Annotated in this window: 105 protein-coding genes and 1 riboswitch (2 of these 106 running past the window's edge); of the genes, 44 read left to right on the top strand and 61 right to left on the bottom strand. The window is 64.1% G+C overall.

Annotated features, from left to right (window positions below):
* Nucleotides 1–465: the 3' portion of an SDR family NAD(P)-dependent oxidoreductase gene (locus tag MGMSRV2_RS09375; RefSeq protein ID WP_024080112.1), read on the top strand. Its footprint begins 303 nt before the window's first position; 465 of the gene's 768 nt are visible here — the last part of the coding sequence; its start codon lies off the left edge, out of view; the stop codon is at nt 463–465.
* Between the two features lie 45 nt (nt 466–510).
* Here the strand turns inward: MGMSRV2_RS09375 and MGMSRV2_RS09370 are convergent, their stop codons facing one another.
* A complete protein-coding gene (locus tag MGMSRV2_RS09370; protein WP_024080111.1) occupies nt 511–2,445 on the bottom strand; it encodes an ATP-binding SpoIIE family protein phosphatase in 1,935 nt (644 codons plus the stop codon).
* Nucleotides 2,446–2,600: 155 nt separating this feature from the next.
* Here MGMSRV2_RS09370 and MGMSRV2_RS09365 point away from each other — a divergent pair, with 155 nt between their 5' ends.
* On the top strand, nt 2,601–2,900 hold the full coding sequence (locus MGMSRV2_RS09365; protein ID WP_024080110.1) for an STAS domain-containing protein: 300 nt from the start codon (nt 2,601–2,603) through the stop codon (nt 2,898–2,900).
* A 78-nt stretch (nt 2,901–2,978) separates the two neighbouring features.
* Here the strand turns inward: MGMSRV2_RS09365 and MGMSRV2_RS09360 are convergent, their stop codons facing one another.
* From MGMSRV2_RS09360 to MGMSRV2_RS09305, 12 genes are all read right to left on the bottom strand, one after another.
* Nucleotides 2,979–4,775, bottom strand: a complete 1,797-nt coding sequence (locus MGMSRV2_RS09360; RefSeq protein WP_024080109.1) for a methyl-accepting chemotaxis protein — start codon at nt 4,773–4,775, stop codon at nt 2,979–2,981.
* 13 nt (nt 4,776–4,788) lie between these two features.
* Nucleotides 4,789–5,310: a PAS domain-containing protein gene (locus MGMSRV2_RS09355; protein WP_024080108.1), complete on the bottom strand. Its 522-nt coding sequence runs from the start codon at nt 5,308–5,310 to the stop codon at nt 4,789–4,791.
* 124 nt (nt 5,311–5,434) lie between these two features.
* Nucleotides 5,435–7,690 carry a sensor histidine kinase gene (locus tag MGMSRV2_RS09350; RefSeq protein WP_024080107.1) on the bottom strand — a complete coding sequence of 752 codons (2,256 nt, stop codon included), beginning with the start codon at nt 7,688–7,690 and terminating at the stop codon, nt 5,435–5,437.
* Entirely contained in the window at nt 7,690–8,442 is a 753-nt protein-coding gene (locus MGMSRV2_RS09345; RefSeq protein WP_242410750.1) for a substrate-binding periplasmic protein, read from the bottom strand. Before MGMSRV2_RS09345 ends, MGMSRV2_RS09350 begins: the two co-directional genes overlap by 1 nt.
* 85 nt (nt 8,443–8,527) lie before the next feature.
* Nucleotides 8,528–8,887, bottom strand: coding sequence for a hypothetical protein (locus MGMSRV2_RS21420; RefSeq protein WP_158497750.1), 360 nt, complete (start codon nt 8,885–8,887; stop codon nt 8,528–8,530).
* Between the two features lie 85 nt (nt 8,888–8,972).
* Nucleotides 8,973–10,181 carry a D-alanyl-D-alanine carboxypeptidase family protein gene (locus MGMSRV2_RS09335; RefSeq protein WP_041633548.1) on the bottom strand — a complete coding sequence of 403 codons (1,209 nt, stop codon included), beginning with the start codon at nt 10,179–10,181 and terminating at the stop codon, nt 8,973–8,975.
* Nucleotides 10,182–10,224: 43 nt separating this feature from the next.
* Nucleotides 10,225–10,644: a hemerythrin domain-containing protein gene (locus tag MGMSRV2_RS09330; protein ID WP_024080103.1), complete on the bottom strand. Its 420-nt coding sequence runs from the start codon at nt 10,642–10,644 to the stop codon at nt 10,225–10,227.
* Nucleotides 10,645–10,759: 115 nt separating this feature from the next.
* Nucleotides 10,760–11,275, bottom strand: coding sequence for a hypothetical protein (locus MGMSRV2_RS09325; RefSeq protein ID WP_024080102.1), 516 nt, complete (start codon nt 11,273–11,275; stop codon nt 10,760–10,762).
* A gap of 115 nt (nt 11,276–11,390) precedes the next feature.
* Complete coding sequence (locus MGMSRV2_RS09320; protein ID WP_024080101.1) at nt 11,391–11,912, bottom strand: GNAT family N-acetyltransferase; 522 nt, start codon at nt 11,910–11,912, stop codon at nt 11,391–11,393.
* A 36-nt stretch (nt 11,913–11,948) separates the two neighbouring features.
* Entirely contained in the window at nt 11,949–14,528 is a 2,580-nt protein-coding gene (locus tag MGMSRV2_RS09315; protein ID WP_024080100.1) for a methyl-accepting chemotaxis protein, read from the bottom strand.
* A 263-nt stretch (nt 14,529–14,791) separates the two neighbouring features.
* Nucleotides 14,792–16,210, bottom strand: a complete 1,419-nt coding sequence (locus MGMSRV2_RS09310; protein ID WP_024080099.1) for a methyl-accepting chemotaxis protein — start codon at nt 16,208–16,210, stop codon at nt 14,792–14,794.
* Nucleotides 16,211–16,436: 226 nt separating this feature from the next.
* A complete protein-coding gene (locus tag MGMSRV2_RS09305; RefSeq protein WP_024080098.1) occupies nt 16,437–18,407 on the bottom strand; it encodes an amylo-alpha-1,6-glucosidase in 1,971 nt (656 codons plus the stop codon).
* Nucleotides 18,408–18,503: 96 nt separating this feature from the next.
* On the opposite strand from MGMSRV2_RS09305, the gene MGMSRV2_RS09300 reads away from it, so the two are divergent.
* A complete protein-coding gene (locus MGMSRV2_RS09300; protein ID WP_197538558.1) occupies nt 18,504–18,713 on the top strand; it encodes a hypothetical protein in 210 nt (69 codons plus the stop codon).
* On the opposite strand, the gene MGMSRV2_RS09295 is transcribed toward MGMSRV2_RS09300, so the two are convergent.
* Entirely contained in the window at nt 18,714–19,331 is a 618-nt protein-coding gene (locus tag MGMSRV2_RS09295; RefSeq protein ID WP_024080096.1) for a hypothetical protein, read from the bottom strand.
* A 235-nt stretch (nt 19,332–19,566) separates the two neighbouring features.
* Here MGMSRV2_RS09295 and MGMSRV2_RS09290 point away from each other — a divergent pair, with 235 nt between their 5' ends.
* From MGMSRV2_RS09290 to MGMSRV2_RS09275, 4 genes are read left to right on the top strand one after another with little or no spacing between them, the layout of a single operon-like run.
* Nucleotides 19,567–20,670, top strand: a complete 1,104-nt coding sequence (locus MGMSRV2_RS09290) for an extracellular solute-binding protein (RefSeq protein WP_024080095.1) — start codon at nt 19,567–19,569, stop codon at nt 20,668–20,670.
* An 11-nt stretch (nt 20,671–20,681) separates the two neighbouring features.
* Entirely contained in the window at nt 20,682–21,794 is a 1,113-nt protein-coding gene (locus tag MGMSRV2_RS09285; protein ID WP_024080094.1) for an ABC transporter ATP-binding protein, read from the top strand.
* Nucleotides 21,791–22,699, top strand: a complete 909-nt coding sequence (locus tag MGMSRV2_RS09280) for an ABC transporter permease subunit (RefSeq protein ID WP_024080093.1) — start codon at nt 21,791–21,793, stop codon at nt 22,697–22,699. The genes MGMSRV2_RS09285 and MGMSRV2_RS09280 overlap by 4 nt, the downstream gene beginning before the upstream one ends.
* Nucleotides 22,699–23,493 carry an ABC transporter permease subunit gene (locus MGMSRV2_RS09275; protein WP_024080092.1) on the top strand — a complete coding sequence of 265 codons (795 nt, stop codon included), beginning with the start codon at nt 22,699–22,701 and terminating at the stop codon, nt 23,491–23,493. Before MGMSRV2_RS09280 ends, MGMSRV2_RS09275 begins: the two co-directional genes overlap by 1 nt.
* A gap of 9 nt (nt 23,494–23,502) precedes the next feature.
* Here MGMSRV2_RS09275 and MGMSRV2_RS09270 read toward each other — a convergent pair whose 3' ends face one another.
* Complete coding sequence (locus MGMSRV2_RS09270) at nt 23,503–24,279, bottom strand: Hpt domain-containing protein (RefSeq protein ID WP_024080091.1); 777 nt, start codon at nt 24,277–24,279, stop codon at nt 23,503–23,505.
* 182 nt (nt 24,280–24,461) lie between these two features.
* Between MGMSRV2_RS09270 and MGMSRV2_RS09265 the strand changes: the two genes are divergently transcribed.
* Nucleotides 24,462–26,963 carry an EAL domain-containing protein gene (locus tag MGMSRV2_RS09265; RefSeq protein WP_024080090.1) on the top strand — a complete coding sequence of 834 codons (2,502 nt, stop codon included), beginning with the start codon at nt 24,462–24,464 and terminating at the stop codon, nt 26,961–26,963.
* A 44-nt stretch (nt 26,964–27,007) separates the two neighbouring features.
* Here MGMSRV2_RS09265 and mipZ1 read toward each other — a convergent pair whose 3' ends face one another.
* Both mipZ1 and MGMSRV2_RS09255 read right to left on the bottom strand, forming a co-directional pair.
* Nucleotides 27,008–27,817: a division plane-positioning ATPase MipZ1 gene (gene mipZ1 / locus MGMSRV2_RS09260; RefSeq protein ID WP_024080089.1), complete on the bottom strand. Its 810-nt coding sequence runs from the start codon at nt 27,815–27,817 to the stop codon at nt 27,008–27,010.
* Complete coding sequence (locus MGMSRV2_RS09255) at nt 27,814–29,874, bottom strand: molybdopterin-containing oxidoreductase family protein (protein WP_041634283.1); 2,061 nt, start codon at nt 29,872–29,874, stop codon at nt 27,814–27,816. The genes mipZ1 and MGMSRV2_RS09255 overlap by 4 nt, the downstream gene beginning before the upstream one ends.
* 147 nt (nt 29,875–30,021) lie before the next feature.
* Here MGMSRV2_RS09255 and MGMSRV2_RS09250 point away from each other — a divergent pair, with 147 nt between their 5' ends.
* Genes MGMSRV2_RS09250 through MGMSRV2_RS09240 form a run of 3 tightly spaced genes read left to right on the top strand, consistent with a single transcriptional unit; the run spans nt 30,022 to nt 34,005 of the window.
* Nucleotides 30,022–31,125 (top strand): NAD(P)/FAD-dependent oxidoreductase, encoded by a 1,104-nt coding sequence (locus MGMSRV2_RS09250; protein ID WP_024080087.1) that lies wholly within the window; start codon nt 30,022–30,024, stop codon nt 31,123–31,125.
* Nucleotides 31,122–32,342: a hypothetical protein gene (locus tag MGMSRV2_RS09245; protein ID WP_024080086.1), complete on the top strand. Its 1,221-nt coding sequence runs from the start codon at nt 31,122–31,124 to the stop codon at nt 32,340–32,342. Before MGMSRV2_RS09250 ends, MGMSRV2_RS09245 begins: the two co-directional genes overlap by 4 nt.
* Before the next feature lie 13 nt (nt 32,343–32,355).
* A complete protein-coding gene (locus MGMSRV2_RS09240) occupies nt 32,356–34,005 on the top strand; it encodes an AMP-binding protein (protein ID WP_024080085.1) in 1,650 nt (549 codons plus the stop codon).
* Here the strand turns inward: MGMSRV2_RS09240 and rfbB are convergent.
* Nucleotides 34,002–35,027, bottom strand: a complete 1,026-nt coding sequence (gene rfbB / locus MGMSRV2_RS09235) for a dTDP-glucose 4,6-dehydratase (protein WP_024080084.1) — start codon at nt 35,025–35,027, stop codon at nt 34,002–34,004. The two genes, MGMSRV2_RS09240 and rfbB, sit on opposite strands and share 4 nt — an antisense overlap.
* Nucleotides 35,028–35,258: 231 nt before the next feature.
* Between rfbB and MGMSRV2_RS09230 the strand changes: the two genes are divergently transcribed.
* Entirely contained in the window at nt 35,259–35,591 is a 333-nt protein-coding gene (locus MGMSRV2_RS09230) for a flagellar biosynthesis regulator FlaF (protein ID WP_024080083.1), read from the top strand.
* 133 nt (nt 35,592–35,724) lie between these two features.
* Here the strand turns inward: MGMSRV2_RS09230 and MGMSRV2_RS09225 are convergent, their stop codons facing one another.
* Together MGMSRV2_RS09225 and MGMSRV2_RS09220 are read right to left on the bottom strand one after the other, a co-directional pair.
* Entirely contained in the window at nt 35,725–36,972 is a 1,248-nt protein-coding gene (locus tag MGMSRV2_RS09225) for an EAL domain-containing protein (RefSeq protein WP_024080082.1), read from the bottom strand.
* 7 nt (nt 36,973–36,979) lie between these two features.
* Nucleotides 36,980–38,308, bottom strand: coding sequence for a hypothetical protein (locus MGMSRV2_RS09220; RefSeq protein WP_024080081.1), 1,329 nt, complete (start codon nt 38,306–38,308; stop codon nt 36,980–36,982).
* A gap of 121 nt (nt 38,309–38,429) precedes the next feature.
* Here MGMSRV2_RS09220 and MGMSRV2_RS09215 point away from each other — a divergent pair, with 121 nt between their 5' ends.
* From MGMSRV2_RS09215 to queG, 4 genes are all read left to right on the top strand, one after another.
* Nucleotides 38,430–39,191, top strand: coding sequence for a metallophosphoesterase family protein (locus tag MGMSRV2_RS09215; RefSeq protein ID WP_024080080.1), 762 nt, complete (start codon nt 38,430–38,432; stop codon nt 39,189–39,191).
* 69 nt (nt 39,192–39,260) lie between these two features.
* Nucleotides 39,261–40,727 carry a D-glycero-beta-D-manno-heptose-7-phosphate kinase gene (gene rfaE1, locus MGMSRV2_RS09210; protein WP_024080079.1) on the top strand — a complete coding sequence of 489 codons (1,467 nt, stop codon included), beginning with the start codon at nt 39,261–39,263 and terminating at the stop codon, nt 40,725–40,727.
* A 2-nt stretch (nt 40,728–40,729) separates the two neighbouring features.
* Nucleotides 40,730–41,188, top strand: coding sequence for a preQ(1) synthase (queF, locus tag MGMSRV2_RS09205; RefSeq protein WP_024080078.1), 459 nt, complete (start codon nt 40,730–40,732; stop codon nt 41,186–41,188).
* A 3-nt stretch (nt 41,189–41,191) separates the two neighbouring features.
* A complete protein-coding gene (queG, locus tag MGMSRV2_RS09200; protein WP_024080077.1) occupies nt 41,192–42,217 on the top strand; it encodes a tRNA epoxyqueuosine(34) reductase QueG in 1,026 nt (341 codons plus the stop codon).
* A 52-nt stretch (nt 42,218–42,269) separates the two neighbouring features.
* Here the strand turns inward: queG and MGMSRV2_RS09195 are convergent, their stop codons facing one another.
* The 5 genes from MGMSRV2_RS09195 to MGMSRV2_RS21010 all read right to left on the bottom strand — a co-directional run bounded on the left by MGMSRV2_RS09195 (nt 42,270) and on the right by MGMSRV2_RS21010 (nt 46,529).
* The gene (locus tag MGMSRV2_RS09195) at nt 42,270–42,665 is read right to left on the bottom strand and encodes a helix-turn-helix domain-containing protein (RefSeq protein ID WP_024080076.1); all 396 of its coding nucleotides are present in this window, start codon (nt 42,663–42,665) and stop codon (nt 42,270–42,272) included.
* Between the two features lie 355 nt (nt 42,666–43,020).
* Entirely contained in the window at nt 43,021–44,745 is a 1,725-nt protein-coding gene (locus MGMSRV2_RS09190; protein ID WP_024080075.1) for an EAL domain-containing protein, read from the bottom strand.
* Between the two features lie 340 nt (nt 44,746–45,085).
* Nucleotides 45,086–45,550 carry a hypothetical protein gene (locus MGMSRV2_RS09185; RefSeq protein ID WP_024080074.1) on the bottom strand — a complete coding sequence of 155 codons (465 nt, stop codon included), beginning with the start codon at nt 45,548–45,550 and terminating at the stop codon, nt 45,086–45,088.
* Between the two features lie 92 nt (nt 45,551–45,642).
* Nucleotides 45,643–46,224 (bottom strand): polyhydroxyalkanoate synthesis repressor PhaR, encoded by a 582-nt coding sequence (phaR, locus tag MGMSRV2_RS09180; RefSeq protein ID WP_024080073.1) that lies wholly within the window; start codon nt 46,222–46,224, stop codon nt 45,643–45,645.
* 32 nt (nt 46,225–46,256) lie between these two features.
* Entirely contained in the window at nt 46,257–46,529 is a 273-nt protein-coding gene (locus tag MGMSRV2_RS21010) for a hypothetical protein (protein WP_144084284.1), read from the bottom strand.
* Between the two features lie 46 nt (nt 46,530–46,575).
* On the opposite strand from MGMSRV2_RS21010, the gene MGMSRV2_RS09175 reads away from it, so the two are divergent.
* From MGMSRV2_RS09175 to phbB, 3 genes are all read left to right on the top strand, one after another.
* Nucleotides 46,576–47,844, top strand: a complete 1,269-nt coding sequence (locus MGMSRV2_RS09175) for an alpha/beta fold hydrolase (protein ID WP_052588911.1) — start codon at nt 46,576–46,578, stop codon at nt 47,842–47,844.
* A 103-nt stretch (nt 47,845–47,947) separates the two neighbouring features.
* Complete coding sequence (locus tag MGMSRV2_RS09170; protein WP_024080070.1) at nt 47,948–49,120, top strand: acetyl-CoA C-acetyltransferase; 1,173 nt, start codon at nt 47,948–47,950, stop codon at nt 49,118–49,120.
* A gap of 120 nt (nt 49,121–49,240) precedes the next feature.
* Nucleotides 49,241–49,963 (top strand): acetoacetyl-CoA reductase, encoded by a 723-nt coding sequence (phbB, locus tag MGMSRV2_RS09165; RefSeq protein ID WP_024080069.1) that lies wholly within the window; start codon nt 49,241–49,243, stop codon nt 49,961–49,963.
* A 60-nt stretch (nt 49,964–50,023) separates the two neighbouring features.
* Here phbB and MGMSRV2_RS09160 read toward each other — a convergent pair whose 3' ends face one another.
* The 4 genes from MGMSRV2_RS09160 to trxA form a co-directional block, all read right to left on the bottom strand.
* Nucleotides 50,024–50,590, bottom strand: a complete 567-nt coding sequence (locus tag MGMSRV2_RS09160) for a flavodoxin family protein (RefSeq protein WP_024080068.1) — start codon at nt 50,588–50,590, stop codon at nt 50,024–50,026.
* A 50-nt stretch (nt 50,591–50,640) separates the two neighbouring features.
* Nucleotides 50,641–51,063, bottom strand: a complete 423-nt coding sequence (locus tag MGMSRV2_RS09155) for an Rrf2 family transcriptional regulator (RefSeq protein WP_024080067.1) — start codon at nt 51,061–51,063, stop codon at nt 50,641–50,643.
* Between the two features lie 32 nt (nt 51,064–51,095).
* Entirely contained in the window at nt 51,096–51,692 is a 597-nt protein-coding gene (locus MGMSRV2_RS09150) for a DUF938 domain-containing protein (protein WP_024080066.1), read from the bottom strand.
* A gap of 220 nt (nt 51,693–51,912) precedes the next feature.
* Nucleotides 51,913–52,278, bottom strand: a complete 366-nt coding sequence (gene trxA / locus MGMSRV2_RS09145; RefSeq protein WP_277911696.1) for a thioredoxin TrxA — start codon at nt 52,276–52,278, stop codon at nt 51,913–51,915.
* A 354-nt stretch (nt 52,279–52,632) separates the two neighbouring features.
* On the opposite strand from trxA, the gene kdpF reads away from it, so the two are divergent.
* The 7 genes from kdpF (at nt 52,633) to MGMSRV2_RS09110 (ending at nt 60,892) form a co-directional block, all read left to right on the top strand.
* The gene (kdpF, locus tag MGMSRV2_RS09140; RefSeq protein ID WP_024080063.1) at nt 52,633–52,722 is read left to right on the top strand and encodes a K(+)-transporting ATPase subunit F; all 90 of its coding nucleotides are present in this window, start codon (nt 52,633–52,635) and stop codon (nt 52,720–52,722) included.
* Between the two features lie 12 nt (nt 52,723–52,734).
* Nucleotides 52,735–54,435: a potassium-transporting ATPase subunit KdpA gene (kdpA, locus tag MGMSRV2_RS09135; RefSeq protein WP_024080062.1), complete on the top strand. Its 1,701-nt coding sequence runs from the start codon at nt 52,735–52,737 to the stop codon at nt 54,433–54,435.
* A 12-nt stretch (nt 54,436–54,447) separates the two neighbouring features.
* Nucleotides 54,448–56,490, top strand: a complete 2,043-nt coding sequence (kdpB, locus tag MGMSRV2_RS09130; RefSeq protein WP_024080061.1) for a potassium-transporting ATPase subunit KdpB — start codon at nt 54,448–54,450, stop codon at nt 56,488–56,490.
* Between the two features lie 13 nt (nt 56,491–56,503).
* On the top strand, nt 56,504–57,085 hold the full coding sequence (gene kdpC / locus MGMSRV2_RS09125) for a potassium-transporting ATPase subunit KdpC (protein ID WP_024080060.1): 582 nt from the start codon (nt 56,504–56,506) through the stop codon (nt 57,083–57,085).
* Nucleotides 57,086–57,095: 10 nt separating this feature from the next.
* Nucleotides 57,096–59,801 carry a sensor histidine kinase gene (locus MGMSRV2_RS09120; protein WP_024080059.1) on the top strand — a complete coding sequence of 902 codons (2,706 nt, stop codon included), beginning with the start codon at nt 57,096–57,098 and terminating at the stop codon, nt 59,799–59,801.
* Nucleotides 59,801–60,478 carry a response regulator gene (locus MGMSRV2_RS09115; RefSeq protein ID WP_041633542.1) on the top strand — a complete coding sequence of 226 codons (678 nt, stop codon included), beginning with the start codon at nt 59,801–59,803 and terminating at the stop codon, nt 60,476–60,478. The genes MGMSRV2_RS09120 and MGMSRV2_RS09115 overlap by 1 nt, the downstream gene beginning before the upstream one ends.
* Before the next feature lie 69 nt (nt 60,479–60,547).
* Nucleotides 60,548–60,892: a zinc ribbon domain-containing protein YjdM gene (locus MGMSRV2_RS09110; protein ID WP_024080057.1), complete on the top strand. Its 345-nt coding sequence runs from the start codon at nt 60,548–60,550 to the stop codon at nt 60,890–60,892.
* A 50-nt stretch (nt 60,893–60,942) separates the two neighbouring features.
* Here MGMSRV2_RS09110 and MGMSRV2_RS09105 read toward each other — a convergent pair whose 3' ends face one another.
* The 5 genes from MGMSRV2_RS09105 to MGMSRV2_RS09085 are packed head-to-tail and all read right to left on the bottom strand — an operon-like array spanning nt 60,943 to nt 65,446.
* Entirely contained in the window at nt 60,943–61,644 is a 702-nt protein-coding gene (locus tag MGMSRV2_RS09105) for an ABC transporter ATP-binding protein (RefSeq protein ID WP_024080056.1), read from the bottom strand.
* Entirely contained in the window at nt 61,641–62,390 is a 750-nt protein-coding gene (locus tag MGMSRV2_RS09100; RefSeq protein WP_024080055.1) for an ABC transporter ATP-binding protein, read from the bottom strand. The genes MGMSRV2_RS09105 and MGMSRV2_RS09100 overlap by 4 nt, the downstream gene beginning before the upstream one ends.
* On the bottom strand, nt 62,387–63,373 hold the full coding sequence (locus tag MGMSRV2_RS09095; RefSeq protein ID WP_024080054.1) for a branched-chain amino acid ABC transporter permease: 987 nt from the start codon (nt 63,371–63,373) through the stop codon (nt 62,387–62,389). Before MGMSRV2_RS09095 ends, MGMSRV2_RS09100 begins: the two co-directional genes overlap by 4 nt.
* Nucleotides 63,357–64,277 carry a branched-chain amino acid ABC transporter permease gene (locus tag MGMSRV2_RS09090; RefSeq protein ID WP_041634278.1) on the bottom strand — a complete coding sequence of 307 codons (921 nt, stop codon included), beginning with the start codon at nt 64,275–64,277 and terminating at the stop codon, nt 63,357–63,359. Before MGMSRV2_RS09090 ends, MGMSRV2_RS09095 begins: the two co-directional genes overlap by 17 nt.
* Nucleotides 64,274–65,446, bottom strand: coding sequence for an ABC transporter substrate-binding protein (locus MGMSRV2_RS09085; RefSeq protein ID WP_024080052.1), 1,173 nt, complete (start codon nt 65,444–65,446; stop codon nt 64,274–64,276). Before MGMSRV2_RS09085 ends, MGMSRV2_RS09090 begins: the two co-directional genes overlap by 4 nt.
* A 185-nt stretch (nt 65,447–65,631) precedes the next feature.
* On the opposite strand from MGMSRV2_RS09085, the gene MGMSRV2_RS09080 reads away from it, so the two are divergent.
* From MGMSRV2_RS09080 to MGMSRV2_RS09020, 13 genes are all read left to right on the top strand, one after another.
* A complete protein-coding gene (locus MGMSRV2_RS09080; RefSeq protein ID WP_144084283.1) occupies nt 65,632–66,063 on the top strand; it encodes a hypothetical protein in 432 nt (143 codons plus the stop codon).
* Nucleotides 66,064–66,137: 74 nt separating this feature from the next.
* Nucleotides 66,138–68,153, top strand: a complete 2,016-nt coding sequence (locus MGMSRV2_RS09075; protein WP_024080050.1) for a TonB-dependent copper receptor — start codon at nt 66,138–66,140, stop codon at nt 68,151–68,153.
* A 94-nt stretch (nt 68,154–68,247) separates the two neighbouring features.
* Nucleotides 68,248–68,748 carry a thiol peroxidase gene (tpx, locus tag MGMSRV2_RS09070; protein WP_024080049.1) on the top strand — a complete coding sequence of 167 codons (501 nt, stop codon included), beginning with the start codon at nt 68,248–68,250 and terminating at the stop codon, nt 68,746–68,748.
* Nucleotides 68,748–69,884 carry a DUF3095 family protein gene (locus tag MGMSRV2_RS09065; RefSeq protein ID WP_024080048.1) on the top strand — a complete coding sequence of 379 codons (1,137 nt, stop codon included), beginning with the start codon at nt 68,748–68,750 and terminating at the stop codon, nt 69,882–69,884. Before tpx ends, MGMSRV2_RS09065 begins: the two co-directional genes overlap by 1 nt.
* Before the next feature lie 134 nt (nt 69,885–70,018).
* Nucleotides 70,019–70,330 (top strand): DUF485 domain-containing protein, encoded by a 312-nt coding sequence (locus MGMSRV2_RS09060; RefSeq protein ID WP_024080047.1) that lies wholly within the window; start codon nt 70,019–70,021, stop codon nt 70,328–70,330.
* A complete protein-coding gene (locus MGMSRV2_RS09055; RefSeq protein WP_024080046.1) occupies nt 70,327–72,006 on the top strand; it encodes a cation acetate symporter in 1,680 nt (559 codons plus the stop codon). Before MGMSRV2_RS09060 ends, MGMSRV2_RS09055 begins: the two co-directional genes overlap by 4 nt.
* A gap of 71 nt (nt 72,007–72,077) precedes the next feature.
* Complete coding sequence (locus tag MGMSRV2_RS09050; protein WP_024080045.1) at nt 72,078–72,965, top strand: MYG1 family protein; 888 nt, start codon at nt 72,078–72,080, stop codon at nt 72,963–72,965.
* A gap of 90 nt (nt 72,966–73,055) precedes the next feature.
* Entirely contained in the window at nt 73,056–73,826 is a 771-nt protein-coding gene (locus MGMSRV2_RS09045; RefSeq protein WP_024080044.1) for a (Fe-S)-binding protein, read from the top strand.
* Entirely contained in the window at nt 73,816–75,237 is a 1,422-nt protein-coding gene (locus tag MGMSRV2_RS09040) for a LutB/LldF family L-lactate oxidation iron-sulfur protein (RefSeq protein WP_024080043.1), read from the top strand. Before MGMSRV2_RS09045 ends, MGMSRV2_RS09040 begins: the two co-directional genes overlap by 11 nt.
* On the top strand, nt 75,230–75,838 hold the full coding sequence (locus MGMSRV2_RS09035) for a LutC/YkgG family protein (protein WP_024080042.1): 609 nt from the start codon (nt 75,230–75,232) through the stop codon (nt 75,836–75,838). Before MGMSRV2_RS09040 ends, MGMSRV2_RS09035 begins: the two co-directional genes overlap by 8 nt.
* Nucleotides 75,835–78,567 (top strand): FAD-binding and (Fe-S)-binding domain-containing protein, encoded by a 2,733-nt coding sequence (locus MGMSRV2_RS09030; protein WP_024080041.1) that lies wholly within the window; start codon nt 75,835–75,837, stop codon nt 78,565–78,567. The genes MGMSRV2_RS09035 and MGMSRV2_RS09030 overlap by 4 nt, the downstream gene beginning before the upstream one ends.
* 3 nt (nt 78,568–78,570) lie before the next feature.
* Nucleotides 78,571–79,509 (top strand): AEC family transporter, encoded by a 939-nt coding sequence (locus MGMSRV2_RS09025; RefSeq protein WP_024080040.1) that lies wholly within the window; start codon nt 78,571–78,573, stop codon nt 79,507–79,509.
* A gap of 359 nt (nt 79,510–79,868) precedes the next feature.
* Nucleotides 79,869–80,066 carry a CCE_0567 family metalloprotein gene (locus MGMSRV2_RS09020; protein ID WP_024080038.1) on the top strand — a complete coding sequence of 66 codons (198 nt, stop codon included), beginning with the start codon at nt 79,869–79,871 and terminating at the stop codon, nt 80,064–80,066.
* A gap of 70 nt (nt 80,067–80,136) precedes the next feature.
* On the opposite strand, the gene katG is transcribed toward MGMSRV2_RS09020, so the two are convergent.
* The 14 genes from katG to nadA form a co-directional block, all read right to left on the bottom strand.
* Nucleotides 80,137–82,311 carry a catalase/peroxidase HPI gene (gene katG, locus MGMSRV2_RS09015; protein ID WP_024080037.1) on the bottom strand — a complete coding sequence of 725 codons (2,175 nt, stop codon included), beginning with the start codon at nt 82,309–82,311 and terminating at the stop codon, nt 80,137–80,139.
* Between the two features lie 144 nt (nt 82,312–82,455).
* Entirely contained in the window at nt 82,456–84,078 is a 1,623-nt protein-coding gene (locus MGMSRV2_RS09010) for an ABC-F family ATP-binding cassette domain-containing protein (protein ID WP_024080036.1), read from the bottom strand.
* Between the two features lie 79 nt (nt 84,079–84,157).
* A complete protein-coding gene (locus MGMSRV2_RS09005) occupies nt 84,158–85,384 on the bottom strand; it encodes an acyl-CoA reductase (RefSeq protein ID WP_024080035.1) in 1,227 nt (408 codons plus the stop codon).
* Nucleotides 85,381–86,463, bottom strand: coding sequence for a LuxE/PaaK family acyltransferase (locus MGMSRV2_RS09000; RefSeq protein ID WP_024080034.1), 1,083 nt, complete (start codon nt 86,461–86,463; stop codon nt 85,381–85,383). The genes MGMSRV2_RS09005 and MGMSRV2_RS09000 overlap by 4 nt, the downstream gene beginning before the upstream one ends.
* A 183-nt stretch (nt 86,464–86,646) precedes the next feature.
* A complete protein-coding gene (locus MGMSRV2_RS08995) occupies nt 86,647–86,925 on the bottom strand; it encodes an HU family DNA-binding protein (RefSeq protein WP_024080033.1) in 279 nt (92 codons plus the stop codon).
* 104 nt (nt 86,926–87,029) lie between these two features.
* Complete coding sequence (locus MGMSRV2_RS08990; protein ID WP_024080032.1) at nt 87,030–88,724, bottom strand: hypothetical protein; 1,695 nt, start codon at nt 88,722–88,724, stop codon at nt 87,030–87,032.
* 3 nt (nt 88,725–88,727) lie between these two features.
* Nucleotides 88,728–89,981, bottom strand: coding sequence for an SEL1-like repeat protein (locus tag MGMSRV2_RS08985; RefSeq protein ID WP_024080031.1), 1,254 nt, complete (start codon nt 89,979–89,981; stop codon nt 88,728–88,730).
* Nucleotides 89,982–89,998: 17 nt separating this feature from the next.
* The gene (locus MGMSRV2_RS08980) at nt 89,999–90,865 is read right to left on the bottom strand and encodes a diguanylate cyclase (RefSeq protein WP_024080030.1); all 867 of its coding nucleotides are present in this window, start codon (nt 90,863–90,865) and stop codon (nt 89,999–90,001) included.
* A gap of 66 nt (nt 90,866–90,931) precedes the next feature.
* Nucleotides 90,932–91,573 (bottom strand): hypothetical protein, encoded by a 642-nt coding sequence (locus MGMSRV2_RS08975; RefSeq protein ID WP_024080029.1) that lies wholly within the window; start codon nt 91,571–91,573, stop codon nt 90,932–90,934.
* 8 nt (nt 91,574–91,581) lie between these two features.
* Entirely contained in the window at nt 91,582–91,947 is a 366-nt protein-coding gene (locus MGMSRV2_RS08970) for a hypothetical protein (RefSeq protein WP_024080028.1), read from the bottom strand.
* On the bottom strand, nt 91,944–92,339 hold the full coding sequence (locus tag MGMSRV2_RS08965; RefSeq protein WP_024080027.1) for a cyclic nucleotide-binding domain-containing protein: 396 nt from the start codon (nt 92,337–92,339) through the stop codon (nt 91,944–91,946). The genes MGMSRV2_RS08970 and MGMSRV2_RS08965 overlap by 4 nt, the downstream gene beginning before the upstream one ends.
* 12 nt (nt 92,340–92,351) lie before the next feature.
* Nucleotides 92,352–93,956, bottom strand: coding sequence for an L-aspartate oxidase (gene nadB / locus MGMSRV2_RS08960; protein ID WP_024080026.1), 1,605 nt, complete (start codon nt 93,954–93,956; stop codon nt 92,352–92,354).
* 17 nt (nt 93,957–93,973) lie between these two features.
* A complete protein-coding gene (gene nadC, locus MGMSRV2_RS08955) occupies nt 93,974–94,825 on the bottom strand; it encodes a carboxylating nicotinate-nucleotide diphosphorylase (protein ID WP_024080025.1) in 852 nt (283 codons plus the stop codon).
* A complete protein-coding gene (gene nadA, locus MGMSRV2_RS08950; protein ID WP_024080024.1) occupies nt 94,818–95,837 on the bottom strand; it encodes a quinolinate synthase NadA in 1,020 nt (339 codons plus the stop codon). Before nadA ends, nadC begins: the two co-directional genes overlap by 8 nt.
* Nucleotides 95,838–96,066: 229 nt before the next feature.
* Between nadA and MGMSRV2_RS08945 the strand changes: the two genes are divergently transcribed.
* Nucleotides 96,067–96,477: a response regulator gene (locus tag MGMSRV2_RS08945; RefSeq protein ID WP_024080023.1), complete on the top strand. Its 411-nt coding sequence runs from the start codon at nt 96,067–96,069 to the stop codon at nt 96,475–96,477.
* Nucleotides 96,478–96,490: 13 nt separating this feature from the next.
* Here the strand turns inward: MGMSRV2_RS08945 and MGMSRV2_RS08940 are convergent, their stop codons facing one another.
* Nucleotides 96,491–98,200: a cation:proton antiporter domain-containing protein gene (locus MGMSRV2_RS08940; protein WP_024080022.1), complete on the bottom strand. Its 1,710-nt coding sequence runs from the start codon at nt 98,198–98,200 to the stop codon at nt 96,491–96,493.
* A gap of 113 nt (nt 98,201–98,313) precedes the next feature.
* On the opposite strand from MGMSRV2_RS08940, the gene MGMSRV2_RS08935 reads away from it, so the two are divergent.
* Entirely contained in the window at nt 98,314–100,113 is a 1,800-nt protein-coding gene (locus tag MGMSRV2_RS08935) for a potassium/proton antiporter (RefSeq protein WP_024080021.1), read from the top strand.
* Here MGMSRV2_RS08935 and ptsP read toward each other — a convergent pair.
* The 12 genes from ptsP to MGMSRV2_RS08875 form a co-directional block, all read right to left on the bottom strand.
* Entirely contained in the window at nt 100,097–101,839 is a 1,743-nt protein-coding gene (gene ptsP / locus MGMSRV2_RS08930; RefSeq protein ID WP_024080020.1) for a phosphoenolpyruvate--protein phosphotransferase, read from the bottom strand. The two genes, MGMSRV2_RS08935 and ptsP, sit on opposite strands and share 17 nt — an antisense overlap.
* 8 nt (nt 101,840–101,847) lie before the next feature.
* A complete protein-coding gene (locus MGMSRV2_RS08925) occupies nt 101,848–102,150 on the bottom strand; it encodes an HPr family phosphocarrier protein (RefSeq protein WP_024080019.1) in 303 nt (100 codons plus the stop codon).
* Complete coding sequence (locus tag MGMSRV2_RS08920) at nt 102,147–102,554, bottom strand: PTS sugar transporter subunit IIA (protein ID WP_041634269.1); 408 nt, start codon at nt 102,552–102,554, stop codon at nt 102,147–102,149. The genes MGMSRV2_RS08925 and MGMSRV2_RS08920 overlap by 4 nt, the downstream gene beginning before the upstream one ends.
* 13 nt (nt 102,555–102,567) lie before the next feature.
* Nucleotides 102,568–103,452, bottom strand: coding sequence for an RNase adapter RapZ (gene rapZ / locus MGMSRV2_RS08915; RefSeq protein WP_024080017.1), 885 nt, complete (start codon nt 103,450–103,452; stop codon nt 102,568–102,570).
* Entirely contained in the window at nt 103,452–103,883 is a 432-nt protein-coding gene (locus MGMSRV2_RS08910; RefSeq protein ID WP_024080016.1) for an HPr kinase/phosphorylase, read from the bottom strand. The genes rapZ and MGMSRV2_RS08910 overlap by 1 nt, the downstream gene beginning before the upstream one ends.
* Nucleotides 103,884–104,060: 177 nt before the next feature.
* Entirely contained in the window at nt 104,061–104,354 is a 294-nt protein-coding gene (locus tag MGMSRV2_RS08905; protein ID WP_024080015.1) for a nucleotidyltransferase family protein, read from the bottom strand.
* Entirely contained in the window at nt 104,354–104,914 is a 561-nt protein-coding gene (locus tag MGMSRV2_RS21600) for a hypothetical protein (RefSeq protein WP_197538557.1), read from the bottom strand. Before MGMSRV2_RS21600 ends, MGMSRV2_RS08905 begins: the two co-directional genes overlap by 1 nt.
* 74 nt (nt 104,915–104,988) lie before the next feature.
* Nucleotides 104,989–105,681 (bottom strand): HNH endonuclease, encoded by a 693-nt coding sequence (locus MGMSRV2_RS08895; RefSeq protein WP_024080012.1) that lies wholly within the window; start codon nt 105,679–105,681, stop codon nt 104,989–104,991.
* Between the two features lie 549 nt (nt 105,682–106,230).
* The gene (locus MGMSRV2_RS08890) at nt 106,231–107,421 is read right to left on the bottom strand and encodes an IS91 family transposase (RefSeq protein WP_024078894.1); all 1,191 of its coding nucleotides are present in this window, start codon (nt 107,419–107,421) and stop codon (nt 106,231–106,233) included.
* Nucleotides 107,422–107,425: 4 nt separating this feature from the next.
* Nucleotides 107,426–108,337, bottom strand: coding sequence for a tyrosine-type recombinase/integrase (locus tag MGMSRV2_RS08885; RefSeq protein ID WP_024078893.1), 912 nt, complete (start codon nt 108,335–108,337; stop codon nt 107,426–107,428).
* A 202-nt stretch (nt 108,338–108,539) separates the two neighbouring features.
* Nucleotides 108,540–110,129, bottom strand: coding sequence for a stimulus-sensing domain-containing protein (locus tag MGMSRV2_RS08880; protein WP_242410730.1), 1,590 nt, complete (start codon nt 110,127–110,129; stop codon nt 108,540–108,542).
* The gene (locus MGMSRV2_RS08875) at nt 110,116–110,820 is read right to left on the bottom strand and encodes a response regulator transcription factor (protein ID WP_024080010.1); all 705 of its coding nucleotides are present in this window, start codon (nt 110,818–110,820) and stop codon (nt 110,116–110,118) included. The genes MGMSRV2_RS08880 and MGMSRV2_RS08875 overlap by 14 nt, the downstream gene beginning before the upstream one ends.
* A gap of 86 nt (nt 110,821–110,906) precedes the next feature.
* Nucleotides 110,907–111,145: riboswitch (cobalamin riboswitch) on the top strand.
* A gap of 107 nt (nt 111,146–111,252) precedes the next feature.
* Between MGMSRV2_RS08875 and MGMSRV2_RS08870 the strand changes: the two genes are divergently transcribed.
* The 3 genes in view from MGMSRV2_RS08870 to cbiQ are tightly spaced (each overlapping or abutting the next) and all read left to right on the top strand, a layout consistent with a single transcriptional unit that may run on beyond the window.
* A complete protein-coding gene (locus tag MGMSRV2_RS08870) occupies nt 111,253–111,891 on the top strand; it encodes an energy-coupling factor ABC transporter permease (RefSeq protein WP_234016931.1) in 639 nt (212 codons plus the stop codon).
* On the top strand, nt 111,888–112,163 hold the full coding sequence (locus MGMSRV2_RS08865; RefSeq protein WP_024080008.1) for an energy-coupling factor ABC transporter substrate-binding protein: 276 nt from the start codon (nt 111,888–111,890) through the stop codon (nt 112,161–112,163). The genes MGMSRV2_RS08870 and MGMSRV2_RS08865 overlap by 4 nt, the downstream gene beginning before the upstream one ends.
* Nucleotides 112,160–112,599, top strand: the 5' portion of a protein-coding gene (gene cbiQ / locus MGMSRV2_RS08860; protein ID WP_024080007.1) for a cobalt ECF transporter T component CbiQ. Its footprint extends 286 nt past the window's final position; the window shows 440 of its 726 coding nt (coding positions 1–440); it begins with the start codon at nt 112,160–112,162; the stop codon falls past the right edge of the window. The genes MGMSRV2_RS08865 and cbiQ overlap by 4 nt, the downstream gene beginning before the upstream one ends.

Below are 112,599 nucleotides of genomic sequence, written 5' to 3'. Positions count from 1 at the left end.
AGCGCCGATCAGGCCCGCACTATTTTCGCCGTCAACGTGGACGGTGTCATGAACACGGTGTTTCCGGCCATCGACATCATGCGTGGTCGCCGTCACGGTCAGATCGCCATCATGGCGTCCTTGGCCGGCTATCGTGGCTTGCCGGGGGCGCCAAGCTATTGCGCGTCCAAGGCGGCGGTAAAGGCCTGGGGCGAAGGTCTGCGCGGTCTGTTGGCGCGGGATGGCGTCAGGGTGTCGGTGATTTGTCCCGGCTTCGTCACCACGCGGATGACGGCGGTGAACACATTCAAGATGCCGTTCCTGATGGATGCCGACCGCGCCGCCCGCATCATGGTCAAGGGATTAGCGCGCAATCGGGGACGCATCGCCTTTCCCTGGCCCATGGCCTTCGGTGCCTGGCTGAGTGCCGCTTTGCCTGACCGCCTGATGGGCTGGATCGGGGCCCGGATGCCCGACAAGGGCTGATACCAAGTCTCGCTGAGTCGAACTCATCGAGACTTGGTACGAGGCTCAGTTCAGTTCGCGCGGGAAGGTCAAGGCGTGCTGGCGCCCGCCCAGCCCCACCTCGATTCCCGCCGCCAATTGGCTGATCAGCTTCAATCCCTTGCCGTGCGGGCGCGACGGGTCGCGGTCCTGTACGGTTTCGGGGTTGTAGCCGCGTCCCTGGTCGGTAACGGTGATGCAGATCAGGTCGTCACGCAGGTGGCAGTCGATGGTGATTCTGCGTCGGGCCTTGGCCGGGTCGGCCAGACGGTTGCGGATTTCCGCCCAATAGGCCCGCATGTTTTCGAAGGCGCGGCGTGGCGAATGCAGTTCCAGATTGCCATGGACGACGCCATTGGCGATGGCTTCCTGCAAGGCCAGCAGGATGCTGCCCTTGGCCGGTTCGCTGATCATGCCGCGGGCCAGCAGGCTATCGCACACCAGCATGGCCAAGGGCAGGCGATAGGCGGTGGTGGTGGTCAGGGAAACCAGCATATGGGTGTCGCTGGGCGGCAGCACCAGCTCTTCCGGCGGTTCCTCGCCCAATTGATCGGCGATGATCTCGACGATGGCGGCGAAATTGCAGTCGAAGGCATTGTTCAGAAGTTGGTCCTCGCCGCTGGCGATCAGATGGATCGGACGGCTGGGCTGCCCTGGTATGGGGGTGACGCGGTAGGGCAGGGCCAGCAAGGTCACCCACCATTTGACCTGTTCCAACTCGATGCCGCTCAGGCACAGGTGGCGCGGGTCGATCAGGTCGTTTGCTTCCCGTGGACGGCGGCGGATCCACACCGCCGTGGTGTCGTCGCTCAGCCGGGTTTGGCCGGCTGGGGCCACCGCTTCCAGGATACCGGCCAGGTTTGTGGCCGGGTTGGCGAGCAGATGTGGGCGCAAGCGTTGCATCAGGCCATGGGCTTCGATGCGGGTGCCGTCTTGACTGGCGATGTCGGTCAGGCCGTCGCTGAACACCAGCAGGCAGGCCCCGGGCGGAAATGCCACCGAATGACTGCCGTAAATGGCGCGATCGGTCAGGCCCAGGGGCAGGCCGGTGGTGTCCAGTTCATGGAATTCGTCGTTCAGCACCAGGATCGGCTTGGGCGCGCCGGCACCGGCCCAATGCAATTCGTCACGCTCCAGGTCGATCAGGCCGAAAAAGAAGGTGGCGAAATGGCCGCGCATCAGATTGGCCCGCAAGGCGCCGTTGAGCAGCTTCAGAAACTCCGCCGGCTGGCGCATGGCCGCCGCCTGTTTGCTGACGAAGGCATGCAGCCAAAAGGTATTCAACGCCGCCATCAGACCGTGGCCGGAGAAGTCCGCCACCATCACCGCGACCAAGGTGTCGCTGAGCGGATGCAATCCCCAAATGTCGCCGCCGACGCCGTCCAACGGCTCGACCTTGCCTTCGATGCACAGGCCGTGTTCGGCCCGCAACTGGTCCAGCGCCGTCGCCGAGGGAAACAAGGTGCGCTGCATCTCACGCGCCCCCAGCATCTCCTTGTGGATGCGCTGATTGGCGTCGCGCAGCGTGCGGAGCATGCGGCGGTTTTCCAGGTGCACGCGCAGGCGTGCGGTCAGTTCCGCCGGTCGGATCGGCTTGACCACCACGTCCGAGGCGCCGGCCTGGAAGCAGGCCAGCACGTCTTGCGGCGTGGTCAGCGCCGTCTGCACCAGGATGGGGATGTCGGACCACTCGGGCATGGCGCGGATGCGGGCGCAGGTGGCGAAGCCATCCAGGTTGGGCATGACGATGTCCAGGATGATCAGGTCCGGCTGCACCGTTTCCAGCTTGTGCAGGCAATCCAGTCCGTCGACCGCCTGGACGATGGTGCCGATGCCGTCTCGCCGGGCGATTCCGGCCAGCAGCGCACGGTTTATCTCTTCGTCGTCGACAACCATCACCGTCGCCCAGGACCAATCGGGGCTGGTGGTGGTCGAGGGGCGCGTAATTTGGGGATCGGCCATTTCGGCGCTCCGGCGGGACGGCGATGACGGTTTGGCGGCAACCGCTAAAAATGCTTGTTCGGGGCGGGCGGTCCTGTCACCATCCCCGCCCATAGTCCGAAAGCATAGGCCAGAATGGCGTCGCCATCAAGGTCGCGCTCACAAGGGTGATAGTAATGGAATACAAGGTTCAGAATGACGGAAGCACCGCTTTGGTCACTTTGGAAGGCCAGCTGGATTTCTCCGCCAATGATACCTTTGAAAAGTTGCTGGATACGCTGAAGTCAAATCCGCCTTCCAAGTTGGTGTTCGATTTGACTGGTCTTTCCACTATTGATTCTGTCGGTTTGGGGTTGCTGTATATCGCTAGCGAAGATCTTTCCGGTGTTCCGGTTGTCTTGCGTAATCCCCAGGGCTATGTTGCCCGGCTGCTGGACCTGACCGACGCCGCCAAGATGTTCCAGATCGAACGCTGAAATGCCGACGGGCCGCCCAGAGGCAGCCCGTGATTGAATGGCCTGAAGCCCCGCCGTTTGTTCGGCGGGGCTTTTTGTTCAGCTCACCGACTGGATGTAGCGGGTCACCTGATCGTGCATGGAATTGACCACGCTGGCCAGTTTGCGGGCGCTCCAGATGACGCGCACGGTGCCGGCGCAGGAATGGGCCGAGGATTGCGACAATTGCGACACGCTGGTCGACACGTGATCGGCTTCCTGCACCACCCCTTCGATATTGCGGGAGATTTCCTGGGTCGAGGCTTCCTGCTGCTGCACGGCACCGGCGATGGCGGCGGAAATGCCTTCGATGCTTTCGATGGTGTGGACGATGTCGGCGATGGCGTCGATGGCTTCACGCGCGGCCGATTGTACCGCTTCGACCTGGCCGGTAATGGTGCCGGTGGCGGTGGCGGTCTGGTTGGCCAGGTTCTTCACTTCGTTGGCGACCACGGCGAAGCCGCGACCGGCTTCGCCGGCTCGGGCCGCTTCGATGGTGGCGTTCAGCGCCAGCAGATTGGTTTGTCCGGCGATGGTGTTGATCAGTCCGACCACCTGGCCGATCTGGGAAATGGCCTGGGCCAGGGCGTCCATACGGGCCGAGGTGGCGCTGATCTGTTCGGTGGCGCGGCGGGCGACCAAGCTGGATTGGGTGGCCTGGCTGGCGATTTCGTTGATGGAGGCGACCAATTGGCGGGTGGCTTCCGACACCACTTCGGCTCGTGCCGTGGTCGCCTGGGCGGCTTCACCCACGTCGAGCGAGCGCCCGCCGGTGGCTTCCGAGCGATGGGCCATCATGTTGGCGGTGCCGCTGATACCCTTGGTCGAGGCGGCGACTTCATCGACCATGCCTTTGACGGTCGTCTCGAATTCGATGGTCTTGGCGTCGCGGCTTTCCATGGAGGCCAAGATGGTGTTGATGGCGCGGACGAAGCGCAGGAAGTCGCCGCGCAGGCCCTCCTCGGGGATATAGCGGAAATATTCCTTGCGCTGGGCGGCGGCCATGGCGGCGCCGATTTCCTTGGCGAAGGTTTCGGTCAGGTCGAGCACCCGGTTGACCGAGACCAGCAACATGCCGATTTCGTCGTCGCGTTCGATGCGGATGATTCGGGCGTTCAGATCGCCACGGGCGGCCCGGTTCATCACTTCACCGGCGCCCTGCAGCACTTGGGCCACTTTTTTGATGTGGCTGCCCATGAACAGGGCCAAGGCCAAGCCGAGGGCGGCGACGACCAGCAAAACGGCACTGACCACCCAGGCGGTGGAGCGGCTGGCCGCCGCCGCCGCCGCCGCGTCGGCGCGGTCGGCGGCCATCAGCCGCTCGGACACCGCCATCAGGTTTTCCAGCGACTGGGTCATGTTGGCGGCCTTCTGGTCGAATTCCTCCATATGACGGTTGCCGGCGCTGGTGCCTTCACTCACATAGGCTTTGGCCATCTTAAGCCCGGTATCGTAATAGGGCGGAAAGGCGGCGGCGACGTTGTCCAGATCCTTCAGGGCCTCGGCGCTGTTCAGACCCTCGGCCAGGGCGCGGGTCTGCTGCTGGGTCTTCAGGAACATGTCGCGGCGTTTTGCGGCATTGTTGAAGCCGTCATCCAGGCCATTTTCGCCGCGTGTGGCCGAGACGTCGCTGAAATATTGCTGAACCTGGATCACTTCCATCTGCAATTGACGGGCGCTCAGGGCCAAGGGGGCCACCTGGGTATGAAAACGGTTCAGCGCCTCTTCCTGGGCACTGGCCTGGTTCAGGCTTTGGATGACGCCGCCGAAGCTGAACACGGCCAGCAAGGCGACGATGGCCAGAAAGCTGCCGCTGACCAGTTGGGCCTGTTTGCGAATGGACTTCTTGGCGCTCATGGCGGGTGTCTCCCTATCGGCCCAGGCTCAGGACAAAGCGGTCATAGCTGGTGAATCCCAGGCTGGTGACCGCTTCCATCAGCATGGCGGACGACTTTTCCAGTCCGGCCTTGCGCTCGTTCTCGGCCTCCACCTGACGCAGGCTGGCATAGAGCCCGCTCATGGTTTCCACCGCGCTGCGCTTGGGCACACGGCGGCACGAGTGGTAGCCAATGGTCTTGCCGTCGGAATCCAGGTTGGGGGTGACGTGGGCCAGAACCCAATAATGGTCGCCGTTCTTGCAGCGGTTGACCACATAGGCGAACACCTCGTGACCCAGGGCAAGGCGGTCCCACAGCAGCTTGAACACTGCACGCGGCATGTCGGGGTGACGGATCATGCTGTGCGGCTGGCCCAGCACCTCCGCCGTGGTGTAGCCGCTGATGCCGATGAACACATCATTCGCGTAAGTGATGCGACCAGTGGTGTCGGTCTTGCTGACGATGATCTCGTCAGTCTGGAAAGTGCGCTCGATGCCGGTAACGGTACGATCCATTGGTCATGCCCCGAAGGTCTTGGCGGACAGAGGCGAAACATACCGCCGCCGCATCGGGCTGTCATCATCTTACGCCATAACAATGAATGCGATGTTGTAAACAGCTTGCAAATGCAAGCGTAAACTATTCATGTGCGGCGGTATCTGCAGCGTGCAGGGTAAACTTGAAGGTCGATCCGGTGTTTTCTTGTGATTCGACCCATATTTCCCCACCGTGACGCTCGACAATTCGCTTGCAAATAGCCAGGCCGATGCCGGTGCCTTCATAGGCGGCAATGCCGTGCAGGCGTTGGAAGATCATGAAGATGCGGTCGTGGTATTGGGGCGCAATGCCGATGCCGTTGTCGCTGACGGCGATGATCCAGGTGTCGCCGTGAGGTTGTGCCGACACGGTAATGTCGGGGAAACGGTCGGGGGCGCGATACTTCAGGGCATTGCCGATCAGGTTTTGCAGCAGGCGGATCAATTGCGGCTGGTCGCCCATGACCATGGGCAAGCCGTCCGACAAACTGACCCGTCCGCCGTTTTCGGCGATGGCTGAAACCAGATTGTCGCAAGCGGCCTGGGCAATGACGGCCAAGTCCACCGGCTGCGGCTGCAGCCCGCGTGAATCGATGCGGGAATAGGCCAGCAAGTCCTCGATCAGTTGCTTCATGCGCACGGCGCCATCGACGGCGAACTGGATGTATTCGCGTCCCGCCGTGTCCAGGCGGTCGGCATAGCGGCGCTCCAGCAATTGCAGGAAGCTGGCGACCATGCGCAACGGTTCCTGCAAATCGTGCGATGCCACATAGGCGAATTGCTGCAAATCCTCGTTCGATCGGCGCACGGCCATCAGCATGCGGTTGCGATCGCGGATGTCTCGGATATAGCCTGCCACATAGGGCCTGCCGTCATGTTCCAGCCAGGTGGCGGAGACTTCCACCGGGATGATATCGCCGCCGGCCACCCGGTGGGTGGTTTCGAACACCCGGGTGCTGAGCGGTTCCGGGTTCTGCCACATGGCTTCGACCGCAGGGGCGTCGATATTCGGATCCCAATCGGGTATGCGCATGGTCAGCAGGTGTTTTTGGCTGGTGCCGAAATGGCGGCAGGTGGCGGCATTGGCCCAGACCATGCGCCCGCCATCCAAGGGGTCGAGGCAATAGATGGGGTCGGCGCTTTGGTCGACCAGGGCGCGGATGAAATGCAGTTCCTGCTCGGCCCGCATACGTTCGGAGATGTCGATGGCGACGGTGACGAACTGGTGTGGCGGCGCGTCGCCGTCGCGGATGGCACGGACCGAGGCGTCGACCCACACGCACGAGCCGTCGTGACGGCGCAGGCGCTTGTCCAGACGATAACGGTCGGTTTCACCATTCAGCATGGCCCGCAACAATGGCGCCTCGCGCGCGGCATCGTCGCCGTGGGTCAGGTGATCCAAGCTGAGGTCCAAGGCCTTGTCGTGGTCGATCAGGCGCAAAAAGGAATCGTTGGCCTGCATCACCTGGCCTTGGGCATCGCTCAACACGATGGCGGCCTCGGAGGTGGCGAAGATCGAGCTCAGGCGCTGCTCGCTGGCCTTCAACGCCGTTTCTCGCAAGGCGGCCCGATGCAGCGCCTCGCGCAGTTGCACGGCGGCGTTTTGCATCACCGCCATTTCGGCGGTGGCTGGGCTGGGCAGCGATCGTTCCTGGGCGCCGCCGTCCAAGGTGCCGCGCATGGTTTGCGCCACCTGCAACACCGGCAGCAACAGATTGCGCCAGACGATCAGGGTCGCGGCCGCCAGGATCAGCAGGATCAGCACGGCGGCGCCGATGGCCAATTGCCGGGTCAGGTCGGCGATCTCGGCGACGCGGTCGAAGCGTTCCACCATCAGCCTGACGCCGTCATCGGCCAGTTTGCCTTGCAGGCTGACCAGGATGGCTTCCTGCGGCATCCATAATTCACGCGCCTCGCGGTCCTGCTCCTGCGCTTCGGCACTGCCGCCGCCGTGGGTGGCCGTGCGTAAGGTCAAGGCCCGTTCGCGCTTGCCCACCACTTGGCGGATGATTGCGTGCACGGTCATCACCTGGCGCCGGACCTCGTCGTCGAAGGAAAGCGACGGGTGATAGGCCAAGGCCTGGGCGGTCACCGAAGCCTGTCGCCAGTCATGGGCGGAGGTGGCGGTGGCGGTGATCCAGCCGAAGCGGATCAGGCGCTCCAGGTTGGCGGTGGCGCGCTGGCGTTCCAGGATGCGCGGCACGGTGTGGATGCGGCTGTCCTCGACCACCCGATGGGTGGTCGAGCCCGAGACCAGCATGGCCCCCAGAACCGCCAGCACGGCCACGGCCAAGGCGATGCCGATGGCGGCAAGCCGGCGGCGCAGCGACGGTAGGCGATCGGACGGGGTGGTCTGCATCAGTTGATGTCGAAGGGAAAGTGCCGGGCCATCAGGATGCGGTAGCTGCCGTCCAGTTTGATGGCGCTGATGGCCGCATCAAGCGCGGTCAACAGGTCGGGACGGCTTTTGCTGACGACGATGTGCACACTGCCCGACAATCGGGAATCATCGACCGGCGGGCCGGAATAGTCATAACCGCGCCCCTGCTCGCGGTTGAGGAAGTCCAGCACATTGACGGTGGGCAGCAAGGCGGCGTCACAGGCGCCGCCGGTCAGGCCGTCGAAGAGTTCGCGATAGGTGCTGATGGCGACGATGTTTTCGTCGGGGCCGGGCTGGGCGGCGAGAAAGGCTTCCTGCATGCTTTTGCGCACCACGCAGGTCCGCAATTGCCCCCGTGCCTGGGTGGGATCGATGGCCGGCCGGGTGGTGGCGGTGACGAAGCTGCTGGTTGACCGCCAGATGGGGGCGGAAAACAGCATCTTCTTTTCCCGTTCCGGCGTTTTCAGGGTGTTGCCGAACCCCATCTGGAAGGTGCCTTCCTCGATCCGGCTCAGCAATTGGGGAAAGGTGGTGGGCTCCAACGAGCAGGTGCGGCCCATGCGGGCGCACAACAGGCGGGCCAGTTCGACGTTGAAGCCATCCAGCCGACCGCTGGGGTCGGTGATGACGAAAGGCTGGGCGGTGGTGGTGATGCCGACGGCAACATCCTGGGCCCGTGCCGGCGATGCGGCAAGGCCCAGGATCAGACACAAAAGCATCAGGGCGCGCATGGTCACGTAAAAATCCGCCGGCTGCATAAGCTGGATCAGAGAAAACCAGCTTGGCGACCGGGTCAATGGAATAATCGGGCCTGGTTCAGTGGCGGCACAGGCGGTCGGTTTTTTCCACCACGGCGCGCCACATGGACCAGGCGGTTGCGGGCAGCATCAAGGTGGCCAGCAGGCGCAGGAAAACTTCCGAGGCGCCGCCGCGTTCGCCGCGCAGCAAGATGTCGTCGGTGCAGGCGAAACGCTGGGCGAAGGGGCCGTCGCATTCCTTCATCCGCTCGACCATGGCGGGGGAGCGGTGGTTGCCGACGCTGTCGGCGTTGATCTCGGACATCAAGGTGGTGCCGACCACGGCGATCCAGGCGCAACACAAAAAACCCAGCACGTTGCCCATGACGTGCAGGCGGTGACTGAGTGTTTCCAGTGGGTTGTGATAACGCCTGTCCACGTGCCTAGCCTTCTGCCGACGGGTGGAGTTTGTTGACGCGTCCATTATGCGCTTTCCGCCGTCCAAACGGCAATGGTGAAGTGGATCAGCGGGCCGAGAACATACGCCAGCGCCGTTCCGCCTCCACTGCCCCTTCCACGGCCGCCGGGGGGAGAACCAGGCAGTTGTTTTCATCGGTCTGACGCAATTTCAGGCACACCGGCACCACCTTGGCTTCGCTCAGGCCGGCGATGATGCCGCGATAGCGCAGGCCGCCGTCGAACGGCTTCAGCACCACCACGGCCTTGCCGCCGCCCAAGGCACGCGCCACTTCTTTGTGACGCAGGGCCAATTTGCGGCGGACGTCCTTCTCATCGCGTCCGAAAGCCACTTCCATGGCCCAGCCGGGCGGCATGCGGGTGGCCCCGGCGGCATCGCCGGGCATGATGCCGCCGGCGCAGACCTGGGCCGACAGATCGGGGGCGATCTGACCGAGATTGATCAGTTGCGTCAGGTTGCCCTGGGCCGGGGCGGCGAAAGCCTTGTTGAGCAAGCTGGTGGTCAGGGCCAGACGCTGTTCCTTGGCGGCAGCACCCATGATGACGGCGATGGCGCTGCGACCGTTGCGGCTGGCGGCGGCGGCCAGATTGTAGCCGGCGGGGCAGGTGAAGCCGGTCTTCAGCCCCTCGGCCCCTGGATACGAGGTGACGAAGCCGTTGACGGTGGGGAGCTGGCTGCTACCCCAGCGCATGGAGGTGGTGGCGAACAGCGGCCAATGCTGGGGAAAATCGCGCTTCAGTGCCATGGCCAGCACCGCCATGTCCCGAGCCGTGGTCAGATGACCGGGCGCGGTCAGGCCGGTGGCGTTCCGGAAACTGGTGGCGGTCATGCCCAGGCGGCGGGCCTGTTCGGTCATGCGCTGGGCAAAGGAATCCTCGGTACCGGCCACGTGCTCGGCGATGGCCACTGCGGCATCGTTGGCCGAGCGCACCACCAGCGATTTCAGCGCGTCGGCCAAGGCGATGGTCTTGCCGGTCTTCAGCCCCAGCACCGACCCGCCCTGGCCGGCGGCACGTTCGGAAACGGTGAGGGGTGTATTCAGGCTGGTTTTGCCCTCGGACAGGGCCTGGAAGGCCACGTACAGGGTCATCATCTTGGTCAGCGAGGCCGGGTGGCGGGGTTGGCCGGCCTGATCCTGCTCCAGCACGGCGCCGCTGGCGGCATCGACGACGATGCTGGCCGGCCCCGGGCTTGCGGCGATGGCAGGGGCCGCAATCAGCAGCAGGACGGGCAGGGCAAGGGCAAGGTGGCGCATGGCGGGCGGATCACACCACCCTACCGCCCGCGATGCAAGGATTTCACGCCACCTTGTCGACCAGATCATAGAATTCGCTCTCCTCGCGCCCGACCCGCGCCTTCAGCTGTTGCAGCATGGCGATGGTGTCGGCGACGAAACGGGGTGGGTCGCGGGTGATGGCCAGGGGGCCGGGCCAGCTGCGCTTGTAGGTGTCGAAGCGTTGGCCCAGATCGCCCATCTCGGTCTGAAAACGCTGGGCCACCCGGCGCAAGCCGTCGTCATCGTGACGCAGGCAGCGCGGATACAGGCTGTTGTCCTCAAGCGCGAGGTGGATGGAGAATTTGCCGAACAATTCCCGCACCGCCAGGGCGGCGGCGGTGGGATCGCGGGCGATGGCGGCGGCGTCCAGAACCGCCTCGATACGGTCGGCGATGGCTCGCAATTCCTGGTGATGCTTGCGATAGGTGTCGGTGGGGCGCATGGCGTGTTTCCTTCTTGCAGTGCAATGCGTCCTTAATAACCAAGCAAAATGATATGGTATTTGACGACGATCAAGCTGCGGTTTTTTTCCTTATACCGCAGCTTGATGATCGGACTTAGAAAACGTAGCCGACCTTAATCATGGTCAGCCAGTTGTCGGCGCTGTCGGCTTCGGTCCATTGATAACGGCTTTCGATCCCGAACAGGGCGTGACCTTCGATGTAATGAGCGGAAACACCGAACTGGGCGCCGATGCCGTCATCCAGATTCTTGCCGTCGGCCCAGACATAGCCCAGGCCGGGGCCGGCACCGATCCATACACCGGAATTGGTTTCAAACATCCAGTGCAGGTTCCACTCGGCGGTGTTCAATTCCAATCCGTCGCCATCGGCGTGGTTCCACGACAGCATATGGCGCAGCTTGCCGACGGGGACTTCGCCCCAGACATGATCGGCGGACAGTTCCAGCCCATAGGCGGGGGCGCCGGAGAAGCCGGTGACATCGGCATCCCACCAGCCGCCCTTGGCGGCCACGGCGACATTGGGTTTGGGGCCGTAATCGGCGGCCTGGGCCGGCAAGGCGGCGGACAGGGCCAGCAGGGACACGGCCAGCATCAGCATGCGGGTGAACATGGCGGCCTCCTATGGGATTTGCCATGGATACCCATGAATCTAGGCAGTGGGACCGGCTTTCGCCATGCCCTTGTGCGCATGGCTGGGCTTCAGCCTTTGATCGGCTGGCTGAACTTCAGCCTGTGATCGGCTGGCTGGCCCCGTCGCCCAAGGATCGTTGCATCAGCACGCTGTCGATCCAGCGCCCGAATTTCCAGCCCACCGCCTTCAGTATGCCGGCATGGTGGAAGCCGCAACTCCTGTGCAGGCCGACCGAGCCGGCATTGGCGGAATCGCCGATCACCGCCACCATCTGGCGATAGCCCAAGGCCGTGCACTCGTCGATCAGCTTGGTCAACAGCGCCTTGCCGATGCCCTGGCCGTGGGAATCGGGATGGATGTAGATGGAATCCTCCAGCGTCCAATCATAGGCCGGGCGGGTGCGGTAGGGACCGGCATAGGCATAGCCCAGCATTCGGCCATCTTGTTCCGCCACCAGCCAGGGCAGGCCCTTGTCGGTCAGGGCCGAGCGGCGCCGGGCCATTTCCTCGAGCGAGGGCGGCGCAAGTTCGAAACTGGCGGTGCCGGTCAGCACATGATGGGCATAAATGGCCTGGGCGGCGGCGATGTCGGCGGGGGTCGAGGCGCGGATGATCATGCCCCGCATCCTAGCACTTCACCCCGACCGACGGAATCAGCCGATGCGATAGCCGATGCGCAAGGCGCCCCAATGACGCCCGCCCACCATGATCGGGGCAGAGGCATCCTTCATCATCACGTATTGGCCGCCGCCCATGGCGCGGCGATAGGATTGCAGCAGGAAGGGTTCGGTGTTGCGGGCGGCATCCAGGCCGGTCTGGTCGTCGAAGATGCGGCGGTTGCGGCTATGCGCGTTGTTCCACTCGGCATCCGGGCCTTGCGGGTGGGCGAAGTCGGGGTTGTGGGTGGGCAGATAGCCGTTGCGGTCGACGGCGACACAAAAGACCACACGCGGGTCGAAACCCAGGACCGGGTTCAGGAGTTCCGGCAGCAGCCGGTCGGTCAGGGCGGTGAAGCGGGTCAGGTGTTGGGGCGGATTGCTGCCCTCCACGGGCTGGTAATTTTCATCGAACAGATCGTCCGTGGTCATATCGCCCCGCCGGACTGCACTTTCCAGGGTTTGGGCGATGGCGGCGGCGGTGGCCTGGGCCTTGGTGATGAATGGTTCGTCGTCGGATTTGAAACCGGTATCGGCCACATGGGCGAGGAAGGATTCGATCTCGCCACGTAAAGTATCGGCCTGACGGGCCAGATGATGCGACGAATCCAGCACCGATTGGGCCGTGCCCTGGGTGGAAAGGGTGGCTTGGCCGACGCTGCCGATGATCGAGCTGACCGCCTGGGTGGCTTGGGCGGCCAGTTCCGCCCCATGGGCGATTTCGCGGGTGGCGTTGCCCTGTTCCTCGATGGCGCTGGTCATTTCCCGCGACAGCCGCCCGATATCCTCGACCACGCCGATAATGCCGTCCATGGCTTGGGCGGCGCCGTCGGTGACAATCCGCATGGCGGTGATCTGACCGGCGATTTCCTCGGTCGCCTGGGCGGTCTGGTGGGCCAGGTTCTTGACCTCTTCCGCCACCACGGCGAAGCCCTTGCCGGCTTCACCGGCGCGGGCCGCCTCGATGGTGGCGTTCAACGCCAACAGATTGGTCTGGTTGGCGATCATCGAGATGGTGCGCAGCACGCCTTCGATATCGCGGGAATTGGCGACCACCTTGCGCATGGCCTCGCCCGCCTGGGCGGCGTGTTCCATGGCGGTGCCGGTGACCTGGCCGGTGGCGCGCATGCGGCGGTCGATCTCGTCGATGGAGGCCGATAATTGGGTCGCCGCCGCCGCCACCGTGTTGACGCTGCCCGAGGTGCGGCTGGCCTCGGCGTCGCCGGTTTCGGTTTGCCGCCGGGTCAGTTCGGCATTGCCCGACATGGCGCGGGCATCGGCTTGCAGCTTTTCCGCCGCCGCGGTCACCGCGCCGACGATGCCGCCCACCTGGGTCTCGAAGTCGCGCATGGCCTTGTCCATGTCGCGGCTGCGCAATTCCCGCAATTGATTCTGGCGGTCCTGTTCGCGCCGCAGATCGTCGGCTTGGGCCAAGGCCTGACGGAACACCGCCAGCGCCTGGGCCATGGTGCCGATCTCGTCGCTGCGCTCGGTGGCCGGGATGGTCAATTGGCGATCCCCCCGGGCCAGGCGTTGCATGGCGCCGTTCATGGCTGCCAGGGCTCCGGTGATGCCCTTGGCGAACAGCACGCCGATGGCGCTGACCAGGGTCAGGACGCCGATGCCGGCCACCAGCATGCGGTTACGCATGGCATGGACCGGGGCCAGAACCTCGGCCATGCTGGCGGCGGCCATCAGCCGCCAGTTCAGCCCCAGGGCGCTGCCGGCGACGGCGCTGGCCCGCATGACCGTGTCGTCATCGCTGGCGTGGCCGAAACGTGGCTTGCTGCGGGCGGTGCCATCGCCACCGATGACGTAGGAATCGCCGGTTTCCCCCAGACCTTGCGGATTGCCGGCCACGTGGTCCAGGGCATCGGGGCGCAGGCGGAAGGCCAGCACCGCCAAGACCACCGGAGACTCCGCCGACAAGAGTACCGGCGCGGCCAGAAAGGTGGGGTGCTGGCCCAGGTGCGCGCCGTGGTCAAGGGCGCGCACCTGTCCGCCCCGAGGATCGGCGGCGATGGCTGTGACCAATGATTGCAAGGCAGAGGCGGTCAGCGGGCGGGCGAAATCCTCATCCTTGGCGACGCTGTAGATGACGTCGCCCTGGGGGCTCAGGATCAGCACGTCGGCCAGATGACGGCGCTGGCGCAGATCGTCCAGCCAGGCTTGCAGACGCTGGTGGGCCATGTCGTAGAGGCTGTTGCTGTCGGGCTTTTCCAGCTTGTGGCGATTGCCGGGGCCGTGGGGATTTTGCTCGACATAGCGCCGGCGCAGGCTTTGGGTGACGTCGCCGTTGCCGGCCTCGACCCGCCAGCCGTTGTTGAGCGCGATCACCGCGTCGCGCAGCGATCGGGTGTTGGCGGTCAGCGCCAGATCACCCACCAATCCATCCAGCAAGGTATCGACGGCATCAGCGCGGGATTGTGCCAGCGCCGACAATCTTTCCTGCGCCGCCATGGTCAGGCGGTCGGCGGCGGTGATATAGGCGAAGCTGCCCAGGCACAGGGCGGTGACGGCGCAGGCCATCACCAGCGCCGCCGGAATGGTGTGGCGCAACAGAAAACGCTTGCTCATTTTGCCTCCCAGAAGCCGCACGTTGAGTGCAGGCAAATTGTCTGAGTGCGTGTATGCCCACGTCATTATTGTGGCGAAGTAGAGCAAGTCGGTTGTGTTGGAGTCAATGTTTGTGCGTTGCGGTAATATTGGTCATAAGTATAGATTTTGTTTAAATTGTTAACAGTGTTTCCATTTGTATTTTCATTGTATCCAATCGTTGTTTTTTAAAACAAAAAAGGCGCGCAACTTTCATTGCGCGCCTTGGCTGTGGGCGACTGGTATCAGCTGGTGATGCGATAGCCGATGCGCACGCCGCCCCAATGGCGGCCCTTGACCGTCACCGGGGCCGAGACATCCTTCATCATCACGAACTTGCCGCCGCCCATGTCGCGGCGATAGGTCTGCAACAGGAAGGTCTGGGTGTTGCGCCCGGCGCGCAGACCGGTGCGGTCGTTGAAGATGCGCCGGTTGCGGCAATTGGCATTGTTCCACACCGGATCATGGCTGGGCTTTTGCGAGAACTTGTTGTTGTGGGTGGGCAAAAAGCCGTTGCGGTCGACGGTGGCGCAAAAGGCGACGCGCGGGTCGAAATCCAATACCGGTTCCTGCAAGGGGGGCAGCAGCTTGTCGGTCAGGGTGACGAACTTGGTCATGTGCTGGATCGGATTGCTGCCGCCGATTTCCTGGTAATTCTCGTCGAACAGGGCTTCCAGGGTGATCTGACCGCTTTCCACCGCCTGGGTGAACAAGGCGGCGACCTTGCCGGCCACCTCTTGCACCAGGGTGATGAACGGAGTGTCGCCGGTGCGGAAGCCGGAATCGGCGATGAAGCCGATCAACTCCTCGGAATTGCTGAGCAGCGAGGTGATGCGTTCGTCGGCGCGCCGCAAGCTTTCCGAGGTCATGGAAATGCCCTCGAAGAACTTGTCGATCTCGGTGATGACGTCGGAACACTGGCTCATCGAGGTCGAGGCCGCTTCGGAAATGTCGCCCACTCTCGATTCCACCGTGTCGATGGCGCGACCGAACACCGACACCGCCTCGTTGATGACGCCGACGCCGGAATTGACCGAATCGGCCATGCGCAAGGTGTCGGTGGATGACGAGATCAGGTCGGTGACCGATCCCGACAGCTTGCCCACCGTCTGGTCAATGCCGTCGGTGACGTCGGCGGTCTGTCGGGCCAGGGTCTTGACCTCGGTGGCGACCACGGCAAAGCCCTTGCCGGCCTCGCCGGCGCGGGCCGCCTCGATCGTGGCGTTAAGAGCCAACAGATTGGTTTGGCGGGCGATCTTCTGGATATCGCGCGACATGGTCGAGACTTCGCCCAGGGCGCCTTCCAGTTCCTCCAGCCGCTCCTCGATGCCCTGGACCGAGCCGACCAGACGATTGATATCGCCCAGGGCGGCGCCGATGGTTTCCAGCGACTCGCTTGATTGGCGTCCAGCCTGACTGGTGACGTCGCGGGTTTCACGCCCGGCGCTGTCGATACGGCGAATGGCTTCGGCCATGGTATGGGCGATGCCCTTCAGATGGCCGAACAATTCTTCCTGGTGTTTGACGAATTTGGCCAAGCCGTCGATGGTGCCGGCGATATCGGCAACTTCAAGGCTTAGATTTTCAATTTTCTCCAGGACTTCCGAGGCGAAATGATCCGCTTTATCGGATTCCGGACGGACTTCGCCCACATGCACATTCATCCGTGCCCTCCCTTGAGGCATTCTTATTGGACCCCGTGGACTTGTGTCCGTTCTGGTGTTACCGCCAGTTAAACAAACGCAGGCTTCCCGGTCAATCGTTACACAGGATTACGCCCAATCCATCGCCAGTATGAACCTAATGGACGTGTAAAAGCCTTTGCCGCATCCATAACCTTAAAATCAATCTGGATGTTGCGCACCGATATTGCTTCCAAAGACGGTTTTATTAATACTTATGGTCATGGCAAAGCGCCCAGGCGCGCAGCCATTCCGCTACGCTCCACGCTTGCGAGATGCAGCCGCGCGGCAGATGTGGCGGTTCGGCGTCGAAGACTTCGCCGATACTGCCGATACCGAACTGGTCGAGATGCGGCAGCATGGCGTGCAGGTCGGCCTTGACCTGATCGGCATCGCCGGGATGGGTCTTCAGCCAGGCCTCGGCGAAGGGACCGATCAGCCAAGCCCATACCGTGCCTTGGTGATAGCTGCCGTCGCGGGCCCAGCGATCGCCGAAAAAGTGCGGCTTGTAGGCCGGATGGTCGGGAGAAAGCGAGCGCATGCCCACTGGGGTCAGCAAGTGGTTGCGCAAGGCGGCCATCACCATGGGCCAGCGGGCCGGGTCGAGCACCGCATGGGGCAATGAGATGGCAAAGAGCTGATTGGGCCGCAGGCTGCCATCGTTGCCGGCGGGACCGTCGACCACATCGAACAGATAGCCCAGGCTTTCGGCCCAGAAACGACGGTTGAAGGCGGCACGGATGCGGGCGGCGAGGGCGCGGTATGGATTGGCGTCAAGGCCCAGAAGCGCGTGCCACTCGGCCATCAGGGCGATGGCGTTGTACCACAGGGCGTTGATTTCCACCGCCTTGCCGCGGCGCGGCGTCACCACCCAATCCTCCACCTTGGCATCCATCCAGGTCAGTTGCAGCCCATCCTCGCCCTGGCGCAGCAGACCATCGGCGGGGTCCATGGCGATGCCGAAACGGGTGCCGGCCTGATGATGGCCGACGATGTCGGTCAATACCGGCAATTGGGCCCGCAGAAAGTCCAGGTCATGGGTGGCCGCCACCACCCGCCCGACGGCGTGGAAGAACCACAAGGTGGCGTCGGCGGTGTTGTACAGGCCGCTTTCGTGGCCATCGGGGAACATGTTGGGGATCAGGCCGTCGCGCACATGCTGGGCGAAGCCTTGCAGGATCAGCTTGGCTTCGTCGGCGCGCCCGGTCAGCAGGGTCAGGCCTTCCAGGGCGATCATGGTGTCGCGGCCCCAATCGGCGAACCAATGATAGCCGGCCATGATCGAGCGGGCGCCTGCAGTGGCCAGACGGTGCCGGGGGGTGACGACGAAGCTGTCGGCGGCCAGCACCAGTTCCGCCGCCGCTCCGTGGTGCAAGGCGGGATGGGCTTGGGTGACCAGGGCTTGGCGACGGCTGATCTCTGTCGCCCAGGCGTCGCCGGGGAGGGAATCGTCGCAGCCCCCAGCGGCGGTATCGTCGCATCTCAAGGTCAGTTCCGCCCCGTGGTCGCGGTCCAGGCCGCACAGCAGATGGCCGGGCGACCATAGCGGCCCCTGGCTGGGGTCTCCGCCTTCGGCTTCATTGGCATAGAACAGACTGGTGGTCAGCGTATCGGCCACCGCTTCGCCGTCCAGGCCGTCGAGGATCAGCCGAACCGGCGGGTAATCGGGGCTGGAGGCCACCAGTTCCGCCCCGTAGATCGCGGTTTCACCCCAGGCCGGGGCGGCGTTCACCGGCAGGCCGTGCGGGCGCGCCTGCATCCACGGGCGGATGGACAGGCTGCGGCAATGGCCGGCCAGCACCCGCCAGCGGGCATGGGTGATATTGCGGCCATATTCCATCACCAACCGGCGTTCGATCAGGCAATCGCCGCATTGGAACAGCCAGACCGGCAGCCCCCATTCCAGTCGAAATTCCAACAAGGTGCCGTCGGTGTCGGCCCCGGTCCCCAGGCTGAAGTGCCGGCCATCGCCCAGATGGACGATGTCTTCGACGCGGTTGACCAGCATGGTGCGGCCCAGGGGCGGCGGCAGCGCCGCCACCAACCAACCGTGATAACGGCGGATGGGTGGGCCGGTCATGGTGCCGGTGGCATAGCCGCCCAGGCCGTTGGCGATCAGCCATTCCCGCGGCGCCTGGGCCGGTTCGCTGCTGGGGTGGATGATGCGGGTGGGGATCATGGACGCGACCTTGTCGGTTGACCTGCGGCCATGGTGTGGCTTGCTTGGCATCACGGCAAGCTGGGATTTACCATCCCTGTTTTGCTAATATGAAATTTGTCGCAAGGCGTGATCGAGGCGGTGATGAGCGGTTGGGGCTGCGTGCACGAAGTCAACGAGACCTGCACCTGGGTGGCGGGCCGTCCCTGCGATCCGGGGATGAAGGGCTGTGTGCTGGCCGGACGTTTCCGCTTTTCCAACGACGACAAGAACCGTCCGCCGCGTAAGCCGACGGTGACGCCCACCCCCGACACCGATCAGGATTGATCAGCGACCGTTGTTGCCGTTGCCCAGTTCGGGCAGCCAAGTGGCGGTGCCCGAGCCTTGCGGCGGCATGCCGGCGCGGGCCTGGGCCTGGGCGATCTGTGCCGCGGTCTGCGGCGGCGGCTTTGGCGGCGCCGGGCTGCCATCAGCGGCCGGTTGCGGTTCCCCAGCGGCGGTCTGGGCTGCGGTCGCGGCGGCGTCCTCGGCCTTTTTCGCCGACTTGCCCAAGGACTTCAGGCGGTTGTCGATATTGGTGATGGCGGCGCGATCCGAATCCACCGCCTTGACCCATTCCGCCCGCTCGGCCTTCAAGGCCGCTTCCAGGGCGTCGAGGCGGGCGGTGAAGGGCTGGGTCAACTCACCCACCTTGGTCTGCGCCTCGGTGTGCATGTTGGATTTGATCTTCTCGATCTCTTCCAGCAGGTCGCGCTTGATCCACTTGGACTTCTTGTCCAATTCATCGCCCATCTTGGTCAGGCGGTCTTCCACTTCCGAATTGATCTGAACCTTGATCTCATAGGCCGACTTGACCAGGTTGGCCATGTACATCATCAGCCCGCCGCCGATGATCAGGATCACCCCGGCAGCCAAAGAGATGATGAGAACGGTGGAAAAACTCATGAAATCCGCCGGGCCGTGAGCCGTGGTGAAGGGTGGCGCCTGTTTCGACACTGTGGGTCATCGCCGATTGCAATGCAACACCTGTTGGCGGGGGTGGGATGTTTGTTGTGATGTCGCAACAAGTGGCAGTGGCGCGTCGGTTGGCGAAGATTTCATCGCAACGCGGCATGGGCTGTTGACTCCCCGGCCCCATGATCTGAATATCCGCCATTCCACATGCCCACGGGGGATGCCCATGTTCGCTCGACTGTCTCGTTTCGCCGCCTTCGCGGTGGTTGGTCTGGCCGCTGTTTCCGCCCAGGCCGAAGACAAGGTTTTGAACGTCTACAACTGGTCCGACTATATCGCCAAGGACACTTTGGAGAAGTTCACCAAGGAAACCGGCATCAAGGTGAAGTACGACACCTATGGTGACAACGAGGTCTTGGACAACAAGCTGATGACCGGTAAGTCCGGTTATGACGTGGTGTTCCCGTCGGCCTCGCCGTTCTTCGCCCAGCAGATCAAGGCCGGTGTGTTCCAGAAGTTGGATATGGCCAAGATCCCCAATGCTGGCGGTCTGGACAAGTCGGTGATGAAGAGCCTGACCGTGTCCGATCCGGGCAATGCCTATGGCGTCCCCTATATGATGGCGGCCACCGGTTTCGGCTTCAACGTCGACGCCATCAAGAAGTTGGCGCCCGATGCGCCGACCGATTCGTGGGCCATGCTGTTCGATCCGGCGGTGGTGTCGAAGCTGAAGTCGTGCGGCGTCGCCTTGCTCGACACCCCGTCTGAAGCCGTGCCGGCCATCCAGATGTTCATGGGCAAGGACCCCAATGTCCAGAACGAGGAAAACCTGAAGCTGGCCATGGAAGGCTTGGGCGCCGTGCGTCCCAATTTCCGCTACATCCATTCGGAAAAGTACCGGTCCGATCTGGCCAACGGCGATATCTGTCTGGCGCTGGGCTATGTCGGCGATCTGGTGCAGTCGCGCACCCGCGCCGCCGCCGCCAAGAAGAAGCAGAACATCCAGGTGGTCATCCCCAAGGAAGGCGCCCTGGTCAATATCGACGTGATGGCCATCCCCGCCGATGCCCCGCACGCCGACGCCGCGCACGCCTTCATCAACTTCATCCTGCGTCCCGACGTGGTCGCCGCCATCACCAACGAAACCGGCTATGCCAACGCGGTGCCGGCGTCGCTGCCCATGGTCGACCCGGAAATGGCCAAGGACCCGGTCATCTTCCCGCCAGATTCGGTGCGGGCCAAGATGATCACCCCGCCGCTGCCCGGTGGTAAGGAATACGACCGCGCCCGTTCGCGCGCCTGGTCGAAATTCCGCGCCGCCAAGAAGTAAGGACCATACCGGTGAGCCTTGCCGTTCGCCCCGAACGTGAAACCCGCCCCCCGGCCATTCAAATCCGGGGGGTGGAAAAACGCTTTGGTGACGCCACCGCCGTCGCCGGCATCGATCTGGATATCCAGGAGGGAGAGTTTTTCTCCCTCCTGGGGCCGTCCGGCTGCGGCAAGACCACGCTTTTGCGCATGATGGCCGGGTTCGAGACGCCGACGGCGGGCAAGGTGTTGATCGCCGGTGCCGACATGACCGCCGTGCCGCCCTATGAGCGGCCGGTGAACATGATGTTCCAATCCTACGCCCTGTTCCCGCACATGAACGTCGCCGACAACGTGGCGTTCGGCCTGCGTCAGGATGGGGTTGCCAAGTCCGAGATCGCCGGGCGCGTGGCCGAGGCGCTCGATCTGGTGCAGATGGGCGATTTCGCCAAGCGCAAGCCGCATCAGATGTCCGGCGGCCAGCGTCAGCGCGTCGCCCTGGCCCGCTGTCTGGTCAAGCGCCCCAAGGTGGTGCTGCTGGACGAGCCGCTCTCCGCGCTGGACAAGAAATTGCGGGAAAAGACCCAGTTCGAACTGGTCAACATCCAGGAAAAGGTCGGCATCACCTTCGTCATGGTCACCCATGACCAGGAAGAGGCCATGACCATGTCCACCCGCATCGCGGTGATGAATGCCGGGCGTATCCTGCAAGTGGGGCGCCCGCACGAGATTTATGAATATCCCACCACCCGCATGGTCGCCGATTTCATCGGCACCGCCAATTTCTTCACCGGCACGGTGGAAAATGCGGCCTCGGGGCTGGTCACCTTCCGCGCCCAGGGCATCGACGCGCCCTTGACCGTCGCCGGCGATCTGGCTCCGGGCAGTGCCGCCGCCGTCATGGTCCGACCGGAGAAAATCCAGATGGGGCGCGAGGCCGCCGCCGGTGCCGCCAATTCGGTTTCCGGCGTGGTCAAGGAAATCGCCTATCTGGGCGACGTCTCCATCTATCACGTGCGCCTGGATTCCGGCGTGGTGGTGCTGGTCACCAACGCCAATCTGCGCCACGCGGCGGAACCGGCGGTGACCTGGGAAGATCGGGTGCATCTGTCGTGGCACCCCGGCAACGCGGTCGTTCTGCCATGAGAGTGGCCAGCACCCGCCGTGACCTGGGCCGCCGCCTGGTGCTGGCGGTGCCTTATGTCTGGCTTTTGGTGTTCTTCCTGGCGCCCTTGCTGATCGTCGGCAAGATCAGCCTGTCGGAATCGCGCCTGGGCATTCCGCCCTATGAACCGCTGATCGACTGGGCGGAAAGCGGGCTGGCCATGGTCAAGGCCAGCTTCAATAATTATGCCCTGCTGTTCGAGGACGACCTTTACGTCCAGGCCTATATCCAGTCGCTGACCATCGCCGGCATTTCCACCATCTTGTGCCTGCTGATCGGCTATCCCATGGCTCTGGGTATCGCGCGGGCGCCGGAAAAAGCGCGCGGGCCGTTGCTGTTGCTGGTGATCGTGCCGTTCTGGACCTCGTTCCTGATCCGCGTTTATTCGTGGATGAGCATCCTGCGCGACGAAGGCATCCTCAACCATGCGCTGATGGGGTTGGGTCTGATCGACGAGCCGCTGGTCATCTTGAACACCGATTGGGCGGTGTATGTGGGCATCGTCTATTCCTATCTGCCGTTCATGGTGCTGCCGCTTTACGCCACCTTGGAAAAGCTGGACCCGTCGCTGTTGGAGGCCGCCGCCGATCTGGGGGCGCGGCCCATCCGTGCCTTCATCGCGGTGACGCTGCCGTTGTCGCTGCCGGGGATCGTCGCCGGCTCGCTTTTGGTGTTCGTGCCGGCGGTGGGGGAATACGTCATCCCCAATCTGTTGGGTGGCGGCGATACCCAGATGTTGGGCAAGGCGCTGTGGGACGTATTCGCCCAGACCCGCGATTGGCCCTCCGCCGCCGCCCTGGCGGTGGCCATGCTGGTGGCCCTGGTCATTCCCATCGCCTTGTTCCAGCGCCTGCAAACCCGGCTGGAAGAACAGGAGAACCGCTGATGCGCCGCTCTCCCGCCCTGTTGTCGGCCCTGCTGTTCGGCTATGCCTTCCTGTATGCGCCCATCGCCCTGTTGATGGTCTATTCCTTCAACGCCTCGCGTGAGGTCAGCGTCTGGGGCGGATTTTCCACCAAATGGTATGGCGAGCTGCTGCACAACCAGGCCTATCTGGACGCGGCTTGGCTGTCGTTGAAGATTGCCGCCACCAGCGCCACCGGCGCCCTGGTGCTGGGCACCCTGGCTGCCTTGGTTCTGGTGCGTTTCGGCAGGTTTCGCGGGCGCATGATGTTCAACGGCCTGATCACCGCGCCTTTGGTGATGCCGGAAATCATCCTGGGTCTGGCCATGCTGCTGCTGTTCGTGGCGCTGGAAGATGTGATCGGTTGGCCCGACGGGCGCGGTTTCACCACCATCGCCATCGCTCATACCACCGTCGGCATGGCCTATGCGACGGTGGTCATCCGCTCGCGGCTGGCGCAGATGGATGAAAGCCTGGAAGAGGCCGCCATGGACCTGGGCGCCCGCCCGGTCAAGGTGTTCTTCCTGATCACGCTGCCGGTCATCGCGCCATCCTTGGCGGCGGGGTGGCTGCTGGCCTTCACCTTGTCGCTGGATGACGTGGTGGTGGCGCAATTCGTCTCCGGCCCTGGCTCGACCACCTTGCCCATCGAGGTGTTTTCCTCGGTCCGCCTGGGCGTCAGCCCGCAGGTCAACGCCCTTGGCACCATCATCGTGGTGGTGGTGGCGGTGATCATCGGTCTGGCCTGGCGGCTGAGCGCGCGCAAGCAGCGTTAGGCCCCGCCCTCAGATCAGGAACAGATCGTCCAGCGCCTTGAACAGGTCGTCGCCGAAGCTCGGCCCCTTGTGCAGCACCGGCACCTTGCGCGGCAGCAGCGCCAGCGATTCGTTGTGGCTGTCGAGCGAGGTAATGACGGCGATGGGGATATTGCGGGTGCTGGGCATGGATACCAGGGCGATGGCCAGGTCGATGCCGTCCAGATGCGGCATCAGGGCCGAGATGATCACCAGATCGGGCTTGCTTTGCACCGCCAGGGAAAAGGCGTCGATGGTGTCGGGCACCACCAAGGTGCGATAACCGCATTGTTGCAGCTCGCGTTCCACATAGCGGGTCTGGGCGCCGGGCGGCATCACCAGCATGACCTCGACCTCGCGGATGGCGATGTCGGCCAGATCAAATCCCAGTTTGCGCGGCAGGGCGCGGACCAGGGTCGAGGTTTCCGTGTCCGTGTGGTCGGGATTATCGGCCAGAGCCTGCATGCGATCGATATAGGCTTGCAGGTCGTCCCAAACGCGCGGCGGCAGCACTTTGGGCGCCTGGGCCAGATAATCGTCCAGGCGGCGGGCGATGGTGGACAGGGCGCGCAGGCCGAAATTACTGGCCTGACCGCGCAATCTGAGCGCGGTACGCCGAAACTCGGCGATGACTTCGGCATCCGCCTTGTGCCCGTGCCGGGCGCTATCCAACAAGACGTCCAGTCCCTGCACCGTTTCCGAGGCTTCGTCCAGGAATTCGCGGCGCAATTCATCCGACAGGTCGTGGTAATTGGCATTCTCGGTCATGGCGGCACTTTACGGCAAAGGCGGTTGTCGAACCCACCGCAACCTTACTCCAAGCCCGTGCAGTGGGCCATCCTTTGCGGGGCCATGCGGGCAGATACTGGAGAGGTGCCAAAAGTGCATATTGCAAGCCATTGAAAAGGCGGTGATGCTATACGCACACGGCACGTATTGGGGATCATGTCTTGGGTTCGGAAAACACCATCGAACGCATCGCCAAGCGCGAGATACTAAGCTGCTCGCCTGATACCACCATTTTGGAAGCGGCGCGGGCCATGGCCCAGGCCCGCTGCTCGTCCATCATCATCACCGAAAACACCTTGCCGGTGGGAATCTGGACCGAACGCGACACCCTCGACATCGATTTCGCCGATCCCGAAAGTTTCAACCGGCCCATCGCCTCGGTGATGAGTGCGCCGATCAAGACCATCCATGGCGCCACCACCTTGGGCGATGCCGGCTTGCGTTTCCAGATGGAGGGGGTGCGCCACTTCGTCGTCGTCAACGATGCCGGCCGCGCGGTGGGGGTGATCAGTCAAAGTGATGTCATCCTGCGCCACGGGGTCGAGCATTATCTGGTGCTGCGCAATGTGGGCTCGGCCATCAACCGGCCCATGGTGAAAATTCATCCGCAGGCGTCCTTGACCGAGGCGGTGGCCCAGATCAATGCCGGCCATGCCGACGCCGCCATCGTCGTCGGCGATCATGGCGAGGCGCCGGGCATCATTACCGAGCGCGACCTCATCCGCATCATCGCCGGCGGCGACGGCCTGCCGGTGTCGGTGGGCGACATCGCCAGCCGACCGCTGATCAGCGTCTGCGAGACCGACAGCTTGCTGTCGGCCCGCAATATCCTGGAAGAACGCCACATCCGTCATCTGGCGGTGGCGACCGAGGACGGCGAGCTCAAGGGCTTGCTGTCGTTTTCCGACATCCTGGCGTCGCTGCAATACGAATACGTCCAACGTCTGGACGAGGCGCTGCGGGAACGCGACGAGGCGTTGTTGAAGTCGCGCAAGGATCTGCATCTGGCCCGCAAGGTCATCGAGGCGTCCCTGGACGGCATCATGATCTGCAATCCCAAGGGGCTGATCGAGTTCGTCAACCCCGCCTTCAGCCAATTGACCGGGTACCAGTTCGACGAAGTGGTCGGGCAGAATCCGGCGATCCTGCAATCGGGCCTGCATGAAAAGGCGTTTTACGATCGCATGTGGCAATCCCTGCACGTGCAGGGCATCTGGCAGGGCGAAATCTGGAACCGGCGCAAGACCGGCGAGGTCTATCCCGAGTGGCTGACCATCAATGTCATCCGTGACGAGGACGGCGCCATCACCCAATACGCGGCGGTATTCTCCGACATCAGCGAGCGCAAGAAGACCGAAGAGCGCATCAAGAATCTGGCCTATTTCGACGTGCTCACCGGCCTGCCCAACCGCCGGCTGTTCACCGACCGCCTGCAGGTGGCCATCGCCAACGCCCATCGCCACGGCTCGCAACTGGCCATCATGTTTTTGGACCTGGACCTGTTCAAGCGCATCAACGACAGCTTGGGCCACGGCATCGGCGATCAGGTGCTGTGCGAGGTGGCCGGGCGGCTGGAACATTGCGTGCGCGAGGGCGACACGGTGGCGCGCCTGGGCGGTGATGAATTCGTCGTCCTGCTGCCTGAACTGGATCACGTGGAAGACGCCGCCAAGCTGGCCGACCGGGTCATCAGCCACGTCAAGCAACCGCTCCGGGTCGATGAGCACGAATTGTACGTGACCACCTCGGTGGGCATCGCTGTCTATCCCGATGATGGCCTGACCGACGAAACCCTGATCAAGAACGCCGATACCGCCATGTATCGGGCCAAGGATCTGGGCCGCAATTCATACCAGCTTTATACCCCGGCCATGAACGCCCGCTCATTCGAGCGTCTGTCCATGGAGGCCTCGCTGCGCCACGCCTTGTCGCGGCATGAATTCACCTTGGTTTATCAGGGTAAGATCGACCTCAATTCGGGACGGATGTCGGGGGTCGAGGCGCTGGCCCGTTGGCGCCACCCGGAAATGGGGTTGGTGTCGCCGGTCGAGTTCATCCCGCTAGCGGAAAACATGGGGTTGATTTCGGAAATCGGCGCCTGGGTGCTGAAGGCCGCCTGCCGCCAATGCCAGTCATGGCATGAATTGGGGCTGCCGCGGGTGCGCATGGCGGTCAACGTCTCGACCCTGCAATTCCGTGAAGGCGACGTGGTTGAACTGGTCAAGCAGGCGCTGGACGAATCCGGTCTGCCGCCGCAATACCTGGAACTGGAAATCACCGAATCGGTGCTGATGCAGCGGGTCGAGGAAAACGCCCAGGTGTTGCAGGAATTGCGGGCCATGGGCATCCACATTTCCATCGACGATTTCGGCACCGGCTATTCGTCACTGTCTTACTTGAAGCGCATGCCCATCGACGCCCTGAAGATCGACCGTTCCTTCGTCAACGACATCACCGAGGACGGCGACGGCGCCGCCATCGTCTCCACCATCATCAACTTGGCCCATAATCTGAAGCTGCGGGCGGTGGCGGAAGGGGTGGAAACCCAGGAACAGGCCGATTTCCTGCGCGAACGTGGCTGTGACGAAATCCAGGGCTTCCTGGTCAGCCGCCCGGTCTCGGGCGAGGATCTGGTCAGCCTGTTCGACCGCAATTTGTTGTAGGGCAAAAGTCCCTCGGCTTTGCCGGTGTACTTTTCCCCGAACAGCTATTCTTCGTCCTGGCCCAGATTGTCCAGGCCGATGGCATCGACCAGGGCGCGCAATTCCTGACGGGCGGCGACGTTGCTGAGATTCATGTCGAAGCCGGGAATGCCGTGGCGTAAATCCAACAGCGTCAACCCTTCCAAGAACAGCGAACGATAGATCACGCGTTCACCCAAACCGGGCGCGATGCGGAAACCGATGCGCTTGGCCAGATCGACCAGCAGCTTTTCCATGGTCTGCTTGTTGCGGGCGTCCAGATGGGCCAGACGATTGCGCAGCACGATCCAGTCGACCACCGCCTTTTCGCCGCGCATGGCCCGGGTTTTCTTGGTGTCCCAAACCATTTCGGCGTAATGGCTGGGCCGGGTGATCTTCAGGGTTTCCGGCTCGACCCGCGCCAACACGTCCAGGTCGATCAGCGAATCGTTCAGGGGCGTGATCAGGGTATGGGCGAAGGAATGGCCCAGCCGCGACAGATAATGGTCCGAGCCGGGGGTATCGATGACCAGCACGTCGTGCAGCGCCGACAGTTGAGTGAAGGTTTCCAGCAGCCGGCGTTCATCCGCCTCGCGGTCGGCGGTGGGCGGAAGTGCTACGTGGTTGGGCACTTTCAGGCCCAAATGGGCCGCGTCCTTGCGGTTCTGACGGTTCTGCACATAGCGGGTCAGGGTGGCCTGACGGGCGTCCAGGTCGATGGAGCCGACACTTAATCCCCGGTTGAGCAGGCTGACGATCAGGTGCATGGACACGGTGGATTTGCCGGTACCGCCCTTTTCGTTGCCGACGACGATGACATGGGCCCGTTTGGTCATGCGTTTTCCCCTGACGCGTTGGGCCTGATCCAGACAGCGCAGTCATGAAAGGCGGCGCCGCCATTGGGTGGCACCGCATCGGCGCCGATCAGGCTGTTGATGCCCATTCCCTCGATGAAACATTCATCCGGCCAGATGCCTTCCACCGCCACCACGCCCTTGGCGATGCCGTCGGTGACCTGGGCATGGACCAGCACCGAGCCACGGGCGTTGCCCAGGCGGATGACATTGCCGTCGGTCACCCCCAAACGGCCTGCGTCTTCGGCATGGACCAGCGCCGTCGGGCGCCCGGCCAGCCGGCGCGAGGTCGGAGTTTCGGCGAAGGTGGAATTGAGGAAGTGCCGTGACGGCGGCGTGATCAGCCGGAACGGGTGTTCGGCATCGGTGGTTTCGATGTTGTCCAGGTGATCGGGCAGGGACGGCAGGCCCGCGTGATCCGGGCCGATGGCCGACCAATCGGCGGCAAAGCGGAACTTGCCGCCATGGCCGAAACCGTCGAGAAAATGGGCCTTGTCGAAAGGCAGCGCGCAATCGAGCCAGCGGGCCTTGTGGGCCTCCTCGGCGCTGGGCAGATTTGAGGCGTGCAGGCAGGCATCGATCAATTGCCATTCGTCCAGGGCGAAGCTGGCGTGGGTCGCCCCCAGCCGTCGGGCCAGTTGGTTGATCAGCCAGTGGTTGGACCTAGCCTCGCCCACCGGCGCGATCACCGGCTTGGCCACCTGCAGGAAGGTGTGGCCATAGGCGGTGTACAGATCGGCATGTTCGACAAAGGTGGTGGCCGGCAGCACCAGATCGGCGAAGCGCGCCGTCTGCGTCATCATCTGTTCGTGCACCGCCAGAAACAGATCGTCGCGGGCCAGACCGCGCCACACCTTGGCGGTATCGGGGGCGACATTGGCCGGATTGCTGTTTTGCACCAGCATGGCGGTGACCGGCGGCCCGCCCATCAGGGCATCGGCTTCGTTGGTCAGGATGGCGCCGATGCGGCTCATGTCCAATTGGCGGGCGTCGGAGGCGGGCAGGTCCAGCCCGTCCATCAGCGTGCGGTCGAGGACGAAACCGCCCGACAGGCTTTGGGTGGCGCCGCCGCCTTCATATTGCCACGCCCCGGTCAGCACCGGCAGGCAGGATACCGCGTGCAGGCTGACGGCGCCGTTGCGCGACCGGCTCATGCCATAGCCCAGGCGGATCAGACTGCGCTTGGTGGTGCCGTAGTGACGGGCGAAGGCCTCGATGGTCGTCGCTTCCAGGCCGGTGATCGCCGCCGCCCAAGCGGGGCCGCGCGTCGCCACATGGGCGCGCAACGCCTCGGTGCCGTCGCCCATGCGGGCCACATAGGCGGCGTCGATCAGATCGTCGCGGAACAGCACATGCATGACGGCGCAGGCCAGGGCGGCGTCGGTACCGGGGCGCAGCATCAGGTGCAGATCGGCCTTTTCGGCGGTGGGGGTGCGATAGGGATCGACCACCACCACCTTGGCGCCGTGGCTTTTGCGCGCCCTTGCCATCAGCCCCATCAGATGCACCTGGGTGGCCGCCGGGTTGGCGCCCCAGATGACGATCAGCTCGCTTTTGGCCATTTCGCGCGAATCGACGCTGCGCTTGGCCCCGACCCCGGCCATCCAGCCGGCGCTGGCGATGGAGGCACAGATGGTCAGCCCCTGGCGTGAATAGCCCATTTCTCGGCGCAGGCGGTTGGCCGCGCCCATCTGCAGCAAGCCCATGCTGCCGCCATAGACATAGGGCCAGACCGCTTCCGGCCCATGGGTATCGGCGGCCAGACGGAAGCGATGGGCGATCTCGTCCACGGCCTCGTCCCAGGAAATGGGGGCGAAGCGACCCGATCCCTTGTCGCCCACCCGGCGCAGCGGCTGGGTGACGCGGTCGGGGTGGTGGATGCGCTCGGCATAGCGGGCGACCTTGGCGCAGATGACGCCCTCGGTATAGGGCATCTTGCCGCCATGCAGGCGACCGACGCGACCATCTTGCCCCACCTCGACATCGACGGGGCAGGCGGACGGGCAATCATGCGGGCAGACGGACGGCAAACTGAGCATGGGCGCACAATAGCCAAGCCGGGCGCGGGCGGCAACGCCCCCGGCACGCGTGCCCACGCCTTTTGCAGAGCCTTTGCGCCCCCGCTTGGTGATGGTATTGTTGCGCGACATGTTGAGGCCAAGCTTGCAAAAAAGGACCAGCCATTGATGGACGGGGGGATTGAGCGGATCGATTGCGCCGTCATCGGCGCCGGCATCGTCGGTCTGGCCGCTGCCCGTGCCCTGGCCTTGGCTGGGCGCGAGGTGCTGGTGCTGGAGGCCTCGGGCGCCATCGGCGGCGGTATCTCGTCGCGCAATTCCGAGGTCATCCATGCCGGTATGTACTATCCCGCCGGCAGCCTGAAGGCACGCTTGTGCGTGGCTGGCAACGCGCTTTTGCGCCGTTTCGCCGACGATCACGGCGTGCCCTATGCCCTGTGCGGCAAACTGATCGTCGCCACCAGCGCCGAGGAGCAGGCCAAGCTGGACGATATCCTGGAAAAGGGGCGGGCCAACGGCGTCTCCGGGCTGTCCGCCATCACCGCTGGCTTGGCCATGGAGATGGAGCCGCAGCTTTCCTGCACGGCCGCTCTGTTTTCCGCCCATACCGGCATCATCGATACCCATGCGCTGATGTTGGCCCTGCAAGGGGTGGTGGAAAGCAAGGGCGGTTCGGTGGCCCTGCATGCCCCGGTCATCGGCGGGCAAGCTGGCGAGGACGGTGTGTTGTTGCAGGTGGGCGGGGCCGAGCCCATGCGGCTGTTGGCCCGCACCGTGATCATCGCCGGCGGCCTGTCGTCGTGCCCGCTGGCCCGGTCCTTGGGGCTGGCCAAGGTGCCGCAAGAGCATCTGTGCAAGGGCAATTACTTCACTCTGACCGGCAAGATGCCGTTTTCGCGGCTGGTCTATCCGGTGCCGGTTTCTGCCGGGCTGGGGGTGCATTACACCCTGGACATGGCCGGGCGTGGCCGCTTTGGCCCCGATGTGGAATGGATCGAGGCCGAGGATTACCGGGTCGATCCCGCCCGGGCCGACCTTTTTTATGCCGCCATCCGCCGCTATTGGCCCGATCTGGTCGATGGCGCGTTGGAACCGGCCTATGCCGGCATCCGCCCCAAGATCAACGCCGCCCATGAAGCCGCCGCCGATTTCGCCGTCCACGGTCCCGCCGATCATGGCGCGGCGGGGGTGGTGGCGCTGTACGGTATCGAATCCCCCGGCCTGACCGCCTCCCTGGCCCTGGCCGAACTGGTGCGGGAGATGGCAGCATGAACCGGCTTGCCACCCTGATTGCGCTTTCGCTGCTACTGGCCGCGCCGGGGGCCCTTGCCCTGGAAAAGCCCCGCGACTGGCAGCCGCCGCCCATCGAATCGGTGCCCAATCACCGCGAGATGTGGCGGTCGGTGATCATCGAACTGGGCCGTTACGCCAAGTCGCGCAAACCCGATTTCGTCGTTCTGGTCAGGAACGGCACCGAATTGGTGGTCAAGGGCGAACGCGAGGCGGAATGGGACGAAGTCCAAGATCCCGACGGCAGATTCTTTGAAAAGCGCCATCCGCTGGGGCAGCCGTTCCGCCCTTACGTCAACGCCATCGACGGGTTGGTGCTGGACAACCTTTATTGCGGCCCGGAAGCCTTCGGCAAGCCTTTGGACAAAGCTATTCAGGAACAGCGCGACCTGGATCGGGTGCTGGCCGACGAGCGGGCCAAGGGCATCCATCGCCCGGCAACACCGCAGCCGCTGGGGCCGTTCAGTATCGATCCGGTCGAGGAACTGCGCCGTGCCGCCGAGGTCAAGCGGCAGGCGGAAAAGCTGGAACGCCAGCGCCGTACGGTCTATGCGGTGGACGCCCTGCGTCAGGCCGGGCGGCGGATATTGTCGCTGGAAAGCTGCAAGGGTGCCAAGGAGTCCCAATCCGCCTATGCGGATGCCGTCCGCGACAAGGTGCTGACCTATGCTCATAGCGGCAACGACACCCTAAACCTGATCCCATCCGGCCATCCCTGGGGCGAGAACCCGGCCCCCATCCCCACCTTGAACCAAGCCCGCAACTGGCTGCCGGTGCTGCGTGCCGACCAGTTCGGCAGCAAGGCGGAATGGGTGACGGCGCTGGAACGCAGCAATCACGACATGCTGCTGGTGGACGTGGCCTATCGCGGCGTCGACGGTCTGGCTTTCGCCGACACTCTTCGGCTGAAATACAAGAAGCTGGGGTCGCGGCGGCTGGTTTTCGCCGTGTTGTCGCTGGGCCGCGCCTATGACTGGCGCTGGTATTGGCAAAAAGATTGGCAGACCGGCAACCCGCCCTTCCTGTTCGCTCCCGATGAAGCCGATCCCGGCGCCTATGTCACCCGCATGGAAGACGCCAAGTGGAAGGAATTGCTGGGCAAGACCCTGGAGGGCATCATCAAGGCCGGCTTCGATGGTGTGGTGTTGGACGATACCGACACCTATCTGTGGTTTGAAGAATTGATGCCGCTGCGGTGATCTGGATGATGAAATGCTGAAAACCGCCCGGTCCTACGAAGAAGCCTGCCGCACCTTTCGCTGGCGGCTGCCCGATCGTTACAACATGGCCTTCGACGTCTGTGACCGTCAGACCATGGCCGGCGCCGATGGTCATCGCACTGCCCTGATCGTCGAAATCGCCGACGGCGTGGTCGAGCGCTATACCTTCCACATGCTGCGGCTGTTGTCCAACCGTGTCGCCAATGCACTGACGGCGCGCGGCATCGGCCTGGGCGACCGGGTGGCGGTGGCCTTGCCGCAATCGGTCGAGGCGGCGGCGGTGGTGCTCGGCGTGTTGAAGATGGGGGCGGTGCTGGTGCCCTTGCCCCTGTCCCTGGGCGAGGAGCCCTTGGCTTGGCGTCTGGCCGATTCGGGGGCGCGGGCGGTGATCGTCGCCGATTTCATGCTGCCCCGGCTGCAAGGGGCCCGTCAGGGAGCCCTGGCGCTGGAGACCGTTTTGGTCAATAGCGAGGCTGGGGGCGAAACCGGAGGCGCTGACGATCTGTGGGCGGTATTGCAGCAATCCAGCGATGCTTTCACCCCGCTGGTGACGGCCCTCGACAGCCCGGCCTTGCTGGTCTATCCCGACCATGCCATGGGCAAGCCCACCGGCATCCTGCACGGCCATGGCGCCCTGCTCGGCAATCTGCCGGCGGTGGAGTTGGGCTTGGGTTTCTTCCCCCAGTTCGGCGACATCCTGTGGACCTCGGCCGATTGGATGAGCTTTCCCGCCCTGATGTGGGCGGTGCTGCCGTCCTGGCATCATGGGGTGCCGGTGGTGGCCGGCCCTCATGGCCAGGATGCCGAGGCCCATCTGGGCCTGATGGCCCGTCACGGCGTACGGGTGGCGTGGATGCCGCCGGTCGATCTGGCGCGGCTGACCGGTCTTGCCGCCACCCGGGCCCATCCGTTGCCGCGCGTGCTGGGCAGTGGACCGCAGCCCTTGGCCGCCGGCCTGCGCGATCAGGTGGCCAAGGTATTCGGTATCGCCGCCCACGAAATCTGGGGCAGTCTGGAAATCGGTGCCGCCGTCGCCAATAACGCCGCCATCATGGAAATCCGCCCCGGCTCACCCGGCAAGGCGGCGCCCGGCATCACCGTCGAGGCGGTGGATCCCGCCGGGCGGGTGTTGCGGGCCGGCGATCCCGGCTTTTTGGCCCTGGCGCCCAACGCTCCGGCGGCCTGTCTGGGGCGCTGGGGGCGCGATTCCTGGCATGGTGCCAAGCTGATCAATGGTTGGCTGCCGTCGCTGGTGGCCGGTCATCGGGATTTGGACGGCTATATCTGGCCCGATGCCATGGCGCCCTTGCCCGGCATCGTCATGGTCGATGGCCAGCCGGTGGCCTTGGCCGAAACCGAGGCGGCCTTGACCTGGCATCCCCGGGTCACCGCCGCCGGCATGGCGATGCAGGCTGATGGTGGGTTGAAGGCCTATATCGTCGCGGCGGCGGGCGGTGGAGACGTCTATCTGGCGCGCGATCTGCAAGCCTGGGTGGCCCAACGACGCGGTCTGCACGAGGTGCCGGGGCGGGTCGAATTCGTCGACGCCATCCCCTTGCGCGCCGACGGCAGCACCGACGTCGAGGAATTGCTGGCCCGCCCGGTGCGTCTGGATGCCCCCGATCCGGACGAGCGGATTTAACTTGGTATCAGGCCCAGGCGGGCGCCGTGATAATCGCGGTTGGCCCAGTGCGGATGGTCCAGGCACCAGCGGATGGTGGCGGCGATGCCGTCGGCGAAATCGGTGCGCGGCTGCCAGTCCAGGGCGCGGCGGGCATGGCTGGGATCGATACCGTAGCGGCGGTCATGTCCCGGACGGTCGGTGACGAACTGGATCAGGCGGGCATAAGGGCCGACCGGATCGGGACGCCATTGATCCAATTGGGCGCAGATGGCCTTGACCACCTCCAGATTGCTGTGTTCGCGCCCCGATCCAAACAGATAGGTGCCCCCCGGCTCGCCGTGGTCCAAGACGGCCATCAGGCCGGCGGCGTGGTCGTCCACATAAAGCCAGTCACGCCGGTTGCCGCCATCGCCATAAAGGGGCAGGGGGTGACCGGCCAAGGCCTTTTGGATCACCAGCGGCATCAGCTTTTCCGGGAACTGCCAGGGGCCATAATTATTGCTGCAATTGGTGACGATCACCGGCAACCCGTAGGTGGCCATCCATGCCCGCGCCAAGTGGTCCGCCGCCGCCTTACTGGCTGAATAGGGCGAATTGGGGCGATAGGGTGAGCTGGCGGTGAAGGCCGGCTCGTCCGCCTCCAGGCTGCCGAACACTTCGTCAGTGGAAACGTGGACAAAGCGGAAGTCGTCGGGCCGCCCCCGCTCCCCCCAGAACCGCCGCGTCGCTTCCAGCAATTGGAAGGTGCCGACCATGTTGTGTTCAATGAACTCGAGCGGAGTGTCGATGGAACGATCCACATGGGTTTCCGCCGCCAGATGAAACACCGCACGCGGGGCGTGCTGGGCGAAGACGGCATCCAGGGCGGTGGCGTCGCGGATATCGGCCTGGATGAAGACGGCCTGGGCGGGCAGGGCCTGCAGGCAGGCGGCATAGCCCAGACGGTCAAGGGCAATGACGGTCTCGTCCCCCCGCGCGGTCAGCTGGCGACACAGGGCGGACCCGATAAAGCCAGCCGCCCCGGTGACCAAAATCGACATGTCAGGCTTGCTCCGGCTGAGTTCAGAAAGACTTAACCCTAAGCTGCCATGAATAAATGCACAATTCGTTGATTTTGTGGGCCGTTGCGCCTTGGGGGGAAAGGGAGTAAGTTTTTTAGGGCTTCCGGCAACGGTCCTTATCAATGGATCGATTAGGTTTCCCCCGGTTGATTTTACTAATGCTTTCGGCAGGCGCATCAAAGCCGCCGCCGCATCCAAGCAGGAGGAACCATGTCCGACACGACTACTCTGTCCGCCATCGAGGAACAGGCCTTTCAATTGTCCCGCGCCGCCATCATGCTGGATCAGGCCAAGGCCGACCGTTCCAAGCTGGAGGAAGCGTTGGAGCTGAACATGGCGGTGTGGGTGGCTTTGCGCACCCTGATCACCAGCGACGGCTGCTCGGCCTCGTCGCAGGTGGTGGAAAATCTGATCCGTCTGGCCAATTTCGTCGCTGAAAAGACCATAGCTGGCGCCGCCGCCGCCACCGATGCCAGCATCGACGCGCTGATCAACGTCAACCTGCAGATTTCCGAAGGTCTGTTGGAAGGCAACAAGGTCTAATCTCGCTGCCACGGGATGCCGGAGAGAGTTCCGGCTTTCCCTTCGGCACGAACGCCAACCCGGCTGGGATATTCCAAGCCGGGTTTGTTGTGTTTGCCGTCAATTATCTTGGTCTGGCGCGGCCAATGCCCAATTATCTTGGTCTGGCGCGGCCAATGCCGCGACGCCTGACATCATTCATCAGCGTCTGTTCCACATGGCGGCCCTGGAACAAGGTGATGCCGACCGAATGGCCGTATTCGATGGCCGACGGCGTGTCGCAGCGGGCCAGGATGATGCGGGTGACGCCGATCCGGCGCAACGCGTCGGTCTTCTGGTCCTTCTCGTCGGTCAGCGACGGATCCCAGATCAGCTTGATCAGGTCGGCGCCCAGCCGCTCGCGGTCGACGAAGGGCAGCATGGAATAGGCCAGACCGTCGACGCAAATGCGATAGCCGCGGTCGTGGGCGAAGTCGCGGGCGAACAGATAGGCGCCCAGATCGGCGAAGATATCGACCTTTTGCAGTTCCAGCACGATGGTGCCGCGCATACCGGCCTTGACGTTATCGTCAAACACCATGAATTCCGGCGACAGGATGGTCGACACGTTCAGATTGATGCTGATGTCGCCTTCCAAGGTGCGGTCGTCGTGCTTGTTGAGCAAGGACAGTACCCGGCGGTCCAGGGTCTCCGTCAATTGCTGGAACAGCCAGGGGCTGGAATTCATGTTGACGTTGGGCATCAACGTTTGCCGCAGATCGGCGATGGAAATGAACAATTCGTGGAAGACCGGTTGCGGCGGCGACTGTCCGACGATGGCGCACACCGCCTGGCGGCGCATCAGATTGGACAGGTCGGCCTGTCCCAGTCCGGCTTCGACCCGGGCCAACAATTCCGGCGTGAACGGCGCGCCCTTGGGTTTGGCCAGGGCGCGCATTTCCAGCCCGGCCTGTTCCTGCTCGGCCCGGCGCCGCGCCTGTTCCTCGGCCAGCATGCGCTGGGCCAGGGCGACCAGGACGTCGTATTCCTTTTCCAGGTCGTACCAGGTGCACAACGTGCCCTTCTGCGCGTCGTCGATGATCAACTGGTCGTCGGAAAACAAAAAGCGCAGCTTGACGATGGACGATTCGACCTCGTCCTGGGCCTGAGCCTTGTAGACCACCATCAGGTCGGCGTTGCCCAGGGTGAAGGCCTGGGCTTGCAGCATCTTGACCAGATTGTCGAAGGTGGCGGCGGCGATGCGCAAATGCTGCTCGCGCTGGTTCTGCTTGGACAATCCCGACAGGTGGATGTGCACGGCGCGGCGGTCGGACCGGTGGCGTTCCAAACGGTTCAGATAATCCAGCAGCAGGTGTTCCTGGCTGGCGACACGGGCTTTGGCGATGGGCGGGCTTCCAAGCATGGGCGACCTACCTCAGGGCCTTGAGCGGCGGGAACGTGTCCAGCATGTCGTTGTTGCCGCAATCGACCCGCAACCGGCCCGAAATCACCCCATGGCGCTGGTTGCATTGGACCAAGGTGCAGGCGCTGGCCTTGTCGCATTGGGCCATGGTCACGGCGGCGACCATGGAATCTAGGAAGCGGCCCTGGAAATAGTGGATGCCCTGGTTGAGCCCCCAGGTGATCGAGGTTTCGGTGTCGCAGCGGGCCAGGATGACGCGATGGAAGCCCAACGGACCAAGGGCGTGGTGCAATTCGGCGGTGACCACGTCGTCGGCCATGTCCTGGCTCCAGTTGATCTTGACGTAGTCGCAGTCGTAACGCTCGGCGTCCATGAACTGCAAGGTGATCGGGCTCATGCCGTCCAGCACGGTCTTGTGACCGCGCGCGCGCAGGTAATCGCGGGCGCGGAAGAAGCCGTCCAGATTGTTGAAGATGTCCACCAGTTGGAATTCCACCACCAGCCCGGCCTTGCCGCGAATGGCGGCCTCGAACTGGCGGAACATCTGGGTTTCGATGGTGGCCATATTGAGGTTGACGGAAAACGCGGTGGGCGTCTTGCGGAAGCCGGCATCTTGCAGCACCGACAACACCCGCAGGTCCAGCACCTGCGACAAATGTTGGAACAGCCAGCGATTGGCCAGGATATTGACGTCGGGGGCCAGGATCTTCTGCAGATCCATGATCGACATGTAGAATTCCTGAAACGCCACTTCCGCCGTCTGTTTTTCGGAAAAACGCACGCAGGGCTGGCGGCGGACGACGCCGGCGATATCGGTGACGCCGATGCGCTCGAGCACCTTGGTCAGGTTGCGGGCGTCCAGGGGCTGCACCGGCGCCGCGTTGCGGTTCTGGACCACACGCTTCTTCGCCTCGTTCAACAACTGGGCGCAGACGGCGAAGAAGGAATCGTACTCGCTTTCCAGGTCGTAGAAGGTGACGAAGCGATCTTCGCCATCCACCTCGGCATAGGTCAGCGGGTCTTTCGAGAACAAGGCGCGCAGCTTGTAGACGATGGCGTCCAGATCGGCCAGCCGGGCATCCTTGCAGATCAGCATGATGTCGTTGTTGGTCAACAGGAACATCTGGCCGCGGAACATGTCGACCATGGTCTCGAACATGCGGAAGGCGATGCGGATCTTCGCTTCCTCGCGGTTGGGCGGCAGCAGCCGCGACAGATGCAGATGCAGCGCCTGGCGCCCTTCACGGATGCGGCCCACGCGTTCGGCGGCGTCGTAGAGAAGGTTCTCCGACGTTACGATTTCCTGCGGTTTGTCCCCGAACGCGGTCGCGTTCATCTGTTCCCCATTCTGGCGAAACCGCCGGGACTGATCCGGCGGCGTTGTCCTTGCGCGTGTAAACGGGCAAAGTTCATTGGGGTCCAAAATACAACGACCCGGCTGGAGCGCCTAGAACGAAATGAACAGTCCTGAAGCTCAGGTCGATCCTTCCAACAATCCTTGCGTTCCTGTGGGGGCCTGCGTTTACGCCATTGGCGATATTCATGGCCGCGTCGATCTGTTGCGGGGACTGTTGGAACTGATTGCCGCCGATGTCGAGCGCCGTGCACCGGCGCGTCTGGCCCTGGTTTTTCTGGGCGATTTCATTGATCGCGGTCCGCACTCGCGCCAGGTGGTGGAGTGTCTGATGGCTGGTCCGCCGCCGGGACCGCTGGCGGCGGCGCAGTGGATTTGCCTGAAGGGCAACCATGAAGAAGTGATGCTGGATTTTCTCGATAATGTGGCGGTGGGCAGGGGGTGGTGCGCCTATGGCGGTCTGGATACCGTGCGCTCTTACGCCGCATCCCTGCCGGCGTCGGGGTGGGAACGTGATCTCAAGGCGGTGCAGGCCGTGTTGGCGCGCAACCTGCCGAAAGCGCATCGCGACTTCCTCGCCGGTCTGCCGGTCTGTCATCAGGAAGGGGATTACCTGTTCGTCCATGCCGGTATCCGGCCCGGCATCGCGCTCGAGCATCAGGACCCGGCGGATTTGCTGTGGATACGCCATGAATTTCTCGATGATGGGCGTTGGCATGGCAAGGTGGTGGTGCATGGTCACACCCCAACGCCAGAGCCTGAGGTGCGGCACAACCGTATCGGCATCGACACCCGCGCCTATGACAGCAATCGTCTGACCGCCCTGGTTCTGCACGGCGCATCGCGGGACTTCCTCCGCACCTGAAGGCATTTTTCTTGCAACCCTGCTGTCCTTGGGTTAGCTGACCGGTTGGACATCACGCGGGATCAATCCATGACCGAACTTTCTGTGCTGGCCGATCGGGTCGCCGGTTTGAAGGACAAGCCAGTGTTGTGCGTCGGCGACGCCATGCTGGATCGCTTCATCTATGGCGCGGTCGAGCGCATTTCACCCGAGGCGCCCATTCCGGTGCTGCGCATCGAGCGCGAGGCGGCCATGCTGGGCGGGGCCGGCAACGTGGTGCGCAATCTGGTGGCCTTGGGGGCGGTGCCCACCTTCGTCGCCGTGGTCGGCGACGACGATGCCGGGCGCGAAGTCGGGCGGCTGCTGGGCGACCATGCCGGCATCGACCCCTGTCTGGTGGTGGAAAGCCAGCGCCAGACCACCATCAAGACCCGCTTTTTCGCCTCGGCCCAGCAATTGCTGCGGGCCGACCGCGAGACCAGTCAGGCACTGGCGGCCACCAGCGTGCGTCAGGTGCTGGACCGGGCCGGTACCCTGATCGGGCGTTCGGGCGCGGTCGTGTTGTCCGATTACGGCAAGGGCGTCTTGTCGGTGCCGGTTCCGGCGGAACTGATCAAGGTGGCCAAGGAATGCGGCGTGCCGGTGGTGGTCGATCCCAAGGGCACGGATTACAGCCGCTATCGCGGCGCCACCGTGCTGACCCCCAATCGCAAGGAATTGTTCGAGGCCACCGGCATGAACGTGGCGGACGATGCCGGCATCGTCGCCGCCTGTCGCCACCTGATCACCTCTTGCGGCGTCGGCGCGGTGTTGGCCACCCGGTCGCAGGACGGTATGACCCTGGTGACCGATGACGGTCAGGTGCATCACCTGCCGGCCCAGGCGCGCGAGGTGTTCGACGTCTCGGGCGCCGGCGACACCGTGGTCGCCACCTTGGCCGCCGTGCTGGCCGCCGGCGGTTCGCTGCTGGACGGCGCGCGTCTGGCCAATGTCGCCGCCGGTATCGTCGTCGCCAAGGTCGGCACCGCCGTCGCCTATGCCGACGAGGTGGTCGCCGCCCTTCATCACGACGATTTGTGCCTGGGCGAGACCAAGGTTCTGGGGTGGGAGGGTGCTCGCGATCAGGTGGAAATCTGGCGCCGCAAGGGTGAAAGCGTCGGCTTCACCAATGGCTGCTTCGACCTGTTGCATCCCGGCCATATCTCGTTGCTGACCCAGGCGCGGGCGGCGTGCGACCGGCTGGTGGTGGGGCTGAACTCCGACGCCTCGGTCGCCCGCCTCAAGGGTCCGACCCGTCCGGTGCAGTCGGAAGCGGCCAGGGCCACCGTGCTGGCGTCGCTGTCCATGGTCGATATGGTGGTGATCTTCGGCGAGGACACGCCTTTGGAGCTGATCCGCCATTTGCGCCCCGATGTCCTGGTCAAGGGCGCCGATTACACGGTGGCGACCGTGGTGGGAGCCGATGACGTCATCGGTTGGGGCGGACGGGTGGTGCTGGCCAATCTGGTGGAAGGCCAAAGCACTACCAACACCATCAAGAAGATGAACGGGAAATAGACATGGCCGATTATCCTCACCTGACCCAATTGGGCCAGTCCGCGGCGCTGCCCGACGATCCCGAGGCGGCCCGGCTGGAAGTGGTGCCCAACCCCCATCCCGGCGATACTTATCTGGTGCGTTTCACCGCACCGGAATTCACCTCGTTGTGTCCGATCACCGGTCAGCCCGATTTCGCCCATCTGGTCATCGACTATGTTCCCGAAAACCATCTGGTGGAATCCAAGTCGCTGAAGCTGTTCCTGGGCAGTTTCCGCAACCATGGCGCCTTTCACGAGGCCTGCACGGTGATGATCGGCAAGCGGGTGGTCGACGCAACCAAACCCAAATGGCTGCGCATCGGTGGGTATTGGTATCCGCGCGGTGGTATTCCCATCGACGTGTTCTGGCAGACCGGGGCGCCGCCGGCTGGGCTGTGGCTGCCGGATCAGGGCGTCCCCCCCTATCGCGGCCGTGGCTAGGGAATGAAAGCCAAAATACGCGCCAAGGCCTTGGAATTGGGCTTCGACGCGGTTGGCTTCGCCCCCGCTGTCGCCGATCCGGCGTGGCGGGCGGCGCTTGATCAGTATGTAGCCGAGGGCCGCCACGGCGGCATGGGCTGGATGGCCGAGCGCATGGATCAGCGGGCCAGCCCGCAAGGCCTGTGGGCCGAAGTCCGCTCGGTGGTGACTTTAGGCAGCAATTACGCCCCGGCGGGCGATGCCCTGGCCCTGCTGGAGCAGGGTGATCGCGGCAATATCAGCGTCTATGCCCGCGGTAAGGATTACCACGACGTGGTGAAAAAGCGGCTGAAGGCGCTGGCCCGCTGGATGGTCGACAATCTGGGCGGCGACCTCAAGGTTTTCGTCGACACCGCCCCGGTGATGGAAAAGCCCATCGCCGCCCGTTCGGGTCTGGGCTGGCAGGGGCGGCACACCAATGTGGTGTCGCGCGATTTCGGCTCGTGGCTGTTCCTGGGGGAAATCTACACCACCTTGGACCTGCCGCCCGATCCGGTGCAGGCCGATCATTGCGGCTCGTGCCAGGCCTGTGTCGATGCCTGTCCGACCGGCGCCTTGGACGGGCAGGGGCGGATCGAGCCCCGGCGCTGCATTTCCTATCTGACCATCGAGTATCAGGGCGCCATCGACCCGGAATTGCGGTCACGCCTGGGCAACCGCATCTATGGCTGCGACGATTGCATGGCTGCCTGTCCGTGGAACAAGTTCGCCCCTGCCACCACCGATCCCGATTATTTGCCGCGCATGGAAATGCAGGCGCCGCGTCTGGACGATCTGGCGAGCTTGGATGATCCTGGTTTCCGCCAGGTGTTCGCCGGTTCACCGGTCAAGCGCATCGGCCTGGATCGGTTGCTGCGCAACGTCCTGGTGGCCATGGGCAACAGTGGTGATCGGCGATTGTTGCCGGCGGCGCGGGCCTTGCTGACACACCAAAATCCATCGGTGGCGGAAAGCGCATCGTGGGCTGTCGAAAAGTTGTCGTCTCCATAACGACGAAGGGCGACCGGTGGTCGCCCTTCGTCCACATCATGGGGAAGGCGGATCAGTCTTCAGCGGCAGCCAATGCGCGGGCCATCTGCGACAAGGCTTCCTGATGCTTTTCGTTCTGGATGCTCGAGAAATTGCGGGCCAGTTCCAGGCACATGCGCTGGCGGGCGGTCAGGTCGGTGGCCCGCTGGTTGTCCAGGCCTTCAAAGAAGTAGCTGACCGGAACCCCCAGAACCTGGGCGATTTCATACAGACGTCCGGCGGAAATGCGGTTGATGCCGCGTTCGTATTTGTGCGCCTGTTGATAGGTTACACCGATCAGATCGGCCATCTGCTGCTGAGACAGGCCCAGCATGATACGGCGCTCGCGGATGCGGGTGCCCACGTGGCGATCCGTATCATTGGCGCGATTGACCGGGCGTGAAATGGGGGGGGCTTTTTCTTCGGTCATGGGGCGTTACTGGCTTCGTTGCTGTGGCTGAATGAAAGTCATACTTGTTGTAACGGTGCTCTTTGACTGTGCAGTCCATAGTCTGAAAACCGATAACAGGCAATACGGGATATCTTGCTTATGACCTCATTGATATGAAGTCTGGAGTGAATGTAGAATTGCCAATTGTATATTTTGTTTAATTGTTTTTGCCGTCAAAACAACCTCGGGTGAAGAGGGCGTTCCAGGAAATGCTTTGCCCGAGCTGTGAACCAGCGCCCAGGTTGGTGTCGCTATGGGTATATGCGCCTTTGGGTGCGGTGATACCACTGTGGATATCCGAAATTCTACGCGGTCCGTGCGGATTTGTCTGAATTCACCGCGACGACGGTGCACCGAGGCGACCCAGATTGCCATCGGGGGGGACGAAGCACAGCAAGCCATTGCGCCAGGATGTTTGGGCGGTAACCCAGGGGGTTTTGGTGTCGGCTGCGGCCATATGAGCCGGACGGAACGGTTTGCCGAAATACCAGCCTTGGCCGCGCTTTACTTTAAGCAACTTCAACAGGTTTGCCGTTTCCGGGTCTTCCACGCATTCGGCGGTGGTGCTGATGCCCAATTCCGCGCACAGGCCGACGATGGCCTTGATGAACGAGACGCTTTCGCCGCTCCTGAGGGCATTCTTGATGTAAAGCCCGTCGATCTTGACGTGATCGACCTTGAGTTCGCGCAGGTAATGAAAAGCGGCGGCGCCGGCACCGAAATCATCGAGGCAGACCGGAAAGCCCTTGGCCCGGATTTCCTGCAACAGGGCATTGACGGCGGCCAGTTCGCCCATGGCCGCCGATTCGGTGATCTCGAACGATACCCTGCCGCGCAGGTCGGCGGCGCCGTCCAGCAGTCGACGCAATCGGCTGGTGCTGTCGGGCGAGGTCAGGGTGCGGCCCGACAGGTTGATGGCGAATTTCAAGGCGGGGTCCGAGGCCGGTCCCTGGCGCATCATGGCGAACATGCGCTCACACACCGCCAGATCGAACTGGCCGGCAAGGCCCATGCTTTCGGCGAAGGTGACGGTGTCGAACGGGGTGGCGTCGCTGTCGCCCAGCCGCACCAGACATTCCATGTGCTGGATGGTGTTGGTCCACAAATCGACGATGGGCTGGAACACCATGTGAAAGTCACCGCGCTCGATCAACCGGCGCAAGGCGCGCATGCGGGTCATGGCGTCGGACATGCGCGGTTGCAGGTCGGCGGACAGGGCGGCCAGGGTGCCGCCACCGCCATCGTTGATAAAACCGGTGACCGCGTGGGTCAGGGCGGCGGCGGCTTCCTCGGGCGAGGCGTCGGCCACGTCCAGGGTGATGGAATGGGTTTTGGCCAGCATGGGCGGGCCGTCCGGCACCGTCTGGCGGGCGATGTCATTGATGGCGGCGGAAATGTCGTCACGCACCAGATTAGAATCGTGCACCAAGCCATAGGTGGTGTCGTTGAACTGACCGGCGGTGTCGCCGCCGATGGAATGATCGCGTAAGTAGGCGCCGATGGCGGCGACCATGCTTTCCGTCTGTTCGGTGCCCGCCTGCTGGCGCAGGCGGGGGATTTCCGGCAAATCGATCATGGTCAGCACATAGGGGGCGTCGCTGCTGTCCTGGTCCAGCAGATGGCGGGTTCGGGCCTGAAAGCTGTCCTGATCCAAGAGGCCGCTTTGCGCCAGTCTTCGTTCCAAGGGCGCGCAACTGCAAGAAGAATGCCCCAGAACCACCAAAAGATGTGTGGAATCATCGGGACTACGATAGCCAGACAGCAGGCCGGGCGATACGCTGCCGTCCTGTTTGCGTAATGAAACCGACGAATTGCGCACACGCTCGCCCCGGGCCATGGTCGCCAGTGCGGCGGCGGCACGGCCATGGTCGGCGGGGGCGATCAAATCGTCAAGGCGCATGCCGGACAGCACGCGCGCCGGCCAGCCCAGCAAGGCGCGGGCGGCACCGACGGCGAAGAGCACTTGTCCATCCTTGTCGATTTCCAGCAACACATCGGCGGCGGCGAAGGCGAAAGCCACATAGATGTCCAGTCGCCGGGCATGGGCCGGGCGGCTCATGCCCGACCTCGGTGACTGGGCGGTGTGATCCTGGTTGTCGTGTGCATTATCTGCTCCCTCCCCACACATCCTGCGGTTGCCGCTTTTTGTGTTATCCGCACAGGCTGATAGGGCTGGGATAGATGTAATGCAAGGGAATAATCGCAAGTATTTATCGTCAAATTGATGACAATTTTATCTAAATTTTAGACGAATGGCCGATGTTTGAACAGTAAGTTCAAATATTAAATGGATATTAAACGCCCCTTATCCGATATGTGATCGGAGGGCTTTGTGCGCAATATTTCATCCATCGGCCTATACCGATGGTCATGCTTATGTCTGGTGTATGATTTGAGGGTCAGGCCATCAAATCCAGCACCCGCCCTGACGCCAGGCGGGGGAAGCCGGGATTTTGCACATTGTCCATGGCTTGGGTGGCCGCGGATTGGGGTTGCTGGGCATTGGCGCGGCCATAGGCGCCGATGCCGTTCAATCGGACCGAGGCGGCGCTGTCGGCGGTGCCATCGGCCTGGGTGAAGATCTTGGCGAGGAAATTGGTGAAGGCGCCCAGCAGGCCGTGCCCACCCCGGGCGCTTTTCTGCCGGACCGCCTGGGCGCCAAGGCCGCCGGTTTCATCGGCATCGATGGCAAACTGGCCGCCCCGATCCTCGACCGCCTCGGAATCCTGATTGGCGACCTTGTTGTCGCCGACCTGAAAGCGTTCCCTGGTCGGATCGGCGGGGCGCAAGGCGGCACTTGCCGTCGGCCTTATCTGCAAGGCGGCATTGCGCGGATCAAGCGGAGATGTGGTCAAATCGCCCAAAGGCGACCTCCTGCCACCGGATCGAAAACCATCGGCCAGCATAAGCCCGCAGGCTCACGCTGGGCAATGGGATCAAATTCAGGCGGAAGGGTTTACTTCTTCTTGGTCAGCGAGATGATCTGCTGCTGCAAGGCGACCATTTGCGCCTGCAATTCCTCAAGCCCCGGCGCGGCGGGCATCCTGGGCAAGCCGTCCTCGCCCAACTGGAAGAAGTTGGGGGTGAACATCTTCATGGCCGATTCGAAAAAGGCCATGTTCTGCTTGCCCATTTCCTCGATCTGGTTGAACGGGAACAGGCCGTCCAGGGCCTTTTCCATCACCGCGCGCATCTGCTGTTCGTTGGTGGCGAAGGACTGCATGGAATGTTCCAGGTAGCGCGGCACCAGCCCGCCCAGGGAATCGCCGTAAAAGCCGATCAACTGACGCAGGAAGCCGATGGGCAGCAGGTTCTGGCCGCCCTTGGATTCTTCCTCGACGATGATCTGGGTCAGCACCGAGCGGGTGATGTCCTCGCCCGACTTGGCATCGTAGACGACAAAGTCGGTCCCTTCCTTGACCATCTGCGCCAAGTGGTCCAGCGTGACATAGCTGGACGTCGCCGTGTTGTACAGGCGCCGGTTGGCGTATTTCTTGATGGTGATAGGCGCTTGGGCCGTGCTTTTGGTCTCGGACATCGTCGCTTCGCTTCCGCTGTTGGATTTTCATTCTATGCTATCAGAGTTTTCGCAATCGCGCCGAATGGCAAGAGATTTTTCATGGCGTTGCAACACGATGGGGTGTCGAGGCCCTGGTCAAAAACCCCCGCCGGGAGTATGGTGTGATCATGTCTGAAGCGCCGCCGGATTTCAGTTCGCTCGCGCGCCGTTACCTTGATCTGTGGCAGGAACAGGTGGCGGCCATGGCCAATGAACCGGCGCTGGCCGAGGCGCTCGCCCGTGGCATCGCCGCCATGACCGAAGGGGCGAACGCTTTTGTCCATGCGGCGAGTGCCGGTGCTGCCCCCGCCAGCGAGGTCCAGGTCCCGGATGCCCCATCGGCAAGCGCGCGAACCCCAAACGTCCCCCCCGGATCATCCGCGCCAGGGGCCGCGCCCGCTGCCGCTGCATCTGCTGGCCCATGCCACGACCCTGATGGGCTCACGCGCCGCCTTGCCGCTTTGGAAGAACGGGTCGCTGCCCTGGAATCCCAAGCTGGCGGCGAAGGCGGCGGAGTTGAAGGCAAGCCTCGACGCCGCCGGACCCGACGGGTGGAAATGTTTTGAAGACGCCATCGCCGCCGAAAGCCTGAGGCGCCATGAAGCGGTGCTGGATGGCGTCGCCCTTTACCGCCATCACCGCCATCACCGTGACCTGCCGGACATGCCGGTGTTGTGGCGCCAGGGCAGCACCCGGTTGCTGGATTACCGCCTGCCCGACAGCGCCGGTCCGCCGGTGCTGGTGGTGCCGTCGTTGATCAATCGCTGTTACATCCTTGACCTCAGCCGTCGCCGCTCGCTGGTCCGCGCCCTGGCGGCGCGCGGTCTGGCGCCGTTTCTGGTGGATTGGGACGCGCCGGGGGAAGCGGAACGGGATTTCACCCTGACCGATTACATCGCCGGTCGGCTTGATCGGATGCTCGACCATGTCATCGCCGTCACCGGGCAAAAACCGGCCTTGGCCGGCTATTGCATGGGCGGCGATCTGGCTTTGGCCCTGGCTTTGCGGCGCAGCGCCGACATCAAGGGCCTGGCCCTGCTGGCGACGCCGTGGAACTTTCATGCCGGGCGCGAGGCGCACGGCAAGCTGCTGCGTGCCCTGGGGCCGGGACTGGATGCCCTGATCAAGGTCACCGGGACTTTGCCGCTGGATATCCTGCAAGCCCTGTTCGCCTCGCTCGATCCGGGGCTGACGGCGCGCAAATTCGCCGCTTTCGCCCGGCTCAAGCGCCGCTCGGCCCGGGCGCGCGATTTCGTCGCCCTGGAGGATTGGGCCAATGACGGCGTCGATCTGGCCGGGCCGGTGGCACGGGAATGTCTGTCGGGCTGGTATGGCGACAACGATACCATGATGGGGCGCTGGCGGGTGGACGGCCATGTGGTCGATCCGGCCCGGCTGAATCTGCCGCTGCTGGCGCTGATCCCTGAACGTGACCGTATTGTTCCGCCCGAATCCGCTCTACCATTGGCTAGGGCGGTGCAAGGCGCGAAAACCATGATGGTCAAGGGCGGCCATGTGGGTATGCTGCTGTCGGCCCGCGCCGGCAGCGAGGTCTACACGCCGTTGGCCAATTGGCTGAAACGTTCCCTGTTGCAATGAATCGGTTGCGCGATGGTGCGCCGCCGTACTATGAAACTTACAGATTATTTTAAAAACAGTCCTGACAACGACCAATTATGTCCATCTGAAGGAGCAGCCTGTCATGACCGATATCGTTATCGTTTCCGCCGCCCGTACCCCCGTGGGCTCGTTCAGCGGTTCCCTTTCCGGCTATCAGGCTGCGCAGCTGGGCGAGATCGTCATCCGCGAAGTCCTGTCCCGCGCCAATGTCGCCGCCGACGACGTGTCGGAAGTGCTGATGGGACACATCCTGTCCGCCGGCAACGGCATGAACACCGCCCGTCAGGCGGCGTTGAAGGCCGGCCTGCCCATCGGTTCCACCGCCATGACCATCAATCAGGTCTGCGGTTCCGGCCTGCGCGCCGTCGCCTTGGGCATGCAGGCCATCCTGGCCGGCGATTCCAAGGTGGTGGTGGCCGGCGGCCATGAAAGCATGAGCAACTCGCAGCACGCCGGATACTTGCGCAGCGGCATCAAGATGGGGCCGATGGGCTTCGTCGATACCATGATCAATGACGGTCTGACCGACGTGTTCAACGCCTATCACATGGGCGTCACCGCCGAGAACGTGGCCAAGGAATACGGTATCACCCGCGAAGAGCAGGACGAATTCGCCGTCGCTTCCCAGAACAAGGCCGAAGCCGCCGTCAAGTCGGGCCGTTTCAAGGACGAAATCGTCCCGGTCAAGATCGTGGTGAAGAAGGAAGAAAAGCTGTTCGACACCGACGAATACATCCGTTCGGGCGCCACCGTCGAAGCCATGGCCAAGCTGAAGCCCGCCTTCGACAAGGCCGGCACCGTCACCGCCGGCAATGCCTCGGGCATCAATGACGGCGCGGCGGCGGTGCTGCTGATGACCGCCGAAGAAGCGGCCAAGCGCGGTCTCAAGCCCTTGGCCACGATCAAGAGCTGGGCTACCGCCGGTGTCGACCCCAAGGTCATGGGCATCGGCCCGGTGCCGGCGTCCAAGCTGGCCCTGGAAAAGGCCGGCTGGACCCATGAACAGCTCGACCTGATCGAAGCCAACGAAGCCTTCGCCTCCCAGGCCATCGCCGTCAACAAGGGCATGGGCTGGGATACCAGCAAGGTCAACGTCAATGGCGGCGCCATCGCCATCGGTCACCCCATCGGCGCCTCGGGCTGCCGCGTCCTGGTGTCGTTGATCCATGAAATGATCAAGCGCGACGCCAAGAAGGGCCTGGCCACCTTGTGCATCGGTGGCGGCATGGGCATCGCCATGTGCATCGAGCGGTAAGAACCGCACTCAATCGGGGAGCCGCGAGACCCGCCCGGCGGCTCCCCCTTCGACTACCGGGTGGAAACGAAAAAGCCGGACAAAAAACAGCCGGCCAAAGCAGAAAGACAGGAGATAACCATGGGGCGTGTTGCACTTGTTACCGGTGGTACCCGCGGTATTGGCCGTTGCATCTCTGAAACCCTGAAGGCCAACGGCTATCGCGTCGCCGCCAATTATTGCGGCAACGTCGAAGCGGCGCAGAAGTTCACCGAGGAAACCGGCATCACCAGCTATCGCTGGGACGTGTCCAATTATGCCGAATGTGAAGCCGCCGTCGCCAAGATCACCCAGGATATGGGCCCGATCGAAATCCTGGTGAACAATGCCGGCATCACCCGCGACGCCACCCTTCACCGCATGACCTACCAGATGTGGGAAGATGTGATTCACACCAACCTGACCAGCTGCTTCAACCTGGCCCGGCTGATGATCGAATCCATGCGCGAGCGCGGTTTCGGCCGTATCGTCAATATCGGCTCCATCAACGGTCAGGCCGGCCAGTACGGTCAGGTCAACTATGCCGCCGCCAAGTCGGGCATCCATGGCTTCACCAAGGCCCTGGCCCAGGAAGGCGCGGCCAAGAACATCACCGTCAACGCCATCGCCCCGGGCTATGTCGATACCGACATGGTCCGTTCGGTGCCGCCGGCGGTGCTGGAAAAGATCATCGCCAAGATCCCGGTGGGCCGTCTGGGCCGCGCCGACGATATCGCTCGCGGTGTGATGTTCCTGATCGCCGACAATGCCGATTTCGTTACCGGTTCGACCATTTCCATCAATGGCGGCCAGCACATGTACTAAGCCGATTTCGGCTTAGACCTGAACCCCCGCCCGGGCGACCGGGCGGGGGTTTTGTTTTGGTTATTGCTTCCAGCGCAAGGCCGCTTCGGCCACCCGGCGGCCCAGATGGGCGGCGGTGTCGCGGTCGGATTGCGGCGGTGTCGCCTCGGCCCCTTCATCGGCATTGGCCTGGGCCATGGCGCCCAGGAAGCTGCCCAGGCGGTTCAGATCATTGACGCTGCCCTTGGAATTGTTGTTGCCCGGCAGCAGGCCCAGGCTGACCCAGACCATGCCGTGCTGGGCGGCGAAAACCGACAATTGCTGCAAGGTCGCCAGCTTGTCGCCGCTTTGGCTGGCCGAAACGGTGAAGCCGGCGGCCAGCTTGTCTTGCCAGCCGCGCCCGTACCAGATCTTGGCGGTGGCATCCATGAAGGTTTTGAACGGCCCCGACACCGCCCCCATATAGGTGGGCGAGCCGAAGATGATGGCTTGGGCAGCGTCGATTTGCGGTTGATGCGCCTCGAATTCCTCGATGGGGATAAGGTGGACCTGGGTGTCGGCGACCTGGGCGGCGCCCTCGGCCACCGCCTTGGCGACCGCGGCGGTATGGCCATAACCGGAATGATAGAGGATGGCGATGCTGCTCATGACGTACTCCATGTAAGTGTGATGATTACGGTTACATTAAAAGGCAAAAATTAAGAACAGGCTTTGATGCCGGTGATCACTTCCGCCAGCAAGGTGGTGGACAAAACCGCTTCCCGTGCCGCCTCGGCCCGGTCGATGACCCGGCGCAACACCGGCTGAATGCCGCGCCCGACTGGGCATTTCTGATTGGGCGGCTGATTGTGCAGGGCCGGTTCGGTGTCTTCATCCACTGCCTGCTGGATATCCAGCAAGGTGATGGCCTCGGGCAATCGCGCCAGCACCGAGCCGCCATTGCTGCCCCTGATCGATGTCACCAACCCGGCCTTGGCCAGGGACGACAGCAGCCGACGGATGACCACCGGGTTGGTGTTGACGCTGCCGGCAATCCAATCCGAGGTCAAAGGCTGCCCGTCACTCATGCCCAGAAGGGTGCAGGTGTGAACGGCAACGGCGAAACGGCAATTCTTGCTCATGCCGTTATTCGTAACTGTAATTGTTTCTTATGTCAAGGGCGTTTGCGCCAGACCACGCTCAGATTGTTGGCGGGCATGGCGATGGTTTCCTGGTGGTCCAGTCCGGCTTCACGGGCCAGGGCGTCGACCGCTTCCAGGTCGCGCACACCCCATTGGGGATTGCGGGCACGCAGATCGGCGTCGAATGCGGCATTGGAAGGGGCGGTGTGAGTCCCGTTCACTTTGAACGGGCCATAGAGTGCCAGAATACCGTGGGGCGGCAGCACGTGGCCCGCCCCAGCCATCAGGCCTTGGCTGGTGGCCCAGGGCGAGATATGGACCATGTTGGCGCAGAACACCGCATCGGCGGACAAAAACGGCCAGGGGGCGGCCACGTCCAGATGCAGGGGCGGACGGATGCGGGTGCTCAAGCCTTGATCCTGGCGCCACGCCTCGATAGAGGACAGGCAATCGGCGTCGCCGTCGCTGGGCTGCCAGATTAACCCCGGCAGGTGCGAAGTGAACCAGCAGGCATGCTCACCACTACCCGAGGCGATTTCCAATACCACCCCTTCGGGTGGTAGCCATCGGCGTAGCACTTCCAGGATGGGGCCACGGTTTCGGCTGGTTGCAGGGTAATGGCGCTTCATGGGAAAATTATCCACTTCCGTATAAGGCTATTCCAAAGGGTAGGTGATTGTGAGTATAGTGCCGCCAGCCGCCGTCCCGAGACGGCGGCGGGAGATCGAACGAAGAGCGCATCTCCTCCTCTAGACTTCCGGGCGGGCCTTCAGGCTCGCCCATTTTTTTGCGCAAAAAAAGACCCCATCCGCTGGGATGGGGTCTGCATGGTCGGGTCTGGGTACCGCCTTACAGGCTGGAATTCACCCATTCCACCAGCTTGCTTTTCGGCAGGGCGCCGATCTTGGTGGCGGCGACCTGACCGCCCTTGAAGATCATCAGGGTGGGGATGCCGCGCACGCCGTACTTGCCCGGGGTGCCGGGGTTTTCGTCGATGTTGATCTTGGCGACGGTCAGCTTGCCTTCCAGATCCTTGGCCAGGTCTTCCAGGGCCGGGGCGATCTGGCGGCAGGGGCCGCACCATTCGGCCCAGAAATCCACCAGGACCGGGCCATCGGCCTTCAGAACCTCGGCCTCGAAAGTCTGGTCAGTCACATTCTTCATAACCGTCTTCCTTGCGTTCTGTTTGTCGTATCGGGGCTGTGATGCCGCCAGGGGTGTTGCGATCACTGTAGAAACGTGCAAGCGGGGCGTCAAGCGGCGCACCCGCTTCGGGTCTTCTGTCCTTACCCCAGATGGGGTGAGGATCGTCATTCGTCCAGGTGATTCCGCCTAAGGGATCAGACGAATTTTTTAGCGCACAGCTCTGAGATCACGTTCACGGCATAAAGATTTCTTTACGGCAATCCGCATGGAACGCTGATGCCCGATAGGGCTACCGATTGAGGTAGTGAAACCTTGATCGGAGCAACGGTCATGTTCGACCTTGTCTTTCTCGCAGCCATGCTTGGGCTGTTCGCGCTGGGCGGCTTGTTCGTCCGCGCCATCGAACGGTTGTAGGGCGTCGCCATGACCGACGACCTCATCCTGGGCGCGCTGGTCGCGCTGATTCTGCTGGGCTATCTGGGCTTTGCCCTGATCCGCCCCGAACGCTTTTGACGGAGGCCGGCTATGGACTCCAACGGCATTCTGCAAATCCTGATCTATATCCTGCTGATCGTGGCGGTGACGCCGCTGCTGGGCGGCTTCATGGCCCGTCTGTTCGGCGGTGAGCGTGTCTTGCTGTCGCCGGTCCTGGGACCGATCGAACGCAGCCTTTATAAAATCTGCGGCGTCAATGCCGCGCGCGAGCAGCATTGGGCCGCCTATGCCCTGTCGCTGCTGATGTTCAACCTGGCCGGTGTCTTGGTCCTGTACGGCTTGCAGCGCTTGCAGGCGCATCTGCCGTTCAACCCGGCGGCCATGGCGGCGATTGCTCCCGATCTGGCCTTCAACACCGCCATCAGCTTCGTCACCAACACCAATTGGCAGGCCTATGGCGGCGAAACCGCCATGAGTTATCTGGTGCAGATGGCCGGCTTCACCGTGCAGAACTTCGTTTCCGCCGCCACCGGCATCGCCGTCGCCGTCGCATTGATCCGCGGTTTCGCCCGCAATGGGGCCAAGAGTATCGGCAATTTTTACGTGGATCTGACCCGGGCGGTCTTGTACCTGCTGCTGCCCTTGTGCGTCGTCGGCGCCCTGGTGCTGGTGTGGCAGGGCGTGCCGCAGAACCTGTCGACCTATGTGGAGGCGACCACGCTGGAAGGCGGGGCCCAGGTCATCGCCCAAGGGCCGGTGGCGTCGCAGATGATGATCAAGCATCTGGGCACCAATGGCGGCGGTTTCTTCAACGCCAATGCCGCCCATCCCTATGAAAACCCCACCGCCTTGGTCAATCTGCTGCACATGGTGGCCATTTTCGCCATCGGTGCCGGCCTGACCAACACCTTTGGCCGCATGGTCGGTGACCAGCGCCAGGGTTGGGCCATCCTGGGGGCCATGGGGGTGCTGTTCGTCATCGGCGTGGCCATGGCCTATTGGGCCGAGGCTCAGGCCAATCCGGCCCTGGTCCAGGCCGGGGCGGAAGCGGTGGGCAGTCTGGAAGGCAAGGAAGTCCGTTTCGGCACCGCGCTTTCGGCCCTGTTCGCGGTGATCACCACCGCCGCCAGCTGCGGCGCCGTCAACGCCATGCATGACAGCCTGATGCCGCTGGCCGGCATGGTGCCGCTGGTCAACATGATGCTGGGCGAGATCGTCGTCGGCGGCGTCGGCGCTGGTTTCTACGGGATGATGGTCTTCGTCATCCTGACGGTGTTCATCGCCGGTCTGATGGTCGGACGCACGCCGGAATACCTGGGCAAGAAGATCGAGGCGCGCGAGGTCAAGCTGGCCATCATCGCCATGCTGGTCTTCCCCCTGGGCGTCTTGGGGCTGGGGGCGGTGGGGTTGCTGGCCGGGTCGGGCTCGATCCCCGCCGGCGGCCCGCACGGATTGTCGGAAGTGCTCTACGCCTATACCTCGGCCACCGCCAATAACGGCTCGGCCTTCGGCGGCTTCGGCGCCAACACCTTGTTGCACAACGTGTTGTTGGCTTTGGCCATGTGGTTTGGCCGTTTCGTCGTCATCCTGGCCCTGCTGGCCGTCGCCGGGTCGGTGGCGGCGAAGCGGACCGTTCCGCCGTCCAGCGGCACCTTTCCCACTCAGGGCGGCCTGTTCGTCGGCCTGCTGGTCGGTGTCATCGTCGTGGTCGGCGGCCTGACCTTCTTCCCCGTTCTGGCCCTGGGGCCCATCGTCGAGCACCTGCTGCTTGGCGCCGGCACTCTGTTCTAGGGAAATCACATCATGAGCATCCATCGTCGCCAAGCCCAAGCCCTGTTCGACCGCGCCCTGATGGGCCAGGCGGCCAGGGAGGCGCTGGTCAAGTTGAACCCCCGCCACCTGTTCCGCAACCCGGTGATGTTCGCCACCGTCGTGGTGGCGGTGCTGTCCACCATCCTGACCCTGCGCGATTGGGGCAGCGCCCATATGGCGGTCATGGCGCAGATTTCCTTGTGGCTGTGGTTCACCGTCCTTTTCGCCAATTTCGCCGAAGCGGTGGCCGAGGGCCGCGGCAAGGCCCAGGCTTCGGCCCTGCGCGGCGCCCGCAGCGGTACCATGGCGCGCAAGCTGGCCTCGGCCAACGGTGACACGGCGCAATTGGTGCCCGCTGAAACCCTGCGCATCAATGATCTGGTCCTGTGCGAGGCCGGCGACACCATCCCCGGTGACGGCGACGTGGTGTCGGGCATCGCCACCGTGGACGAAAGCGCCATCACCGGCGAATCCGCCCCGGTGATCCGCGAATCGGGCGGTGACCGTTCGGCGGTGACCGGCGGCACCCGCGTGGTGTCGGATCGCATCGTCGTCCGCATCAGCGCCGATCCCGGCCAGTCCTTCCTTGACCGCATGATCGCCCTGGTGGAAGGGGCCAAGCGGCAGAAGACCCCCAATGAAATCGCTCTGTCCATCCTGCTGGTGGGGCTCAGCCTGATCTTCCTGATCGTCGTCGCCACCTTGCCGGCCTTCGCTTCGTGGTCGGCCAGCGCCATCCCGGTGGTGTTCCTGCTGGCCTTGTTCGTGACGTTGATCCCCACCACCATCGGCGGCCTGCTGTCGGCCATCGGCATCGCCGGCATGGACCGGCTGGTCAAATTCAACGTCATCGCCAAGTCGGGCCGTTCGGTCGAGGCGGCGGGGGATATCGACGTCCTGCTGCTGGACAAGACCGGCACCATCACCTTGGGGGCGCGTCAGGCGGCGGAATTCCTGCCGCTGTCCAACGTGTCGGAACGCGATCTGGCCGAGGCCGCTTTCCTGTCGTCGCTGGCCGACGACACGCCGGAAGGCAAATCCATCGTCGTGCTGGCGCGCAACCGCTTCGGCCTGACCGAGCCGGTGGGCATGGACATGGTGTTCACGGCGTTTTCCGCCCATACCCGCATGAGCGGCGCCAATCTGGGCGGCAGCGAGATCCGCAAGGGCGCCAGCGACGCGCTGACCGCCTACGCCGTCGAAAAATCGGGCCGCACTCCGCCCAAGGATCTGGCCCAGATCGTGGAAAAGGTGGCCAAGGCCGGCGGGACGCCGCTGGTGGTGGCCCGCGACGGCTGCCTGCTGGGCGTCATTCACCTGAAGGACATCATCAAGCCCGGTATCCGCGACCGTTTCGCCACCTTGCGGGCCATGGGCATCAAGACGGTGATGGTCACCGGCGACAACCCGCTGACGGCGGCGGCCATCGCGGCGGAAGCCGGCGTCGACGACTTCCTGGCCGAAGCCACTCCGGAAAAGAAGCTGGAATTGATCCGCGATTATCAGAAGGGCGGGCGTCTGGTGGCCATGTGCGGCGACGGCTCCAACGACGCCCCCGCCTTGGCCCAGGCCGATGTGGGGGTGGCCATGAACACCGGCACCCAGGCGGCGCGCGAGGCCGGCAACATGGTCGATCTGGAAAGCGACCCGACCAAGCTGATCGAGATCGTCATGATCGGCAAACAATTGCTGATGAGCCGGGGCGCCTTGACCACCTTTTCCATCGCCAACGACGTCGCCAAGTATTTCGCCATCATCCCGGCGCTGTTCCTGGCCTCGTATCCGCAATTGCAGGCCCTGAACATCATGGGGCTATCCAGCCCGCAAAGCGCCATCCTGGCCGCCATCATCTTCAACGCGCTGATCATCATCGCCTTGATCCCGCTGGCCCTGAAAGGGGTGGCCTATCGTCCGGCCAGCGCCGCCACGCTGCTCAAACGCAATCTGTTGATCTATGGCCTCGGTGGTCTGGTGGTCCCGTTCGTCGGCATCAAGCTGATCGACATGGCCGTCACCGCCCTTGGCCTCGCCTGATCGGAGAGACATCATGATCAAGGAACTTCGTCCCGCTTTGTCGTTGCTGCTGATGTTGACGGCGCTTACCGGCCTGGCCTATCCGCTGGCGGTCACCGGTCTGGCGCAACTGGTCTTTCCCTGGCAGGCCCAGGGCAGCCTGATCGAACGAGACGGCCATGTGGTCGGTTCGGCCCTGATCGGGCAAAGCTTCAGCGGTCCCGGCTATTTCCATGGCCGTCCCTCGGCCACTGCCGATCAGCCTTATAATGCCGCCAATTCCATGGGCAGCAATCTGGCCCCCAGTGCGCGGGCCTTGGCCGACGGGGTGACGGCGGCGGTACAGGCGGCCAGGGCCGGCAATCCCGGCACCAAGGGGCCGGTGCCCATGGATCTGGTCACCGCCTCGGCCAGCGGTCTTGACCCCCATATCAGCCCGGCGGCGGCCCGTTTTCAGGTCAAGCGGGTGGCGAAGGCCCGCCAAGTGACGGAAGACGAAATCGAGGCGGTGCTGGCCGCCCTGACCGAGGGGCGGGAATTGGCCATCCTGGGCGAGGCCCGGGTCAATGTGCTGATGCTCAATCTGGCGCTGGACCAACGCTGGCCGATCAGATGAAGTATAAGCCATGAACGACGACCGTCACGACCGTCCGTCCCCCGATGCGCTTCTGGCCGAGGCGCAAAAGGAGAGCCGCGGCCATCTCAAGATTTTCCTGGGGGCGGCGCCCGGTGTCGGCAAGACCTACGCCATGCTGGAAACCGCCCATGAGCGCCGGCGCGAGGGGATTGACGTCGTCGCCGGCATCATCGAGACCCATGACCGGCGCGAAACCGAGGCGTTGCTGGCCGATCTGGACATCTTGCCGCCGCGTCTGGCCGAATATCGCGGGCGAAGTTTCCGCGAGATGGATTTGGACGGCCTGTTGCGCCGCCGCCCGCGCATCGCCCTGGTGGACGAACTGGCCCACAGCAATATCCCCGGTTCGCGCCACCTCAAGCGCTGGCAGGATGTGGAGGAATTGCTGGCCGCCGGCATCGACGTCTATTCGACCCTGAACATCCAGCATCTGGAATCCATCAACGACATCGTCGAGCAGATTTCCGGCGTCAAGGTGCGCGAAACCCTGCCCGACAGCGTTCTGGCCACCGCCGACGAGATCGAACTGATCGACCTGCCGCCCCAGGACCTGATCAAGCGGCTGGAAGAGGGCAAGGTCTATGTGCCGGAACAGGCGCGGCGGGCGGTGCACTCGTTCTTCTCGCCCGGCAACCTGACCGCCTTGCGCGAATTGGCCTTGCGCCACGCCGCCGAGCGGGTCGACCGCCAGATGGTCGATTACATGCGGGCCCATGCCATTCCCGGTCCGTGGCCGGCGCGCGAACGTATCTTGGTCTGCATCGACGAACGGGTCGATGCCGAGCGGCTGGTCCGCACCGCCAAGCGCTCGGCGGAACGCCGCGGTGCCGCCTGGGTGGCGGTGACGGTGGAAACACCGGCGGCGCACGGTTTGCCGGAAGCGGCCAAGGACCGCATCGACGCCGCCTTGCGGCTGGCGGCGCAGATGGGCGGCGATACCGTGACCTTGCATGGCGACGACGTGGGCGAGTGCGTCTTGTCCTATGCGCGCGAGCACAATTGCACCCAGATCGTGGTGGGGCGCGCCCGCAAGGCCGGTTGGCTGCGGCGGTGGTCGCGATCGGTGACCGACGATCTGATCAGCCGCGCCGGAGACTTTACCGTGGTGCTGGTCGGCGGCGAGGACGAGACCAGACCAAAACCCGCCCGTCCCGCCGTCAACAAGACGGATGACACTTGGCTGCACCTGGGCTTGGGCTATGCCGTCGCTTTATTGGCGACGGCTGCGGCCACCGGATTGGGCTTTGTCATCCATCCTTGGCTGCCCATCGCCAATATCTCGGTGGGCTATTTGCTGGCGGTGATGATCGTCGCCATGAAATCCGGCCTGCGTCCCGGTATCCTGGCTTCGGCGGCCAGTTTCCTCGCCTTCAATTTCTTCTTCACCGAACCGCGTTTCACCTTCGCCATCACCGACACTCAGAACATCGTTACCGTGGTGTTCTTCCTGATCGCCGCCTTCATCATCAGCAACATGGCGGCGCGGCTGCGCGACCAGATCCGGGCCACGCGGGAAAGCGCGCGACGCACCGGCAATCTCTATGATTTCGGCCGCAAGATATCGGCGGCGGCCACCCAGGACGACGTGCTGTGGGCGGTGGTTCATCACGTATCGGCGACCATTCACGGCAAGTCCCTGGTGCTGCTGCCGGGCGAGGCGGGATTGTCCATCGCCGCCGGCTATCCGCCCGAGGACCAGATCGACGACAAATCCGCCGGTGCCGCCGACTGGGCCTGGAGCCATGGCAAGATCGCCGGGCGCGGCTCGGCCACCTTGCCCGCCGCCCAATGGCTGTTCCTGCCGTTGAAGACCGGGCGCGGCCCGGTCGGGGTGCTGGGCGTGCAGATGACCGAAGACGCCGATCTGCCGTCGCCGGGGCAGATGCGTCTGCTGGAAACCCTGGCCGATCAGGCGGCGGTGGCCATCGAGCGCACCACCATGGTGGCCGACATCGAAACCGCCCGTGTCGCCACCGAGCGCGAGCGTCTGCGCGCCGCCTTGCTGTCGTCGCTGTCGCACGATCTGCGCACGCCCTTGGTGTCGATCATGGGGGCGGCCAGTTCGCTGATCGCCTATGACGACAAACTGGATGCCGACGGGCGCCGCGATCTGGCCCAGACCATCCAGGACGAGGCCGAGCGGCTGAACCGCTTCGTCCAGAATCTGCTGGACATGACCCGGCTGGGATCGGGGGCGCTGAAGCCCAGGGTGGATTGGGTGGATTTGCGCGATGTGGTGACGGCGGCGGTCAAGCGCACCGAGCGGCTGGCCCGGCGCCACGCCATCAAGGTCGACATCGCCCCGGATACGCCGCTGCTGTGCCTGGATGCGGTGCTGATGGAGCAGGTGATCTTCAATCTGCTGGACAATGCCTGCAAATACGCCCCGCCCGGATCGCCGGTCAAGGTGTGGGCCAAGCGTACCGCCGACCATATCGCCATCGAGGTGGCCGATCAGGGACCGGGCATCCCGCCCGAGGACCGCGAAAAGGTGTTCGACATGTTCTATCGGGTCAGGGCCGCCGACACGCAAGAGGCCGGTACCGGGCTTGGCTTGGCCATCTGTCGCGGCATCGTCGAGGCCCATGGCGGCACCATCAAGGCCGAGCCGGGTTTGCATGGGGCGGGAACCTGCATCATCATCCATCTGCCGCCGCCGCCCGATCTTGACCTTGATGGCAAAGGAAATCCGTGATGCCCCGTATCCTGGTCATCGACGATGAGCCGCAGATCCGCAAGTTCATGCGCATCTCGCTCACCGCCAACGGCTACGAGGTGTCGGAGGCGGACTGCGCCCAAACCGGCATCGAGGCGGCGCGCGGTCAAAACCCCGATCTGCTGATCCTGGACCTGGGCTTGCCCGACCAGGACGGGCAAGAGGTGATCAGCGCCGTCCGCGATTTTTCCGCCATGCCCATCATCGTGCTGTCGGTGCGGGCGGGGGAATTGGACAAGGTCGAGGCCCTGGACCGCGGCGCCAACGATTATGTGGTCAAACCCTTCGGCGTCGCCGAGTTGATGGCTCGGGTCCGGGCGGTACTGCGCCAGCATGGCGCCAAGGACGATGCCGGCGAGGTGGTCGAGGTCGGCGCCATTCGCATCGATCTGGCCCGGCGACTGGTGAGCCGCGACGGCGCCCCAGTGCATCTGTCGAAGAAGGAATGGGACTTGCTGGAGCATCTGGCGCGCAGCCCCGACCATGTGCTGACCCATCGGGAAATCCTGAAACAGGTGTGGGGGCCGGCTCATACCGACGACACCGCCTATTTGCGGGTTTACGTCAACCAATTGCGCCAGAAGCTGGAAACCGATCCGACCCAGCCCGCCCTGATCATCACCGAAGCGGGGGTCGGTTACCGGCTTAAAGCCTGACCCCTTACTAATGGTTCCTTATCAATACCTCGGTGCAGTAGGATCACCGCACAATTGACGAGGATGATGATGGACAACGAGATGAAGTGCCCCAAATGCGGTTCCGAACACGTTTATCAGGATGCCAGCCTTTGGGTTTGCCCCGAATGCGCCCATGAATGGGCCGAGGGCGAGGCCGCCGAAAGCGATGCGGGCGGCGTGGTCAAGGACGCCAACGGCAATGTGTTGAGCGACGGTGACACCGTCAGCGTGATCAAGGATCTCAAGGTCAAGGGATCGTCGCTGGTGGTCAAGGGCGGCACCAAGGTCAAGGGCATCCGGCTGGTGGACGCCACCGACGGCCACAATATCGCCTGCAAGATCGACGGTATCGGCGCCATGAACCTGAAGTCGGAATTCGTGAAGAAGGTCTGAGCCGTCGCCCGCGATGGTGCCCCCAGGCTTTGGGGCATCATCGCGGGCGGTCACAGACCCAAGGTGCGGTGGCGGAAATCCTGGTCGGCCAATTGGTCGGAGGTGCCGGTCCAGCTCACCCGCCCCTTTTCCAGCACCACATGACGATGGGCCAGGGCCAGCAGGGCATCGATATTCTTGTCGATGACCAGGATGGACAGCTTGAGGGCGGCAAGGCGGCGGATGGCGGCCCAGATTTGGTCACGCACCAGGGGCGCCAATCCTTCCGTCGCTTCATCCAAAATCAGCAAGGACGGATTGGTCATCAGGGCGCGCCCAACGGCCACCATCTGCTGTTCGCCGCCCGACAGGTTGGCGGCCATGCGCCCGCGCAATTTGATCAAGGGCGGAAACAGGTCATAGACCGCGTCCAAATCCCATGACACCTGGGCATCTGGGCGGGGGATGGCGGTGGCGACCAGATTTTCCCGCACCGTCAGATTGGGGAAAACCCGGCGGCCTTCCGGCACCAGACCGATGCCGGCCCGCGCGATCTTGTGGGCGGGTTGACCGGAAATCGTTTGGCCTTGAAAGCGGATGAGGCCGCGCTTTGGCGTCAGCAGACCGGTGATGGAGGCGACCGTGCTGGTCTTGCCCATGCCGTTGCGGCCCAACAGGGCGACCACTTCGCCTTCGGCCACGCTGAAGGACACGCCGAACAGCGCCTGGGCGTCGCCGTAAAAGCTTTCCACCTCGTTGAGGTCCAGCATCATGCCTCCTCGCCCAGATAGGCGCGGCGCACCTCGGCATCGGCGCGGATGTGGTCGGGGGTGCCGCTGGCGATGATTGCCCCATAGACCAGCACCGAGATGCGGTCGGCCAGTTGGAACACCGCGTCCATGTCGTGCTCGACCAGCAAGATAGTGCGTTCGCCCTTCAGGCTTTGCAGCAGGTCGACCATGGCGCGGCCATCTTCCGGCCCCATGCCGGCCATGGGTTCGTCCAGCAGCAGCATGGCCGGATCACCGGCCAGGGCCATGGCCAGTTCCAATTGCCGGCGTTCGCCGTGGGACAGGGCGGCGGCGGCATCATGGCGGCGGTCGGCCAGACCCACCCGTTCCAGCGCCGCCAAGGCGGGGCCGAGCAAGGCCGGGTCGCGCACGGCGGGGCGCCAGAAGCGGAAGGAATGTCCGGCATGGGCCTGTACCGCCAGCACCACATTGGCCAGCACGCTGAAGCTTTTGAAGATGCTGGTGATCTGGAACGACCGCGCCAGCCCCAGGCGGGCGCGGCGATGCACATGCAGCCCGGTGACGTCGTGGCCGTTGAAGTGGATGTGGCCGGCATCGGCGGCCAGTTCCCCCGACAGCAGGCCGATCAGCGTGCTTTTGCCGGCGCCGTTGGGGCCGATCAGGGCATGCAGGTGGCCGCGTTCCACCGCCAGCGCCACCTGATGGGTGGCGATAACGCCGCCATAGCGTTTGACCAGACCCGAGGTGTGCAGCAAGGGCTCGGTCATGGCGCCCCGTCCCGGCCTTTGATCCAGCCCCACAGGCCGCGTCGCGCCGACAGCGCCAGCAGCACCAGCAGCGGCCCCAGGATCACCTGCCAATGCTGGGTCAACTCGGCCAGGGATTCCTCCAGTACCATCAGCGCCACCGCGCCGAGGACCGGCCCGACCAGAGAGCCCATGCCGCCCAACACCACCATCACCAGCAACTCGCCCGAACGTTGCCAGCTCATGATCGCCGGGCTGGCGAATTCGCTGGCATTGGCCAACAGCGCCCCGGCCAGCCCGCAGATCATCCCCGACAGGACAAAGGCGGCCAGCTTGTAGCGATAGGTGGGAAAGCCCAGGGCGCGCATGCGCCGCTCGTTGTCGCGCACGCCTTTCAACACCATGCCGAAGCGGCTGGACGACAGCCGCAGCAGCAAGGCCAGCACCGTCACCAGCAATCCCAGGCACAGATAATAGAAGGTGGTGGGATCGCTCAGTTTCAGCCCGGCCAGTTCGCTGCGGCTGTAAAGGGTGATGCCGTCATCGCCGCCATAGGTCTTGAGCCCGCCGGCCAGGAAGAACAGCATCTGGGCGAAGGCCAGGGTGATCATGATGAAATGCACGCCGGTGGTGCGCAAGGAAATGGCGCCGATGCCCAGGGCGGCCAGACCCGAGACCAGCATGGCCAGGGGCCAGACGATCAGGGCATTTTCACTGCCGGACAAGCCGAAGGGCAGGGGTGAGCCGTCGAAGACGTGCCACGAACCGATGCCGACCACATAGGCGCCCAAGCCCAGGAAGGCGGCGTGGCCGAAACTGACCATGCCGCCCAGGCCCATGACCAGATCCAGGCTGAGCGCGGCCAGGGCCATGATCAGCACGCGGGCGGCGAAACCCACATAAAAGCCTTGGCCCAACGCCGACAGCACCGGCGGCACGGCCAGGGCCAGGATCAGCAGCAGCACAAGGGCGAGCCGTCGGCGGAAATCAGGTGCGTGCGCCATAAAGCCCCTTCGGCCGCCAGGCCAGCACCAGGATCATCAGCACATAGACGCTGGTGGACGACAACGAGGCGGCGACGCTGTCGGCCTGCGATGCCGGCAAAGTCGAGCGCAAGGCCACCGGCAGCATGGTCCGCGCCAGGGTGTCGACCAAGCCGACCAGGACGGCGCCGACCAGGGCGCCCTTGATCGAGCCGATACCGCCGATGACCACGACGACGAAAGTCAGGATCAGGATGCTTTCGCCCATGCCCACCTGCACCGACAGCACGGTGCCGGCCATGCCGCCGGCCAGGGCGGCCAGACCGGTGCCCAGGCCGAAGACGATGGTGAACAAGCCGTCGATATTGACGCCCAGGGCGCCGGCCATGGCGCGGTCGCTGGCCCCGGCGCGCAGGCGCATGCCCAGGCGGGTGCGGCGGATCATCAGCCCAAGCAGGGCTGCCACCGCCAGCCCGGTGCCGAGGATGGCCAGACGGAATTGCGGATAGAACAGGCCGGGCAACAGCTCGACAGTGCCCGCCAGCGATGCCGGCGGTGACAGGAAGATGGGCTGTGCCCCCCAGATCATCCGCACCGCTTCGTTGAAGAACATGATCAGGCCGAAAGTGGCCAGAACCTGATCCAGGTGGTCGCGTTCATACAGGCGGCGGATGGCGATCCATTCCACCACCATGCCGATCAGCGCCACCAGCGGGATGGCCAGGGCCAGACCCAACAGATAACTGTCGAACCTAGCCCCCAGCGTGGCGGTAAGATAGGCGCCGAGCATATAGAACGAGCCGTGGGACAGATGAATCACGTCCATGATGCCGAAGACCAGGGTCAGGCCGGCGGCCATCAGGAACAGCGTGATCCCCAGTTGCAGCCCGTTCAGCCCCTGTTCGATGAACAGTTGGGCAATCACATGGAGCACTCACCCACGTAAGCGTCGCCGCGGTCTTGGAAGATGGGGGCGATCTTCTTGTTGAGGTAACGGCCCTTGCTGTCCTTGACCACCTCACGCAGGAAGAAATCCTGGATGGGGAAGTGGTTCTTGTTGAACTTGAAATTGCCGCGCACCGACTTGAAATCGGCGGCCATCAGGGCCTTGCCCAGGGCGGCCTTGTCGTCCAGCTTGCCGCCGGTCTTGCGGATGGCCGAATCGATCAGCATGGCGGCGTCATAGGCCTGACTGGCATAGACGCTGGGCAGGCGACCGAAGGCGGCCTCGAAATCGGCGACGAACTTCTTGTTCTGCGGATTGTCGAGATCGGGGCTCCACTGGGCGGTGTTCAAGGTGCCGACCGCCGCATCGCCCATGGCGGCAAGCGTGTCTTCCGAGAAGGTGAAGCCGGGGCCGAACAGCGGAATCTTGCCCTTCAAGCCGGCCTGTTCCCATTGCTTGACGAAGTTGACGCCCATGCCGCCGGGATAGAACACATAGACCGCGTCGGGGTTGGCGGCGCGCAGGCTGGCCAGCTCAGCGGCGTAATCCAGTTGGTTGACGGTGGTGTAGACCTCGCCCGCCACGTTGCCGGCGTAATAGCGCTTGAAGCCGTTCAGCCCGTCCTTGCCGGCGGGGTAATTCGGCGCCATCAGATAGACGTTCTTGAAGCCCTTGGCCTGGACGTAATGGCCCATGGCTTCGTGCTGGTTGTCGTTCTGATAGGCGGCAGAGAAGAAATAGGGGGTGCATTGCTTGCCGGCCAATTGCGACGGGCTGGCATTGGCCGAGATGTAATAGGTCTGCGCCCGGTCGAAGCTGGGCATGGTCGCCAGCATCAGGTTGGAGAAGATGATGCCGGTGGCGAAATCGACCTTGTCCTTCTCGATCAGCCGGGTGGCGGCGTCCTTGGCGACGTCGGGCTTTTGCTGGTCGTCCACCTCGATGATCGTGGCCTTGAGCCCACCCAAGCTGCCGCCCAGGTTCTTCACCGCCAGGTTGAAGGCGTCGCGCACGTCGATACCCAAGGATGAACCCGGCCCCGACAAGGTGGTCAGCATGCCGATCTTGACCTCGCCGGGTGCGGCCCAGGCGTGGGTCGAGGCAGCAAGAAAACCAGCCAAAATCAACGTGGAAGAAACGATGCGCATGTTGCCATCCCCCTGGGCCCGCTTAGGAAAGGGCCATGAAATCAGTTCAAGCGCCATGCGTCAAAATGAAATCGACCCGTCCGGGTCGGGTGCGGTCCGGTCTTAATCGCTTTTCTGCCCTTATCCATATTTTCCCTGGGTGCAAATGGTGCTATTGCTCCGGTCCTCATGGCATGCATACGGGAATGATGACGCGGCTTCGGTTCCCCCCCTTGCTTTCCCGGCACCTGCGCCCGCCCGTCTTCGGGCGGCGGCGGCGGATGCGCCTGGGGGCCTGGGGCGGGCTGGTGTTGCTGGCCTTGGAGATTTTCCTGGGCACCGCCATTCCGCTGGCCCGTGCCGCCCAAAGCGACCGCATGATCCCCATTGCCGATCTGATGGTCTGTACCATCGACGGTATGATGGCGGCCACGCCCGATGGTCAGGGTATGCCCGAAGCCAGCGTTTTCTGTTCCGCCTGTCTGCCCTTGGTGCAGATGCTGGCACCGCCGGAAGCGCCGTCCTTCCGTGTTCCCGCCCGTATCCATGCCTATGTCTTCGTCCCGCCGCAGCATCCCTGGCCGGTGCAGGACGCCGCCCAGGGCTTTTCCGCCCGCGCTCCCCCTTCGTCCGTCTGAACCGAACTTTTCCCTGATTTCATGCCCTGGCCCTGATCGGCCTGGGGCTGACCCCGTTTGTTCGGAGTTTCGACGTGACTGAACGCACTCAATATTGGGGGCGGCGCCGTGCCTTGCGCGCGTCCTCGGCCCTGCTGACCCTTGCCCTCATCCTGCCCGCCGGCGCCCGCGCCGCCGACGATGCGACCACCTTGCCGGAAGTGGTGGTGACCGCGCCGGCCATGGAACAGCCCATGGTGATCGAGACCGACACCGACAATCCGCGCACGCCCATTCCGCCCGCCGACGGTGCCGGTTATCTCAAGAATATTCCCGGTTTCTCGGTGGCCCGTCAGGGCGCCATCGACGGCGATCCGGTGTTGCGCGGCATCGGCGGTTCGCGTCTGAACATCTTGTTGGACGAAACCCCGGTGCTGGGCGGTTGCCCCAACCGCATGGACCCGCCCACCGCCTATATCTTCCCCGGTTCCTTCGACAAGCTGACGGTGCTGAAGGGGCCGCAAAGCGTGGTTCATGGCGGCTCGGCCATGGGCACCATCCTGGTCGAGCGCACGCCGCCGAAATTCGACAAGACCGAAATCCGCGGCACCGCCAACGCCCTTTACGGCAGCAACGACCGCAATGACGAGGTGATCGAGGCGGTGGCCGGGGCCAAGGAAGGTTACCTGCGCGCCATCGGCACCCATTCGTCGTCGGACGATTACAAGGACGGCAACGGCAACGCCCTGCACAGCCGCTATTGGCGGCACAGCGGCACCGCCATGGTCGGCTGGACCCCCGATGCGGACACCTTGTTGCAGTTCAGCTTCGATAAAAGCCAGGCCCAGGCGGCCATGCCCGGCAAGATGATGGACGGCACCCAGTTCGACCGCGAAGGCGTCAACCTGGAATTCACCAAGACCAACATCAGTCCCCTGCTGGCCAAGCTGAAATTCCTAGCCTATCACAATTACATCGACCACGTCATGGACACCTATTCCATGCGCTATACCACCACGACGATGATGACGGCGGCGTCGCAGGTCGATCACCTGATGCAGGGCGGCAAGGCCCTGGTGGAGCTGACCCCCGACACCCAGACCCTGGTCAGCCTGGGGGTGGATTACAACCGCGACGAACATACATCGCGGTCGCAAACCGCCGCCGAATACCGTCGTGGCGTCGGTCTGGACAGCAAGATGCGGGTCAAGGACATCGGCTTCGACACCTATTCCGGCTTCGGCGAGGTCAGCCGCGAGTTGTCGGCGGTGGATCGGGTCATCGGCGGCTATCGCCTGACCCATGTCGAGGCCACCCGCCACAACGTCCAGCCCAATCTGACCGACGACCGCACCTTGCATTCCGGCTTCGTCCGTTATGAACGCAACGTGGATGTGGGGCTGCCGCTGACCACCTTCGCCAGCCTGGGCCATGTGGAGCGCGCTCCCGATTACTGGGAACGCAACAAGGTGACGGCCTCCGACCGCACCTTCAAGCTGGCGACGGAAAAGACCGAGCAACTGGATATCGGCGCCCTGTTCAAGCAGGGCAACTGGCGGTCCTCGGCCTCGTTGTTCTATGCCTATACCGACGATTTCATCCTGGTGGCCAGCGCCGATGCCAAAAGCGTCGAGGCCCGGCGGTGGGGCGGCGAGGGCGATATCGCCTATAAATTCCTGCCGTCGTGGTCGGTCGAGGCCAATGCCGCCTATGTCCATGGCAACAACCTGACCGACGGCACCGCCCTGGCCCAGACCCCGCCTTTGGATACGTCCCTGGCGGTCAAGTATGACGACGGTGAATTCATGGGCGCCTTCCACATGCGTGCCGTCGCCGGCCAGCACCGCACCCAGGCCGGCTGGGGCAGCATCATCGGCCAGGATATCGGTGAAACCGGCGGTTTCGCCGTGTTCTCGCTCAATGGCGGCTGGCGGCTGAACGACGCGGTCACCTTCACCGGCGGCGTCGATAATATCTTCGACAAGACCTATGCCGAGCATATCAGCAAGACCGGGGCGTGGTCGGGGGCCGATCTGGCCGCCTATAACGACACTGTCCGCGTCAACGAACCGGGCCGCACCTTCTGGATGCGTGGATCGGTCAAGTTCTGAGCATAAGGGCGGGCCGGCTTGCCGGCCCGCCTTGTTCGGCTACACTGTCATCCCCACATGCGGTCAGTTGTTCCACCTGCACAAAGGATGCGTCATGGCCACAATCACCCTTAAGGGCAATCCCGTCACCACCAGCGGCGAGATGCCCGCCATCGGGGCCAAGGCGCCTGATTTCCGCCTGACCCGAACCGATCTGGCCGATTTCGGGCTGGCCGATTTCGCCGGCAAGAACGTGGTCGTGTCGGTGTTCCCCAGCGTCGATACCCCCACTTGCGCCACTTCGGTGCGCACATTCAACGCCGCAGCCGCCAAGCTGGCCAATACCGTGATCATCTGCGCCAGCGCCGATCTGCCGTTCGCCCATAAGCGGTTCTGCGGAGCCGAGGGACTGGACAACGTGGTCTCGGCCTCGGACTTCCGCCACAAGGATTTCGGCGGTTCTTACGGTCTGACCATCACCAGCGGTCCGCTGGCCGGCCTGCTGGCGCGCGCGGTCATCGTCATCGGCGCCGACGGCACCGTACGTCACACCCAATTGGTGGCGGAAATCGCCGACGAACCCGATTACGCCGCCGCCTTGGCTGCTATCGGCTGATGCTGCCGTCCATCCGCGATTTCGCCGCCGATGGCTTCGACCCCAGCCGCTATGCCCGGCTGGGGGACGATTGGTGGGTTGCCGCCGCCGATGTGGAAGGCAGCACCCTCCTGGCCCAGGCCGGACGGGACCGTGACGTCAACTTTGTCGCCGGGGCGGCGGTGGCGGTGCTGTCCGCCGTCGCCGGCAGCCCCGGCCAGCCCGCCGCCTGCCAGTTTGGCGGTGACGGCGCGGTGGCGGTGATCCCGCCCGAGTGCGTGGCGGCGACGCGTGAGGCTATGGCCGCCTTGGGCTGGTGGTCGACCCATGAACTGGATATTCCGCTGCGCGTCGGCATGGTGCCGGTGGCGGCCTTGCACCGTCAGGGGCATGTGGTGCTGGCGGCGCTGCACGATTTCGGCAACACCAATGTGTTCGGCCAGTTCCTGGGCGCCGGCGTGCCCATGGCCGAACACTGGATGAAAGCCGATGCCCAATGGCGGATCACCCCCAAGGAAGGCGAATTGCCAGGCCTGGAGGGCCTGTCGTGTCGGTGGGAGCCGATCCCGCCTCGGCGTGGCCACATCCTGTGCATCATCATCGATCCCATCGACCCTTTGGGCGACGCGGTGCGACAGGTGTTGCGCCGGCTGGAGCAGGTGGTGACGACCGAACGCGCCGCCCCCTTGGGCGATGGCGGTGCTTTGCGCCCGGTGGTGGTGCCGCGCGCCCGCCTGTTGGGGATCGAGGCCAAGGTGGTGGCACGCGGTCGGCGCCTGTTGCGGATGGGGCGGGCGGTTTTGGGCAGTGCCATCCTGGGACTGGTGCACCGCCTGGGCGGCAAGGCCTTGGGCATCGATGCCGGGTTTTACCGGCGCAAGGTGGCGGAACGCTCCGATTACCGCAAACTAGCCGGCGGGCCGCGTCTGGTGCTGGACGTCACCGCCGACGAAGATGCCCGCATCGAATCCCTGCTGAACGAGGCGGAAGCCGGCGGTCTCATCCATTTTGGCCTGGCCCGCAGCAAGGCCACCACCATGACCTGCATGGTCGGCGACTTTTCCGCCGACCGCCACGTCCATTTCGTCGATGGCGATGGTCTGGGCTATTGGCGCGCCTCGGTGGTGCTCAAGGAAAAGCTTAAAGCGGCGCAATAATACTTGTTATTACAATATCTGTAGCCGCAACAATCCGTCATGATTCGGGCAAAGTTCCGCAATGCTGGTTTGCTACCCACGCGCGCTGAAAGCGGCGGGCTGTTTCGCCGTCACGCATGCAAACCGGAGGAGCCATGTCCGATCCCATCTATGAACAGGTGCGCGGCAACCCAAAATTCGCCCAACTGGTCAAGCGGCGCGGGCGTCTGGCCCTGCTGCTGTCGGCCATCGTCTTGGTGTCCTATTACGCCTTCATGATGGTGGTGGCCTTCGCCCCGCAGATTCTGGCGGTTCCCTTGACTGAAGGCGGATCGCTGACCGTCGGTGCCCCCATCGGTGCCGCCATCATCATCATTTCGTGGCTGCTGACCGGGGTTTACTCCCACTTCGCCAACGGCCCGTTCGAGCAGTTGAACAACGGCATCGTGCGGGAGACGCTGAAATGATCCGCCATCACGCCAAGATCATCCTGCCCGCTTTGGCCGTCCTGCTGGCCGCCGCTCCGGCCCTGGCCGCCGCCGGCGACCTGGGGGCAGTGGAAAAGCAGCCCATCAACCTGTCGGCCATCGGCATGTTCCTGGCCTTCGTCCTGCTAACCCTGGGGATCACCTATTGGGCGGCCACCCGGACCCGCTCGGCCAGCGATTTCTATACCGCCGGCGGCGGCATCACCGGTTTCCAGAACGGTCTGGCCATCGCCGGTGATTACATGTCGGCGGCGACGCTGCTGGGCCTGTCGTCGCTGGTCTTCGCCAAGGGCTTCGACGGCTTCATCTACACCATCAGCTTCTTCGTCGGCTGGCCGATCATCTTGTTCCTGATGGCCGAGCGGCTGCGCAATCTGGGCCGCTTCACCTTCGCCGATATCGCCAGCTACCGGCTGGACCAGTCCAAGATCCGTACCTTCGCCGCCATGGGCTCGCTGGCGGTGGTGTGCTTCTATCTGATCGTGCAGATGGTCGGCGCCGGCCAGTTGATCAAGCTTCTGTTCGGCCTGGATTACGCCGTCGCCGTCATCCTGGTCGGTGTTTTGATGGTGGTTTATGTCACCTTCGGCGGCATGATCGCCACCACCTGGGTGCAGATCATCAAGGCCTGCCTGATGCTGGGCGGCGGCGCGCTGCTGACCTTGCTGGCACTGCACCATTTCGGCTTCAGCCTGGAGGCCATGGCCACCAGCGCGGTGGCGTCGCACAAGGAAGGCATCAAGATCATGGGGCCGGGCTCCATGCTGGCCGATCCGGTGTCCGCCGTCTCCATGTCGCTGGGTCTGGTGTTCGGCACGGCGGCGCTGCCGCACATCATGATGCGCTTCTTCACCGTCCCCAATGCCCGCGAGGCGCGGAAAAGCGTGTTCGTCGCCTCGGGCATCATCGGCTTCTTCTTCCTGCTGGTGTGCATCCTGGGCATGGCCGCCATCACCATTGTCGGCACCGATCCGCAATTCTTCGAAGGCGGCAAGGTCGGCGGCAAGCTGCTGGGCGGCGGCAACATGCCGATCATGCATCTGTCCAAGGCCCTGGGCGGCGATCTGTTCCTGGGCTTCCTGTCGGCGGTGGCCTTCGCCACCATCCTGGCGGTGGTGTCGGGTCTGGCTTTGGCCGGCGCCTCGGCCATTTCCCACGACATCTACGCCCGCGTCATCAAGAAGGGCCAATGCTCGGAAAAGGAAGAACTGCGGGTGTCCAAGCTGGCCTCGCTGCTGCTGGGCGCGCTCGGCGTGATCTTGGGCATTTTGTTTGAAAAGCAGAACGTGGCCTTCCTGGTCGGCCTGACCTTCGGCATCGCCGCTTCCGCCAACTTCCCCATCCTGATCCTGTCCATGTATTGGAAGGGATTGACCACCAAGGGGGCCCTGTGGGGCGGTCTGGCCGGTCTGATTTCCGCCGTCACCATGGTCATCTTGTCCAAGGCGGTGTGGGTGGTGGTGCTGGAAAACCCAGCCCCCATCTTCCCCTACGAGCATCCGGCCCTGTTCTCCATGACCTTGGCCTTCCTGGTCACCATCACCGTGTCCAAGCTGGATAAATCGGCCCAGGCGAGCGCGGAAATCGCCGCCTTCGACGATCAGTACGTGCGCTCGCAAACCGGCATCGGCGCGGCGGCTGCATCCAGCCACTGATCTTTTTGCTTGCGTTTATGTCGTCCGCCGGGCCTTAAAACCCGGCGGATTTTTTTTGGAAGGGACACTTCATGCTTCTCGCGGCCACCCATAGCGGCAGTTTCCACGCCGACGACGTCTTCGCCTTCGCCATTCTCAAGGCGGCGACCGACGGCGCCGTCAGCCTGACCCGCTCGCGCGAGGCCATGGATTGGGACCGCGCCCAGGTGGTGTTCGACGTGGGCGGCGTTTACGACCCCGACCAGGGCCGCTATGACCACCACATGCGCGACAAGCCCTTGCGCCCCAATGGCGAGGCGTTTTCCTCCGCCGGTCTGATCTGGCGCGATTATGGCCGCGCGGCCATCGCGCATTTGCAAAACACCGCCACCCCCGGTCAGATCGACATCATCTGGGCCAAGCTGGACGCTGGATTGCTGCGCGATATCGACCTGATGGACAACGGCGCCATGGACCGCCATCCCGGCCATTTCTCGGCCCTCCTGGAAACCTGGAACCCCACCTTCGCCGAAAACAGCGCCGACGAGAACGCCAGCTATCATCAGGCGGTGATGGTGGCCGACAATGTTCTGGCGCGTTCCGTCGCCCATGCCTTCGCCGCTGCTATCGCCCAGGATGCGGTGGCCGATGCGGCGGAGCGGGCGGCTGACCCGCGTATCATCGTCCTCGACAGCCGGCTGCCGTGGGAAGAGGCGGTGTTCGACCTGAACCTGACCCAGGCGCTTTACGTCATCCGCCCCGCCGGCAAGGATTGGACGGTGTCGGCGGTGCCGCCCGAGCGCGGCTCGTTCGCCCAGAAAAAGCCGCTGCCCGATGCCTGGGGCGGTCTGCGCGAGGCTGCGTTGGCGGCGGTGTGCGGGGTGAGTGACGCCACCTTCTGCCATTCCGCCCGCTTCGTCTGCGGCGCCAAGACCCGCGAGGGAGCCATGGCCATGGCCGGTTTGGCGGTCGAGGCATAGTCCACATTTTCCGTAGGCACGAACCTCGACAAGTGGTATTACCAAAATGGGGTCGCGAAGACGGCCCGGTAACGCCATGGGAATGTCCGCATGCCTGCACTCGTCACGCCGCCATCGGTGCCGCCGAAGACCGTCTATTACTTCGGCACCTGCCTGATCGACCTGTTCTATCCCGCCGCCGGTCTGGCCGGGATGGAGCTGTTGAAGCGCCAGGGCCTGCGGGTGGTGTTCCCGCAATCGCAAAGCTGCTGCGGCCAGCCGGCCTATAATTCCGGCCACCGGGACGAAGCGCGCGAGGTCGCCCGCGCCCAGCTTGACGCCTTCCCCGAGGATTGGCCCATCGTCGTGCCGTCGGGGTCGTGCGCCGGGATGATGCGGGTGCATTACCCCGATCTGTTTGCGGGCGACCGCGACCACGCCCGCGCCATTGCCTTCGCCGGGCGGGTTTACGAGCTGTCGTGGTTCCTGGTCCATGTGGTGGGCCTGGATGAAAAGCTGGTGGACCGGGGCGAGAAGGTGCAGGTGACCTGGCACGGCTCGTGCCATTCCATGCGTGAGATGGGGGTGGTGGACGAGCCCAAGCGGCTGTTACGCGGCTTGGCCAATGTCACCTTGGTGGAAAATCCGCGGGAAAAGGAATGCTGCGGCTTCGGCGGCACCTTCGCCGTGCGCCAGCCGGAAATCTCGGCTGCCATGGTCGCCGACAAGATCAATGCCATCGGCGAGACCGGCGCCGCCCGCGTGGTGTCGGGCGATTGCGGTTGCCTGATGAATATCGGCGGCGCGCTGGACAAGGCGGGCAAGCCCATCCGGGCCCAGCATCTGGCCGAATTCCTGCTGGAGCGCTGCCATGAAGAGTGATTTTTCCAGCCGCGCCCACGACGCGCTCAACAATCCGCAACTGCGCCGCAATTTCCGCCGGGCCATGGACGGGCTGATGAGCAAGCGCGCCGTCCAGTTCGCCGACCAAGACGATTGGGCGGCGTTGCGCGCCCGTGGTGCAGCCATCAAGGCCCGCGCCCTGGCCCGGCTGCCCGATCTTTTGGAGGAATTCGAGCGAAAGGCCACGGCCAACGGCATCATCGTCCATTGGGCCGAAACCACCGCCGACGCCAATAGCATCGTTTTGGACATCCTGACCGCCCATGGCGCCAAGCGCGTCATCAAGGGCAAGTCCATGGTGTCCGAGGAAATGCACCTGAACGCCCATCTGGAGGCCCACGGCATTACCGCGGTGGAATCGGATTTGGGCGAATACATCATCCAACTGGCCGGCGAGGCGCCCAGCCACATCGTTATGCCGTGCATCCACAAGAACAAGGGCGAGATCGCCCAATTGTTCACCGACAACATCGCCGGTCAGCCCTATACCGAGGACGTCGACGCCCTGACCGCCGCCGCCCGCAAGGTGCTGCGGCGCGAATTCGCCAACGCCGATGCCGGTCTGTCGGGGGCCAATTTCCTGGTCGCCGAAACCGGGTCGTTGGTGTTGATCGAAAACGAAGGCAATGGTCGGCTGTCGACCACGCTGCCGCCCTTGCACATCGCCGTCACCGGCATCGAGAAGCTGGTGGAAAAGCTGGACGACGTCGCCCCCTTGCTGGCGCTTTTGCCGCGTTCGGCCACCGGTCAGCCCATCACCACCTATGTCAACATGATCACCTCCCCGCGCAAGGAAGGGGAAAAGGACGGGCCGCGCCAGGTGCATCTGGTGCTGCTGGATAATGGCCGCTCGCGCGTCTATGCCGATCTGCAATTACGCGACACGCTTCGTTGCATCCGCTGCGGCGCCTGCATGAACCATTGCCCGGTCTATGCCCGTGTCGGCGGCCATACCTATGGTTCAGTCTATCCCGGCCCCATCGGCAAGATTTTGACGCCGCAACTGGCCGGCCTCGATTGCGCCGGCGATCTGCCCCATGCCTCGACGCTCTGCAATGCCTGCGTCGAGGTCTGCCCGGTGCAAATCCCCATCGCCGACATATTAGTGCGGCTGCGCACCGAGGCGGCGCAGCCGTCGCAAGCGCCGGGGGTGAAGGGGGCGGGCAGCAACACGTCCATGGTGGAAAACGCGGTGTGGAGGGGCTGGCAGGCCATGAATTCCAGCCCCGCCGCCTATGCCGCCGCCACCCGCAGCTTGGCGGTGATCGGTAATCTGATCCCGGCGGCCGCGCCGTTGCTGAAGCAATGGACCTCCGTGCGGTCGAAGCCGAAATTCGCCGGTCGCACCCTGCACCAATTGGCCCGGGACAAGGGGTACGAAAATGAGTAACGCCCGCGCTGCCATTTTGGCTCGCCTGCGCGCCGCGCCCAAGGGGACGGTGCCCGATCTGCCCTATTGGATGCCGCCGGTGTTCGCCGACCGGCTGGACCGCTTCCGCCTTATGCTCGAGGCGGTGCACGGCGAGGTGCATGTCATCGCCGCCGATCAATGGCGTCAGCATCTGCGCCTGATCCTGTCGTCCAAGGATGTCGGTCGGGTGATGGCGCCGCCCGATCTGGCGGTGGATTGGCCCGATGTGGTCGCCTATGACCGCCCGGTCGAGGAGTTGAAGGACCAATTGGTCGACGGCATCGACGCCGCCATCACCAATGCCTGCGGCGCCATCGCCGAAACCGGCACGGTGGTGCTGCGCCCCGATGCCGATCAGCCGCGCCTGATGTCGTTGCTGCCGCCCATCCATGTGGTTCTGCTCAAGCTGTCCGACATCGCCGACAACATGGCCGGGCTGATGGCGGCGCAGGATTGGGCCGGGACCATGCCGACCAACCTGCTGCTGATCTCCGGCCCGTCCAAGACCGCCGACATCGAACAGACCCTGGCCTACGGTGTCCATGGTCCCAAGGAACTGATCGTCCTGGTGCTGCAATGAGCGTCAAATCCCGGCTTGCCCCGCTGATCCCGCCCCATCGGCTGATCGACGATCCGTTGCGGCTGCTGGCCTATGGTACCGATGCCAGCTTCTATCGGCTGATCCCCAAGCTAGTGGTCAAGGCCGATACCGAGGCCGAGGTGGTGGCGGTGCTGGCGGCGTGCGCCCAGGAAAACGTGCCGGTGACCTTCCGTGCCGCCGGCACCTCGCTGTCGGGGCAGGCGGTGACCGATTCCGTGCTGCTGTTGCTGGGTGACGGCTGGAACGGCGCGGTGGTGGAGGCGGGCGGTGCCCGTATCCGCTTGCAGCCCGGAATCATCGGCGCCGAGGCCAACCGTCGCTTGGCCGCCTTTGGCCGCAAGATCGGCCCCGATCCGGCCTCCATCGATTCGGCCAAGATCGGCGGCATCGCCGCCAACAATGCATCGGGCATGTGTTGCGGCACGGCGCAGAATTCCTATCGCACACTTGCCGCCATGCGGCTGATCCTGGCCGACGGTACCCTGGTCGATACGGGGGATGCTGTCTCCGTCGCCGCCTTCCGCGCCAGCCATGCGGCCTTGCTGGAAAGCCTGGGGCAATTGGCTGAACAGGCCCGCGCCGACGACGTGCTGGCCGCGCGCATCAACAAGAAATTCGCCATCAAGAACACCACCGGCTATGCGCTTAATGCCCTGGTGGATTTCACCGATCCGGTGGATATCTTGCAGCATCTGATGATCGGGTCGGAAGGTACCTTGGGCTTTATCGCCGAGATCACCTACGACACCGTGCCCGATCATGCCGACCGGGCCAACGCCCTGATCTTCTTCGCCGATGCTGCCCTGGCCTGCCGGGCGGTGGCGGCGCTGAAGACGACGCCGGTTTCGGCGGTGGAGCTGATGGACCGCGCGGCCCTGCGCAGCGTCGAGGGCAAGCCGGGCATGCCCGCCATGCTGGCCGACCTGCCTGCGGATGCCGCCGCGCTGTTGGTGGAAAGCCGCGCCGGTGACCAGAGCGATCTGGCCGCCAACATCGCCGCCATCGTCGCCGCGCTCGACGGTATCGCCACCATCGGCGGGGTAAGTTTCACCACCGACGCGGTCGAGGGCGCCAAACTGTGGAAAATCCGCAAGGGTCTGTTTCCGGCGGTGGGGGCGGTGCGCCCGCTGGGCACCACCGTGATCATCGAGGACGTGGCCTTCCGGGTAGAGGATCTGGCCGCCGCCACCACCGATCTGCAAGCTTTGTTCGTCAAGCACTTCTATACCGAGGCCATCATTTTCGGCCATGCGCTGGAAGGTAATCTGCACTTCGTCTTCACCCAGGATTTCGGCTCTGATGCCGAAATCCAGCGTTACGGCGCCTTCATGGACGACGTCGCCAAACTGGTGGTGGACAAATACGACGGTTCGTTGAAGGCCGAGCACGGCACCGGACGCAACATGGCGCCTTATGTGGAGATGGAATGGGGCAAGGCCGCCACCGATCTGATGTGGCGGATCAAGGAAATGCTGGACCCGGCGGGATTGCTCAATCCCGGCGTCATCCTGGATCGTGATCCTCAGGCCCATCTGAAGAACCTGAAGCCCATGCCCGCCGCCGATGTCTTGATCGACACCTGCATCGAATGCGGCTTCTGCGAGCGCATGTGCCCCAGCCACGGCCTGACCCTGTCGCCCCGCCAGCGCATCGTCGGCTGGCGTGAAATGGCCCGCGCCCAGGCCGCCGGCGATGTTGTGCGCCGGGACGAAATCGGAACTCTCTACGATTATCACGGCCTCGACACCTGCGCCGCCTGCGGCTTGTGCGCAACCGCCTGCCCCGTCGGGATCGAAACCGGAACGCTGATCAAAGCCTTACGTGGTCGCAAGCAGGGCCGCATGGCCCAGGCTGTGGGCCAGCTCGCCGCCGATCATTACGGCCTGCTGATGAAGGCCACCGCGTGGGGCCTGGGTGCGGCGGCCATGGTCGATACCGTCGCCGGCAGCGCCCGCAACCGCCGCCGGCTGCCGACCATGGCCCAGCCCGCCTTGCAAGGCGGCGGCGATGGCGCCGATGCGGTGGTCTATGTGCCGTCCTGTGCCGCCCGCACCATGGGGCCGGCGTTGGACGACCCGGTCACGGCCTGCCTGCCAGACGCCACCGAAGCTTTGCTGAAAAAGGCCGGTTTCCGCGTGATCTTCCCGGCGGGCCTGGCCAATCTGTGTTGCGGTCAGCCGTGGGACAGCAAGGGGCTGGCCGATATCGCCGAGGCCAAGGCGCGCGACATGGCCGCCGCCTTGGATGCGGCCAGCGATCACGGCAGGCTGCCGGTGATCATGGATACCGCCACCTGCTCGGCCCGGCTCAAGTCCTTCACTCCTGTTCTCGACGCGGTCGAGGCGCTGCATGACCTGATCCTGCCGCGCCTGTCGCTGCATCCCATCGAAGGTCCGGTGCTGCTGCACATCCCCTGCTCGGTGCGAAAAATGGGGCTTGAGGACAAGCTGTTGGCGGTGGCCAAGGCCTGCGCCACCCAGGTGGTGGTCCCCGACGGCGTCACCTGCTGCGGCTTCGCCGGCGACAAGGGCTTCACCACGCCGGAACTGAACGCCCATGCGCTCCGGAAACTGACGGTGCCCGAGGGCTGCCATGAAGGTTTTTCCGCCAACCGCACCTGTGAAATCGGCTTGGCCGATCACGGCGGAATCCCTTATCGTTCGATCATTCATCTGGTCGATCGGGTATCGCGCCGCGCCGAGGGGTAGGAAATGCAGGTTGTCCTCGACGTCGCCTTGCCGGTGTTCGCCATCATCATCGCCGGCTATGCCGGCGGGCGCACAGTGCTGGGGCAAGAGGCGTCAAGTGCGCTGTCCGCCTTCGTCTATTGGTTCGCCTTGCCGGCGGTGCTGCTGCTGTCCATGGCGCGGCAGCCCTTATCCGACATTTTCAACCTGTCCTTCATCGGTGCCTTCTTGGGCTCCATGCTGATGGTCTACGCCCTGGGCTGGCTGCTGGGCTGGCTGAAGGGCAGGGGGGATGGCGCCGAAATCAACTCGTTGCAGGCGCTCAACGCCAGTTTCTCCAATACCGGCTATATGGGCATCCCGCTGTTTCTGGCCGCCTATGGCGCCGACCAGCTGCTGCCGGCGATCATCGCCACCGTGATCATGAGCGTGGTGATGATCGGTCTGGCGGTCATCGCCATGGAAATGGCCCGCTCGCACGGGGCCGGGCTGGGCCGCGCTTTGGCCGATGTCGGCAAGGCCCTGCTCCGTAACCCGCTGATCGTATCGTCGTTTGCCGGGCTGGCCTGGAATTTGGCGGGCTTGCCGGTGCCGCAGCCGGTGGTCAACTTCTGTCAATTGCTGGGCGCGGCCGCCGGTCCCTGCGCCTTGTTCGCCATCGGCGTGTTCCTAGCCGGGCGCCCGCTGGAACTGGCGTGGCGGCAGGTGGGGTGGCTGGTGCCACTGAAATTGCTGGTCCATCCGTTGTTGGCCTGGCTGCTGATCGAGACCGTGTTCCCGCTTGACCGCTTCTGGACCGGGGCGACGCTGCTGCTGGCCGCGCTGCCCACCGGGGCGCTGACCTTCGTCATGGCCAGTCAGTACAAGGTCTATGTGGAGCGCACCTCGCAGGTGATTCTGCTGTCCACCATCGCCTCGGTGCCGGTTTTGTCGGTGATCCTGGTGCTCTACGCCAATCGGTAATACCAGTCTACGCCCAGTGATGGGGTGATGCTTGCGACCAAGGTTGGGTATGGCCTGCTAAATGATGGCGCACCTTACACCTCCGCGTCATTTCTTCGCGGCCAAGTCGCGGCTAGTATCTTGTTACGCCGAAAGGTTGGAGGCGGTCAGCTCGATCCCCGATCCCTCCTGCCGACTGGAATGGCGGTTCGTCAATCCCCCCGACGACGCTCCGCCCAAGGCCGCCGCCCGCGAATCCCCTCCCCCCACTGCGGGCGGCGGCGCCTTGCTCAGAAAAATCGCATCATTGGAAATTGCCTATGCTTTTGGCATTGGCTAGTCTGTTCGGGCTTCCGCCGAAGCAGATGCGAGAATGTTCCATGAGCGATATCGAAACCCTGAAAGCTGCCGTCAAGAAGCTGTCGACCCAGGCGACCCAGGCCAAGATGGACCTGCACGATCTGTCCGAGGAACTGCCGGTCAATTGGGAAAGCATTCCCGAAGTGGCGGCCCGCTGCCACGAGCTGCATGCCAAGCTGACCCAGGCGCGCAAGGACCTGAAGGCCGCCGGCGGCTGATTTTGGGAATCGCGCTTACCGTTTCCCCGGGCGGCCATGGCGGAGCGCCCGGGGACGTCGGTGGCACATCTCAGGTCAGGTCAAAACGATCCGCGTTCATGACCTTGGTCCAGGCGGCGACGAAGTCGGTGACGAATTTTTCCTTGTTGTCATCCTGGGCATAGACTTCGGCATAAGCGCGCAGAACGGCGTTCGAGCCGAAGACCAGATCCACCCGGGTCGCCGTCCATTTGACGGCGCCGGTCTTGCGGTCGCGGATCTCGTAGAGATTGCGGCCCACCGGCTTCCAGGCATAGGCCATGTCGGTCAGAGTGACGAAGAAGTCGGTGGTCAGCGCGCCTTCGCGTTCGGTGAAGACGCCGTGCTTGCTGCCGCCGTGATTGGTGCCCAGCACGCGCATGCCGCCCACCAGCGCCGTCATCTCATGGGCGGTCAGGCCCATCAATTGAGTGCGATCCAGCATCATCTCTTCGGCGCTGACGGCATAATCCTGCTTGAGCCAGTTGCGATAGCCGTCGTGGATGGGTTCCAGCGCCGCGAACGAGGCGGCATCGGTCATGGCGTCGGTGGCATCGCCGCGACCGGGTGAGAAGGGGACGACAACATCAAAGCCGGCGGCCTTGATCGCTTGTTCGACCCCCACGTTTCCGGCCAGGACGATGACGTCGGCGATGCTGGCGCCGGACCCGGCGGCGATGGGTTCGAGAATGGCCAAGACCTTGGCCAAGCGCGCCGGTTCGTTGCCGGGCCAATCCTTTTGCGGGGTCAGGCGGAGGCGGGCGCCATTGGCGCCGCCGCGCATGTCCGAACCACGGAAGGTGCGGGCGCTGTCCCAGGCGGTGGCCACCATCTCGGCCACGCTCAGGCCGCAGGCGGCGATTTTGGCCTTTACCGCCGCGACGTCATAATCGCTACGGCCCATGGGCACCGGATCTTGCCAGATCAGGTCTTCCGTGGGCACGTCGGGGCCGAGATAGCGCACCTTCGGCCCCATGTCGCGGTGGGTCAGCTTGAACCAGGCCCGGGCGAAGGTTTCCGAGAAATAGGCGGGGTCCTTGTGGAAACGCTCGGCGATCTTGCGGTATTCGGGATCGTATCTCATCGCCATATCGGCGTCGGTCATGATCGGCTTACAGCGGATGGAGGGATCCTCCACATCCACCGGCATATCCTCTTCCCTGATGTTGATGGGTTCCCACTGCCAAGCCCCGGCGGGGGATTTTTGCAGCCACCAGTCATAACCCAACAGCAGGTCGAAATAGCCGTTGTCCCACTTGGTGGGGTGGGTGGTCCAGGCGCCTTCGATGCCGCTGGTCACGGTGTCGCGGCCGATGCCCCGGCTGCTGTGGTTCATCCAGCCAAACCCCTGCTCCTCGAGCTCGGCCCCTTCCGGTGCCGGTCCCAGCTTACCGGCATCGCCGTTGCCGTGGGCCTTGCCGACCGTATGGCCGCCGGCGGTCAGGGCCACTGTTTCCTCGTCGTTCATGGCCATGCGGGCGAAGGTCATGCGCACGTCGCGGGCGGTTTTCAACGGGTCGGGCTTGCCGTCCACGCCCTCGGGATTGACGTAGATCAGCCCCATCATCACCGCGGCCAGCGGGTTTTCCAGATCACGTTCGCCGGAATAACGGCTGCCCTCGGCGCCGCTGGGGGCCAGCCATTCCTTTTCCGAGCCCCAATAGACGTCCTTTTCCGGATGCCAGATATCTTCGCGGCCAAAAGCGAAGCCGAAGGTCTTCAGGCCCATGGATTCATAGGCGATGGTGCCGGCCAGGACGATCAGGTCGGCCCAACTGATCTTGTTGCCGTATTTCTTCTTGATCGGCCACAGCAGGCGGCGGGCCTTGTCCAGGTTGACATTGTCGGGCCAGGAATTGAGCGGGGCGAAACGCTGGTTGCCGGTGCCGGCACCGCCGCGACCATCGGCGATGCGGTAGGAACCGGCGGCATGCCAGGCCATGCGGATCATCAGGCCACCGTAATGGCCCCAATCCGCCGGCCACCAATCCTGGCTGTCGGTCATCAGGGCGTGCAGGTCATGCTTGAGAGCCGCCACGTCGAGCTTGGCGAGTTCGGTCCGATAGTCGAAGCCCTGGCCCATGGGGCTGGTCTTGGTATCGTGCTGATGCAGGATGTCGAGGTTAAGGGCGTTCGGCCACCAATCGCTTTTTGACGTGCTGGCGGTGGTGTTGGCGCCGTGCATGACCGGGCATTTGCCGGCACTTGTTCCATGAACTTCGACCATATCGCTCTCCCATTCAACCAATTGTTAGCCTTGGGCTTGGCGATATTCTAACCGTTCCTCCATTCAACTCATACAGATGTGGTTTAGAAGCTTTTTAATAAATACTTGAGGGTCCGGAAATCATTAGCCGAACCCTCAATAGCCTCAGCTATGCAGGCCGGGGGCTTCATGTCCGGTGCGGGCCACGTATTCGGTGTAGCCGCCGCTGTACTGGTGAATGCCCTCGGGCGTCAGTTCCAACACCCGGTTGGACAGGGCGGCGAGGAAATGACGATCGTGCGACACGAACAGCATGGTGCCCTCATAGGCGGCCAGCGCCTTGATCAGCATTTCCTTGGTGTCGAGATCCAGGTGGTTGGTGGGCTCGTCCAGCACCAGGAAATTGGGCGGATTGAACAGCATGATGGCCATCACCAGCCGGGCCTTTTCCCCGCCCGACAGGAAACGGCACTTCTTTTCCACGTCATCGCCGGAAAAGCCGAAACAGCCGGCCAATGCCCGCAGCGACCCCTGGTTGGCCTGGGGGAAGGCGCTTTCCAGGGATTCGAACACGGTCATGGCGCCATCAAGCCGCTCCATGGCGTGCTGGGAGAAATAGCCCATCTTGACGCTGGCGCCCACCGTGACGGTGCCGCTATCGGGTTCGCTCACCCCGGCCACCAGCTTCAACAAGGTCGATTTGCCGGCGCCGTTGACGCCCATGACGCACCAGCGCTCCTTGCGGCGGATGGTGAAGTCGAGCCCCTCATAGATGATCCGACCGCCATAGGCCTTATGCGCATTGCGCAGCACCGCCACATCCTCGCCCGAGCGCGGCGGCGTGGCGAAGTCGAAGGCCACCACATGACGGCGCATGGGCGGTTCGACGCGTTCGATCTTGTCCAGCTTCTTCACCCGGCTTTGCACCTGGGCGGCGTGCGAGGCACGAGCCTTGAAGCGTTCGATGAATTTCACTTCCTTGGCCAGCATGGCCTGCTGGCGTTCGAACTGGGCCTGCTGCTGCTTTTCGTTCAAGGCCCGCTGGCGTTCGTAGAATTCGTAATCGCCGGAATAGCTGGTCAGCGAGCCGCCGTCGATCTCGATGATCTTGGTGACGATGCGGTTCATGAATTCGCGGTCGTGCGAGGTCATCAGCAAGGCGCCGTCATAGCCCTTGAGGAAACCTTCCAACCAGATCAGGCTTTCAAGGTCCAGGTGGTTGCTGGGTTCGTCCAGCAGCATGGCGTCGGGGCGCATCAGCAGGATGCGGCCCAAGGCCACGCGCATCTTCCAGCCGCCCGACAGGGCGCCCACATCGGTGTCCATCATCTCCTGGCTGAAGCTGAGACCGGCCAGCACCTCGCGCGCGCGGCCCTCCAACTCGTAGCCGCCCAGTTCCTCGAAGCGGGCCTGCACTTCGCCATAGCGTTCGATGATGGCATCCATGGCATCGGCTTGTTCGGGATCGCACATGGCCGCTTCCAGTTGGGCCAGTTCCGCCGCCACGGTGCTGACCGGACCGGCCCCGTCCATCACTTCCGCCACCGCGCTGCGGCCCGCCATTTCGCCCACATCCTGGTTGAAATAGCCGACCGAGACCTGTTTCTCGATGGAGACTTGGCCTTCGTCGGGGGCTTCCTCGCCGGCGATCATCCGGAACAAGGTGGTCTTGCCGGCGCCGTTGGGGCCGACCAGGCCGATTTTCTCGCCCCGGTTCAGGGCGGCGGAGGCCTCGAAGAACAAAATCCGGTGGCTGTTCTGCTTGGTGATGTTTTCAAAGCGTATCATGTGCGACTGGGTTCCCGTGGCGTGTTTCGCCCCTTATGCCACAGGATGCGCGCTTGCGGGAAAAATTGGCGACCCGCCTTCAGGGGGCGAGCAGATGCACGGATTTGGTCAGCCGCTCCAACAGGTCGGCCCCGTCCCAGAGATGGCTGAAACTCAGCGCCGTGCCCACCGGCACCAGCCGATCCAAGCCGGTCCCGCGCAATCGGGTGACCAGGGCGGCAAGTTCGGCCTGATCGAAGCCGAAATGGCACAGGGTCTGATGCCGCCGCTGGATGAAGGAGGCCACGGTGGCCAGTGACGGGCCCCGCGCCACATGGACCAGACCGCCGAAGCAATGCCCCCATTGCTGCCCATCCACCGGCTTGGGAGCATGGGCGAACAGGATGGGGCCGGCAGGGGTGGCGGGGCGTGAGACCAAGCCTTCGGCGGCGGCGCGATGGACATAGGCGTTGCGCCCCAAGGCGATGGCCGGGGCCAGCGGCGCCATATCGGGCAGGCGGTCGAGGGCGGCGACCAGACGCTGCTGTGCCTGTTCACAGGCGGCATCGTCGCCGACCCAGACCAGCAGCCGCGGCGATGAACAGGCGGCTTGGCCGAAGGTGGTGACGTCGGCGGCGAAGCGCTCGGCCAAGTGCCGCAGTTCCTCCTCGTCGGCGCGGTTGACGGCCTCCGCCGCCATGGCACAAAGCGAGGCGCGGTCGGCGAAGCACAGTTCACCGGCGTGTGGCGGCAAGGGCACGGCGCGGATTTGGGCGATGGTGGCATCGCCGCCCCAGACCAGACGAAAATCGGCCAGGGCCGACAACTCGGCCAGGGACTGGGTATGGTCGCGCGGCCAGCTGACGAACAGGTTACTGGCCGCGAGCCCCGGGCTTTCCGCCAAGATCGCCGTCATGGCATCGAGCAGTTCCTGGCCGGCGGCGCCGATCCGGGATGAGACGCGGATGATGTTACGGTTTCCGGCCAGCAGCGACAGCGCCCACGGATAGGCCATCATCACATCGACATTGGCCGGGGGAATATGCAAGACCAAGCCACGGGGTACGGCCATGGCCTGGGCGGGGCGGGTGCGGGCGAATTCGGCGGCCAGAGCATTCAGATGGGTGCGCCGTAGCCAGAAGCCCAAGGCGACCAGTTCGGGAAAATGGCGGGCGCTCTGGGACATCAACAGGCGGTCGGAAAGCGCGGCCAGGGCCGCGACCGCCTCGGTGGCGAAAGGTAGCCCCGGATTGTCCGATTTCGCCAAGGCGGTGATGGCGGCGTTGATGTCGATAACGGCGCCCGATGGTCCGATGCCCCGGATCATGCCCTCATCCCTTGCGCGAAAGTGTCGCCGCAACCGCGGATTTCGGACCGGGGTATCCGGCCCAGCACCCGGAACGCCTTGCCCAGGCGTCCCGCCGATGCCGGCTGATCCACATGGACGACAACTCCCATATCCTCGGTCAGCACCGAGTTGCCGGGGTAACTGCGCGGCACCAGGCTCAGCACCTGGATCACCCCGGTTTCGCCCACGGGCAGCGGCGCCAGGGTGACGGGATCGCGGATGATGATGTCGGCGAAGTCGGGCGCATAGAGCAGGCCGTCATCGCCCTCGACGAACAAGGTGCCCATCTGCTCGGCCATGCCATAGAAATCATGGATGTGGCGCAGACCGGTAGACGTTTGGAAGGCCGAGCGAAACACCGCATTGTCGACGCGGCGGTCGATCATGGACTTCCAGCCGCCGCCATGGACCAAGATACCGTGCGACAGGTCCAATCCGCGATGGCGAATGGCTTCGAAGAAGTGGGCCCAGACCATGAAGGTGAAGCCGAACATCAGAAACGGCGCCTGACCATGGCGGGACAGAAAGCCGTCGATGGCGGTAGTATCGCATTCCATCGCCTCGTTCAGGGCGAAGACGTGATCGCGGCCGAACCGCATCAGCCCCAAGATGCCGGCGGCACGGGCATTGATGCGACCACCGCCGGCAAGCGCCGTCTGGCTGTCCAGGATCAGCATGGGCAGGCGTTGGCGGCCCAGCACCGGCTGCAAGGCTGCGCTCATGGCCTTTGCCTGGCGGTCGGCGGTTTCTCCGTCGACGCTGATGCGGCTGACCGCCCGGCCCGAGGTGCCGCTGGAGGTCAGCGTGGTCACCGTCGGTCGTCCGGTTTGCGTGGACAGCGTCATGGACTTGAACAGACTGGCCGGCACCATGGGCAGGGCGGTCAATTGGGCACTGTCCTGCCAATGCGGATAAAGTGCGTGCACCAGCGCGGCATAAGGCGGGCATCCGGCGCAATGATGGCGGATCGCCTCGGTCAGTCCGTGGAGCAGCCGCGCTTCCTTGTCCGCCTGGGGCAGGGTGAATTGCGGTTGGGCGAAGCTGTCGTCTGCGCTCATTGCCCCTCCGGCGCCCGGCATTCCTGATTGGGCGAGGATAGCGTCGGTGTCCCGGTGGAGCAAGTCAGCCCCCCTGCTGGACTGGTTTTTGTTCCCGTCGGCGGGATTTTTCACGGGCGACTTGGTAAAGAAAAACCCCCTGGCCTTACGACCAGGGGGTGAAGATTGGGGAAACCCCCGATCTTACTTGCCGTTGACGGCTTCCTTCAGACCCTTGCCGGCCGAGAACTTCGGCTGCTTGGAGGCCGGAATTTGAATCTTTTCGCCGGTGCGGGGGTTGCGGCCTTCGGAAGCGGCGCGGGAAGCGACCGAGAAGCTGCCGAAACCAACCAGACGCACTTCATCGCCGCCCTTCAGGGCCGCAGTGATCGCCTCGAACACGCCGTCGACGGCCTTTTCCGAATCAGCCTTGGTCAGACCGGAAAGCTCGGCAACGCGCGAAACCAGATCAGCCTTGTTCATGGGTAGTCGTTCCCCTGTAAGATTTTGAATTTCGGACCCATCCGTGTGGACACCCCAATGCCAGAGCCCCACAGTCCCGTCAATGGGAGAAATGCGCCAAACCCCTAGCGGAAGCCGGTTTGGACCAAAAGTCTGTGGAATTCTCGCAAGTGTTGCTCGCCCTTACCCGGTTCGGGCACGCTGGCCAGGAACTTCTCCTCGAATTGCGGCTGGCGCAGATGCTCGATGACGCGCGAGCGGGCCAGGTCCAGCGATTTGCCCTCGATCAGAACGCCGGAACCGCAGAACTTGATCAGACGGATGGCGCGCAGCGCCAATGGATCGTCCGGCTTGTCGATCTTCTCGATCACTTCTTCATCCAGCAGATAGCGGGCCAGCACTTCATCCACATGGCGACCCAGCCCGTCGCGTATTTCGCCCTCGAACACGGTCGAGGCCAGGAGTGTGCGGTTCAGCACCGCAAGCGCGATCATGCGTTCCGGTGGCGGCTGGCGTACCGGCACCCATTTATTGATGTGGTCGGCGCCGCGCACCTTGGCGATGATCAGGTCGGTCAGGCCGGCCCCCATGCCCTGGCCCAAGGGCGACGATGCCAGAGCCAGCAGGTACTGCATGCCCAGCGCGTGGTCGGACAGGGCCGACAGGGTCAGGTCGATGGCCTGCGACGCGGTCACCGTGCCCAAATGGGCATGGATGCGGGTGATGCGGTGCAAGATGGCCTCGGCCATGGCGCCGCCACCCAGCACGCCCTTGTGGCTGACCACTCGGTGCATGACCTTGCAGAACACCTCGAATTCCTGCTTGGGTTCGTTGCGCGACAACGGGTTGCCGCCGCCCAACTCACGGATGACGCGGCCCAGCAGCACGTCTTTCGACTGGGTCAGCGTGCCGGCGGCGAACATGCTGTTGAGGTTGGTGAATATCTCGGGGGCGAACTTGGCCGGTTCGGCTTTGCCCTCGGCCAGATTGCACAACTGGATCAGCGCCGCGCCCAGATTGGACTGAAAACCCAGCAGATCCTGGATCAACTGGGCCGACACCACGATGTCGGCGACCACGCCGTCGATCATGGGCAGAAGCGGCGTGCCGGCGGCTTCCGCCGCCCATTTGCTGAGGAGGTCCAGCTTGCCCAGCCATGACCGCGTCTCCAGCAGGCCCAGGCTCATCATCGACAGGCACAGATAGGGGTGTTCTTCGCCGCCCTTTTCCACCTCGGCCAGGATGTCGGCGACACTCTTCGGCGCCTTGACCTTGCGGGTGGCGAATTTGCGCCCGCGCGCCACCATGTCGTCCCAAGCTTTGGACAGGAAATCGCGGCGGGTCTTGGACTCTTCGCCGGTCAGTCCCGCCTGCAAGGTGGAGACCCGGTCGATGGCGGAAAACAGCAGGCTGCCCTTGTCGGCGAACCGCTTCATCTCGGCGGCGGAATGCAGCATCTCGGTGGGGGTGACCACCACCTCGTCCAGGTACTTGCGCACCAGCCGGCCCATGGTCAGCCGCGCCGGGGCCCCGTAGAAATCGGCCAATTGGGTGCACACGGGGGCGTCGGTGATGGGCGACAGCGACACGTCGGCGGCACCCGCCTTGACCGTCGTCGTCTTTTCCTGGATCACCGTTTCGGTGTGCAACCCATCCAGGCGGCGGAAGTCGCGCACCACCCGCACCGCCGCATGATTACCCTTTTGCAGCAGATTGTCGGCGAAGGCCTTGGCCTTCTCCTCGTCATCGGCGAATTGGGCGACCACCCAATGCTTGTCGGCCATGACCTGGATTTCAAAGGATACATTGGGGCTGGCCATGCCTTAGCCCCCCAGGCCGAGCAAGGGGGCACGGCGGCGGGCGGCGGCGATGCCGTCTTCGCCCATGACCTTGGACAGGGCGGTCACGCCCTTGCCGGCGATGGCGGCGACGGTGCCATGGCCGTGGCGTTGGGCCTGTTCCAGCCACAGATAAGCCTCGGCCTCGTCCTTGCCGACGCCGCGACCGGTGATCAGCAGAGCGGCTAAGTTAAGCATGGCCACGGTGTCGCCGGCCTTGGCCGCGCGGCGCAGCCAATAGGACGCCGATGCCGCGTCGCTGTCTTGCAGCAGTAATCCCAGATTGAGTTGGGCTTGGCGCAGCCCCTGTTCCGACGCCTGGGTATAGAAATCCAAGGCGGCGTCAAGATCGCGTCCGCGCAGCAGATTGCCCAGGTTGAACTGAGCCTCGGCCACCCCCAGGGCAGCGGCCTGACGATAGAAATCCTCGGCCTTGACCGGGTCGACATCCACGCCTTGCCCGGCCTCGTATAAAGCCCCCAAACTGAACAAGGCGGCGGCCTCACCCTGGGCGGCGGCCTTCTTGTACCATTGTTCGGCCACCTTAGAATCGGCGGGGCAGCCGCGTCCGGCCCGGATCATATTGGCCAGATTGTACTGGGCCTGGGCGTCGCCGGCCTTGGCGGCGGCCAGATACCAGCGCAGGGCTTCGGTATCGTTGGCGCGCACGCCCAAGCCCTGGTCGTACATCACCGCCAGCGCGTATTGGCCGTGCGGATCATTGGCCTTGGCCGCCTTGGTGTACCACGACACCGCCTCGACTTCGTCCAAATCGACGCCCTGGCCCTGACGATAGGCATTGCCCAGAGCGACCCAGGCAGCAGGGGTGTCGGCCTGTTTCAGGGCCGCCACATCGACCGAGCCGCCGCCGTCCAGGTCCAGCGGGTCGCTATCGGCATCGGGGGCGATCAGCGGTGCATCCATGCCGCCATCCCCTTCCGGTCCCGAAGCCGGTTTCAGGCTGTCGAGCAGGTCGTCCAGGCTTTGCCGCTGGCGCGGGGTCGGATGGTCGGCGGGCGGAGTGATGTCGATCCCTTGAGCCTGCATCTGCTGCAAGGTGCGACCCGCCTGAGGGTGCCCCTGGGCGGCGGCGCGGTGCAGCCAGCGCACGGCTTCGGAGGTGTCGCGCGCGACCTTCTGCCCCAGGCGATAGGCCTCGCCCAGGCTGAATTGCGCCGTCATTTCGCCGGCTTCCGCCGCCTTGCGATAGGCGGCGATGATTTCTGGTTCGCGTGCCATCAGCCCCCCCTATGTGCTTAGGCGGTGATCACCACCTTGTTGCGTCCGCCCAACTTGCCGTCGTAAAGCGCGCGGTCGGCCAGTTCGATGGCGTCGTCTACCGACAGGTCTGCGTTGATTTCGGCGATGCCGAAGGTGGCGGTGACCGGAATGGGGGTGCCGCGATCATCGGTCAGTTCCAGGGCGGCGATGGCGGCACGGATGCGTTCCAGCACCAAGGCGCCGTTCTCGGCATTGGTGCCGGGCAGACACAGCAGGAATTCCTCGCCGCCATAGCGGTACACCACGTCATAGGGGCGCACGGTGGCCTTCAAGACGGCGGCGACGGCGCGCAGCACCTTGTCGCCCTGCGAATGGCCGAAGCCGTCATTGATCTTCTTGAAATGGTCGATATCGGCCAAGGCCAGGGACAAGGGCAGCTTTTGCCGGATGGCGCGGTCGCGTTCGCCCATCAGATGGGTGCGCATGCTTTGGCGGTTGGACAACCCGGTTAGCGGATCGACGGTGGCCAGGGCCTTCCACACCTCGCGTTCCAGGCTTTGGGCGGTGGCGCCGAAGGACAGAACCGACATCATCAGCGTTTCGTAATCCGACGTGGTCACCGTCAGCCCGGCCTGGGCCCGGCCCGACAATTGCGCCGCCTTGTCATGGACCTCGTCATGTTCCGCCGCCAGTTGGGCGAAGTCGGGAAAATCGGCGAAAGGCGTGCCGCCGGCGTTTTTGTGCCACTGATCGAACGGACAGGCACAGGCGGCGGGATCGGGAAACTTGACGCCGTCCTGGCGGTTCAGCACCGCCTGATACCAGCGGTGCAGCCAGTCGAAATGACCGGCCAGCCCCTGCTGAAACGCCGTCAGCGAGGCAAAAACCTCTTCCGGTTTCATTGCATGCCCTCTTTACGATGGTCTGGGGGCAAGCATGCTCTTTGGATGTGTGCGTATCAAGGGCCTTCACACCGCCCACTGCAATCGCCACTCGCCATAGGGCAGGATATCCGGTGGTTCGCCATTGGCGCCGACCCAGGAATCAACCACGAATTCAAGACCTTGATCATCAGTGATGGTCACCGCCACATGTTGCAGCAAGACCGTGTAGCGGGTGACCAGATCCCCCAGGCGGTGGTGGACGACCAGGCCGGAGCGGATCAGGCGGTCCAGGGTGTTGCGGGTGTTGATCGCCTCGGATACGCAATCGAGCTGGTCGGGCTCATCCCAATCCACATGGCGGTTGCCCGGCGCGTCGGCCCAGGTGCCGTTGCGGCTGCCGGTAAAGTTTTCCATCTGGGCGATGGCTTGGCCGATGCGCTGACGCTCCGTCGCCGCGTCATCGACGTCGGCAAACAGGGCGCGCAGCAGACCGGCTTCGGCATCGCTCAGGGTGATGGGGTCTTGATGGCTACAGGCGGTACCGGTGCAGACGATCATGGCGGCGATCAGGGGATCGCCGGAGATGTCGGCATTGGCGGCGATGATGGCGGCAGCGCGGTGCTGCCAATCATCGGGGTCTTCGGCCAGGGCGGCGCTTTCCTGGGCCCCGGCCACATTTGGGATCAGGATCAAGAGACCGACCAGCAGGGGGATCAGATAGGACATGGCGGCTCTCAGCGGATGATCAGGCGGCCCAGCAGGACTTCCACGGCTTTTTCCGCTCCCGGCTCCTTGCGTACCAGATCCAGGGCGATGGCCTTGACGGTGGCCGCCGGGTTGCCGCGGGAAAACTCTTCCCAGGTCATGGCCGACAAGGCATGGGCGATTTTCACCCCCACCGACTTGTCCACCTTGGCGCCGTCCTGATGGAAGACGACGGTGGCGTCCACCACCACCATGTGGAAAATACCACTTTCGTCCCAGTATTCCACGTTGATGGCGGGCAGCTTGACATAGAATTCGCTGCCCTTGGCCCCTGCCGCCAGAGCCGGGCCCATGGGCAGGAGCAACAATCCGACCAGGAACGCGCGCCGCTTCATGACGGTTCGGTCTCCGACAGAACGACGCGGGCTTCGGCCAGTTCGGCCCCCATCAGGCGGATATTGCCCAACAGGGCGCCGACGATGACGCGCACGCCCTTGGGGGCTTTTTCCAATTGCTCGGTCAGGCGCTCCTTGCCGATGACGACGCAGGCGGTTTCCTCTTCCGCCAGGGCCGAGGCCATGCGCGGTTGGTCGTCGATCAACGCCATTTCGCCGAAGATGCCGCCTTGCAGGATGGTGCCGATGGCGATGCGCTTGCCCTGCACTGTCTTGTAGACCGAGACTCGGCCATATTCGACCACATAGGCTTCGGACCCTGGGGTGCCTTCCTCGAAGATCAGCGAACCGGGGGCGAAGACCTTACGCCGCGAATTGGACAGATTACTCATGACCCCGTGTTCCTAATTCTGACGCCGGGCGGTGAAATTCTTGGGCACCAGCACGGTGTTTTGCGCCGGGGCGATGGCGTCGCGGTCGGGATAGTCGATGGTGTAATGCAGTCCCCGGCTTTCCCGCCGAGACAGGGCCGAGCGTACGATCAGATCGGCGACCATGGCCAGGTTGCGCAGTTCCAACAGGTCGTTGGTGACGCGGAAGGTGCCGTAATATTCGGCGATTTCCGACAGCAGCAGCTTGATGCGGTGCTTGGCCCGCTCCAGTCGCTTGGTCGAGCGCACGATGCCCACATAATCCCACATGAAGCGGCGCAATTCGTCCCAATTGTGGGCGACCACCACTTCTTCATCCGAATCGGTGACCCAGCTTTCATCCCAGGCGGCCACCACCGGCGGCGGAGCGATGGACGCCATGTTGGCGGCGATGTCGGTGGCGGCGGCGGCGCCGAACACCAGGCATTCCAGCAACGAGTTCGACGCCATGCGGTTGGCCCCGTGCAGGCCGGTGCATGACACCTCGCCGATGGCATAGAGGTTGGGCACGTCGGTGCGGCCCGACAGATCGGTCAACACGCCGCCGCAGGTGTAATGGGCGGCGGGCACCACCGGAATGGGCTCGCGCGTCATGTCTATGCCGAATTTCAGGCATTCGGCATAGACGGTGGGGAAGTGGCTTTTGATGAAGTCGGCGGGCTTGTGGCTGATGTCCAGATAGACGTTGGGGCAGCCCAGCCGCTTCATTACGTCGTCGATGGCCCGGGCCACCACGTCGCGGGGCGCCAACTCGCCGCGCGGGTCGTAATCATCCATGAAGCGGGTGCCGTCGGGGCGCAGCAGGTGGCCGCCTTCGCCGCGCACCGCCTCGGTGACCAGAAAGGTCTTGGCCTTGGGGTGATAAAGGCAGGTGGGGTGGAATTGCGAGAATTCCATGTTGGACACCCGGCAACCGGCACGCCAGGCCATGGCGATGCCGTCACCGGTGGAGCCGTCGGGATTGGACGAATAGAGGTAAACGCGAGACGCGCCGCCGGTGGCCAGCACCACGGCGCGGGCCGGCAAGGTGATGACCCGACCGGACGAGCGGTCGAGCGCATAGGCGCCGACGCAGCGGCCCAGCCGTCCGCCACCCAGGCGTTCGCGGATCAGGTCGACGGCGATGTGGTGCTCGAAAACCTCGGCCCCCGATTCGAGGATGCGTTCCATCAAGGCGGTCTGCACCGCTTTGCCGGTGGCGTCGGCGGAGTGGATGACGCGGCGGTGCGAGTGCCCGCCTTCCCGCGTCAGGTGATAATCGCCGCCCTCGCGGTCGAAGAGAACGCCGTTATCGATCAACCACTGGATGGCCGGTTTGGCGTTGTCGACGACGAAACGTACAGTCTCGGCATTGCACAAGCCGCCGCCGGCGGTCAGGGTGTCGGCCAAATGGGCGTCGGTGGTGTCGGCGGCGTCCAGCACGGCGGCGATGCCGCCTTGGGCATACATGGTGCTGCCTTCCGACAGCGGTCCCTTGGCCAGGATGGCAATCCGGGCCTGGGGCTTGGCTTCCAGCACGCGCAGGGCCAGGGACAGGCCGGCAGCGCCGGAACCGATGACGAGCAGGTCATAGGACATAAGCGGGTTCTCCCCCATCAGCTCCAGTCCAGGCCGATATCCACGGCCGGGGCGGATTGGGTGATGCGTCCGACGGAAACGAAATCGACACCGGTTTCGGCGATGGCGCGGATGGTCTCCAGCGTCACCCCGCCCGAGGCTTCGGTCTTGCAGCGGCCCCCCACCAGGGCGACCGCCTGGCGCAGGATGTCGGGGCCCATATTGTCCAACAGCACGATGTCGGCACCGGCTTCAACCGCCTCGGCCACCTGCTCCAGGGTGTCGCACTCGGCTTCGATGTTGGGATGGCCGGCGGATTTGGCGGCCCGGACCGCAGGTCCGACGCCGCCGCAGACGGCGATGTGGTTGTCCTTGATCAGCACGCCGTCATAAAGGCCCATACGGTGATTTTTGGCGCCGCCGCAGAGGGTGGCGTACTTGGACAGCTTGCGCAGGCCGGGGATGGTCTTGCGGGTGTCCAAAAGCGTGCAACCGGTGCCGTTGATCTTTTCGGCGTACTGGGCGGTCACGGTGGCGATGCCGCTCATCAATTGCAGCAGGTTGAGAGCGGTGCGTTCGGCGGTCAGCAGGCCACGGGCCGGGCCTTCGATCTCGGCCAGCACGGTGCCGGCGGCGACCTTTTGGCCATCGCTGACGCGGGCGGCGAAGCGGGCTTCCGGCACCACCATGCGAAACGCCTCGGCCGCCACCGGCAGGCCGGAAATGACCATGGCGTGGCGCGCCTGCATGACCCCCTTGAAGCGCAGGTCAGCGGGGATGACGCTGCTTGAGGTGATGTCGCCGGCCTCCAGGTCGTTGCCGCCCACGTCTTCCGACAGCGCCGCCAGGATGACCCGGCGTGCGTCGATCATGTCGATCTTGTCAGCCATTGGACGAGCCCCCCATGGGAACGGACACCGACAGTTCCAACATGCGTTCCAACGGCTTCAGCGCCTTGATCCGCAAGTCTTCCGGCACGGCGATGGCCGGGCCTTCATTGGCCATGGCCAGATAGATCTTTTCCAGCGTGTTCTTGGCCATGAACGGGCAATCGGCGCACGACGCGCAGGCGCCGTCGGCGAAAGGCGCGGGGATGAAGGTCTTTTCCGGCGCCGCCTTGGTCATCTGGTGGATGATGTGCGGCTCGGTGGCGATGATGAATTCAGTCCCATCCGTCTTGACGACGTAATCCAGGATGCCCTTGGTCGAGCCGATGTAATCGGCGTGGCGCAGCACCGTTTCCGGGCATTCCGGATGGGCGGCGACCAGGGCGGCGGGATGGCGGGTCTTGAGCTTGACCAGTTCTTTCTCGGAAAACTGTTCATGGATGATGCAGCTGCCCGGCCACAGGGTCATGTCGCGCCCGGTCTTCCTGGCGATGAAGCTGCCCAGGTGACGGTCGGGGGCGAACAGGATGGGCCGGTCGGCGGGCAGGGAATTGACGATCACCTCGGCGTTGGACGAGGTGACGATGACGTCGGACAGCGCCTTGATGTCGGCGGAACAGTTGATGTAGGTCACCGCGATGTGATCGGGATGGGTGGCGCGGAAAGCGGCAAAGGTGTCAGGGCGGCAGGATTCCTCCAAGGAACAGCCGGCCTCGGCATCGGGAATGACCACGATCTTGCCCGGGCTCAGGATTTTCGCCACTTCGCCCATGAAGCGGACGCCGCAAAACACGATCATGTCGGCATCGGTGGCCGCCGCCTTGCGCGACAGATCCAGCGAATCGCCGACGAAATCGGCCAGATCCTGGATTTCGCCATCCTGGTAGTAATGGGCCAGGATGATGGCGTTCTTTTCCTTGCGCAGACGGTTGATGGCCTGGGCTATGTCCATGGTGGGATCAAGGTCAGCCTCGGTCAGGGCACCGGCGGGAAGCGGCAAAACGGTATCGGTCATGGGAAACGGGCCTCGGATGGTGGGGGAGTGGCGAACTCCCGAATTCCTGAAGGATGAAGTAAGAGCCAATTTCGCGGCCAAAGGCAACCCGTCAGGCGCAGCCATTTAAATTAGATAAATCGTATACCTTCTAAAGGAGGGTATTATCCATACGGATAGCAGGCTGTGACGGCGCGTGTTTTTTATTCATTATAGGGTTGGGTTTGCAGGAAATTGGCGGGATTTTGATATGGGCGCAGCTGTGGCGCAGGAAGGTTTTGATACTCCTCCCCTGATCGTGGTCATCGAAGACGAACCGATGGTTCTTTCTGCCTATGAGTTGATGTTCGAGGCTTGGGGTTACCGTTTCGTCGGTGCCGTCAGTGCCACGGTGGCCTTGGCCAAGTTGGCGGTGCTGCGGTCGCCCCCCGACTTCATCGTCGCCGATTACCGTCTGGCCGAGGGCCAGACCGGAACCCAGGCCATCTGCGTGTTGCGCCAGGCTTTCGGCCACGACATCCCCGGTCTGCTGGTCACCGGCGAAACCTCGATCGAGACCTTGCGCGATGCCGCCTCGACCGGTTTCCCGCTGTTGCGCAAGCCGATCAGTTCGCGTCAGTTGCAAGATGCCGTTGCCCGTGGCATCGCCACCGGGTTTTGATCCCCGCTTTCCGTCAATCCGATTCTTGGGTCAGCGCCAAGCGGGCGTAATCGTCCTTGCGGTAATCTTCCAGCAGCGCCTGAACGTCTTCCGCCGGTTTGCCTAATTGGCGCAGCACATGGCCGGTCAGTTGCAGGCTACCTTCCAGCATCTCCGGCACCACGGCGGTGGCGCCGCCGGCTTCCAGCCCCTTGGCTTGGCGGCGGTCGCGGGCACGGGCCAGGATACGCAATTCAGGGAACAGGGCGCGCAGGCGCGGCACCAGCTTTTCCCGGCTCGAGCCGGAATCGATGGTCAGCACCACGGCGCGGGCTCGGTCGCCGCCCACCGCCTTCAGCACCTCGAGCTTGCGGATGTCGCCGAAAAATACCGGCTCGCCCCGTTTGCGCAGGGCGTCCACCAGCAACGGCTCACGCTCGATCCCCACATAGGGGATGTTCTGTTCGCGCAGGATGGACAGCACGATCTGGCCGGCGCGACCGCAGCCGGCAATGATCACATGATTAGCCAGATCCTTGGTTTCCGTCCCCGGATGGGGTAGGTCGCCGGAATGCAGGCGCTGGTGCCGGGCGATCCATTCCGCCAGTAGGGCCAGAAGCGGGGTCAGCGCCATGCTGATGGCGACGATGCCGGTGACCAGCTTGGCGGTATTGGCATCGAGCAGATTGCTTTGCTGGGCGCGGGCCAGGACGACGAAGGCGAATTCTCCGCCTTGGGCCAGCAACAGCCCCAGATGCAAGGCGATATAGAGCGGGAAGCGGAAGGCCAAGGCCAGCGCCGCCAGGATCGACGCCTTGACCGCCAGCAGCAGGCCGACGCCGATGGCGGTGCGCGGCAGATCGGCCAGCAGCGCGGTGGGATCGACGGTCATGCCCACGGTCAGGAAGAACAGGCCCATCAACAGGCCGCGTACCGGCAGGATGTCGGCCTCCACCTGATGGCGGAACTCGGTGGACGCCAGCATCACCCCGGCCAGGAAGGCGCCCAGCGAATGGGACAGTCCCAGGGATTCGGTGGCGAACGAGGTGCCGATCACCGCGAACAGGGCGGCGGCGACGAACACCTCGGGCGAGCGGGTGGCGGCCACCGCCTGGAACAGGGGCCTGAGCGCCAGCCGGGCGAGGACGAAGATGACCGCCATGGCCAAAGCCGCCTTGGACAAGGCGATGGCCATGCCGGTCAGCATGCCCAAACCGTTGGCGCCCGAGCCCAGAAGCGGGATCATCACCAACAGCGGCACCACCGCCAGATCCTGCAAGATCAGCACCGCCACCGCCACCCGACCGGTCTGGCTGGTCAGTTGGCTGCGTTCGGACAGGATTTGCAGGACGAAGGCGGTGGAGGAAAAGGCCAGGGCCAGGCCGACGATCACGGCGCTGGCGAAGGGCAGGGCCGGCAGCAGCAGTGCCAGTACCAGCGCCGCCACCAGACCGGTGGCCAGCACCTGGGCCGAGCCCAGGCCGAAGATGAAATGGCGGATCACCCGCAGGCGATCCCACGACAGTTCGAGACCGATCATGAACAGCAGGAAGACGATGCCCAACTCGGCCAGGGATCGGGTTCCCTCGTTATCGGCGATCAGGCCCAATCCCACCGGTCCGGCCACCGAGCCGGCGATCAGATAGCCCAGGACCGGGCTGACCCGTAGGCGGTGGCACAGCGGCGAAACCAGCACGGCAATGGCCAGGAAGATAAGAACGTCGATGATGATGCCGTGATCCACAAAACCTCTCCGTCTCGACGCAATCGTATCCTGTCTTGCCTGCCATGTGCCCATCGCCTCTGGACAAGCCGGGTGGCGCCCCTTAAACCGGTTACAGCGAAAGGAGGCCACGCGTGATCGACAGCATGAATGCGGCGATCTTAATCTTGGCCGCGCTGGTGTCCATCAGCGTGTTGTCCAGTCTGCTGTCCTATCGCGTCGGCGCCCCTTTGCTGCTGGTGTTCCTGGGCGTCGGCCTGCTGGCCGGCCAGGACGGTATCGGCGGCCTGGGTTTCGACGATGTCGGCAGCGCCTATCTGATCGGCTCCATCGCCTTGGCTATCGTACTGTTCGATTCCGGCTTTCATACCCCGTTCAAGTCTGTGCGCCAAGCGGCGTTTCCGGCTTTGTCGCTGGCGACCATAGGCGTCGTCGGTACGGCGGCGGTGGTGGCGGTGCCGGCCTTCTACCTTCTGGGGCTGGATTGGCTGGAAAGCTTGCTGTTGGGCAGCATCGTCGCCTCCACCGACGCGGCGGCGGTGTTCTTCCTCATGCGGGTGGGCGGTATCACCGTGCGCGAGCGCGTGCGGTCGATCCTGGAAGTGGAATCGGGCAGCAACGACCCCATGGCCATCTTCCTGACCGTGGTCCTGATCGAATTCATCGTCGACCGTTCCACCCATAACGGCTTCGGCCTTTATGTGGTCTTGCACCTGTTGCAACAATTCGGCATCGGCACCGTCGCCGGTCTGGCCGGCGGCGCCATCATCGTCCAGGCGGTCAACCGGTTGGGGCTGGAACGCGGGCTGATGCCCATCGCTGCCCTGTCCCTGGCCCTGGTGCTGTTCGCCGGCACTGCCGTTATCGGCGGCTCGGGCTTTCTGGCGGTTTATGTGGCCGGGCTGGTGGCGGGCAATTCCGCCCTGGTCGCCCCCGATACCATGCGCCGTTTTCAGGATGGCGCCTCGTGGTTGGCCCAGATCGCCATGTTTCTGACGCTGGGGTTGTTGGCGACGCCGTCGCAATTCATTCCGCTGCTGCTGCCGTCGCTGGGCATCGCCGCGGTGCTGATCTTCGTCGCCCGTCCGCTGGCGGTGTGGGTGGGGTTGCTGCCGTTTCGCACCAATCGCAACGAAACCGCCTTTGTCGCCTGGGTGGGCTTGCGCGGCGCCGTCTCCATCTTGCTGGCAGTACTGCCCATGGTGGCGGGTATGGAAAACGGGCGTCTGTTCTTCAACGTCACCTTCATCGTCGTGTTGGTGTCGCTGGCCTTGCAGGGCTGGACCCTGGGACCGGTGGCCCGCTGGCTGGGCCAGGTGGTGCCGCGCCGCATCGGCCCGGTGGAACGCATGGAGCTGGAAATCCCCGGCGCCCGCCATGAGCTGGTATCCTACCGCATCGTTCCCGATTCCCTGGTCGCCCATGGCCACCGGCTGCCGCGTTGGGCGGCGCCGTCGCTGGTGGTGCGCGACGGACGATCCTTGCTGGGGGTGACGGTCAGCGCGTTGCGCCCCGGCGATCTGGTCTGGCTGTTTGCCCGCCCCGACAGGGTCAACCAGTTGGACCGCCTGTTCGCCAGCCCGGCCGGCGCCGCCGAGGCCGATCGACAGTTCTTCGGCGACTTTCCCATTGATCCGCACGCCAAGATGACCGATCTGGGGCTGCTTTACGGTCTGGCCATGCCGCCCGATTGCCGCGAGGTCACCGTCGCCCAATGGATGGCCGACGTGTTGGGCACCTATCCCGGCATCGGCGACCGCATCGCCCTGGGCGAGGTGGAACTGATCGTCCGCGCCCTCGGTCCCGACGATGCCATCAGCGAAATCGGCTTGGCCACCGAGCCGACCCAGATCGACAAGCCGCGCCTGCCGCTGTTCCCGTCGGGACGGGAAATCCGCCACAAGCTCAAGGGCTGGCTCAGGCGTCGCGGTTGAACTGTTCCAGCAACTGGCCGATGCGGACGGGATCACCCTGGCCCATGACCTGCTGGGCGAAGCCGCGCGACTGGATGTGGTCCAGGGTGCGGATGCGCTTTTTCACCACCGGGATGTTGGTGGCCGACATGGACAGATCATGGATGCCCAGGCCCAGCAGCAGCCCGGCATAGCGCGGGTCGCCGGCCACCTCGCCGCAGACGCCGACGGGGATGCGGGCGCGGTTGGCGGCCTCGGCGGTGAACTGGATCAGCCGTAGCACCGCCGGGTGCAGCGGGTTGTACAGATGCGCCACCGCTTCGTCGGCGCGGTCGATGGCCAAGGTGTACTGGGTCAGGTCGTTGGTGCCGATGGAAAAGAAATCAGCGTGCCCGGCCAGGGAATCCGCCGACAAGGCGGCGCCGGGGATCTCGATCATCACGCCCAGGGGCGGCAACGGGTCGGGCAGGGGGCTGCCGGCCTGACGCAGGCGTTGGGCGGCGCGGTCGCGCGCCGCGCGCACGGCACTGACTTCGTCGATGGTGGCGACCATGGGGACCAAAATGCGCACCGGGCCATGGACGCTGGCGCGCAAAATCGCCGACATCTGGATATCCAGCAATTCCGGGCGGGCCAGCGACAGCCGTACGGCGCGCAGGCCGAGCGCCGGATTGGGGCCGGGGATGATGCCGAGCGAATGGGCCAGCTTGTCGCCGCCCACGTCCAGGGTACGGATGGTCACCGGGCGCCCGTCCATACGTTCGACCACAGTGCGCATGACCTGATATTGCTCGTCCTCGTCGGGCAGGTCGTCGCGGTTCATGTACAAAAATTCCGAGCGGAACAGGCCGATGCCCTCGGCTCCGGCGGCGAGGACCGAATCCACCTCGGACGGCAATTCGATATTGGCCTGCAACAGCAATCGCACGCCATCGCGGGTGATGGCCGGCACGTCGCGCAGCCGGGCCAAGGTGCGCCGCTCGCGCAAATAGCGGGCACGGCCCTGGCGATAGGTGCCCAAGGTGGCGCCATCGGGGTTGATGATCACCTGGCCGTGGCTGCCGTCGATGATGGCGGTGGTGCCGCTGGCGGTGTTCTTCAGCAACCCGGCGACACCCAGCACCGCCGGCAGCCCGAGCGAGCGAGCCATGATGGCGGTATGGCTTTCGGCGCCGCCCAGTTGGGTGGCGATGCCGGCCACGTGCTTGGGGTCCAACAGCGCGGTGTCGGCGGGGGTCAGATCCTCGGCCAGGATGATGGCGTTCTTGGGCAGGGACTGGAACGGGCGATAGGTCTTGCCGGTCAGGTTGCGAATCAGCCGGCGGCCCAGATCGCGGATATCGGCGACGCGGGCGGCCAGATAGCTGTCGTCCATGGCCTCGAAGCCGCGGGCGATCTGGTCGATTTCGTGTTGGACGGCGGCTTCGGCGTTGATGCGGTCCACTTCGATGCGGCGATGGACGCCCCGGATCAGCCGCGAGCCGTGCAGCATCTGCTGATAGGCGTCCAGCAGATAGCCCAGTTCTTCCGAGGCCGAGCCTTCCAGGGTGCGGGCCTTGTCTTGCAGGCGCGCCACCTGCTGGCCGGCCTGCTGGGCGGCGACGGTGAAGCGCTGTTTCTCGTTTTCCACCTGGGCGGGCAGGATACAGAATTCGGCCACGGTGACGGTGTCGGATTCATGCCGATAGACCGTGCCGATGGCGATACCCCGGCTGACCGCCATTCCCTCGAGCCGTATTTCGGCCATGGCCGGGCTCAGTCTTCTTCGTCGAATTTTTGCGCGATCAGGGCGCACAGGGCATCCAGCGCCGCTTCGGCCTGAGGACCGGAGGCGGCGAGATCGATACAGCAGCCCGGGGCGGCGGCCAGCATCATCAGGCCCATGATCGACATGCCCGACACCTCGGTGCCGCGATGGGCGACATTGACCTGGGCGTCGAAGGTGGCGGCCAGCTTGACGAACTTGGCGGCGGCGCGGGCGTGCAGGCCGCGCCGGTTGCAGATGGTCGCCTGACGGGAAATGGGATTGTCCAGGACGGGGGCTGAATCGGCGTTCATTTACGGTCCTGGGTCAAAAGCTTGGAGGCGACGTTGATGTATTTGCGCCCGGCATCCTGGGCCGAGGCGACGGATTCCGCCAAGGGCTCGGAATGGCGCACGCTGGCCAGCTTGATCAGCATGGGCAGGTTGACGCCGGCGATGACCTCGACCTTGGCCTTGTCCATGATGGAAATGGCCAGGTTCGACGGCGTGCCGCCGAACATGTCGGTCAGCACCACCACGCCGGTGCCGTCGTCGCACTTGGCCACCGAGGCCAGAATATCGTTGCGGCGCTGTTCCATGTCGTCGTCGGGGCCGATACACACCGCCCCCACATTGGGTTGCGGGCCGACCACGTGTTCCATGGCGGCCACCAGTTCATCGGCCAGCCGGCCGTGGGTGACGAGTACCAGACCGATCATTTCCATCCCCTCATCATATCCCTTCCAGGCCCAGCTCGCGGTGACGCAGCTCGACCCTGGCGCCTTGGTCTTTCAGCCAATGGGCCAGACGCTCGGCCACATAGACCGAACGGTGCCTGCCGCCGGTGCAACCGACGGCAATGGTCAGATAGCTCTTACCCTCCGCCGCGAAGCGCGGCAACAGTGGTGCGAGCAAATTGGTCAAAGAGCCGAAGAAACCGGCGAAGGCCGGATCGGCGCTGACATAATCGGCCACCCCCTGGTCGCGCCCGGTCAACGGCTTCAATTCGGCGACGTAATGGGGATTGGCGAGAAAGCGGGCGTCGAACACCAGATCGGCCTCGCGCGGCAGCCCCTCGCGGTAGGCGAACGAGGTGACGAAGACCAGAAGGTCGCGGTCGGAATCCATGGCGAAATGCGATGACAGCACCCGCTTGAACTCGCCCGGCGCCAGGTTCGAGGTGTCGAACACCACATCGGCGCGGCGTTTCAACGGGCTGACCAGACCGCGTTCATGGCGGATGCCGTCGATCAGCGGACGGTCGGCGGCCAGCGGATGGCGGCGCCGCGTCTCGGTGAAACGCCGCCGCAACACCTCGTCGTCGCAATCGAGGAACAGCAAACGGACGTCGCGCCCGGTCTCGGCCATGATGCGGTCGATTTCGGCCAGCACCGGCTCGACGCCGAAATCGCGGGTGCGGATGTCGATGCCGACCGCCAGCGGACGCCCGCCACCGCCTTGCATCAGGCTGGCGAGCAGCATCACCGGCAGGTTGTCCACCGCCTCGTAGCTCAGGTCTTCCAGCACTTTCAACGCCGAGGTCTTACCGGCGCCCGACAGCCCGGTAACGATGACGGCGCGGCCCGAAGCCGGCGAAGGGGTGAAATTTTCGCTCATTACAGGATGGTACTATCTCGCGTCGCCACCCCGAGGGCAAGGCGAACCTTGGCCGGGGTCGAGGACTCGAAGGCGGCCAGCGCCACCCGGGGGACGTGAATGCCCAGAAAAGCCGCCATTCCCGGCTCGGGCAGGCGCTCGATGTCCTTGGCCGCGACCAGATCGACCACCAGCGCCACCGGCACCCGGTCGCGGTGGGGCAGACGGACGATGCCCAGGCCCCGCACCTCCAGCATGCCGGCGATGGCGGCGGGGCACGAGGCGAACAGGCGGGAATCCTGGGCGGATAATTGGGTCTGGTCGTCGGCGACCAAAATGGCGCCGCCATCGATCAGCCGCAAGGCAAGGTCCGACTTGCCGCCGCCCGAGGGGCCACGGATGACGACGGCATGACCGCCGATCTCGACGCTGGTGGCATGAACCAGTTGCATGAAAACAGCGTGTGCGTAGATGGGAGGGGAGTCAAGGGGAGGTGGGGGCGGGAGATGGCGGATTGGCCCCCATGGTCGACGTTCCTGCCCGATTTACGCGTCCGGGAAATCGGTCGTTCGCCCACAGTGGGGCTGAACGAGTGTGAATGACAGATCCTGGAACTAGCTGCATCCAATTCATGACGTCCTAAGCAAAGCCAGTTGCGCGAGCGGGACGCACTTCTCTTTAGCCACGAAGCCGGTGTAGCGGGCTTCGGACGGCTGCATGTAGAGAACGTGAAGCGGCAGATTCTCGCCCGCTAACCGCATCTCCTCTTTGAGTTGGGAAAGAGCCTCGCCGCCGGGGCCAACGATTAGAATGTCGATGTCCGCGCCAATTCCGCTTAGCGTCGAACCGAACATGTATGAATCGAAACTCGCCAGGGATTTGCAATGCCCCAATAAATGGGCGGCGACTTCACAGGCCGTCATCAGGCCGTCCTCATGCGCTCCTTCAGATTGTCCCATTTTAGCACCTCGCATCCGAGCTCTAGTCCCGCATCAACCGCTTCGGTCGTGGGGTTTCCGTTCGGATTGATGTTCCACGCAATATCTACCGGACCGAACCGCTCCCAAAGGCTGCGGACAGCGTCAGCGGTGGGTTCGTACTCTGCGATCATGCCTATCCTGAGAGAGCCCCCGCCCTTGAGGGAGACGCGGTGAACGCGGTCGAACTCCCGCAAGACCTGCGCCACGCGACCATATTGTCGAAGAAGCCTGTCTGAAAACTTGTAGACCTTGTGGGACGCAGTGTTGGCATTTCCGTCCAGGGCAGCCGAGCAGAGCGTCCCCCAATTCCCCCAGCCCACGCGATTTTCTTCAAGGTACTGGATCGCGCCACCTTCCCAGACGCAAGTCGACCGATAGCCACACATGAAATCCAACTCGGGGAATTGCTCCCTGTAACGGATCGCTATCGCCATATCGATGGTTTCATCGGGCGAAATCGCCGCGAGCACATCCGGTCGGTTTTGGGTCACGACCTTGATCACGTCACCCTCGACGTGCTCCGCAGTTGAACGCCCCGGCGGTGCGAAATTTTGGAGCGCGTACTTTACCTGCCATTTCACGAGAAGATTCTTTCCATCGATTCCGGGAAACGAATTGCGCGACCTGCGACGCCGCATACGTGTCGCTCCGACAGGCCTCGCACATGCTCCTTATATTCCGCGAAGGCTCGACGTTCATCGTCAGTGGCAAGCCCCAGATTGGCCTCGATGATCGCCTGAACGCGGTAGTGATTGGGCAGGATCACGCTCCTCATCCGCTGACTCCACGCTCCCGCAGCCTCGGATTCCGGATCATAGTCGAAGTCTGATCCGTCCACGGGTGCATATTTTTCCCAGATGGCCCTGTTTTCAGCCAGTATGCCGGTGACCGCGTCCCTCACCTGCCCACGATCGTCATATGCCCTGACCCCTTGCTTGAGCGCCAAGTTCGCGAGGTGATTATGCTTCCATTCGAGCAGCATATTGCGAGGGTAAGCCTCGGGGTCCTTATCGATCTTCGTATGACATGTCGGGCACAGAAGGATCAGGTTGTCGAACGAATCTGCGTCGAAATCGCCAGGCGGTCGGTCTTCATGGCGCGGCCCAGCATCGCCATGGGGGATGACATGCGCCATTTCCGCAATGTGCTTGTCGCCGCCCATTTCGACTGGGAATAGGGCATCAAGGCAATCAGGCTTCTGACAGTGGCCGGCAGCCGCAGCAAATAAGCGTAGTCGTGTTGCAGCCGGTATCGCCTTACGCTCTGCCATCAAAGCACCCTTTCCTCCGCCCGCAGCCGAGATATGAATGGGCGACCTTGCCCCCGCAGTCCAGTACGTTTCCGCAGAAAGCCTTCTAAACCCGCCTCCGGCTACAAGATGGCGGTCGCCTTGCACGGGCCAAATCGATGGTGGCTAGGGTATTCCCGTCACCTTGAACCCGCCCGTCCGCTTCCGTGAAGAGTTTCGGGCGCCGGGAGGCGTACGAAAGTCTCCGAGGAACGAACCCGCGGGGTGCTCCGTGAAGAGTTTCGGGCGCCGGGAGGCGTACGAAAGTCTCCGAGGAACGAACCCGCGGGGTGCAGACACAGGCCTATGGGGATTTCGTTTTTCGGCTGATCCTGGTGTCGGCGTGACGGCTCGTCGAAAGGTGCCAACTTGACGCGGAGAGGTCGTCACGTTGACCTGTCGAGCCGCTTTTCGGTGAGCCAGGATGGCCGCGAACCCGCGTGGCGTCGAGGGTTTCGGAGAAAAGCGCATATGGGATCGTCACCCGACGCGTGGCGGTTCGGGTGCCTGGTGTGGTCAGGCCATGCCGGATCATGGAGGACTCTCCCGGTTCGGCAGTGCCGCGACAGGCGGCGCACGAGGCTGGTGTCCCCGTTCGAAAACCTCGATAACTACCATGCGCCCGCCACAGCAGGGACATGGCCGGGATTCATCGGCGGGTTCCTCCGAGACCTCGGCTTCGGCCGGCGGGGCGACAGCGAGAAGCGCGCGGATGCGTTCGAGGCTTGCCTTTCGGCAGGACGCGGCAAGCAGGCCGTAATGCCGGATGCGATGGAATCCACGCGGCAGGATGTGCAGCAGGAAGCGGCGGATGAACTCGTCGGCGGAAACGGTCATGACGCGTTGCCGGTCGGCCCCCTCGCGTCGGTAGTCCTTGTAGCGGAACGTAACGCCGGCCTCGTCGAAGTCGATCAGGCGGCGGTTTGAGATGGCGACGCGGTGGGTGTAGCGCGCCAGGTAGGCGAGCACGGCCTCGGGGCCGCCGAAGGGGGGCTTGGCATAGACGACCCAACGCTTCTTCCGGACCGGAGAGAGATGGCGCAGGAATGCTCGCCTCTCGGCCAGATGGGCCGTGGCGCCAAAGAAGGCGAGTTGGCCGGAATCGTGAAGCGCAATCAGACGCGTGAGAAACAGACGACGGAACAGCGCGCCCAGCACCCTGACGGGAAGAAGGAATGCCGGACGGGACGACACCCATCGCCCGTCGGGCGCAATGCCGCCGCCGGGGACGATCATGTGCACGTGGGGATGATGCGTCAGGGCCGAGCCCCAGGTGTGGAGAACGGCGGTGATGCCGATGCGGGCGCCCAGATGCTTCGGATCCGCCGCGATCCTCAGCATCGTCTCCGACGCGGCGCGGAACAGCAGATCGTAGAGCACCGCCTTGTTGTGAAAGGCAATGCCGGCGACCTCGTCCGGCAGCGTGAAGACGACATGGAAATAGCCCACGGGGAGCAAATCGGCTTCCCGTTCCGCTAACCATGTCCGCGCGGCGGCTCCCTGACATTTGGGGCAATGTCGATTGCGGCAGCTGTTATAGGCGATCCGCCAATGCCCGCACTCCTTGCAGGCTTCGACGTGACCACCCAGCGCGGCGGTACGGCAATGCTCGATCGCCGACATGACCTTGAGCTGATGCAGGCTCAGATGGCCGGCATGGGCAGCCCGGTAGGCCGGTCCGGCAACTCGGAAGATATCGGCGACCTCGAGCGAGGCCCGCAACGGCTTAGCCGTTGGGCTCGATCTCTTCGGCCTTGAACAGAGCCAGCCTGTCGAGCGGGCTGACCACGGTGCGCACCGTCCGCGTCGCCACCTTGGTGTAGAGGGCGGTGTTCTCCAGCTTGCTGTGGCCGAGCAGGACCTGGATGATCCGGATGTCGACTCCGTCTTCCAACAGATGGGTGGCGAAGCTGTGGCGGAGCGTGTGCGGGCCGACCCGCTTGGTGATCTCCGCCGCCTGGGCCGCCTCGACCACAACACGATGCAGTTGCCGGGTGCTGATCGGCTTCATCGCGTGCTGGCCAGGGAACAACCAGCCATCGCGATGCATGACGCCCTGCTGACGTCCGAACGTCCACCACTGGCGCAACAAAGTGAGCAGATCAGGCGACAGCATCGCGTTGCGAGACCGGCCGCCTTTGCCGCGTTCGACCCTTATCAGCATGCGTTCGCTGTCGATATCGCGGACTTTGAGCGCGGAGACCTCGGCGACGCGCAGACCCGCGCCATAGGCGACCGACAAGGCCGCCTGGTGCTTGAGGCACGTCGTCGCATTCAACAGGCGGGCGACCTCTTCCCGGCTCAGCACCATCGGCAACTGGCGTGGATGGGAGATCCGCATCAGCTTGCGCGCCAGTTCGGGCCGGTCGATCGTATGAGTAAAGAAGAACCGCAGTGCCGAAACGATGCTGTTCATCGTCGGCACCGGCACGCCGGACTCACGCTGCTCCAACTGGAACTGGCGAATATCCTCCGCCGTGGCCGTGTCGGGCGAGCGCCCCAGGAATGCGGCGAAGCGCCCGACGTCACGGATATAGTTGCGCTGCGTCTCGCGTGAGAACCGGCGCATGGTCATGTCCTCGATCAACCGCTGACGCAATGGGCTGACCGGGGCGGAGGGGGGAATGAGAATGGTCATGGCATGGCTCCTCAAATCCAGTGAAGGAGCCAAAATGCTCGGACTATGCCGGCCCACACTCAACCATGGCGCAACTATCCGAACCTGACAGGCGCATCAACAAAGAACATCCATCCCGCGCAGCGGGTTCGTTCTCCGGCCCAAAGCGGACGTCGCCGAACACCGCCCCCGAATCAACACGTCAGCAGCGCCCCCACACAAACTACCCCGCTTTCAACTCCACCACGAACCGCGCCCCGCCACCTTCGCGGTTTTCCGCCCAAATCCGCCCGCCATGGGCGTCGACGATCTGTTTGCTGATGGACAGGCCCAGGCCGGAATGGGTGCCGAATTTCTCGCCCGCCGGGCGTTCGGTGTAGAAGCGGTCGAAGATGGCGTTCAGCTTGCCGTCGGGGATGCCGGGGCCGTCATCCTCGATGGTGAGGCGGATGGTCTGGCCGTGGCGGGCTGCCGCCAGCCGGATGGTGCCGCCCTCGGGCGAGAACGAGATGGCGTTGCCGATCAGGTTCCTGAGCACCTGCACCAGCCGGCCCTCGATGCCGTCCACCACCAAGGTATCGTCCGTCGGCAGGTCCAGCGGAAAATGCAGGGTTTCGGCGGTGCTGCGATAGACCTCGGCCAGGGTTGCCAGCAGCAGGGCCAGGGGCACCGGTTCGGTGTCGGCGCGGCTCATTTCCGCGTCCACGCGTGAGGCGTCGGAGATGTCGGTGATCAGCCGGTTCAGCCGCTCAACGTCGTCTTGGATGATGGCCAGCAGCTTTTTCTGCTTTTCCGGGTCGGACAGCCGTGCCGCCGTTTCCACCGCTGACCGCACGCTGGTCAGCGGGTTCTTGATCTCGTGCGCCACGTCGGCGGCGAAGCGTTCGATGGCGTCCATGCGGGCCCACAGGGCCTCGGTCATTTCCTTGAGCGCCACCGACAATTCGCCGATTTCGTCGCCGCGCCGCGACAGGTCGGGGATGCGGTGGGCGCGTCCGCGTCCGTGGCGCACCTGTTCGGCGGCCAGGGCCAGACGGCGGATGGGACGCGAGATGGTGCCGGCCATGTAGATGGACAGGGCGATGGTCACCGCCAGCGATACGGCGAAGGCCTGAAAGATGGCGACGCGCACCTGGAACAGGGCGCGGGCCACCCGGCTGCCGTCATGGCTGACCATCAGGGCGCCGACCACCTGTTTATAGCGCTGCACCGGTACCGCCACCGACAACAGAATACCGCCGGCGGGATGGCTGCGCACCACCCCTTCCGTCCGTCCGCCCAGGGCGGCGACCACTTCGGGGAAATGTTCGGCCTTTTGCTGCGGCGGCTCCAGATGCACCGGCAGGGTCTCGTCCAGCGGCATCCAGGTGGCGGCCTGTTCCCACCAGTAATCCAGGGTGGCCAGCCAACCCATCTGCCGGGGCGGGGCCAGATCCTCGATGCGGATATTGCCCTTGGCCGACAGCAGGAAGCGCGAATCGGCGGCCAGACCGCCCACCGCGTCGAACAGACGCGCGCGGATCTGCGCCGATTGCGCCAGACGGCGGACCATGTGCTGGGCCAGATCCTGGTTGATTTCCAGGAAGCCCAGCGCCTGTTCCGACACCGCGCCTTCGCCCACCGCACCGGCCATCATTTCCGCCTGGGTGGTCAGGCCGGCCAGTTCAGAGCGGATCAGGCCCTGCTTGTAGCGATCCAGGTACAGCAGGCCGGCGGCCAGGATGATCGGCGCGATCAGGTTGACCAGCAGGATGCGCCGGGTCAGCGGCGACGATAAGGGCCGCCAGCGCCGGCGCCGTTCAGGCTTCGTCACGATAGCGGTAACCGACGCCGTACAGGGTTTCGATCTGGGCGAAATCATCGTCGATGTCGCGGAACTTCTTGCGCAGGCGCTTGATGTGGCTGTCGATGGTGCGGTCGTCCACATAGATGCTTTCGCCGTAGGCGGCGTCGATCAACTGGTCGCGGTTCTTGACGTGGCCGGGGCGGCTGGCCAGGGATTTCAGGATCAGGAACTCGGTCACCGTCAGATCCACCTGCTTGCCGCTCCAGGTGCAGATATGGCGGCCCGGGTCCAGCACCAGCGGGCCACGCACGATGGCCGCGTTGGCGGCACTGGTGTCGCCGCCCTCGGCATTGGCGTCGAGACGGCGCAGCAGGGCGCGGATGCGTTCGATCAACAGCTTTTGCGAAAACGGTTTCTTGATGTAATCGTCGGCGCCCATGCGCAGGCCCAGCAATTCGTCGATCTCGTCGTCCTTCGAGGTCAGGAAGATCACCGGGATGGCCGATTGCTTGCGCAGGCGCTGCAACAATTCCATGCCGTCCATGCGCGGCATCTTGATGTCGAGCACGGCGAGGTCGACCGGCTGGCTGGTCAGGCCGCGCAGGGCCTCGGCCCCGTCGGAATAGGTGCGGACCTTGTAGCCCTCGGCCTCCAGCGCCATGGAAACCGAGGTCAGGATATTGCGGTCGTCGTCGACCAAGGCGATGGTGTGGGCCACGTTTTTGATACCCTTACGGCAGGAAGTCCGGCCACAGGGTGCCTAATCCCGCGGTTCGGGGCAATTGACTTTGCCATTGTGGCGAAATTATAGTCTGCACCGATGGTTCCCCAGATTTTGGGGTGAAAAGGGAATCCGGTATCGTCCTGTTGGGGCGTAAGCCGGGGCTGCCCCCGCAACTGTAGGCGGATAGGTTCGGTCGCTTTTAAAGATCGCCACTGGCTCGTCGTCAAGGTTTCCACCGACGTACGAACAAAGCCGGGAAGGCTGTTGACCGCACCCGTGACCCGCAAGCCAGGAGACCTGCCATCGCACCCGCGTGCGCACGCTTCATCGGGCGGGGTGACCCGAAGAAGTGCTCTGGCTCCTATTCTCTGGGGGGCCGGAAGTGCGTCCGCTTTCGCGGTTTGAAGGTGGAATATTATGCATATCATGGAAGGTTTTCTTCCCGCCGGCCACGCGCTGGCCTGGACCGCCGTCTCGGCGCCGTTCGTCTTTGTCGGTGTCGCCCGGTTGCGCAAGGTGTTGCGCGATCGCCCGGAGATGCGCCTGACCCTGGCCGCCGCCGGCGCCTTCGCCTTTGTCCTGTCGGCCTTGAAGTTGCCCAGCGTCACCGGGTCGTGCTCGCACCCCACCGGTACCGGCCTGGGGGCCATGGTGGTTGGACCGGCGGCGACCACGGTGCTGGGCACCATCGTGCTTCTGTTCCAATCCCTGTTGCTGGCCCATGGCGGGCTGACCACCTTGGGCGCCAACGTGTTTTCCATGGCGGTGGCCGGACCCTGGATCGCCTTCGGCGTGTGGAAGCTGGCCGGAAGGCTGGGCGCGCCCGTGGGCTTGGCGGTGTTCCTGGGCGCGGCCTTGGGCGATCTGGGCACCTATGTGGTGACCTCGGCCCAATTGGCCTTGGCTTTTCCCGATGAAATCAGCGGCTATGGCGGCGCCTTCGCCAAGTTCGCCGGCATTTTCGCCCTGACCCAGATTCCGCTGGCCATCGCCGAGGGTCTGCTGACCGTGGTGGTGATGAATGCCCTGGTCGGACGCCAGATCAAGCTGGAGGTGCGGGCATGAGCGCGCGTCTGAACTGGCTGCTGGTCGGTCTGGCGGTGTTGATCGCCGCCGCCCCCATGATCCTGGGTTTGCCGGGGGAATATGGCGGTGCCGATGATCGGGCCAAGTCGGCCATCGAGGAAACCGGCTATCAGCCGTGGTTCCAATCGGTGTGGGAACCGCCCTCGGGCGAAATCGCCAGCATGCTGTTTGCCTTGCAGGCCGCCTTGGGGGCCGGCGTGGTCGGCTATGTCATCGGCAGGCTGCAGGGCCGGCGCGAGCGACTGAAATGATCGAAGCCGATCGGCTGGCCCATGTCAGCCGGTGGCGGCCCTTGCCGCTGGCGGAAAAGTCTCTGTTATCCCTGGGGTTGCTGATCCTGGCCATGGCGTTGCCGCCATGGCCGGGTGGCGCCCTGGTGCTGGCGGCGGCTTCGGCCTCGGCCTTGCGCTCGGGGGTGCCGACCGTGGCTTGGCTGCGGCTGCTGGCGGCGCCCAGCCTGTTCATCGTCACCGGTGCCGCCACCTTGCTGGTGCAGGTGGGCGGCGATGGGTTCGCCCTGGCTGCCGATGGCGGGGCCCAGGCCGGCGCCTTGATGCTGCGGGCCCTGGCCGCCGTATCGGCGCTGTTGCTGCTGACCGTCACCACCCCCATGGCGGCGCTGCTGCACGGCCTGCGCCGCTTGGGCCTGCCCGAGGAATTGGTGGAGGTGACCATGACCACCTATCG

The sequence above is a fragment of the Magnetospirillum gryphiswaldense MSR-1 v2 genome (assembly GCF_000513295.1).
GTDB lineage: Bacteria > Pseudomonadota > Alphaproteobacteria > Rhodospirillales > Magnetospirillaceae > Magnetospirillum > Magnetospirillum gryphiswaldense.
This window is presented reverse-complemented; position numbering and strand designations above follow the sequence as displayed.

What these genes read in the sequence shown, in the direction of transcription:
- MGMSRV2_RS09370 (WP_024080111.1), bottom strand. Translation starts at nt 2,445, where the DNA reads ATGGCCGATCCCCAAATTACGCGCCCCTCGACCACCACCAGCCCCGAT.
- MGMSRV2_RS09365 (WP_024080110.1), top strand. Translation starts at nt 2,601, where the DNA reads ATGGAATACAAGGTTCAGAATGACGGAAGCACCGCTTTGGTCACTTTG.
- MGMSRV2_RS09360 (WP_024080109.1), bottom strand. Translation starts at nt 4,775, where the DNA reads ATGAGCGCCAAGAAGTCCATTCGCAAACAGGCCCAACTGGTCAGCGGC.
- MGMSRV2_RS09355 (WP_024080108.1), bottom strand. Translation starts at nt 5,310, where the DNA reads ATGGATCGTACCGTTACCGGCATCGAGCGCACTTTCCAGACTGACGAG.
- MGMSRV2_RS09350 (WP_024080107.1), bottom strand. Translation starts at nt 7,690, where the DNA reads ATGCAGACCACCCCGTCCGATCGCCTACCGTCGCTGCGCCGCCGGCTT.
- MGMSRV2_RS09345 (WP_242410750.1), bottom strand. Translation starts at nt 8,442, where the DNA reads ATGCGCGCCCTGATGCTTTTGTGTCTGATCCTGGGCCTTGCCGCATCG.
- MGMSRV2_RS09335 (WP_041633548.1), bottom strand. Translation starts at nt 10,181, where the DNA reads ATGCGCCACCTTGCCCTTGCCCTGCCCGTCCTGCTGCTGATTGCGGCC.
- MGMSRV2_RS09330 (WP_024080103.1), bottom strand. Translation starts at nt 10,644, where the DNA reads ATGCGCCCCACCGACACCTATCGCAAGCATCACCAGGAATTGCGAGCC.
- MGMSRV2_RS09325 (WP_024080102.1), bottom strand. Translation starts at nt 11,275, where the DNA reads ATGTTCACCCGCATGCTGATGCTGGCCGTGTCCCTGCTGGCCCTGTCC.
- MGMSRV2_RS09320 (WP_024080101.1), bottom strand. Translation starts at nt 11,912, where the DNA reads ATGATCATCCGCGCCTCGACCCCCGCCGACATCGCCGCCGCCCAGGCC.
- MGMSRV2_RS09315 (WP_024080100.1), bottom strand. Translation starts at nt 14,528, where the DNA reads ATGAGCAAGCGTTTTCTGTTGCGCCACACCATTCCGGCGGCGCTGGTG.
- MGMSRV2_RS09310 (WP_024080099.1), bottom strand. Translation starts at nt 16,210, where the DNA reads ATGAATGTGCATGTGGGCGAAGTCCGTCCGGAATCCGATAAAGCGGAT.
- MGMSRV2_RS09305 (WP_024080098.1), bottom strand. Translation starts at nt 18,407, where the DNA reads ATGATCCCCACCCGCATCATCCACCCCAGCAGCGAACCGGCCCAGGCG.
- MGMSRV2_RS09295 (WP_024080096.1), bottom strand. Translation starts at nt 19,331, where the DNA reads ATGAGTTTTTCCACCGTTCTCATCATCTCTTTGGCTGCCGGGGTGATC.
- MGMSRV2_RS09290 (WP_024080095.1), top strand. Translation starts at nt 19,567, where the DNA reads ATGTTCGCTCGACTGTCTCGTTTCGCCGCCTTCGCGGTGGTTGGTCTG.
- MGMSRV2_RS09280 (WP_024080093.1), top strand. Translation starts at nt 21,791, where the DNA reads ATGAGAGTGGCCAGCACCCGCCGTGACCTGGGCCGCCGCCTGGTGCTG.
- MGMSRV2_RS09275 (WP_024080092.1), top strand. Translation starts at nt 22,699, where the DNA reads ATGCGCCGCTCTCCCGCCCTGTTGTCGGCCCTGCTGTTCGGCTATGCC.
- MGMSRV2_RS09270 (WP_024080091.1), bottom strand. Translation starts at nt 24,279, where the DNA reads ATGACCGAGAATGCCAATTACCACGACCTGTCGGATGAATTGCGCCGC.
- mipZ1 (WP_024080089.1), bottom strand. Translation starts at nt 27,817, where the DNA reads ATGACCAAACGGGCCCATGTCATCGTCGTCGGCAACGAAAAGGGCGGT.
- MGMSRV2_RS09255 (WP_041634283.1), bottom strand. Translation starts at nt 29,874, where the DNA reads ATGCTCAGTTTGCCGTCCGTCTGCCCGCATGATTGCCCGTCCGCCTGC.
- MGMSRV2_RS09250 (WP_024080087.1), top strand. Translation starts at nt 30,022, where the DNA reads ATGGACGGGGGGATTGAGCGGATCGATTGCGCCGTCATCGGCGCCGGC.
- MGMSRV2_RS09245 (WP_024080086.1), top strand. Translation starts at nt 31,122, where the DNA reads ATGAACCGGCTTGCCACCCTGATTGCGCTTTCGCTGCTACTGGCCGCG.
- MGMSRV2_RS09240 (WP_024080085.1), top strand. Translation starts at nt 32,356, where the DNA reads ATGCTGAAAACCGCCCGGTCCTACGAAGAAGCCTGCCGCACCTTTCGC.
- rfbB (WP_024080084.1), bottom strand. Translation starts at nt 35,027, where the DNA reads ATGTCGATTTTGGTCACCGGGGCGGCTGGCTTTATCGGGTCCGCCCTG.
- MGMSRV2_RS09230 (WP_024080083.1), top strand. Translation starts at nt 35,259, where the DNA reads ATGTCCGACACGACTACTCTGTCCGCCATCGAGGAACAGGCCTTTCAA.
- MGMSRV2_RS09225 (WP_024080082.1), bottom strand. Translation starts at nt 36,972, where the DNA reads ATGCTTGGAAGCCCGCCCATCGCCAAAGCCCGTGTCGCCAGCCAGGAA.
- MGMSRV2_RS09220 (WP_024080081.1), bottom strand. Translation starts at nt 38,308, where the DNA reads ATGAACGCGACCGCGTTCGGGGACAAACCGCAGGAAATCGTAACGTCG.
- MGMSRV2_RS09215 (WP_024080080.1), top strand. Translation starts at nt 38,430, where the DNA reads ATGAACAGTCCTGAAGCTCAGGTCGATCCTTCCAACAATCCTTGCGTT.
- rfaE1 (WP_024080079.1), top strand. Translation starts at nt 39,261, where the DNA reads ATGACCGAACTTTCTGTGCTGGCCGATCGGGTCGCCGGTTTGAAGGAC.
- queF (WP_024080078.1), top strand. Translation starts at nt 40,730, where the DNA reads ATGGCCGATTATCCTCACCTGACCCAATTGGGCCAGTCCGCGGCGCTG.
- queG (WP_024080077.1), top strand. Translation starts at nt 41,192, where the DNA reads ATGAAAGCCAAAATACGCGCCAAGGCCTTGGAATTGGGCTTCGACGCG.
- MGMSRV2_RS09195 (WP_024080076.1), bottom strand. Translation starts at nt 42,665, where the DNA reads ATGACCGAAGAAAAAGCCCCCCCCATTTCACGCCCGGTCAATCGCGCC.
- MGMSRV2_RS09190 (WP_024080075.1), bottom strand. Translation starts at nt 44,745, where the DNA reads ATGAGCCGCCCGGCCCATGCCCGGCGACTGGACATCTATGTGGCTTTC.
- phaR (WP_024080073.1), bottom strand. Translation starts at nt 46,224, where the DNA reads ATGTCCGAGACCAAAAGCACGGCCCAAGCGCCTATCACCATCAAGAAA.
- MGMSRV2_RS21010 (WP_144084284.1), bottom strand. Translation starts at nt 46,529, where the DNA reads ATGGACAAAAGCGTTCGCCCCTTCGGTCATGGCGGCGATGCCACGGGC.
- MGMSRV2_RS09175 (WP_052588911.1), top strand. Translation starts at nt 46,576, where the DNA reads ATGCCCCATCGGCAAGCGCGCGAACCCCAAACGTCCCCCCCGGATCAT.
- MGMSRV2_RS09170 (WP_024080070.1), top strand. Translation starts at nt 47,948, where the DNA reads ATGACCGATATCGTTATCGTTTCCGCCGCCCGTACCCCCGTGGGCTCG.
- phbB (WP_024080069.1), top strand. Translation starts at nt 49,241, where the DNA reads ATGGGGCGTGTTGCACTTGTTACCGGTGGTACCCGCGGTATTGGCCGT.
- MGMSRV2_RS09160 (WP_024080068.1), bottom strand. Translation starts at nt 50,590, where the DNA reads ATGAGCAGCATCGCCATCCTCTATCATTCCGGTTATGGCCATACCGCC.
- MGMSRV2_RS09155 (WP_024080067.1), bottom strand. Translation starts at nt 51,063, where the DNA reads ATGAGCAAGAATTGCCGTTTCGCCGTTGCCGTTCACACCTGCACCCTT.
- MGMSRV2_RS09150 (WP_024080066.1), bottom strand. Translation starts at nt 51,692, where the DNA reads ATGAAGCGCCATTACCCTGCAACCAGCCGAAACCGTGGCCCCATCCTG.
- kdpF (WP_024080063.1), top strand. Translation starts at nt 52,633, where the DNA reads ATGACCGACGACCTCATCCTGGGCGCGCTGGTCGCGCTGATTCTGCTG.
- kdpA (WP_024080062.1), top strand. Translation starts at nt 52,735, where the DNA reads ATGGACTCCAACGGCATTCTGCAAATCCTGATCTATATCCTGCTGATC.
- kdpB (WP_024080061.1), top strand. Translation starts at nt 54,448, where the DNA reads ATGAGCATCCATCGTCGCCAAGCCCAAGCCCTGTTCGACCGCGCCCTG.
- kdpC (WP_024080060.1), top strand. Translation starts at nt 56,504, where the DNA reads ATGATCAAGGAACTTCGTCCCGCTTTGTCGTTGCTGCTGATGTTGACG.
- MGMSRV2_RS09120 (WP_024080059.1), top strand. Translation starts at nt 57,096, where the DNA reads ATGAACGACGACCGTCACGACCGTCCGTCCCCCGATGCGCTTCTGGCC.
- MGMSRV2_RS09115 (WP_041633542.1), top strand. Translation starts at nt 59,801, where the DNA reads ATGCCCCGTATCCTGGTCATCGACGATGAGCCGCAGATCCGCAAGTTC.
- MGMSRV2_RS09110 (WP_024080057.1), top strand. Translation starts at nt 60,548, where the DNA reads ATGGACAACGAGATGAAGTGCCCCAAATGCGGTTCCGAACACGTTTAT.
- MGMSRV2_RS09105 (WP_024080056.1), bottom strand. Translation starts at nt 61,644, where the DNA reads ATGATGCTGGACCTCAACGAGGTGGAAAGCTTTTACGGCGACGCCCAG.
- MGMSRV2_RS09100 (WP_024080055.1), bottom strand. Translation starts at nt 62,390, where the DNA reads ATGACCGAGCCCTTGCTGCACACCTCGGGTCTGGTCAAACGCTATGGC.
- MGMSRV2_RS09095 (WP_024080054.1), bottom strand. Translation starts at nt 63,373, where the DNA reads ATGGCGCACGCACCTGATTTCCGCCGACGGCTCGCCCTTGTGCTGCTG.
- MGMSRV2_RS09085 (WP_024080052.1), bottom strand. Translation starts at nt 65,446, where the DNA reads ATGCGCATCGTTTCTTCCACGTTGATTTTGGCTGGTTTTCTTGCTGCC.
- MGMSRV2_RS09080 (WP_144084283.1), top strand. Translation starts at nt 65,632, where the DNA reads ATGATGACGCGGCTTCGGTTCCCCCCCTTGCTTTCCCGGCACCTGCGC.
- tpx (WP_024080049.1), top strand. Translation starts at nt 68,248, where the DNA reads ATGGCCACAATCACCCTTAAGGGCAATCCCGTCACCACCAGCGGCGAG.
- MGMSRV2_RS09065 (WP_024080048.1), top strand. Translation starts at nt 68,748, where the DNA reads ATGCTGCCGTCCATCCGCGATTTCGCCGCCGATGGCTTCGACCCCAGC.
- MGMSRV2_RS09060 (WP_024080047.1), top strand. Translation starts at nt 70,019, where the DNA reads ATGTCCGATCCCATCTATGAACAGGTGCGCGGCAACCCAAAATTCGCC.
- MGMSRV2_RS09055 (WP_024080046.1), top strand. Translation starts at nt 70,327, where the DNA reads ATGATCCGCCATCACGCCAAGATCATCCTGCCCGCTTTGGCCGTCCTG.
- MGMSRV2_RS09050 (WP_024080045.1), top strand. Translation starts at nt 72,078, where the DNA reads ATGCTTCTCGCGGCCACCCATAGCGGCAGTTTCCACGCCGACGACGTC.
- MGMSRV2_RS09045 (WP_024080044.1), top strand. Translation starts at nt 73,056, where the DNA reads ATGCCTGCACTCGTCACGCCGCCATCGGTGCCGCCGAAGACCGTCTAT.
- MGMSRV2_RS09040 (WP_024080043.1), top strand. Translation starts at nt 73,816, where the DNA reads ATGAAGAGTGATTTTTCCAGCCGCGCCCACGACGCGCTCAACAATCCG.
- MGMSRV2_RS09035 (WP_024080042.1), top strand. Translation starts at nt 75,230, where the DNA reads ATGAGTAACGCCCGCGCTGCCATTTTGGCTCGCCTGCGCGCCGCGCCC.
- MGMSRV2_RS09030 (WP_024080041.1), top strand. Translation starts at nt 75,835, where the DNA reads ATGAGCGTCAAATCCCGGCTTGCCCCGCTGATCCCGCCCCATCGGCTG.
- MGMSRV2_RS09025 (WP_024080040.1), top strand. Translation starts at nt 78,571, where the DNA reads ATGCAGGTTGTCCTCGACGTCGCCTTGCCGGTGTTCGCCATCATCATC.
- MGMSRV2_RS09020 (WP_024080038.1), top strand. Translation starts at nt 79,869, where the DNA reads ATGAGCGATATCGAAACCCTGAAAGCTGCCGTCAAGAAGCTGTCGACC.
- katG (WP_024080037.1), bottom strand. Translation starts at nt 82,311, where the DNA reads ATGGTCGAAGTTCATGGAACAAGTGCCGGCAAATGCCCGGTCATGCAC.
- MGMSRV2_RS09010 (WP_024080036.1), bottom strand. Translation starts at nt 84,078, where the DNA reads ATGATACGCTTTGAAAACATCACCAAGCAGAACAGCCACCGGATTTTG.
- MGMSRV2_RS09005 (WP_024080035.1), bottom strand. Translation starts at nt 85,384, where the DNA reads ATGATCCGGGGCATCGGACCATCGGGCGCCGTTATCGACATCAACGCC.
- MGMSRV2_RS09000 (WP_024080034.1), bottom strand. Translation starts at nt 86,463, where the DNA reads ATGAGCGCAGACGACAGCTTCGCCCAACCGCAATTCACCCTGCCCCAG.
- MGMSRV2_RS08995 (WP_024080033.1), bottom strand. Translation starts at nt 86,925, where the DNA reads ATGAACAAGGCTGATCTGGTTTCGCGCGTTGCCGAGCTTTCCGGTCTG.
- MGMSRV2_RS08990 (WP_024080032.1), bottom strand. Translation starts at nt 88,724, where the DNA reads ATGGCCAGCCCCAATGTATCCTTTGAAATCCAGGTCATGGCCGACAAG.
- MGMSRV2_RS08985 (WP_024080031.1), bottom strand. Translation starts at nt 89,981, where the DNA reads ATGGCACGCGAACCAGAAATCATCGCCGCCTATCGCAAGGCGGCGGAA.
- MGMSRV2_RS08980 (WP_024080030.1), bottom strand. Translation starts at nt 90,865, where the DNA reads ATGAAACCGGAAGAGGTTTTTGCCTCGCTGACGGCGTTTCAGCAGGGG.
- MGMSRV2_RS08975 (WP_024080029.1), bottom strand. Translation starts at nt 91,573, where the DNA reads ATGTCCTATCTGATCCCCCTGCTGGTCGGTCTCTTGATCCTGATCCCA.
- MGMSRV2_RS08970 (WP_024080028.1), bottom strand. Translation starts at nt 91,947, where the DNA reads ATGAAGCGGCGCGCGTTCCTGGTCGGATTGTTGCTCCTGCCCATGGGC.
- MGMSRV2_RS08965 (WP_024080027.1), bottom strand. Translation starts at nt 92,339, where the DNA reads ATGAGTAATCTGTCCAATTCGCGGCGTAAGGTCTTCGCCCCCGGTTCG.
- nadB (WP_024080026.1), bottom strand. Translation starts at nt 93,956, where the DNA reads ATGTCCTATGACCTGCTCGTCATCGGTTCCGGCGCTGCCGGCCTGTCC.
- nadC (WP_024080025.1), bottom strand. Translation starts at nt 94,825, where the DNA reads ATGGCTGACAAGATCGACATGATCGACGCACGCCGGGTCATCCTGGCG.
- nadA (WP_024080024.1), bottom strand. Translation starts at nt 95,837, where the DNA reads ATGACCGATACCGTTTTGCCGCTTCCCGCCGGTGCCCTGACCGAGGCT.
- MGMSRV2_RS08945 (WP_024080023.1), top strand. Translation starts at nt 96,067, where the DNA reads ATGGGCGCAGCTGTGGCGCAGGAAGGTTTTGATACTCCTCCCCTGATC.
- ptsP (WP_024080020.1), bottom strand. Translation starts at nt 101,839, where the DNA reads ATGGCCGAAATACGGCTCGAGGGAATGGCGGTCAGCCGGGGTATCGCC.
- MGMSRV2_RS08925 (WP_024080019.1), bottom strand. Translation starts at nt 102,150, where the DNA reads ATGAACGCCGATTCAGCCCCCGTCCTGGACAATCCCATTTCCCGTCAG.
- MGMSRV2_RS08920 (WP_041634269.1), bottom strand. Translation starts at nt 102,554, where the DNA reads ATGATCGGTCTGGTACTCGTCACCCACGGCCGGCTGGCCGATGAACTG.
- rapZ (WP_024080017.1), bottom strand. Translation starts at nt 103,452, where the DNA reads ATGAGCGAAAATTTCACCCCTTCGCCGGCTTCGGGCCGCGCCGTCATC.
- MGMSRV2_RS08910 (WP_024080016.1), bottom strand. Translation starts at nt 103,883, where the DNA reads ATGCAACTGGTTCATGCCACCAGCGTCGAGATCGGCGGTCATGCCGTC.
- MGMSRV2_RS08905 (WP_024080015.1), bottom strand. Translation starts at nt 104,354, where the DNA reads ATGACGGCCTGTGAAGTCGCCGCCCATTTATTGGGGCATTGCAAATCC.
- MGMSRV2_RS08895 (WP_024080012.1), bottom strand. Translation starts at nt 105,681, where the DNA reads ATGGCAGAGCGTAAGGCGATACCGGCTGCAACACGACTACGCTTATTT.
- MGMSRV2_RS08885 (WP_024078893.1), bottom strand. Translation starts at nt 108,337, where the DNA reads ATGACCATTCTCATTCCCCCCTCCGCCCCGGTCAGCCCATTGCGTCAG.
- MGMSRV2_RS08870 (WP_234016931.1), top strand. Translation starts at nt 111,253, where the DNA reads ATGGAAGGTTTTCTTCCCGCCGGCCACGCGCTGGCCTGGACCGCCGTC.
- MGMSRV2_RS08865 (WP_024080008.1), top strand. Translation starts at nt 111,888, where the DNA reads ATGAGCGCGCGTCTGAACTGGCTGCTGGTCGGTCTGGCGGTGTTGATC.